Annotated in this window: 107 protein-coding genes, 1 tRNA gene and 4 pseudogenes (2 of these 112 cut by a window edge); 51 read left to right on the top strand and 61 right to left on the bottom strand. The window is 71.1% G+C overall.

Translation table 11 applies throughout. The features are described 5' to 3' along the window. On the top strand, positions 1-256 hold the final stretch of the coding sequence (locus OG904_RS33465) for a hypothetical protein (protein WP_405497544.1). 935 nt of this gene lie to the left of the window's left edge; 256 of the gene's 1191 nt are visible here — the last part of the coding sequence; its start codon lies beyond the left edge, outside the window; its stop codon occupies positions 254-256. An 81-nt stretch (positions 257-337) separates the two neighbouring features. Here OG904_RS33465 and OG904_RS33460 read toward each other — a convergent pair whose 3' ends face one another. Together OG904_RS33460 and OG904_RS33455 are read right to left on the bottom strand one after the other, a co-directional pair. Then, entirely contained in the window at positions 338-808 is a 471-nt protein-coding gene (locus tag OG904_RS33460) for a hypothetical protein (protein WP_405497542.1), read from the bottom strand. 299 nt (positions 809-1107) lie between these two features. Next, on the bottom strand, positions 1108-1494 hold the full coding sequence (locus OG904_RS33455) for a hypothetical protein (protein ID WP_405497540.1): 387 nt from the start codon (positions 1492-1494) through the stop codon (positions 1108-1110). A 348-nt stretch (positions 1495-1842) separates the two neighbouring features. On the opposite strand from OG904_RS33455, the gene OG904_RS33450 reads away from it, so the two are divergent. Continuing rightward, positions 1843-4038, top strand: a complete 2196-nt coding sequence (locus tag OG904_RS33450; protein ID WP_405497538.1) for a transglycosylase domain-containing protein — start codon at positions 1843-1845, stop codon at positions 4036-4038. Positions 4039-4167: 129 nt separating this feature from the next. Further along, positions 4168-5034 (top strand): C40 family peptidase, encoded by an 867-nt coding sequence (locus tag OG904_RS33445; RefSeq protein ID WP_405497536.1) that lies wholly within the window; start codon positions 4168-4170, stop codon positions 5032-5034. A gap of 10 nt (positions 5035-5044) precedes the next feature. Here the strand turns inward: OG904_RS33445 and OG904_RS33440 are convergent, their stop codons facing one another. After that, the gene (locus tag OG904_RS33440) at positions 5045-6787 is read right to left on the bottom strand and encodes an NAD-dependent malic enzyme (RefSeq protein WP_405497534.1); all 1743 of its coding nucleotides are present in this window, start codon (positions 6785-6787) and stop codon (positions 5045-5047) included. A 57-nt stretch (positions 6788-6844) separates the two neighbouring features. Further along, positions 6845-7288, bottom strand: coding sequence for an acyl-CoA thioesterase (locus tag OG904_RS33435; protein ID WP_405497532.1), 444 nt, complete (start codon positions 7286-7288; stop codon positions 6845-6847). A 235-nt stretch (positions 7289-7523) separates the two neighbouring features. Here OG904_RS33435 and OG904_RS33430 point away from each other — a divergent pair, with 235 nt between their 5' ends. Next, positions 7524-8462 carry an NADP-dependent oxidoreductase gene (locus tag OG904_RS33430; RefSeq protein WP_405497530.1) on the top strand — a complete coding sequence of 313 codons (939 nt, stop codon included), beginning with the start codon at positions 7524-7526 and terminating at the stop codon, positions 8460-8462. A 316-nt stretch (positions 8463-8778) separates the two neighbouring features. Here the strand turns inward: OG904_RS33430 and OG904_RS33425 are convergent, their stop codons facing one another. The 8 genes from OG904_RS33425 to OG904_RS33390 form a co-directional block, all read right to left on the bottom strand. Continuing rightward, on the bottom strand, positions 8779-10419 hold the full coding sequence (locus OG904_RS33425) for a hypothetical protein (protein WP_405497528.1): 1641 nt from the start codon (positions 10417-10419) through the stop codon (positions 8779-8781). Positions 10420-10958: 539 nt separating this feature from the next. Continuing rightward, positions 10959-11702, bottom strand: coding sequence for a CAP domain-containing protein (locus OG904_RS33420; RefSeq protein ID WP_405497526.1), 744 nt, complete (start codon positions 11700-11702; stop codon positions 10959-10961). Between the two features lie 261 nt (positions 11703-11963). Beyond that, positions 11964-12404 (bottom strand): ATP-binding protein, encoded by a 441-nt coding sequence (locus tag OG904_RS33415; RefSeq protein WP_405497524.1) that lies wholly within the window; start codon positions 12402-12404, stop codon positions 11964-11966. Positions 12405-12616: 212 nt separating this feature from the next. Then, a complete protein-coding gene (locus tag OG904_RS33410; RefSeq protein ID WP_405497522.1) occupies positions 12617-13522 on the bottom strand; it encodes a hypothetical protein in 906 nt (301 codons plus the stop codon). A gap of 5 nt (positions 13523-13527) precedes the next feature. Further along, a complete protein-coding gene (locus tag OG904_RS33405) occupies positions 13528-14751 on the bottom strand; it encodes an MFS transporter (protein WP_405497520.1) in 1224 nt (407 codons plus the stop codon). 104 nt (positions 14752-14855) lie between these two features. After that, on the bottom strand, positions 14856-16379 hold the full coding sequence (locus OG904_RS33400; protein WP_405497518.1) for a peptide MFS transporter: 1524 nt from the start codon (positions 16377-16379) through the stop codon (positions 14856-14858). 232 nt (positions 16380-16611) lie between these two features. Beyond that, the gene (locus tag OG904_RS33395; protein WP_405497516.1) at positions 16612-17034 is read right to left on the bottom strand and encodes a hypothetical protein; all 423 of its coding nucleotides are present in this window, start codon (positions 17032-17034) and stop codon (positions 16612-16614) included. 31 nt (positions 17035-17065) lie between these two features. After that, positions 17066-17692, bottom strand: a complete 627-nt coding sequence (locus tag OG904_RS33390; RefSeq protein WP_405498407.1) for a class E sortase — start codon at positions 17690-17692, stop codon at positions 17066-17068. A gap of 828 nt (positions 17693-18520) precedes the next feature. On the opposite strand from OG904_RS33390, the gene OG904_RS33385 reads away from it, so the two are divergent. Next, on the top strand, positions 18521-18991 hold the full coding sequence (locus OG904_RS33385; RefSeq protein WP_405497514.1) for a universal stress protein: 471 nt from the start codon (positions 18521-18523) through the stop codon (positions 18989-18991). Positions 18992-19049: 58 nt separating this feature from the next. On the opposite strand, the gene OG904_RS33380 is transcribed toward OG904_RS33385, so the two are convergent. From OG904_RS33380 to OG904_RS33370, 3 genes are all read right to left on the bottom strand, one after another. Beyond that, positions 19050-21173: a hypothetical protein gene (locus tag OG904_RS33380; protein ID WP_405498405.1), complete on the bottom strand. Its 2124-nt coding sequence runs from the start codon at positions 21171-21173 to the stop codon at positions 19050-19052. Between the two features lie 168 nt (positions 21174-21341). After that, positions 21342-21878: an AAA family ATPase gene (locus tag OG904_RS33375; RefSeq protein ID WP_405497512.1), complete on the bottom strand. Its 537-nt coding sequence runs from the start codon at positions 21876-21878 to the stop codon at positions 21342-21344. Between the two features lie 20 nt (positions 21879-21898). Further along, positions 21899-22975, bottom strand: coding sequence for an FUSC family protein (locus OG904_RS33370; RefSeq protein WP_405497510.1), 1077 nt, complete (start codon positions 22973-22975; stop codon positions 21899-21901). Positions 22976-23261: 286 nt separating this feature from the next. Here OG904_RS33370 and OG904_RS33365 point away from each other — a divergent pair, with 286 nt between their 5' ends. The 3 genes from OG904_RS33365 to OG904_RS33355 all read left to right on the top strand — a co-directional run bounded on the left by OG904_RS33365 (position 23262) and on the right by OG904_RS33355 (position 24549). Then, positions 23262-23531: a hypothetical protein gene (locus OG904_RS33365; RefSeq protein WP_405497508.1), complete on the top strand. Its 270-nt coding sequence runs from the start codon at positions 23262-23264 to the stop codon at positions 23529-23531. 231 nt (positions 23532-23762) lie between these two features. Further along, positions 23763-23975 carry a DUF5999 family protein gene (locus OG904_RS33360; protein ID WP_405497506.1) on the top strand — a complete coding sequence of 71 codons (213 nt, stop codon included), beginning with the start codon at positions 23763-23765 and terminating at the stop codon, positions 23973-23975. Then, positions 23962-24549, top strand: coding sequence for a hypothetical protein (locus OG904_RS33355; RefSeq protein ID WP_405497504.1), 588 nt, complete (start codon positions 23962-23964; stop codon positions 24547-24549). The genes OG904_RS33360 and OG904_RS33355 overlap by 14 nt, the downstream gene beginning before the upstream one ends. Before the next feature lie 83 nt (positions 24550-24632). Here OG904_RS33355 and OG904_RS33350 read toward each other — a convergent pair whose 3' ends face one another. Both OG904_RS33350 and OG904_RS33345 read right to left on the bottom strand, forming a co-directional pair. Then, positions 24633-24860, bottom strand: a complete 228-nt coding sequence (locus OG904_RS33350) for a hypothetical protein (RefSeq protein ID WP_405497502.1) — start codon at positions 24858-24860, stop codon at positions 24633-24635. A 114-nt stretch (positions 24861-24974) separates the two neighbouring features. After that, positions 24975-26423, bottom strand: a complete 1449-nt coding sequence (locus OG904_RS33345) for a trypsin-like peptidase domain-containing protein (protein WP_405497500.1) — start codon at positions 26421-26423, stop codon at positions 24975-24977. A 445-nt stretch (positions 26424-26868) separates the two neighbouring features. On the opposite strand from OG904_RS33345, the gene OG904_RS33340 reads away from it, so the two are divergent. Further along, positions 26869-26941, top strand: a tRNA-Arg gene (locus OG904_RS33340). 155 nt (positions 26942-27096) lie between these two features. Continuing rightward, positions 27097-28341: an Ig-like domain-containing protein gene (locus tag OG904_RS33335; protein WP_405497498.1), complete on the top strand. Its 1245-nt coding sequence runs from the start codon at positions 27097-27099 to the stop codon at positions 28339-28341. A 123-nt stretch (positions 28342-28464) separates the two neighbouring features. On the opposite strand, the gene OG904_RS33330 is transcribed toward OG904_RS33335, so the two are convergent. The 6 genes from OG904_RS33330 to OG904_RS33305 all read right to left on the bottom strand — a co-directional run bounded on the left by OG904_RS33330 (position 28465) and on the right by OG904_RS33305 (position 37819). After that, on the bottom strand, positions 28465-31635 hold the full coding sequence (locus tag OG904_RS33330) for a hypothetical protein (RefSeq protein ID WP_405497496.1): 3171 nt from the start codon (positions 31633-31635) through the stop codon (positions 28465-28467). Positions 31636-31842: 207 nt separating this feature from the next. Beyond that, positions 31843-33030: a glutamate--cysteine ligase gene (locus OG904_RS33325; RefSeq protein ID WP_405497494.1), complete on the bottom strand. Its 1188-nt coding sequence runs from the start codon at positions 33028-33030 to the stop codon at positions 31843-31845. 199 nt (positions 33031-33229) lie between these two features. Further along, complete coding sequence (gene lepB, locus OG904_RS33320; protein WP_405497492.1) at positions 33230-33913, bottom strand: signal peptidase I; 684 nt, start codon at positions 33911-33913, stop codon at positions 33230-33232. A gap of 222 nt (positions 33914-34135) precedes the next feature. After that, complete coding sequence (locus tag OG904_RS33315; protein WP_405497490.1) at positions 34136-35491, bottom strand: sensor histidine kinase; 1356 nt, start codon at positions 35489-35491, stop codon at positions 34136-34138. Positions 35492-35621: 130 nt separating this feature from the next. Then, on the bottom strand, positions 35622-36272 hold the full coding sequence (locus OG904_RS33310) for a response regulator (RefSeq protein WP_405497488.1): 651 nt from the start codon (positions 36270-36272) through the stop codon (positions 35622-35624). A gap of 167 nt (positions 36273-36439) precedes the next feature. Then, on the bottom strand, positions 36440-37819 hold the full coding sequence (locus tag OG904_RS33305; protein ID WP_405497486.1) for a D-alanyl-D-alanine carboxypeptidase family protein: 1380 nt from the start codon (positions 37817-37819) through the stop codon (positions 36440-36442). A gap of 473 nt (positions 37820-38292) precedes the next feature. On the opposite strand from OG904_RS33305, the gene OG904_RS33300 reads away from it, so the two are divergent. Next, positions 38293-39201, top strand: a complete 909-nt coding sequence (locus tag OG904_RS33300) for a hypothetical protein (RefSeq protein ID WP_405497484.1) — start codon at positions 38293-38295, stop codon at positions 39199-39201. A 132-nt stretch (positions 39202-39333) separates the two neighbouring features. Here OG904_RS33300 and OG904_RS33295 read toward each other — a convergent pair whose 3' ends face one another. Beyond that, positions 39334-39729 (bottom strand): hypothetical protein, encoded by a 396-nt coding sequence (locus tag OG904_RS33295; protein ID WP_405497482.1) that lies wholly within the window; start codon positions 39727-39729, stop codon positions 39334-39336. 307 nt (positions 39730-40036) lie between these two features. Between OG904_RS33295 and OG904_RS33290 the strand changes: the two genes are divergently transcribed. From OG904_RS33290 to OG904_RS33275, 4 genes are all read left to right on the top strand, one after another. Continuing rightward, on the top strand, positions 40037-40627 hold the full coding sequence (locus OG904_RS33290; RefSeq protein WP_405497480.1) for a GNAT family N-acetyltransferase: 591 nt from the start codon (positions 40037-40039) through the stop codon (positions 40625-40627). A 167-nt stretch (positions 40628-40794) separates the two neighbouring features. Further along, positions 40795-41193: a deaminase gene (locus OG904_RS33285; protein ID WP_405497478.1), complete on the top strand. Its 399-nt coding sequence runs from the start codon at positions 40795-40797 to the stop codon at positions 41191-41193. Between the two features lie 66 nt (positions 41194-41259). Next, complete coding sequence (locus tag OG904_RS33280; RefSeq protein WP_405497476.1) at positions 41260-41466, top strand: hypothetical protein; 207 nt, start codon at positions 41260-41262, stop codon at positions 41464-41466. Continuing rightward, complete coding sequence (locus OG904_RS33275) at positions 41463-42923, top strand: LCP family protein (protein ID WP_405497474.1); 1461 nt, start codon at positions 41463-41465, stop codon at positions 42921-42923. The genes OG904_RS33280 and OG904_RS33275 overlap by 4 nt, the downstream gene beginning before the upstream one ends. A 102-nt stretch (positions 42924-43025) precedes the next feature. On the opposite strand, the gene OG904_RS33270 is transcribed toward OG904_RS33275, so the two are convergent. After that, a complete protein-coding gene (locus tag OG904_RS33270; RefSeq protein WP_405497472.1) occupies positions 43026-43253 on the bottom strand; it encodes a cold-shock protein in 228 nt (75 codons plus the stop codon). Positions 43254-43530: 277 nt separating this feature from the next. Here OG904_RS33270 and OG904_RS33265 point away from each other — a divergent pair, with 277 nt between their 5' ends. Further along, positions 43531-44349: an alpha/beta fold hydrolase gene (locus OG904_RS33265; RefSeq protein ID WP_405497470.1), complete on the top strand. Its 819-nt coding sequence runs from the start codon at positions 43531-43533 to the stop codon at positions 44347-44349. Positions 44350-44425: 76 nt separating this feature from the next. On the opposite strand, the gene OG904_RS33260 is transcribed toward OG904_RS33265, so the two are convergent. The 8 genes and pseudogenes from OG904_RS33260 to OG904_RS33225 form a co-directional block, all read right to left on the bottom strand. Further along, on the bottom strand, positions 44426-45343 hold the full coding sequence (locus OG904_RS33260) for an EAL domain-containing protein (RefSeq protein WP_405497468.1): 918 nt from the start codon (positions 45341-45343) through the stop codon (positions 44426-44428). Between the two features lie 173 nt (positions 45344-45516). After that, positions 45517-47145, bottom strand: coding sequence for a Na+/H+ antiporter (locus tag OG904_RS33255; RefSeq protein WP_405497466.1), 1629 nt, complete (start codon positions 47143-47145; stop codon positions 45517-45519). Positions 47146-47861: 716 nt separating this feature from the next. Continuing rightward, positions 47862-49145, bottom strand: a complete 1284-nt coding sequence (locus OG904_RS33250) for a YhgE/Pip domain-containing protein (RefSeq protein ID WP_405497464.1) — start codon at positions 49143-49145, stop codon at positions 47862-47864. 605 nt (positions 49146-49750) lie between these two features. Next, entirely contained in the window at positions 49751-50203 is a 453-nt protein-coding gene (locus tag OG904_RS33245; protein WP_405498403.1) for a Rieske (2Fe-2S) protein, read from the bottom strand. A gap of 51 nt (positions 50204-50254) precedes the next feature. Beyond that, positions 50255-50800 (bottom strand): annotated as a pseudogene (locus OG904_RS33240) (DoxX family protein); the annotation flags it as partial. 103 nt (positions 50801-50903) lie between these two features. Next, positions 50904-52025, bottom strand: coding sequence for a hypothetical protein (locus OG904_RS33235; protein WP_405497462.1), 1122 nt, complete (start codon positions 52023-52025; stop codon positions 50904-50906). A 206-nt stretch (positions 52026-52231) separates the two neighbouring features. Further along, a complete protein-coding gene (locus tag OG904_RS33230; protein WP_405497460.1) occupies positions 52232-53083 on the bottom strand; it encodes a hypothetical protein in 852 nt (283 codons plus the stop codon). A gap of 359 nt (positions 53084-53442) precedes the next feature. Further along, the gene (locus OG904_RS33225; RefSeq protein WP_405497458.1) at positions 53443-55530 is read right to left on the bottom strand and encodes an FUSC family protein; all 2088 of its coding nucleotides are present in this window, start codon (positions 55528-55530) and stop codon (positions 53443-53445) included. 424 nt (positions 55531-55954) lie between these two features. On the opposite strand from OG904_RS33225, the gene OG904_RS33220 reads away from it, so the two are divergent. From OG904_RS33220 to OG904_RS33195, 6 genes are all read left to right on the top strand, one after another. After that, positions 55955-56347: a YciI family protein gene (locus OG904_RS33220; protein WP_405497456.1), complete on the top strand. Its 393-nt coding sequence runs from the start codon at positions 55955-55957 to the stop codon at positions 56345-56347. A gap of 258 nt (positions 56348-56605) precedes the next feature. Then, on the top strand, positions 56606-57907 hold the full coding sequence (locus OG904_RS33215; RefSeq protein WP_405497454.1) for a pyroglutamyl peptidase: 1302 nt from the start codon (positions 56606-56608) through the stop codon (positions 57905-57907). Positions 57908-58185: 278 nt separating this feature from the next. Beyond that, positions 58186-59664: a hypothetical protein gene (locus tag OG904_RS33210; protein ID WP_405497452.1), complete on the top strand. Its 1479-nt coding sequence runs from the start codon at positions 58186-58188 to the stop codon at positions 59662-59664. A gap of 75 nt (positions 59665-59739) precedes the next feature. Then, positions 59740-60195, top strand: coding sequence for an RpiB/LacA/LacB family sugar-phosphate isomerase (locus OG904_RS33205; RefSeq protein ID WP_405497450.1), 456 nt, complete (start codon positions 59740-59742; stop codon positions 60193-60195). 136 nt (positions 60196-60331) lie between these two features. Beyond that, positions 60332-60859: a 2'-5' RNA ligase family protein gene (locus OG904_RS33200; RefSeq protein ID WP_405497448.1), complete on the top strand. Its 528-nt coding sequence runs from the start codon at positions 60332-60334 to the stop codon at positions 60857-60859. 214 nt (positions 60860-61073) lie between these two features. Then, the gene (locus OG904_RS33195) at positions 61074-62132 is read left to right on the top strand and encodes a phosphatidylinositol-specific phospholipase C (protein WP_405497446.1); all 1059 of its coding nucleotides are present in this window, start codon (positions 61074-61076) and stop codon (positions 62130-62132) included. A gap of 170 nt (positions 62133-62302) precedes the next feature. Here the strand turns inward: OG904_RS33195 and OG904_RS33190 are convergent, their stop codons facing one another. After that, positions 62303-63880: a purple acid phosphatase family protein gene (locus OG904_RS33190; RefSeq protein ID WP_405497444.1), complete on the bottom strand. Its 1578-nt coding sequence runs from the start codon at positions 63878-63880 to the stop codon at positions 62303-62305. A 477-nt stretch (positions 63881-64357) separates the two neighbouring features. On the opposite strand from OG904_RS33190, the gene OG904_RS33185 reads away from it, so the two are divergent. The 3 genes from OG904_RS33185 (at position 64358) to OG904_RS33175 (ending at position 68533) form a co-directional block, all read left to right on the top strand. After that, entirely contained in the window at positions 64358-65743 is a 1386-nt protein-coding gene (locus OG904_RS33185) for a S8 family serine peptidase (protein ID WP_405497442.1), read from the top strand. Positions 65744-65957: 214 nt separating this feature from the next. Further along, positions 65958-67016 (top strand): terpene synthase family protein, encoded by a 1059-nt coding sequence (locus tag OG904_RS33180; RefSeq protein WP_405497440.1) that lies wholly within the window; start codon positions 65958-65960, stop codon positions 67014-67016. Positions 67017-67105: 89 nt separating this feature from the next. Then, positions 67106-68533 (top strand): hypothetical protein, encoded by a 1428-nt coding sequence (locus OG904_RS33175; protein ID WP_405497438.1) that lies wholly within the window; start codon positions 67106-67108, stop codon positions 68531-68533. A gap of 152 nt (positions 68534-68685) precedes the next feature. Here OG904_RS33175 and OG904_RS33170 read toward each other — a convergent pair whose 3' ends face one another. Next, the gene (locus OG904_RS33170; protein ID WP_405497436.1) at positions 68686-68892 is read right to left on the bottom strand and encodes a cold shock domain-containing protein; all 207 of its coding nucleotides are present in this window, start codon (positions 68890-68892) and stop codon (positions 68686-68688) included. 709 nt (positions 68893-69601) lie between these two features. Between OG904_RS33170 and OG904_RS33165 the strand changes: the two are divergent. Continuing rightward, positions 69602-70554 (top strand): annotated as a pseudogene (locus OG904_RS33165) (hypothetical protein); the annotation flags it as partial. A gap of 55 nt (positions 70555-70609) precedes the next feature. Here OG904_RS33165 and OG904_RS33160 read toward each other — a convergent pair. Both OG904_RS33160 and OG904_RS33155 read right to left on the bottom strand, forming a co-directional pair. Then, positions 70610-70990 carry a GntR family transcriptional regulator gene (locus OG904_RS33160; protein ID WP_405497434.1) on the bottom strand — a complete coding sequence of 127 codons (381 nt, stop codon included), beginning with the start codon at positions 70988-70990 and terminating at the stop codon, positions 70610-70612. Beyond that, on the bottom strand, positions 70987-71709 hold the full coding sequence (locus OG904_RS33155; protein ID WP_405497432.1) for a hypothetical protein: 723 nt from the start codon (positions 71707-71709) through the stop codon (positions 70987-70989). The genes OG904_RS33160 and OG904_RS33155 overlap by 4 nt, the downstream gene beginning before the upstream one ends. A 109-nt stretch (positions 71710-71818) precedes the next feature. Here OG904_RS33155 and OG904_RS33150 point away from each other — a divergent pair, with 109 nt between their 5' ends. Beyond that, complete coding sequence (locus OG904_RS33150; RefSeq protein ID WP_405497430.1) at positions 71819-71959, top strand: hypothetical protein; 141 nt, start codon at positions 71819-71821, stop codon at positions 71957-71959. A gap of 21 nt (positions 71960-71980) precedes the next feature. Then, complete coding sequence (locus tag OG904_RS33145) at positions 71981-72403, top strand: hypothetical protein (RefSeq protein ID WP_405497428.1); 423 nt, start codon at positions 71981-71983, stop codon at positions 72401-72403. A 411-nt stretch (positions 72404-72814) separates the two neighbouring features. Here OG904_RS33145 and OG904_RS33140 read toward each other — a convergent pair whose 3' ends face one another. Beyond that, positions 72815-73609 (bottom strand): hypothetical protein, encoded by a 795-nt coding sequence (locus tag OG904_RS33140; protein WP_405497426.1) that lies wholly within the window; start codon positions 73607-73609, stop codon positions 72815-72817. A 284-nt stretch (positions 73610-73893) separates the two neighbouring features. Continuing rightward, positions 73894-74631: an alpha/beta hydrolase gene (locus tag OG904_RS33135; RefSeq protein ID WP_405497424.1), complete on the bottom strand. Its 738-nt coding sequence runs from the start codon at positions 74629-74631 to the stop codon at positions 73894-73896. Positions 74632-75022: 391 nt separating this feature from the next. On the opposite strand from OG904_RS33135, the gene OG904_RS33130 reads away from it, so the two are divergent. Next, positions 75023-75274 carry a methyltransferase domain-containing protein gene (locus tag OG904_RS33130; protein WP_405497422.1) on the top strand — a complete coding sequence of 84 codons (252 nt, stop codon included), beginning with the start codon at positions 75023-75025 and terminating at the stop codon, positions 75272-75274. Between the two features lie 152 nt (positions 75275-75426). Here the strand turns inward: OG904_RS33130 and OG904_RS33125 are convergent, their stop codons facing one another. Continuing rightward, a complete protein-coding gene (locus OG904_RS33125; protein ID WP_405497420.1) occupies positions 75427-76365 on the bottom strand; it encodes an NADP-dependent oxidoreductase in 939 nt (312 codons plus the stop codon). Between the two features lie 178 nt (positions 76366-76543). Between OG904_RS33125 and OG904_RS33120 the strand changes: the two genes are divergently transcribed. Further along, positions 76544-77038 carry a GNAT family N-acetyltransferase gene (locus tag OG904_RS33120; protein WP_405497418.1) on the top strand — a complete coding sequence of 165 codons (495 nt, stop codon included), beginning with the start codon at positions 76544-76546 and terminating at the stop codon, positions 77036-77038. Positions 77039-77206: 168 nt separating this feature from the next. On the opposite strand, the gene OG904_RS33115 is transcribed toward OG904_RS33120, so the two are convergent. Continuing rightward, the gene (locus tag OG904_RS33115) at positions 77207-77857 is read right to left on the bottom strand and encodes a hypothetical protein (RefSeq protein WP_405497416.1); all 651 of its coding nucleotides are present in this window, start codon (positions 77855-77857) and stop codon (positions 77207-77209) included. A gap of 254 nt (positions 77858-78111) precedes the next feature. On the opposite strand from OG904_RS33115, the gene OG904_RS33110 reads away from it, so the two are divergent. Next, positions 78112-78684 carry a dihydrofolate reductase family protein gene (locus OG904_RS33110; RefSeq protein WP_405497414.1) on the top strand — a complete coding sequence of 191 codons (573 nt, stop codon included), beginning with the start codon at positions 78112-78114 and terminating at the stop codon, positions 78682-78684. Positions 78685-78763: 79 nt separating this feature from the next. Here OG904_RS33110 and OG904_RS33105 read toward each other — a convergent pair whose 3' ends face one another. Then, positions 78764-78898 carry a hypothetical protein gene (locus OG904_RS33105; protein WP_405497412.1) on the bottom strand — a complete coding sequence of 45 codons (135 nt, stop codon included), beginning with the start codon at positions 78896-78898 and terminating at the stop codon, positions 78764-78766. A gap of 149 nt (positions 78899-79047) precedes the next feature. On the opposite strand from OG904_RS33105, the gene OG904_RS33100 reads away from it, so the two are divergent. Further along, entirely contained in the window at positions 79048-80409 is a 1362-nt protein-coding gene (locus tag OG904_RS33100; protein WP_405497410.1) for a lipase family protein, read from the top strand. On the opposite strand, the pseudogene OG904_RS33095 reads toward OG904_RS33100, so the two are convergent. From OG904_RS33095 to OG904_RS33085, 3 genes and pseudogenes are all read right to left on the bottom strand, one after another. Then, positions 80373-80558, bottom strand: a pseudogene (locus tag OG904_RS33095) (hypothetical protein); the annotation flags it as partial. The gene OG904_RS33100 and the pseudogene OG904_RS33095 overlap by 37 nt on opposite strands. A 27-nt stretch (positions 80559-80585) precedes the next feature. Continuing rightward, positions 80586-82469 (bottom strand): PAS domain S-box protein, encoded by a 1884-nt coding sequence (locus OG904_RS33090; RefSeq protein WP_405497408.1) that lies wholly within the window; start codon positions 82467-82469, stop codon positions 80586-80588. Between the two features lie 209 nt (positions 82470-82678). Then, positions 82679-83407 carry a GNAT family N-acetyltransferase gene (locus tag OG904_RS33085; protein ID WP_405497406.1) on the bottom strand — a complete coding sequence of 243 codons (729 nt, stop codon included), beginning with the start codon at positions 83405-83407 and terminating at the stop codon, positions 82679-82681. Between the two features lie 151 nt (positions 83408-83558). On the opposite strand from OG904_RS33085, the gene OG904_RS33080 reads away from it, so the two are divergent. Then, positions 83559-84131: a GNAT family N-acetyltransferase gene (locus tag OG904_RS33080; protein WP_405497404.1), complete on the top strand. Its 573-nt coding sequence runs from the start codon at positions 83559-83561 to the stop codon at positions 84129-84131. Positions 84132-84195: 64 nt separating this feature from the next. Here the strand turns inward: OG904_RS33080 and OG904_RS33075 are convergent, their stop codons facing one another. Both OG904_RS33075 and OG904_RS33070 read right to left on the bottom strand, forming a co-directional pair. Beyond that, entirely contained in the window at positions 84196-84714 is a 519-nt protein-coding gene (locus tag OG904_RS33075) for a peptidylprolyl isomerase (protein ID WP_405498401.1), read from the bottom strand. A gap of 325 nt (positions 84715-85039) precedes the next feature. After that, positions 85040-85843, bottom strand: a complete 804-nt coding sequence (locus tag OG904_RS33070) for a hypothetical protein (RefSeq protein WP_405497402.1) — start codon at positions 85841-85843, stop codon at positions 85040-85042. Between the two features lie 325 nt (positions 85844-86168). Between OG904_RS33070 and OG904_RS33065 the strand changes: the two genes are divergently transcribed. Beyond that, a complete protein-coding gene (locus tag OG904_RS33065) occupies positions 86169-86567 on the top strand; it encodes an STAS domain-containing protein (RefSeq protein WP_405497400.1) in 399 nt (132 codons plus the stop codon). 74 nt (positions 86568-86641) lie between these two features. Here OG904_RS33065 and OG904_RS33060 read toward each other — a convergent pair whose 3' ends face one another. The 3 genes and pseudogenes from OG904_RS33060 to OG904_RS33050 form a co-directional block, all read right to left on the bottom strand. After that, on the bottom strand, positions 86642-87880 hold the full coding sequence (locus OG904_RS33060) for a phospholipase D-like domain-containing protein (RefSeq protein WP_405497398.1): 1239 nt from the start codon (positions 87878-87880) through the stop codon (positions 86642-86644). Positions 87881-88044: 164 nt separating this feature from the next. Beyond that, positions 88045-88713 carry an alpha/beta fold hydrolase gene (locus OG904_RS33055; RefSeq protein ID WP_405497396.1) on the bottom strand — a complete coding sequence of 223 codons (669 nt, stop codon included), beginning with the start codon at positions 88711-88713 and terminating at the stop codon, positions 88045-88047. Beyond that, positions 88710-89698 (bottom strand): annotated as a pseudogene (locus OG904_RS33050) (NADP-dependent oxidoreductase). The gene OG904_RS33055 and the pseudogene OG904_RS33050 overlap by 4 nt, the downstream one beginning before the upstream one ends. Before the next feature lie 122 nt (positions 89699-89820). Between OG904_RS33050 and OG904_RS33045 the strand changes: the two are divergent. The 3 genes from OG904_RS33045 (at position 89821) to OG904_RS33035 (ending at position 91856) form a co-directional block, all read left to right on the top strand. Then, positions 89821-90816 (top strand): GlxA family transcriptional regulator, encoded by a 996-nt coding sequence (locus tag OG904_RS33045; protein ID WP_405497394.1) that lies wholly within the window; start codon positions 89821-89823, stop codon positions 90814-90816. A gap of 181 nt (positions 90817-90997) precedes the next feature. Continuing rightward, positions 90998-91378 carry a VOC family protein gene (locus tag OG904_RS33040; protein ID WP_405497392.1) on the top strand — a complete coding sequence of 127 codons (381 nt, stop codon included), beginning with the start codon at positions 90998-91000 and terminating at the stop codon, positions 91376-91378. A gap of 148 nt (positions 91379-91526) precedes the next feature. After that, complete coding sequence (locus tag OG904_RS33035) at positions 91527-91856, top strand: hypothetical protein (protein WP_405497390.1); 330 nt, start codon at positions 91527-91529, stop codon at positions 91854-91856. Between the two features lie 7 nt (positions 91857-91863). Here OG904_RS33035 and OG904_RS33030 read toward each other — a convergent pair whose 3' ends face one another. Together OG904_RS33030 and OG904_RS33025 are read right to left on the bottom strand one after the other, a co-directional pair. After that, on the bottom strand, positions 91864-93012 hold the full coding sequence (locus tag OG904_RS33030) for a DegT/DnrJ/EryC1/StrS family aminotransferase (RefSeq protein WP_405497388.1): 1149 nt from the start codon (positions 93010-93012) through the stop codon (positions 91864-91866). A gap of 165 nt (positions 93013-93177) precedes the next feature. Continuing rightward, positions 93178-93915, bottom strand: a complete 738-nt coding sequence (locus OG904_RS33025; protein ID WP_405497386.1) for a hypothetical protein — start codon at positions 93913-93915, stop codon at positions 93178-93180. A 164-nt stretch (positions 93916-94079) separates the two neighbouring features. On the opposite strand from OG904_RS33025, the gene OG904_RS33020 reads away from it, so the two are divergent. Beyond that, the gene (locus OG904_RS33020; protein ID WP_405497384.1) at positions 94080-94724 is read left to right on the top strand and encodes a dihydrofolate reductase family protein; all 645 of its coding nucleotides are present in this window, start codon (positions 94080-94082) and stop codon (positions 94722-94724) included. 11 nt (positions 94725-94735) lie between these two features. Here OG904_RS33020 and OG904_RS33015 read toward each other — a convergent pair whose 3' ends face one another. Further along, on the bottom strand, positions 94736-96049 hold the full coding sequence (locus tag OG904_RS33015) for a sulfite oxidase (protein WP_405497382.1): 1314 nt from the start codon (positions 96047-96049) through the stop codon (positions 94736-94738). A gap of 202 nt (positions 96050-96251) precedes the next feature. After that, the gene (locus OG904_RS33010; protein WP_405497380.1) at positions 96252-96914 is read right to left on the bottom strand and encodes a deoxynucleoside kinase; all 663 of its coding nucleotides are present in this window, start codon (positions 96912-96914) and stop codon (positions 96252-96254) included. Between the two features lie 326 nt (positions 96915-97240). On the opposite strand from OG904_RS33010, the gene OG904_RS33005 reads away from it, so the two are divergent. Continuing rightward, entirely contained in the window at positions 97241-97441 is a 201-nt protein-coding gene (locus OG904_RS33005; RefSeq protein ID WP_405497378.1) for a hypothetical protein, read from the top strand. 65 nt (positions 97442-97506) lie between these two features. On the opposite strand, the gene OG904_RS33000 is transcribed toward OG904_RS33005, so the two are convergent. Beyond that, positions 97507-97635, bottom strand: coding sequence for a hypothetical protein (locus OG904_RS33000; RefSeq protein ID WP_405497376.1), 129 nt, complete (start codon positions 97633-97635; stop codon positions 97507-97509). Positions 97636-97787: 152 nt separating this feature from the next. Here OG904_RS33000 and OG904_RS32995 point away from each other — a divergent pair, with 152 nt between their 5' ends. From OG904_RS32995 to OG904_RS32985, 3 genes are all read left to right on the top strand, one after another. Continuing rightward, the gene (locus OG904_RS32995) at positions 97788-99203 is read left to right on the top strand and encodes an amidase (protein ID WP_405497374.1); all 1416 of its coding nucleotides are present in this window, start codon (positions 97788-97790) and stop codon (positions 99201-99203) included. Positions 99204-99312: 109 nt separating this feature from the next. Beyond that, on the top strand, positions 99313-100593 hold the full coding sequence (locus OG904_RS32990) for a lipase family protein (protein ID WP_405497372.1): 1281 nt from the start codon (positions 99313-99315) through the stop codon (positions 100591-100593). A 72-nt stretch (positions 100594-100665) separates the two neighbouring features. Beyond that, on the top strand, positions 100666-100941 hold the full coding sequence (locus tag OG904_RS32985) for a hypothetical protein (RefSeq protein ID WP_405497370.1): 276 nt from the start codon (positions 100666-100668) through the stop codon (positions 100939-100941). 71 nt (positions 100942-101012) lie between these two features. On the opposite strand, the gene OG904_RS32980 is transcribed toward OG904_RS32985, so the two are convergent. The 3 genes from OG904_RS32980 to OG904_RS32970 form a co-directional block, all read right to left on the bottom strand. Further along, positions 101013-101882, bottom strand: coding sequence for an NmrA family NAD(P)-binding protein (locus OG904_RS32980; RefSeq protein ID WP_405497368.1), 870 nt, complete (start codon positions 101880-101882; stop codon positions 101013-101015). A 113-nt stretch (positions 101883-101995) separates the two neighbouring features. Then, entirely contained in the window at positions 101996-102469 is a 474-nt protein-coding gene (locus OG904_RS32975; protein ID WP_405497366.1) for a hypothetical protein, read from the bottom strand. Positions 102470-102639: 170 nt separating this feature from the next. Next, positions 102640-103158 carry a MarR family winged helix-turn-helix transcriptional regulator gene (locus tag OG904_RS32970; RefSeq protein WP_405497364.1) on the bottom strand — a complete coding sequence of 173 codons (519 nt, stop codon included), beginning with the start codon at positions 103156-103158 and terminating at the stop codon, positions 102640-102642. Positions 103159-103618: 460 nt separating this feature from the next. On the opposite strand from OG904_RS32970, the gene gyrB reads away from it, so the two are divergent. The 4 genes from gyrB to OG904_RS32950 all read left to right on the top strand — a co-directional run bounded on the left by gyrB (position 103619) and on the right by OG904_RS32950 (position 107760). Next, positions 103619-105670: a DNA topoisomerase (ATP-hydrolyzing) subunit B gene (gene gyrB, locus OG904_RS32965; protein WP_405497362.1), complete on the top strand. Its 2052-nt coding sequence runs from the start codon at positions 103619-103621 to the stop codon at positions 105668-105670. Positions 105671-105884: 214 nt separating this feature from the next. Further along, on the top strand, positions 105885-106142 hold the full coding sequence (locus OG904_RS32960; protein WP_405497360.1) for a hypothetical protein: 258 nt from the start codon (positions 105885-105887) through the stop codon (positions 106140-106142). Positions 106143-106492: 350 nt separating this feature from the next. Next, the gene (locus tag OG904_RS32955; protein ID WP_405497358.1) at positions 106493-106873 is read left to right on the top strand and encodes a hypothetical protein; all 381 of its coding nucleotides are present in this window, start codon (positions 106493-106495) and stop codon (positions 106871-106873) included. Between the two features lie 275 nt (positions 106874-107148). Continuing rightward, on the top strand, positions 107149-107760 hold the full coding sequence (locus OG904_RS32950) for a GPP34 family phosphoprotein (RefSeq protein ID WP_405497356.1): 612 nt from the start codon (positions 107149-107151) through the stop codon (positions 107758-107760). 221 nt (positions 107761-107981) lie between these two features. Here the strand turns inward: OG904_RS32950 and OG904_RS32945 are convergent, their stop codons facing one another. Both OG904_RS32945 and OG904_RS32940 read right to left on the bottom strand, forming a co-directional pair. Further along, positions 107982-108827 (bottom strand): helix-turn-helix domain-containing protein, encoded by an 846-nt coding sequence (locus OG904_RS32945; RefSeq protein WP_405497354.1) that lies wholly within the window; start codon positions 108825-108827, stop codon positions 107982-107984. Next, complete coding sequence (locus OG904_RS32940; RefSeq protein ID WP_405497352.1) at positions 108824-109582, bottom strand: helix-turn-helix domain-containing protein; 759 nt, start codon at positions 109580-109582, stop codon at positions 108824-108826. The genes OG904_RS32945 and OG904_RS32940 overlap by 4 nt, the downstream gene beginning before the upstream one ends. A 261-nt stretch (positions 109583-109843) precedes the next feature. On the opposite strand from OG904_RS32940, the gene OG904_RS32935 reads away from it, so the two are divergent. The 3 genes from OG904_RS32935 to OG904_RS32925 all read left to right on the top strand — a co-directional run bounded on the left by OG904_RS32935 (position 109844) and on the right by OG904_RS32925 (position 110927). Then, positions 109844-110227 (top strand): peptidoglycan-binding protein, encoded by a 384-nt coding sequence (locus OG904_RS32935; protein WP_405497350.1) that lies wholly within the window; start codon positions 109844-109846, stop codon positions 110225-110227. Positions 110228-110385: 158 nt separating this feature from the next. Next, complete coding sequence (locus tag OG904_RS32930) at positions 110386-110691, top strand: hypothetical protein (protein ID WP_405497348.1); 306 nt, start codon at positions 110386-110388, stop codon at positions 110689-110691. After that, positions 110688-110927 carry a hypothetical protein gene (locus tag OG904_RS32925; RefSeq protein WP_405497346.1) on the top strand — a complete coding sequence of 80 codons (240 nt, stop codon included), beginning with the start codon at positions 110688-110690 and terminating at the stop codon, positions 110925-110927. The genes OG904_RS32930 and OG904_RS32925 overlap by 4 nt, the downstream gene beginning before the upstream one ends. 91 nt (positions 110928-111018) lie before the next feature. On the opposite strand, the gene OG904_RS32920 is transcribed toward OG904_RS32925, so the two are convergent. Beyond that, positions 111019-111432 (bottom strand): rodlin, encoded by a 414-nt coding sequence (locus OG904_RS32920; protein WP_405497344.1) that lies wholly within the window; start codon positions 111430-111432, stop codon positions 111019-111021. Positions 111433-111633: 201 nt separating this feature from the next. On the opposite strand from OG904_RS32920, the gene OG904_RS32915 reads away from it, so the two are divergent. Next, positions 111634-112320 carry a DUF4230 domain-containing protein gene (locus tag OG904_RS32915; RefSeq protein WP_405497342.1) on the top strand — a complete coding sequence of 229 codons (687 nt, stop codon included), beginning with the start codon at positions 111634-111636 and terminating at the stop codon, positions 112318-112320. Between the two features lie 63 nt (positions 112321-112383). Then, a protein-coding gene (locus tag OG904_RS32910) for a 2-phosphosulfolactate phosphatase (RefSeq protein WP_405497340.1) crosses the window boundary here: on the top strand, positions 112384-112496 show its start. The gene runs 589 nt beyond the window's last position; only the first 113 of its 702 coding nucleotides appear in the window; it begins with the start codon at positions 112384-112386; the stop codon falls past the right edge of the window.

The raw sequence follows: 112496 nt of genomic DNA, 5'->3' as shown, positions 1-112496 counted from the left end.
CAAGGCCAAGACCCTCGGCGACGTGTTCCACGTCCAGATGACCGGCCGGCGCGTCCCCGTCGGCCACGCCGTCACCGTGCTGAGGACCAACCGGGGCCTGATGTACGTGGATGTCGGCGTGGGCGGCGGTAGGCGGAAGGCGGCCGGCCTCCTGGAGAAGGCCAAGTGGCAGGACAGGGGCTTCGACGTCTTCACCGTGACCTACGCGGGCAACGCGGCCGATCGGATGGACCTCGATTCCGACCCCGAGACGTGATCCGGAGGAACGGCGGGTCAGTGAGGAGCGGGTAGCCGGGCACCTCACCGGCCGCGAACTCTTCCGGCGGGTTCGTCCTGGTCAGGCGGTGCGGTGGAAGGCGGCTGCCGGGTCCTGGGCCAGGGCCCGGGTGAGTTCGGCGGGGGTGAGGTCGCCGGGGCGGCCGGTGGCGCGCTTGCGGCGGACTGCGGCGCCGACGCAGTGTTCGACCCGGCGGAGTTCGCAATGGGCGCGCAGCATCGTCAGTGCGTCCTGGGTGGTCCCGAAGCCCGCGTGGCGGATCGTGCACAGCCGGCACTGCCAGAAGTAGCCGCCGCCCTCCCCCTCCTGCCCGAAGCAGATCGGGGCCTGCTCGGGTTCGCCGTCGCAGGGTGCGCACCGTCCGTCGCAGGCGCGCGCAGCGGCGTCCGCACCGCTCTCCGCGGCCCCGCCGCTCTCCTCGGGCCCGCCACTCTCAGCGGCCCCGCCGCTCTCCTCGGCCGGGCCGGGGTGCCGCTCGGGGCCGTGCTGCTGCTGGTACATGGTGGCCGCTCCCTTGCTCGCCGTGGTCACGGGGCGGCCTTGTCCGCCCGGTCCCGCCCGGCCAGGCAACTCAACCGTGTGCGTGCGCACCGGCCCTCCCCCGACCGCCCGCTCCGCCGGGGGAGCATCCGGACCACCGATCAGCGGTCGGGCACCCCGGGCAGAGCCCGGTGCCGGGCGTCCGAGGACCGGGACCCGGCCCGTTCCGGACCCTGTCCATGCCCTGTCCGGGCCTTGTCGGACCCTTGGCGTGCCCGCCCGGCGGCCCGGAAGACTGCCCGTCCGCTTGCCGTCCCGGCTTCCGGGCACCGGCGCAACCAGGCCGTGGTTCAGGTCCACGGGCCGCTCGGGGGCACGTGGGTGCCGGAACGCCAGTCCACGGACGCGTGGTGGTCGGTGCCGGGAACCGGTACGTCGGCGTACCAGTCGGCGCCGGGCCAATGGCGGCCGAAGGCGGCCCATTCGGCGACCATCTCGTCGTACACGGGGGTCGAGACCGTCGCGGGCGCGGGGACGGGGGCGGGCACGTACACGGGCGGTACGTACACGGGCGGTACGGACACCAGGGCCGGAGCGGGGGCCTGGCCGTATGGCAGGCCGTGTCCGGGGGCGGGGGCGTGCGGGGCGGGCTCCAGCCGGGCCGCCGGGCGGAGGGCGGTGGTGAGGCTCTCGGGGCCGAAGTCGGCCGGGTGCCCTGGGGCGGAGGTGGGGAACATGATCGGTGTCCTCTCGGAGGCGTTGGGGGGGAGGAGTCACCGATGCTCCGGCGCCCCGCCACGGGTGTCCACCGGCGCTCCGGTTGCCTGCGGGGGAGCTGCGCACAACCTGCCGTTAGGGCGGGCGCCCGTAGCTTCTGCGGCATGCGTGCACACCGTGACCCCCACTACGACCGGACGCCCTTCGGCGCCGGAGGCCAGGCCGCACCCGATCCCGCGGTGGGCCGGGCCGGCCCCCGTCGGGCTGCCCGACGGGCGTCCGGCGCCGCGCCGTCCGATCGTGGCAAGGGCCGGGGCACGGGCCGGGGCAGGACACCGGCGCCGCGCCGCACCGGATGGCGCCGCTTCGTGCCCAGGCCCCGGACGATCCTGTGGAGCGTGCTCGGCGGCCTGCTGCTGCTCCTGGGTGTCTTCGCGGCCGGCTACTTCATGGTGGAGATCCCGGACCCGAACAAGAAGGCCACCGCCCAGAGCAACGTCTGGCTCTACGAGGACGGCAGTGAGATCGGGCGGTCCGGCGTGGCCCGGCGCACCAGCGTGCCGCTCGCGGACGTCTCCCGCGCCGCGCAGGAGGCGACGCTCGCCGCGGAGGACCGCACCTTCTACACGGATGCCGCCGTCTCGTTCAAGGGACTCACCCGGGCGGTGCTGAACAACGTCACCGGCGGCTCCCGCCAGGGCGGCTCCGGTCTCACGCAGCAGTACGTGAAGAACCAGTACCTGACCCAGGAGACCTCCCTGACGCGGAAGTTCAAGGAGCTGTTCATCGCCATCAAGGTCAACCAGAAGATGTCCAAGGACGAGATCCTGGCCGGCTACCTCAACACCAGCTATTACGGGCGCGGCGCGTACGGCATCCAGTCCGCGGCGAAGTCGTACTACGGGGTCGACGCGAAGGACCTCACCGCCGGACAAGGGGCGTACCTCGCCACGCTGCTCAACGCCCCCAGCCTGTACGACGTCAAGCAGAATCCGGACTACCGGGAGAAGTCGGTGGCCCGGTGGAACTACGTCATGGACGGCATGAAGGCCATGGGTGCGATCAGTGCGTCGGAGCGCGCGGCCGCCACCTTCCCCGAGCCCCGCGCGCCCAAGCACTCCGAGGGCATGGCGGGCCAGAACGGGTACCTGATGCAGGCGGCCCGCACCTACCTGCTCTCCTCCGGCGCGGTGACCGAGGCCGAACTCGACACCGGCGGCTGGCAGATCAAGACCACCTTCGACAAGAAGAAGCAGGCGGACCTGGTCACCGCGGTCGACAAGGAGCTCCGGTCCAGGCTGAAGCCGAAGTCCCGGTCCGCGGACCGGGACGTGCGCGCCGGTGCGGCGTCCGTGGAGAACGACTCCGGCAAGGTCGTGGCCCTCTACGGCGGTCCCGACTACCTCAAGCAGTTCGTCAGCGACGCGACGCGGCGTGACGTGCAGGCAGGTTCCACCTTCAAGCCGTTCGCGCTGGCGGCCGCCGTGGAGGACGGCGCCACCACCGCCCGGGGAGCCCGGATCAGTCCGCGCACCCTCTACAACGGCGACGACTCGTACACCGCGACCAACGGGTACGCGCCGGGCAACCAAGGTGGCCGCAGCTACGGCCAGGTCTCGGTGCGCGAGGCGATGGGCCGTTCGGTCAACACCGTCTTCGTCCAGCTCGCCGAGGACGCCGGACTGTCCGCCGTCCGCGAGGCGGCCGTCTCCGCAGGACTGCCCGACGCCACTCCCGGCCTGAAGGCGGTCGCTTCCCTGCCGCTGGGAGTCGCCACTCCGAGCGCCCTGGACCTGGCGGGCGCGTACGCCACCTTCGCCAACGACGGGGTGCACCACGACCCCCGCCTGGTCCTGGAGCTCAGCCACGGCGGCCAGGCGCGCGACCTGCCGGAGCCGGAATCCGACCGGGCCTTCAGCTCCGAGTCCGCGGCCGAGGTCACCGACGTGCTGCGCAGCACGGTGGACGCCCCGTACGGCACCGGCAAGGCGGCCAAGGCCGCCGGTCGCCCCTCGGCCGGCAAAACCGGTACGACGAACGACAGCAAGTCGTTCTGGTACGTCGGCTACACGCCCGAGCTGACCACCTCCGTGGGCATTTTCCGCGAAGACCCCTCCAGCCACGCGAAGTTGAGCCTCAAGGGCCTCGGCGGCGAGGCCGGGGGTGGCGGCGGGTTCCCCGCGAAGGTGTGGGCGGCCTACACCAAGTCGGCTCTCGCCGGGCAGCCGGTGACGTCGTTCAGCGCTCCTGTCACGAGCGACGGAAACTCTGGCGACGGCGACGGCGACGGCGACAGCGATGGCGGCCGACCGTCCCCGGCGGTCGTTGACCGGCAGCGCTCGGATGCGGACAAGAACGTGAACACTCCCCCGCCCGCACCCGTGACGTCGTCCGCCCCGCCGGTACCCAGCTCGCCGCCCGCCCCGCCGCCCCCGAGCACCCCGCCTCCGAGCAGCCCCCCGGCCCCGACCGACCCGACGGTGCCCCCGGAAGCGTCCTTGCCGCCGGAGGATCCGGAGCACGGGGACGACACGCCGCCCCGCCGGCCGTGGCAACGCGGCTGATGCACGGTCCGGACGTTTCCACCCGGCTCGGGAGCCCACCGCCCCGGAGCCTCACCGCACACTCAGCACGCCCGCCAACGAGAACAACCCGCTCTCCCAGCCCACCCCGTAACGAATGGTTTACCCAACATGATCGAAACGACTGACAACACGAACTGGCGTCCCCACTCGCCGCCCCGCAAGCGCCCGCTGTCCGGGCGGCACCGCAAGCCCACCGGCAGGCTCGGCCTGATCGCACTGCGCACCGGCGTGACCACCGGAGTGCTCGGTACGGTCGCAGCGGTGTCCCCGGTGACGGCCTTCTCGGACGAGAACTCCACGAACGACGGCGCCGTCACCATGGAGATGGACCTCAACGCCCTCTTCAGATCCCACAGTTCCGTGACTGCGGAGGCTCTCCGGGAGAGCGCCGAAGTACACGCCCGGCAGGCCGCCGAGGCCAAGGCCGAAGCCAAGGCCGCCAAGGAAAAGGCAGCCAGGGAGAAGGCCGCGAAGAAGAAGGCAGCGGAGGAGAAGGCCGCCAGGGAGAAGGCGGCCAAAGCCAAGGCCGCGAAGGAGAAGGCAGCCAGGGAGAAGGCTGCCAGGGCCAAGGCCGCCAAGGCCGCCAAGCCCACGGCACTCCCCGAGGCGCCGCCACCCGGCAAAGCGGCTGCGACCGCCGTCGCGTTCGCCCGTGCGCAGATGGGGGAGCTCTACATCATGGGTGGAACGGGATCAGGCGGCTGGGACTGCTCGGGTCTGGTCCAGGCCGCCTACGAGAAGGCGGGCATCAAGCTGCCGCGCGTGTCACAGCATCAGTCGACCGCGGGCACCCGGGTGTCCCTCAAAGCCCTGCGGCCCGGAGACATCCTCTACTGGGGCGGCCGGGGCAGCGCCTACCACGTGGCCATCTACATCGGCGGCGGAAAGTACATCGGCGCACAGAACCCGTCGGTGGGCGTGGTCGAGCGCACCATGAAGTACGACCCTCCGTCCGGGGCGGTCCGGGTCGCGTGACGCAGTACGGCTACACCGCGCGCACCGGGTGGTAGCGCGGCCACCACATCGCGGACTCGATGTCGTCCCCGGTGACCGTACGGTCCCGGGCGACGCCGTCGTCGGCGGCGGCCCGGGCGACCGCGAGGGCGACCACCGCGGACGTCTCCCGCAGGTCGTCGACCAGGGGCAGCAACGGGGCGCCGGCAGCGGAGGTGTCGGTCCGGGCGGCGACCGCGCGGGCAGCGGCCGCGATCATGCCGTCGGTGATCCGGTCGGCCCCGGCGACCAGGGCGCCCAGCCCCAGGCCGGGGAAGACGAGCGCGTTGTTGGCCTGCCCGATGGCGTACGTGGTGCCACCGTGGGTGACGGGGCCGAAGGGGCTCCCGGTGGCCACCAGTGCCCTGCCCTCCGTCCAGGCGATCAGGTCCTGCGGGGTGGCCTCGCTCAGCGGGGTCGGGTTCGACATGGGAAGGATCACCGGGCGTTCGACGTGGGCGGCCATCTCCTTGACGATCGGCTCGGTGAAAGCGCCGGTCTGGGCCGAGGTGCCGATCAGGATCGTCGGGCGCACGCGGTGGACGACCTCGGCCAGCGGGATGCCTGACGGGGTACCGGCGCCCTCCCAGTGGGCCACCTCGCCGGCGGGACGGGCGTACGGGAGCTGGAAGTCCCGTAGGTCCGTCATGTCCGCGGTGAGGAGTCCGGGGCGGTCCAGGCACCAGAAGCGGGTGCGGGCGGCGTCCTGTGACAGGCCCCCGTCGACCATGGCGGCACACAGCTGGTCGGCGATGCCGATGCCGGCGGTACCGGAGCCGAAGACGACGACGCGCTGGTCGGCGAGCGGGGTCCCGGAGGCCCTCGCTCCGGCGAGGACGGCGGCGAGGTTGACCGCGCCGGTGCCCTGCATGTCGTCGTTGAAGGTGAAGAGGTGCTCGCGGTACCGGGCCAGAATGCGGCGGGCGCTGGGGGCTGCGAAGTCCTCCCAGTGCAGCAGCGCCGAGGGGAAGAGCGAGCGGGCGGCCTCGACGTAGCGGTCGATGAACGCGTCGTACGCCTCGCCGGTCACGCGCGGGTGCCGGCTGCCGAGGTAGAACGGGTCGTCGAGGAGCTCGGTGCGGTCGGTGCCCACGTCCAGCATGACCGGCAGGGTCCGGGCCGGGTCGAGGCCGGCGGCGGCCGTGTAGACGGTGAGTTTGCCGACGGCGATGTCGATGCCGCCCACTCCCCAGTCCCCGATGCCCAGGATCGCCTGCGCGTCGGTGGCCACGATCAGGTCGATCTCGTCGGGTCCGTGTCCGAAGGCGCGCAGGGAGCGCTCGATGTCGTCGGGGGCGTCCGCGCTCAGGTAGACGCCGGTGGGCCGCCGGTACTCGTGGCTGTAGTGCTCGATCGCGAGGCCGACGGTGGGGGTGTAGACGATGGGGAGCATCTCGGCGAGGTGGTCGAGCAGCAGCCGGTGGAAGAGGGTTTCGTTGCGGTCCTGGAGGGCGGTCAGGAAGGCGTTCTTCGCCACGTCGTCGGGCAGCTCGCGGAACTGGCCGTAGGCGCGTTCCGCCTGGGCGTCGAGGGTGAGCACGGCGGGTGGCAGCAGTCCGGTGAGTCCCAGCGCGCTGCGTTCGGCGAGGCTGAACGCGGTGCCCTTGGACAGCCGGGGGTCGGTGAGCACCTCGCGGCCGCGCGCCGTGGTTTCCCAGACCTGGTCATCGGGGTTCCAGCGCGTGGTCGGTGGGGTGCCGCCGTGGGATCCGGGCCTGCCGGCTGCAACGGCCATGGGCGATCCTTCCCGCTCCTCCGGCCCACGGCCGGACTGCTGCGTCTTGGCGTTCCCTCAGGGTTTGATGGCCTCCAGGGCCTGGTGGGCCTGCTTGAGATCGGTGGCGTAACGGGCGAGGCGCTGCTCGTGTGCGGTCCGCGGCTCGAACGGCGGGACGGGAACGGGGGCCCCGTCGCCGTCCACGGCGACGAAGACGATGAGGCAGTCGGTGGTGCGCTCCAAGGTGTCCGCACGGGGGTCACCGGCCGCCACCGTCACGTGGATGTGCATGCTGGAGCGTCCGGTCGACGCGATGCGCGCCTGGATCTCGACCAGGTTGCCCACCACGACGGGTTTGCGGAACTGGATGTTGCCCACGCTGACGGTGACGCAGTAGTGGCGCGACCACGCGGCCGCACACGCGTATGCGGCCGCGTCGATCCACTTCATCAGCGCGCCGCCGTGCACCTTCCCACCGAAGTTCACCGAGCCCGGCTCGGCCAGGAACCTCAAGGTCATGACGCTTCGGTCGCCGGGCGGGCTTCCCGGCTCACCCCCGGGGTCCCCGGCAGCGCCTGGCGAATCATGGGTCATATCGCCACATTACGGCGCTTCGGAGTACTGCACACCTGCTGCCGCAGGGCAATCCCCCCTCCGGCTCCTCTCCATGAGGGTGCTTTCGCATGAACACGCCCCGGCGTTCCGCGCCTAACGTGGCGGCCGCCCACCCCTCGAGGAGAGAAGAAGAACCGTCGTGCGTGCTGTCGTATCGAATTCCCACGGAAAGATCGAAGAAGTCGTCGGCTTGTCCACCGTGGACGAACCTCCGCTGCGGCCCTCTGACCTGCGGGTGGAGATGCGCGCGGCCAGCGTGAACCCGATCGACTGGCTGATCGTCGCCGGAGCCCTGCGGGTCCTGCCCGAGGAAGCCTTCCCCCTGCCGCTGGGCAGTGACGGCGCGGGCGTCGTCACTGCCGTCGGCGCGGAGGTCACCGGCTTCGCGGTCGGTGACCAGGTCTTCTTCCGCGTGGCCCCGGACCGTACCGGCACCTTCGCCACCGTCGCCGTGGTCGATGCCGCACTGGCCGCGAGGATGCCAACCTCCACGAGCTTCGTCGAGGCCGCCGGCATCCCGCTGGTCGCGCTCACGGCATGGCAGGGCCTGGTCGAGCAGGCCCGGGTGGAGGCGGGACAGCGGCTGCTGGTCCACGGCGGGGCCGGGGCGGTCGGCGCCGCGGCGGTGCAGATAGCCCGGCACCTGGGGCTGCACGTCACGGCGACGTCGGGAGCGGAGGATGCGGACTGGGTCCGCGACCTGGGCGCGGAGCGGGTCATCGACTACCGCACGCAGAACTTCGAGGACGCCGGGGCCGCTTACGACGTCGTGTTCGACACGGTCGGCGGGGAGACGCAGGACCGCTCGTTCTCCGTCCTCAGGCGCGGGGGCACCCTGGTGTCGGTCCTCGGCGTCCCGGATGCCGAGCGGAAGGCGGAGCTGTACGGCGTGACGGTCCGGCCCTTCTTCATGCGGCCGGACGGCACCCAGCTGGCCCGGATAGCGGCGCTCGTCGACACGGGCGGCCTCCGCTCCCGCACCGACCGCGTCTTCCCCCTGGAGGACGCCCGGCACGCCCTCACCCGCAGCGCATCGGGCCACGCCAAGGGCAAGGTCATCATCGCCATGGTCGAGTGACGGTTCGGTGAACCGGTGAAGCTCCCGCCACGGATGTGTCACCGCGGCGGGAGCTTCACCACATCGCCAGCACTTACCCACCGGCGATCCGATCGCCACGCTGGAACTGCGGCACGCCGGCGAGCGAGGGCCGGGGACCGGGGTTAAGGAGCAGGGAACTTCAACACGAAGTGAGTGGCAGCTCGCTCGTAGAGCTTCCGATCTTCCGGGGAGGCAGTCGAAAGTACTGCGTCCCATGCGGTCTTCATCGCGTCCCGATCTCCGGGCCGCGCGCCGCGATCGCCAACGATATCCTGACTTAACAGCAACCGACTTCCTATGACTCCAACAGGAACCTCTTCTTAGCCACATTCAATTCATCAGCGATACCCTTCACCGTCGTCCGGTAAGCATCGGGGATACCATGAAGCGGATCACCGTTCACCAGGTACTGGTCGACGTTCTGCAGGTCGTGATCGGTGAATCCCCGAGGCCGGGAAGTACCGTCCTCCTTGAACCGGGCAGCCTTGCGCTGTTCCGGGGTCTTGTAGGATTCCAGCTGGTTTGATCGGAAGCCTGAACCGGGCTGTTCGAGGAGATGCCTTCCGAGCCGGTTCGACGAGTCCGTGACGCCGAGCCGCTCGTATCCCGCAGCATCGCCACCGCCAGTGGTCTTTCCATCCGGGCGAGCATGCCAGACGGCCATCCGGTCGCCACCCCAACTGTCCGGCTCCTCCATGTATCTGACGTCGAATCCCAGCATGGCGATTGCTTCCAGGTTTCCGCTGCGGAAGCCGAGGTGTCGCGCTACGTCGTAATTCCGGTGCAGGTAGTCGTAGAGAAGGAATTGACCGGTTCGGCCATTTCCGCCCCAGCTTTTAGCCGTCTCATCCTTCCAGAACTCGGTCATCACGATGACCTTGGCGCCAAAATTGTCGTTCAATTCGTCGCCCGCCTCGGTGGAAACCCACTTCTTCCTCATCCCCCTGCCGACCATCTTTCCTTCGCCCTTCCCCCAAAGCTTGCCGGATTCCTTGCCGCCATAGTTGTTGAACGTGTCAGCGATGTGTTGATACTTCTCCTGGCCGCCAGCCTTGCCCTTGGGCTGGCTGTCCCCCACGATGAGCACCGCGTCCATGTCCTTGAGGCCCGCGATGATCTGCGCCATCCCGGTGTAGCTGGTGTCGTGCTCTGTGTGAGCATTCCCACTCTTGCCGCTGAACCGGGACCAAAGGATCACGATCTTGCCGCTATCCGGAACCCCCTTGCTCGCCAGCCACTCCTTGACCTGCGGATCCTTGAGGTGGGCTGCACCGGCGTCGCCGCTCAGGCCGAGAGCCTCGCGATGCTTCGCCTTCTTTGCCGGACTGAAAGTCTTGGAGACCTGCTTGGTGCCCTCATTGACTTCCCGAATGCCGCTGTTGCCTCTCAATTTCGCATTCTTGCCCTCCCCAGTCACCTTCCTGATTTCCCCCTCCGCCTGCTTGTTAGTTAGACCCATTCGGATGCGATTCGCAGGGACTCCGAGGCTTTTATAGTAGGCCGCGCTGGATGCCCCGCTTTCACTCGTGGCCTCTTTTTGGGTCAGAAAGACACTGGAGTGCGGGTCAGTGGCGAGTACGTAGCCGATCCCAAACTGGTCGCCGGACGCATAGCCCGGCTGCACGATTCCGTAATACTTCTTGTTGCACACCACAAACTGTGGCAGCAGGAAATTTTCGAGCTGATCCGCGAATGCCCGGAGATTCACGCCATCCACCGCTTCAATAATGTCGTTCCGGAATAGTCCGTCCTGCATTATTGCGGTCACATATGAGTTTAGCCTCAGGTCGTTCACATCCAGCATGACATTGACGTCATCCCCAGCCTGCTTGGGATACAGAACCCCCAAGAGACTGTCCAGCAAATTTTTCACCCTAGCATCATCGATGTTTGCCAGCGCATACGTCTTGACCTTGTTGGCGTACTCGAGTTCCATCTTTTTCCATCCTTCGGCGGTTCACAACCCTCTGAATAATTCTCGGCCAGGGCGGCCAGGACCCCCAGGTGCTCCTGGACAGGCAAAGGGGCACCTGCGCCCGCCGATCTGGGCATGTTCGGCGGTTATAAGGGGACTCGAACTCGTGGCTCGTTGATCCCAGTTGAACTGGAGCGGCGACTTTGGAGGCGGCTGATTCATTCGAACAGGGAATGCGGTAGAGCAAGGTCGCCAGGTGCTCGGGGTGACGCCGCAGGCAGTCAGCCTGCGGCGGCGAGCCTCCCCTCCGCGCAGTTCACAGCCGCAGGCGGGTGGGGCTGCTTCGACGACGAGGCTGGAGCCCTGCTGAACGGGCCGGTCCGCCACACCGTCGCCACCGACAGGCTCACCCGTAGCCGTCGGCAGCTCACCGTCTGGACCCGGGCCGGAGGCCAACGCTTGTCCTCGAAGCCGTGCGCAGGCGGCCCTTGCCGAGTTCCGGCGGGGCCGCTCGGCTACGGTCTGCGACCAGATGACTTCGAGGTCGGTAGACCGTCGGCTCAGGCCGGGGTGCCGAAGTTCTGGGTCCACCAGGGGCCGCCGTTGGTGTTGACGCCTACGCCGATCTCGGTGAAGCCGCAGTTGAGGATGTTCGCGCGGTGGCCGGGGCTGTTCATCCAGGCGTCGACCACGGCGTCGGCGTCGGTCTGGCCCATGGCGATGTTCTCGCCGGAGGCCGACCAGGCGTACCCGGCCGCCTCGATGCGGTCCTGGGGCTGGGAGCCGTCCGTGCCGGTGTGGGCGAAGTTGCCGGTGGCAGCCATCGTGTCGCTGTACCCCTGCGCCGCCTCGGTGAGGTCCGCGTCCACCTCCAGGGCCCTGCATCCCTGTGCCGCGCGCTCGACGTTCACCAGCCGGACGACCTCCTGGGCCTGGCTGCTGCCCGCGGCCTTCGCGGCGGTCTCGGGCTTGGGGGCCGGCTGCTTCTTGCTCGAGGTCTTGGTCGGCTTGGGCGCCGGCTGTTTGGCGGTGCGGGACGGACTGGCCTTGGCGGTCGCGGGTGCCTTCGGCTTGGTGGACTTGGACGCCTTGGCCGACGGCGTCGTGGTGGACCGCTTCGGGGTGGCCGATGTGGACCGGGCCGACGATTCCGGTACGGGAGCGGAGGAGGAAGGGGGATCGACTGCGGTGCCCGTCGCGCCGATGTCGAGGGCGACGGAGCGCGCCCGGTCGGCCGGGGACCCGATCAGTTCGACTCCTGCCGCGCAGGCCCCCGCGAGGGCCATGACTCCCACGCCTGCCATGGCTGCCTTGACGCGCAAGGGCCGGGCCGCGCGGTGACCGCCGCCTCTGCGGGCGGCACGGGGACTCATCTCGGGGACCTCCGGGGTGGGGCAGGTGGGGTGCGGGCCGGCCGTCGCTCCGGCAGGCGGGAAGCGGAATGAGTTAATCCGCCTGCCTCGGATCGTAGGCGGGCCCACGACGCCGCAACACCGTCCGAGCGGTCCGCTCAGGAGACCCTAGGGATCCGTTCAGGTTGCCGAAACCGCTCCTTGCCCGGCGCCTCACGCCAGGGCGAAGCCGGCGTACACCGTCTTGCCCGAGAACGGTTGCGTGCCGGGCCCGCTTCCGCGGCGGGGCGTCGCACCCCAGCGGTCCGCGAGTGCGGCCACCAGCTGGCAGCCGTACCCGCCGGCTTCGCCCTTGGCCTCCGCGGCGGGCTCCTGGGGCATCGTGTCGGACGCGTCCTCCACCTCCACCATCAGCTCGCCCTCCTGCCACCCCACGCGTACCGTGTCGGCCCCACCGGCGTGCCGGCAGGCGTTGGTGACCAGCTCGGACACCACCAGCAGGACATCGTCGGCCCGGTCAGTTGCGGCCTCACAGCCCGACCGGCGGCACTCGTCGAGCACGTCGGAGGCCATCTTGCGGGCCTGGCGGACCGCTTCGTCCCGGAAGCCCGGGCGGATGGCCGTCGGTGCAGTGGTGGGGGTGGGCATGCTCATGGGATGTTCCCCGTTCAGAACGGAATGCCGGGTTCAGGGCGAAATATTGCGATTTACTCCATACCTCCATGACAGCCGACGGCGGCCGTGCGGACATCGGCCATCGGGGCCTCCGAGGCGTGAGCCCCACTCCGCCCTTCGGCCTACCTACCCGTCCACCGATCGGCCACCGATCGGCCCCCACCGGCGCCCGGAGAGACCTGGCCGGCACCTCAGCAGGACGTGAGGTGGCCCGGCACCACCAGCCCGGCAGCGGTGATGGCGTCCTCGACGGTGTCCAGGTAGTGCGAACCCCAACCACGGAGGATCTCCAGGGCGCGCATCCGGCCGACTTCGCTCAGGCCGGTCCATACGGCCGGATCGAAATGGCGCTCCAGGCCGGTGAGGACCTGCTGCTCGGCCTCCAGCTGCGCGATGAACGCCCGGGCCCACGGCCAGTGGTCCGCCGCGCCGGAGGCGAGGGTGTCGCGGTGCTCCCGCGTCATCACCGACTCGAACTCGTAGAGCCGGATGAACTCCCCTTCGGCGCCCGACGTGCGCACCTGACAGCTGTGCACCTGGTGCCAGAGGACCACGCCCTCGAATGCCAGGTAGCGGGCCCGGTGGGCCTGGCCCAGGCCTTCCCAGCGGGTCCGGGTGGTCGCGTAGTCGCCTTCGAGGAACGCGTCCGTCTGTCGCGCGAGGGACTCCACGACATCGTTGGGGAACGCCGCCGGGCCCTCGCACACCAGGAGGTGGATCCGGTCGTAGTCGTCGAAGGCGGGGCCGAGAACTCCGGTGCACACGTGCCGGGAGGCGGAGCAGAGGGTGGGGCTCGCGCAGAGCCACATCGACTCGGGGAGCGTGGCGAGTTCGCCACCGGCACCGGCGACTTCCCGCTCCGCAGCGGCCAGTTCGGCATCGGACACCGGGACGAGCCGCATGTTGTCCACGGCGTCCCCGGAGTGGACGTACGGCGCGGGGCCGCTCGACCCACCGGAGGCGAGCAGCCGGACGTCGGCCGCCGACATGCCGCCACCGGGCGGTCCGTACGTGACGAGGCTACGGGCCCGCGGCACGCGTATCCGCGTCACCGAGAACACCGGGGCGCTGCGGGCCAGCAGGTACAGGTCGGTCATGATCGTCAGCCTTTCGGGTCGGGGATGAGACAGGGGACCTGCTCCGCGCCGGTTCCCCCGGCGCCGGAGGCGTGGCCCGGGACCCGAAGGTCCGGCAGGGCCCAGGCGCCGACGGCGATGGCGATGGAGACCGGGATGAGGATGAGGAAGCCCGTGCGCAGGGAGGAGTGCTCGGCTACGAGGCCGATGGCCACGGGGCCGAGCAGCAGCCCGCTGTAGCCGAGGGTGCCGGTGCGAGCGATGGCCGCCGCCGGCCGGTCGCCGCCGACCAGCCCGGCCAGCGAGAAGGTCAGTGGCACGACGACGCACACCGCGACGCCGATCAGCACCAGCCCGGCCACCGCCCACGCGGGCGACTGTGCGGTGACGAAGAGGGTGAATCCGGCCGCGGACGCCAGACCGGCACCGGTGAGCAGCAGCCGGGCCCCGCAGCGCTGGGTGAAGCGGTCGCACACCAGCCGCCCGGCGAGCATGGCCAGCTCGAACGCCGGGTAGCCGAGAGCGGCGACCGCCTCCGACGCGCCCAGTCCGTCGTACAGGTGCAGGCCGCTCCAGTCCGCTACGGCCCCTTCGGCGAGGAAGGCGCAGAACATCAGGGCCCCCAGCAGCAGGATCACCCGCGGCAGCTTCGGGGGCCGGGCGGATCCGGCGGCGGGTGCGGGCGGCGTGTCCGGCAGGAAGCGGAACATGGCGTAGCCGGCGGGCACGAGCGCGACGACGGCCGCCGCGGCCACCGAGGTGGTGAAGTCCAGTCCGGCGGCGGCCAGGCCCGCCCCGGCCAGACCGCCGATCACGGCGCCCAGGCTCCAGCCCGCGTGCATCCGGCCCATCACGGGTCGGCCGCTGATCCGCTCCAGGTGGGAGGCCTGGGCGTTGGCGGCGACGTCCACCAGGCCGAACAGGCTGCCGAAGACGAGGCCGCCGAAGAGCAGGAAGGGGTAGGACGGCGCGAACGCGAGGAGCATGAGGCCGGCCACCGAGGAGGGGACGGCGAGGCACAGGACCTTGTGGCTACCGTGGCGGGTGACCAGCCGTGAGGCCATCAGCATGGCGACGAGTGCGCCGAGGCCCCAGGCGAGCACCTCCAGGCCCACCTGGAGCTCGGTCAGGGAGAACTTGTCCCGCAGGGCGGGGATCCGCACCACCCACACCGCGCTGATGGCTCCCACCAGCGCGAACGTGGTCATCGTCGCGTTCATGGCACGGGCAAGGCGGGCGTCAGAGGTCATGGGGCGGAGCCTTCCTCGGTACGAGGGCGGGTACGGGTTGGCGTACTGATCGGGTATGTGACCGGGGCGGGCCGACGTGGTGCGCGGGCGGGCGGCGCCGGCGGTCACGCCGCCGAGCCCATCAGGCCGCTGATGCGGTGGCGGCACAGGTAGACGCCCAGGCCGACCAGAATGGCGACGGCGCTCTCGGCGAGGACGGCGGGTGCGTCGGCCAGGTTGACGTGCGCCATGGACAGGATTCCGGTGACGGAGTCGCCTGCTGTGACGGCCAGGAACCACACGCCGAGCATCTGGCTGCAGTACTTCGAAGGGGCCAGCCGGGTGGTGGCGGACAGTCCGACGGGCGACAGGCTCAGCTCGCCGAGGGTCTGCACCAGGAAGATCACCACGAGCCACCAGGGGCTGACCCGCGCCCCGTCCGAAGCCAGGGCCATGGGGATCAGGAACACCAGGAAGGAGGCGCCGATCAGCAGCAGACCCGCGCTGAACTTCCCCGCGTTGGTCGCCTGCTTGCGGCGCCGCGCCAGGTACAGCCACAGCCATACGAACAGGGGGGCCAGCACGATGATGAAGACGGGGTTCAGGCACTGGTACCAGGAGCCGGGGACGTTGAAGCCGCCGATGCTGGCGGAGGCGCTCGTCTTGGCGAACGCCAGCAGCGTGGAACCGGCCTGGTCGTAGATCATCCAGAAGACGGCCGCTGCGACGAACAGCCAGATGTAGCCGCGCAGCTTCGCCTGCTCCTCCCCCGTCAGGCTCCGGTCCCGCTTCATCCGGGCCAGCACGACGACGGGTACCGCCAGCCCGATCAGGGTGAGGGGCAGCAGGGCCCAGGTGAGCGTGTAGTGGCCGGTCGCGGCGACCACGGCGTAGAAGGCGACGACGACGGCCAGCACGGCGAGGCCCCGCCCGGTCAGGGTGCGGCGCTCGGCCGCGCTCAGCGGGTGCGGCACGCGGTTGCTGGTCGGCGACAGGTGGCGGGTGCCCAGCAGGTACTGGACGAGGCCGAGCGCCATGCCGACGCCGGACAGGACGAACGCCAGCGGCCAGCTGACCGTCTCGCCGATCGTGCCGATCACCAGCGGGGCGAGGAGCCCGCCGATGTTGATGCCGACGTAGAAGAGCGTGAAGCCGCCGTCGCGCCGGGGGTCGTCGGGACCGTAGAGGTGGCCGACCATGGCGGAGATGTTGGCCTTCAGCAGGCCCGAGCCGATCGCCACGAGCGCAAGGCCGCCGAGGAAGGCGGTGGTACCGGGAGCGGCCAGGACGAAGTGCCCGGCCACGATCACCACGGCACCGATCGCCACCGTCTTGCGCGCCCCCCAGACCCGGTCCGCGAACCATCCGCCGGGCATCGTCATGAGGTAGACCACGGCCAGGTAGACCGAGTAGATGGCGGTCGCCGTGGCCAGGGTCATGCCGAGGCCGCCGCCCGGAAGGTGGGCCCGCAGGCCGGCGGGTCCGCCGGAGATCAGGTAGAAGACGAGCAGAGCGCGCATGCCGTAGTAGCTGAAGCGCTCCCACATCTCCGTCATGAAGAGCGTGGCAAGCCCCCGGGGGTGTCCGAGAAAGCCCTTTCCTGCTGGGGACGGCGCAGGGGGCGACGGGCTGGTGAGAGCGGCGGACACGGTGACTCCTGGGGGGCGGAGTGACGCCTCACCCCTTCTCCTCCTGCCTGAAGGGGCAGGTCACAGGGTAGGCGGGGGGCCGGAAAGGCCCGTCCTCGAAGTCTGGCCGGGCAGGCCCGGCCGGACGATCCCCCGGTCATGGGACCGGTCGGGGGAGAAGCCCGCCGTCCGGGTGGAGGGGCGGGCCGGGTCCGGGCCCGTGCACACCGTCGTGGAGCCCGGACCCGGCGCGTCAGTACCGGTCCCGGTCCCGGTCGGGCTCGTCGTCCGCGCCGGGGGCGCCCCAGACCGGCTCGCCTCCGTCGTCGGCCGGCCAGGAATGGAGGGTGTAGTGGTCTCGGAGCTCTTCGAGGAGCAGCTCGTCGTACTCCCCGCCCAGGTACTCGCACAGGACGGTGCGGCCCTCCCAGGACTGGTCGAAGGAGAGGACCAGGAGCCGGTCGGCCGCCGTGCCCTGTTGCACGGAACGCTTCCAGACCTGACCGGGCGCCGCGGTGACGTACACGTACCCCTCGGCGTACGCCTGGCACGCCAGCCGCAGGGCTCGGTCGGGCGGGATGCGGTCGTGCTCCACCAGCCGGTCGCGGTACCGCTTGACCAGTTCCGCTGCCCGGGCCTGGCCCACGGCCAGGTCGATCCTTGTCTTCTTCACCATCGGTCGCCCCTCGGGCCGGTCGCAGGGAATGTCACCGCAGCTCCTTCGGAAGGGTGCGGGAGGCGTTGACGGGCGCGGTGCGCACCAGGTGCCCCCACACGGCCATGCGGTAGTCCGACGTGTACTTGGGGGTGCACGTGGTCAGTGTGATGTAGCGGCCCGGGCCGGTGTAACCGGCGCCCTCGGGAACGGGCCGGATGATGCCGGTGTTGTCGTTGGACGTCTTCGGAAGGGTCTTGTCCAGCTCGTAGACGTACCAGGTGTCCCGGGTCTCGACGACCGCCACGTCGCCCGGCTGCAGCCGGTCCATGTGGTGGAACTTGGCCCCGTGCCCGTCGCGGTGGGCGGCCAGCGCGAAGTTGCCCTTCTTCTGCCACGGCATCGCCGCGTTCTCGTACGCGCCGGCCACCGCCCGGTCCAGGATCTTCGGGGCCGTGCCGGACTCGATCAGGATGGGCGACTTGCTCATGCCGGGGACGTGCAGGAAGCCGATGGCATCCCCCGGCGGGGGCCTGCGCGGCTTGCTGCCGTCCGTGGGCCGCTGCCATTCGTTGCGCAGGTCGGACGACGCGCCCTCGGAGGTGCGGTTGGCGAAGTAGTCCGTGCCCCACACCGAGTACGCCGCGTACAGGCCCAGCAACAGGCCCATCACGCACAGGAGCGCGCCTAGCCGTGAGGCGAGCGAACCGCGCCGCCGTCCGCCGCGCCGCTGCCCGGGGCCGGAGCTCGGGCCGGACTGGCGGGGCGGCCCGGTCGGGGGCCCGGTCGGAGGGCCGGTCGGAGGGCCGGTCGGAGGGCCGGTCGGAGGCCACGTCGGCGGGCCGGTCGGGGGCCACGTCGGCGGGCCGGGATGTCGGAGCGGGGCCGCTCGGCGGTCGGCCTCTCGGCGCGGCCTGGGGGGCGGCGGGTGGGGCATGTCGGGTCCAGTGGTGTGGGGGGCGTGGCCGTGCGCTGCACTGCCGGGCGGTACTGGGCACGGTGCGCCATCGGCGGGCCGGGCGCAGCCGCCGCCGGGGAAGTCGTCCGGGCAGTGCGGTGGCGCGCGCTGCCGCCCGCGCCGGGTGCGCACGGGAGGGGGACGGCCTCAGGTACGAACGGCGGTCCTCCCACTTGCTGTCCGAACGCAGGGGTGCCGGCGCGCCGGGAACGGTCAGAGTGGAGTCACGCCGGTCGGAGAAGCCGGCGGTGCGCGGGCGGGACCGTGCCACCCTCATCCCCGGGGTGTGTACCGCCCGGCGCCTCGGGTCCCCCGTGGGCCCGGCCCGCACTCCCCCGTGGGCCGGGTCCATCCCGGGCCCGCCACGGGTCCGGGTCGGGCCCGCCCACCCACCCCCGTGGGCCGGGCCCGACCCGGACCCTTCCTCGCGGCCGTCGTCGGCTCGCTCCCCTCCCCCCGGGAGTGGGGCCGATCGGGGGAAGGAGCGACCCGGCTCCGCTTCGTACGGTGCTGCTGGTAAGTCTCAACGGACCAGCGGAAGGGTCTACCGTGACACAGGACCTCCTCCCCCGACGGATCGTCGTGGGTCTCAGCGGATCCCTGGAAAGCTTCACCGCCCTGCACCGGGCCGTGGCCGAGGCGCGCCGCTGCGGCGCCGAGGTCCTGGCCGTGCTGGCCGTGGCACCACCTCTGCACGCGGCCGACCAGATCCCGCTCGAAGTGGAGTCGGCGGAACGGCAGTTGACCGACCTGCTGGAGTCCGCGTTCGGCTCCGGCGGGCCCGAGGGCGTACCGTTCGCCGCCACCGCGGTGCTGGGCTCTCCGGGACTGGCCCTGACACAGATCGCCGACCGGCAGGGCGATCTCCTGATCGTCGGCGCACCGCGGCGGCGCCTGCGGTTCCCGGGCTCGTCGACGGCACGCCATTGCGCCGCCCGCGCCACGTGTCCGGTGCTCGTCGTACCGCTGCCCTTCGTGCCCGCCGTGCCGGCCGATCCGCAGATCAGCGCCGCGCGCTGAGGCCCGGCGCTCCCGCAGCGGGGCCTGTGGCACGGGGACCACAGGCCCGGCCGCCCGGCTACGACCGGGTGGTCGCCATGGCGTAGCCCAGCAGGCCCTCCCTCGTGTACGGCCCTTCACAGCCCGGGCTGTTGGAGATGAAGTGGTCGAAGGCGGAGGGGGCGTAGCACCGGTAGAGCGGCACCGAGCCGGGTACCGGCCGGGTGTACACGTATCCGATCGGGCCGAGGGGTTCCAGGCCCTCACACCCGGGGTCGGGGGTCAGCAGCGAGTGCCGGGCGGCCTTGCACTCGTAGAGCCGGACCGTGTCGGGCGCCGGGTCCCGCAGCACCTTCCAGACCGCCTCGTGGGTGAAGCCGGCGGGGAGGGAGCGCGGGGAGGCCAGGTGCCCGTGGTACGGCTGGTAGCCGCGGACCAGTGGTACGTACGGGCTCTTGTACGCGGAGGTCTGCCCCCACGTGCGCAGATAGCCCTCGGCGCCCTGCATCAGCTCGTCCACCACGTCCTGACCGCCGGAGACCCGGATGTCCTCGATCCAGTCCGGCACGAGTCCGTAGTGGGTACCGCCGCCATCGGTGTTGACGTCCCAGACGCGGCTGCCGGTGACCTGCCGGTCGAGGAGCGAGCCGCCGTCGGGACTGCGGAAGGGATAGGTGACCGGATTGCCGTTCGCGGCGCGGGGGCCGGGGAGCCAGGCGAACCCGTTCATGTCCGTGCCGATGCCGAACCCGGCGCCGTACTTGGTGCGCAGTGCGGCGTGCTTGCGCGTCTCGGCGATGAACGCCGGGGCCTCGTACATGTGCCCGGTGATGAAGCCGCCCAGGCGGTAGACGCGCTCGGTCCAGCCGTCGTCCATCCAGCCGTGGGTCGACAGCGCGCCGGGGTACCGCTCGGCTTCGAGGACGCGTAGCGCGCGGTCCGCCGCCTTGACGCTCATGTGGTCGATCTCGAGCATCATGTTGCGCTTCATCATGCCCAGGACCGCATACTCGCCCAGGGTGGTCAGGCCGCGGCGGTTGCACTGTGCCGCCTGCAAGGAGGCGTCGTACCGCGGCAGTTCGACGCCTTCCGGCAGCGCGGCCCGGATCCGGGTCTCCGCCTCCGCGCGGGAGGTCCCGTCGTCCGCCGCCGCCGCACCGGTTTCCTCCTCGCGGCCCTCGGCGGCCGCTTCGGCGGCGAGTCCGAAGCCGATCGGGTTGTCGTGCTCGGGGCCGGGGCACGGCTCCGTGCTCCAGAAGGTGCCCGTCGACAGGAACTGGCCGGCGTTGATGGCCATGCCCTGGGTGCCCGAGTCGAAGCGGACGCCGCACAGGGCGTTGTCGAACTTGTGGCACAGGAACATGCTGCGCACACCGAGCCGGTGCAGCTCGTCGAGGCCGCTGTCGATGTCCGCCATGGTGCAGCGCGGGGCGTCCAGGACCTGTTTGCAGCCGAACGGTTCGGAGGTCTCGACCCCGAGGACGACCGCGAGTTTGCCCTGCTCGATCACCTTGCGTGCCTGGGCGGGCTCGGTGACGACCCGGAACCAGCCCTTGCCGGCGCCGCCGTACATGGCGTCGACGTAGTCCTGGAGTTCGTACGTCTTCTGGATCTGGAGCCTGATCGCGGTCATCTCGTCGCAGCCGCGGTCCTTGAAGAAGTACAGCGAGCAGATGACGCCATTGGTGACCATGTCGTTCACCAGGATCCGCTGGCCGCCCCGCCAGGCACGCTCCACCCAGGCGTAGTAGGTCTGCTGGTGGGTGGCGGAGTCGTGGGCCGGCCAGTCGCGGAACGTCGGCCAGCCGGTCGGGTCGTGCCGGCCGTCACCCCCCTTGGTGATCATGTCGAAGAGGGCGAGGACACCGTTCGGGTAGTGCTCGGGGCAGTCCTTGAGGGCGTCTGCCGCACCTGCGGGTGAGAAGACCTTCCCGCAGACCAGTCGCCCCCCGAAACCCTCGTTGGACATCAGGTGGACGTGCCCGTCGACGTATCCGCGGACGCGTCCTTGTGCGTCGGTCCCGGTGAAGGGCTCCCCCGTGACGTTGATCTGCGAGTCAGGTGCCGGGCGTGCCGCGGGCTCCCACCAGACGGCTCCGGCCGATGCTCCGGCGACCCCGGGGCCGAGCAGCAGGGCCAGGACCGCGAGGAACACGCCCGATAATAAGAGGCGGCTCCGCCCGAGGGCTCTTCGACGTCTCATCTCCACGCCTTTCATTGCGCGTACATGACAATGCGGAATGTGGAGAGAGGGGGTCCAGATGTCAACGGGCTTATGTTACGGAGTGGTTGGGGACAGAGTGTTCGCGCCAGGGCACCGCGCCGTGCAGGTCCAGGCCTATCCCCGGCCGATCGGAGCGAAGGTCCAGGCCTACCGCAGTCCGGCCATCGCGCGCGCGACCACCGCCGCCCGCCCGTCAGGCGGACCGGTCAGCTCCAGAACCGGCAGGTCGGGCCATGCGTCCAGCGGATCGCCGTGGACGATGTCCAGCAGACGACCGTCCATGGCCGTGCGCAGACCGGGAAGCTCCGCGGCGGGCAGCTGCCGCTCGGTCTCGGCTGTCAGTGGCAGGACGACCAGGAGGTCCAGACTCGACATGGCCGATTCCAGCACCTCCGGCGCCACCTCCGCTTCGATCGTGCGGCCGTGGGCCGCGAGATAGGCGAGGAAGTCGACCGGAGTGCGGTCGAAGACGACGTCGGCCGCGGGCGAGCGCAGCAGGCGCAGCGACACCCTGAGCTGCGCCCGGAAGTCTTCGGACGTCGGAGGCTGGTGGAACTCGTGCCCCTCGTCCTCCAGCAGCAGGTACGGCTCGTCGACCGCCGCGTGGCCGGGAAGCAGGGAGCACAGCTCCTCCACCAAGGTCGTCTTGCCCGTGCCGTGGGTGCCGGACACTCCGATGCGCATGGCGCCCTCCTTGGTTCCGGCTATCCGGGCGGGCAGGGCCCGCCCGGGTCCACGGGCGGAGTCGGCTGCGGGGGCGGCGGTACGCACGCGTCCAGGATCTTGTGGAACGGCCTGCGCAGGGCCACGGCCACGGCCTGCGGGTCCGTCTCACGGTACCGGTCGAGCAATCGGCGCGCAGCCGCGGCATCGGCCGCCGGATCCCGCCCCCGCACCATGGCCTCGACGGTGCGGGCGGTCGCCTCGGCGATGGCGGGCAGTTCCTCCTTGGCCCGCAGCAGGACCGGGCTCGGCCCGTCGCGCGCGCTCAGCGTGTCGGCCTCCACCCCGAGGAGGTCGACGTAGGGCGCGGTCTGGGCCACCGTCCCCAGCCGGCCGGCGAGGTCGGCCACCCGCTCCCGGTCACGCCTGTGCAGCGGGTTGAACCGCATCGCGACCTTCGCCTGGGCCGACCGTTCGCGGTAGCCGCCGAGTCGCTCCGCCTCGTCCGCGACGAACACGCGATTCGCGCGGGCCGCGTTGGGATCGCCCAGAACGCCCACACTGCTCGTGAGCGCCGCCGACAGGTGTGCGCTGCAATCCCGCGCGATCGCCTCGAGCTCGCGGAGCGGGTGCGGGGGCCACAGCAGGGGTGCCAGCACGATCGTGACCAGGCCTCCCATCGTGGTCTCCCACACCCGCGCGATGCCGTAGGCGTCCGGAGCCGGATTGGAGAGCACCAGCAGGGAGGACAGGCCGACCTGCGGATTGAGCGCCCTTCCGGGCCCGATGTAGATGCCGACGAGCAGCGCCAGTCCCATCACGAGCACGACAGCGGCCAGCGTCGGAGAGAGCAGGGTGACCAGGGACAGGCCCAGGGCCACCCCTGCCGTCACGCCGGCGACGCGCATGAGCACCGCTGTCATCGAGGAGAACGGATCGCTGCGCAGCGCCATCAGCGGGGCGAGGGCGGCGTAGATGGGCGGATTGCGGGCTCCCGCCCAGAGCGCCAGCTGCCAGGCGATCGCCGCGATGACCAGGATGCGCGCGGCGGTGGGACCCTGGTCCCGGAGCCGGTCGACGGCCCGTGACCGCATCGAGGAAGGTGCTGCGGTGCCCATCCCGCCACCGTACGGCGCACCCGCGCCCGCCGCCGCTCGGCGGGCAGGTCGGCGGCAGGTTCACCGACCGCATCCGCCGCCGCACCGCCTGGTCGACCTGCACTGCGGTACTTCGGCGCGGCCGTCGCCGTACCTGCCTGCCCGGCAGCGCGCGGCCCGCGCTCACCGGCCGACCGGCGCACCGGTAGGGGGAGCGGTCCTCCCCCTACCGGTGGGAGCGCCCTCCCCTCAAAGGACGGCTGATCGGCTCAGCCGGGCACCGCGGCACCGCTCGTACAGTCCTGGTATGGACAACAGGTCTCTTCACGACACGGCGGACCGGGCTCAGTTCTCCCTGCTCCTGTTCGACCTTGCCTGCGCCGAGGGAGACTGCACGGGAATGCGGCGCGCCCTGCTGAGCCTGGCCCTCTGCATGCGCGAGATGGGCGACCCCCACACTGCGGCCGAGCTGCAGGCCCTGGCCGAACGGCACCGTGCCCACGGCGCCTGGTCCACGGCGGAGCGCCGGTTCCCGCGGCAGCTGCGCGGAAAGCCGCATCGGCCGCGTCCGAGCTGAGAGCCGAGCCGAGCCGAGCCGAGCCGAGCCGAGAACAGGATCGCCGCAGCCGTGCCGCAGCCGCTGCACCCGGCCGGGCCCTGCCCGATGGCTTGCCCTGCATTCCGCTGTGCCGGATCCGGGCGGGCATCAGACTGCCCTCCCAGGACGACGGCGGAGCGTCGTGCGTGCGGCCACCGTGGCGGCAGGCGCAGCAGGCCGCCGTTGCCCGCAACTGCGAAAGGAAGCGCGATGTGCGCGCATGAACCGACCTGTCCTCAGGCCAGCTCCCACGACAAGGAAGCCGCCGCCGTCGTGGTCAGCCATCCGGAACAGGGCTGGAACCGGCTCTGCAACGGAGTGACGCTCTTCGACGACACCGGCGAGCTGCTCCCCGACGGCCGCCAGGTCCCGCCCTGCCGCGGGGTCGGCCAGAGCGCGGGGCACCGTCATGTCGGCCGCTGAGCAGGGCGCGTTCTGCACGGCCCTCTTCCGGTTCGAGGAGCTCTCACGCGAGTTCACCGCGGACAGCCTGCGGCTGGAGCGGATCGTCCTGCGCACCGGGGTCGCGCACGGCGAGAGCGGAGATACGTTCCAGGCCCCCGAGGCCACGCTGAACCGCGGGGAGATCTGGCGGACGAAGTTCCTGCTCCTCGACATCTGCTACGGCGAGCCCACTGGCACCGTCACCCGCATCACCGGTGACCTCACCCACGCCCAGGGGCGGCTGCACCGGGCGTGGGAGCTGGCGCTCCAGGCCCGGGCGAGCGGCTTCCGGGGCCCGCTGCCGCTCGACAGCGTCGACGACGTCCACCGGACGGTGGCCGCCTACGGCCTGGAATCCTTCCGGCCCAACATGGCCAAGTGCCGCGCGCTGTGGGGCGGCCTGCCCGCCTCGGAGCGGGCACTGCTCTCCTCGGACGTCACCACCGTGATGGCCGCGGTCACCGAACGGCTGAACGCGCTCGAATCCGCGTTCTCCGCCGTCGAGCACAGTGCGTGGGTGCTGCAGACCGCGGAGCACTCCGCCCTGATCTGACCGGCCCGCCCCCTTCACGGCCGCCCGCCGGGCAGTCGTCACCATAGGGGGCGCTGAGCTGCGCCGGGTGGGTCCGGATGGGTTCAGTCCCGCAGGCGCCGCAGCGCGGTCCGCCCGTGGGCGAGCAGTCCGTGCGGAGGCTCCTCCGAGCCCTGTACCGGCTCGTGGGACGGCCGCCAGGCAGTGTGCAGCGCCTGCCAGAAGTCGGTCCAGGCTGCGGTTTCCGTCGGGCCGTGCCCCTCGATGCCACCCAGGGACTCGCACGAGACGACATAGCCGTCGGGCGTGAGGCGGACGGTCGGAGCAGGCATGGCGCACTCTCCCGGGGTCGGGGTACGCCCAGTGTCCGCCGATGTGGTCCGACGCGCACGTCCGCCCGCCGGGAACCGGCGGGCGGAGCGGGCGGCCACGGCCGGCGCGGCGGGTCAGGAGCTGCCGGAGCGTGCGCCCAGGACGACCATCACGGTGTGCGTGCGTCCGTCGCGTAGGTACTCCACCTCTACCCGGTCGTGGGGGCGGTGCGACCAGACCGCGCTGATCAGCGCGGGACCGTTGTCGATGTCGAGGCCGTCGAGACGATCGATCACATCGCCGGGCTTCAGTCCGGCCCGGCCGGCCGGGCCGTCCGGGATGACGGACGGGCCGCCGTCCGTCCGGGGGTCCGGCCCGATCTGGACGCCCCGGCCCGTGTAGGCGCCGTTCACCTTGAATCCGAGCTGGGCATACTGCGCCCGGCCGTGGTCGACGAGGCTGTCGGCGACCCACTTCGCCTGGTTGATGGGAATGGCGAAGCCCACTCCCACACTGCCGGCGGGACCGGCGCCGGGGGAGGTCGCGCTGTCGATGGCGGAGTTGACCCCGATGACCCGGCCCGCGTCGTCGAGGAGGGGACCGCCCGAGTTGCCCGGGTTGATCGGGGCGTCGGTCTGCAGGGCGCTGAGGTATGCCGACGCCGTGCCGTTCCGTGTGGTCACCGGCCGGTGGAGCGCGCTGATGATGCCCGAAGTGACGGTTCCCGCCAGGTCGAACGGGGCTCCGGCGGCGACCACGGGCTGCCCGATGACCGCCTGGTCCGAGTTGCCGAGCGGCAACGGCGCCGGGGTCCGGTGCTTCCCGTCGAGCTTCACCACCGCGATGTCGTAGCCCTTGGCCACGCCCACGACCGAGGCCCGGAACGTGCTGCCGTCGGAGAAGGCCACGGTGAGCTTGCCCGCGTGGCCCCCGGGTTCGACGACGTGGGCGTTGGTGAGGATGTGTCCGGAGGAGTCGAAGAAGAAGCCGGTGCCCACGATCCGCACGCCCGGGCAGCTGGCCTCGATCGTCACGGTGCTGCGCAGCGCCTCGCCGGCGACCTGGGGCACCGGTCCCGCCGCGAGCGGCCCGGACGTGCCCCCGGACCCCGCCGACCACGGGGACAGCGGCACGTCCGCGCCCGAGCTCCAGGAGCCGAGCACACCGCCGATGACACCGGCGAGCAGCGCGGCGCCCGCACAGGCGGCCACCAGATGCCTCGCGCGGAAGACCCGCGCGGCTCCGCTGTCCTTCGCGGCGGCCGCGGTGGGGAGGTCCGGCGCGGGCTGTCCGGACGCGGGCTCCCCCGGCACGGGCTCCCCCGGCACGGGCTCTCCGGACGCGGGCTCCCCGGGCGCGGGCGTCGGCTGGATCGCCGTCTCGTCGACGGATTCCGGCGCAGTGGAGTCGGGGCCGCTGCCCGGGGCCGGTGCGGCTTCCGCGACGGGTCCCTGCTCCGCAGCCCCCGTGGCAGTGGCCCCCGCCGTGGCCGGGGACTGCGCCGTGCCGGGAACCCGCTGCGGGGCGGGGTCCTCCTGCGCCGGGGCCTGCACTGCGGGCTGCTTGTCTTCGGAGGCGCTCACCGGGACCTGCCTTCCTCGGCCCGCGGGGGTGGCCGCGGCGGAGTAGTGGTGAACCCAGCGTGGGCGCCGCGACCGACCGTCCCGTTCCCCCGACTGGAGGAGCCGGCGGTGGAACGTCCCCTCCCCCGGCCCGTGCCGCCGCACGACGGGCCGCGCCCGCGGGCCGCCGGGCCGCCGCGGAGACCAGGCCCGGAAGCCGGTCGGCCCGCTCCCCTACCCGATGAGACCGATGACCACTCGGTCGCCTCGGCCTCGGCGGGTCGCGCTGTCCGGTGCGGTGCAACGCGAGGCGGAGGGCCGCCGCTCGTACTGGACGTACTCGGCTGCCCCGGCAGTGCGGCCAGGCGCCGGTGCCAGACGTCGCGGGCCCGGCAAGATCCGAAAGAGACGGCCTAGCCTGGCGGGGTACCGGGAGCGCCTCCTGTCGTGGAGTGCCTCCTGCCCCGCCCCCGTAGCTCAGTGGACAGAGCGGGCGCCTTCTAAGCGTCGGGCCGCAGGTTCGAGTCCTGCCGGGGGCACTGCCCAGCCGGCTCCCTCCTCCGATCGGAGGGGCGGGACGGGTCCGGTCGCGGGGCCGACGGTATGACCTGCCGGGCGGGGCGGGGTGGACAGGATGGAGGGCAATGACGCCGCCTTCCCGCGCCTTCCCCCAGAGAAATGCCGGAGTACGCCGATGAAGAAGCCCTCGCTGACCACGACGGTGTTCCTGGTGGCGGGGGTGTGCGCCGCTGCCGCCGTCGTCCCGCTCGTCCTGTCCGACTCGACCGGCAACGGCGGCAGCCCGCCCGCCACCGCCAGCCCCTCCCCGCCGACTGCGCCGCGCCTGTCGTTCAGCCTTGCCGACGGGAGCACCGGCATACGTCCCCTGCAGAGCCCTGAGGTCTCGGCAAGCGGCGGCCGGCTGGCCTCCGTCACGTTGCGACCGGCGACGGGGGGCGCCGACCAGGGGACCTTCGCCGCCGATCGGACGCACTGGGCGTTCGACGGCACCCTGGCCCTGGGCACCACCTACACCGTGCACGCGGTGGCTCAGGACGCCTCCGGCACGGAGGCCGCCGAGGATGCGAGCTTCACCACGCTGCCGGCCGCGAGCGCCCTCCGCGTCGACGCCGTGCCGTCGGCCACGGTCAAGGCCGTGCCCACGGTGGGGGTCGGCATGCCCGTCTCCCTCACCTTCAACAAGCCCGTCCTCGACGAACAGGCGGTTCAGCGGGCCGTCACCGTGACGTCCAGCAGCGGACAGCCGGTGGCCGGTCACTGGTTCGGGCCCACCCGCCTGGACTTCCGCCCCCAGACGTACTGGAAGCCCGGATCGAAGGTCAGCGTCCGGATCGCCCTCGACGGCGTCAACGCTGCGCCGGGCATCGTCGGAGTCCAGGAGAAGTCGTTCGACTTCACCGTCGGCCGCTCCCAGATCTCGACCGTCGACGCCGCGACGTCCACGATGACCGTCGTGCGGTCCGGGCGTACGGCCAAGGTCCTGCCGGTGTCCACCGGAACCAAGGACCACGAGACGTACAACGGCACCATGGTGATCTCCGCGAAGGCCCGTGAGATGCGCATGAACGGAGCCACCGTCGGCCTTCTCGACGAGGACGGGAAGCCCTCCTACGACATCCCGGACGTCCCGCACGCGATGCGCCTGAGCAGGTCGGGAACCTTCATCCACGGCAACTACTGGGCCCCCGAGTCCACGTTCGGCACGGCCAACACCACCCACGGCTGCATCGGGCTCCGCGACGTGAAGGGCGGCGGGGACCCCAAGACCGCCGGAGCGTGGTTCTACGACCACTCCCTGGTCGGCGATGTGGTGATCGTGAAGAACTCGCCCGGTGGCGGCACCATCAAGCCGGACAACGGGCTCAGCGACTGGAACCTGTCCTGGTCCCAGTGGAAGGACGGCTCGGCCCTGGGCTGACGCCGACGCTGACGCGCCCCCGCTGTTCCCGCTCCACCAGGAGCCGGAACAGCGGGGGCCGCACCGCGGATACGGCGGCGTCTCGGCGACCGCGGCAACCGCGGCGACCGGTCGGGCCGGGCGTCAGGCCCGGCGGCGGGCCGCGATCAGCAGGGCCGCTCCGATGCCGAGGGTGCCGATGGTGCCCAGCGCCCACCACAGGGCGCTGCTGCCGGTCGCGGCGAGGGCCTGGTCCAGGATGGATTCGCCCTCACCGTCGTCCTCGCTTGCGCCGCCGGCCGTGCCGGCAGTGTCCGAGTCCCCGGCGCCGTCGGACGAGTCGGATCCGCCGTCGGATCCGCCGGGGGCACTCTTGCCGTCGGAGGTGGCCGTGACGGCGGCGCTGCCGCAGATCTCGACGCACTCGTTGGGATCGTCGGCCTTGGAGTCCAGGGCCAGGACGTCGAGCCGGTAGTCCTGGGGCTTGTCCGTGGTGAAGCCGACCGTCAGGGTCTTGCTCCCGTCCTTGGGCAGGCTGCCGGCCTTCCAGGTGCCGGTCTGCGGGTCGAAGGCGTCGCCCCCGTCGTGGGTCACGCCATCGGCCCCGGACGGGAGCGCGAGCTCCACGGCGGTGTCAACGGCCGTGGAGGGGCCGGCGTTCTTGACCGTCACCGAGATGGTCCCCTTCTCACCGGCCTTGACCGTCTCCTCGCCGGCTGCCACGGCCACGTCGAGGTCGGCTTGCTGGACGACCTTGAGCACATGCGACCTCGGTACACCGATGACCGTGTCCTGGCCCTGCAGAGGCGTACCCGACTGCTTGACCGTCGCCCGTGCCGTCAGGGTGTCGCGGTCCGCGGGCACCTTGCCGGTCAGCTTGATGACCGCCGTGCCCTGGTCCGATCCGAGGTCCCCGGGCTTCCACAGCCCGCTCTTCTCGTCGAACGAACCGTTCTTCTCGCCCACGGACTCCAGGGTGACCCCCTCGGGCAGCGAGGTCTCGATCTCGAGGCCCCTGACCGTCGACGGGCCGTCGTTCACCGCCTCCACCGTCCAGGTGACCTCCTGGCCGGGGAGTGCCTGCGGCTTGCCGGCCGTGACCTTCACGCTGACCGCGCCCTGCTGCCGGACGGGCAGCACGTGCTGGGCGACGTGCTCGGGCGCGCCCTGGTAGTCGTCACACTTCGTGTCGATCGAATCCTTCGGCACGGTCTCGCCACCGGTGACGCACACCCGGTGCACGCCGGCTTCGCGGTCTGCCGGCACGATCCCTTCCACCGTCAGCACGGCGGCCTTGTCGGTGCCCACGTCAAGTTTGGGAATGGTCCACACGCCGTCTTCATAGGTAGTGCCCGCGGGCCCTCCACGTGCCCTGATCTGCGTCATCCCCTCGGGAAGGACGTGGGAGATCTCGACGTACCGGCCCGCGGAAGGACCGCGGTTGTCCACCCTGATCGTGTACGTGGCCTTCTCGCCGGGAAGGTAGGGGCTTTCGTCACCGCGTTCGGCCGACACTGCGAGGTGCACGTCGGACTTCAGCTGGACGTCGACCCTCCGGCTCGCGTCGTTGTTCTTCAGGTTCGCATCGTGGAGTCCGCCGAACGATTCGATGTAGGCGCCGAGTTCCAGTGTTTCGTCGTCGGCCGGCACGGAGACGGGGAGGATGAGGGTGGCACTCGCCCCCGCGTCCAGACCGTCCTCGATGGTCCAGAGTCCGTCCTTGTACTGTCCCTCCACCTTCTCGGTGTCGAGAACGGCTCCCTGGGGGAGGGGCACGGCGACCGTGACGCTGTCCGGCCTGGCCGGACCCGCGTTGGTCACCTTCACCGAAAGAAGCACGTCCTCCTTCGGGGCGGCCTTGCCCTCGCCGACCGGCGTGCGGTCGTCGTCCGCTCTCAGGACATCCGTCTCCACCTTCAGGTCGAGGACGTTGGTGATGCCGCTGCTGAAGCTGTTCCGGTCGTTCCCCTCTGTGACGTCGATGGTGGACGTGGTCACCTCGGCAGTCGACCTGAGGGGGCCGCTGGTGCTCCCGACCGTTCCGGCGAAGGTGACCGCAAGGTCCGTGTGCTCCTTCAGCTCCCCCACGGTGCAGGTGATCCAGTCGGCGTTGTCGGGCTCGCCGCATGCGAGATCGTTCGTGGTGAACGATTCCAGGCCCTCCGGCCTCAAGATCTTCAGCTGGACGTCCTTGGCCGGGCTGGTCCCGCTGTTCTCGATCTTCAAGGACAGCTTGGCCTCCTCGCCCTTGACGTACTTCTCGGGCTCCTTCTTCGAGAAGTCGCCTACCAGGCTCAGGTCGGCGGAGGCGATCTTGATCGTCTCCGCCGCGAGGTCGGTCGACTCCTCCTTCAGCCACTGGTTCGAGTGCAGGGTCGGCTGGTGGATGAACTCCATGGACGACGGCGCGTCCAACTTGTCAGCCATCTTGATGTCGTAGCTGACGGAGTACGCCCCCTCGGGCTCGATCAGGCCGCCCCCGGGCGAGGAGGCTCCCTTTCCGAGCGGGATGTGCAGGGTACCGGCGTCGAACCAAGCGTGGTTCTTCGGCAGTTCCAGCGGTTCCTCCGGCTTGTCACCGGACGTGTGCCTGACCACCACGGACGCCGGGTCGGCGGTGAATCCGTCCGGCACGGGGGCGGTGAGGATCGCGTTCTGCAGCGTGCCGCCACCGGCGTTCGTGACGGTGGTGGTCACGGTGTGCGGCTTCCCGACATCGAGGAGGCCCTCGGCCTTGACCGTGCTGTCCACGTCGGCCACGTAGTCGATCGCGAGCTCGTCGACGAGCGTGTTGCCGCTCAGATTCGACTGGATCTGCACCAGGGTGCGCTCCTGGCCCTCGGGAACCTTGTACTCGCCCTCCGAGACCTGCCACTTGTCCTTCTGCGAGACGACGGTGAACTCCTGCCTGGCGCCTTCTTCGTCCAGGTCCGACATCGAGAGGGTGAACCCACTGCCGGTGGCGTCGCGCAGCCCGGTGTGGGCGATCTTCCATCGGAGCGTCTCACCGGGCTTGGTTTCGATCGGCCGGGACATCGTCCCTCCGTAGAGTTGGACGAACTGGTGCCCCTCCCGGAGCCCGACGACGTCTGGATTCCAGGCGGGTGAGGACAGCACGGAGTGCCTCTTGTTCTTGTCAGTCCTCACCGCCCAATCTCCGGGCTTCATGGTCGAGGAGTCGGCCCTCGGCTCCTCGAACCCGTCGTTCAGCAGGAAGTGGGACTTGTCGAAGCCCGTCGGCTCGTCCTCGGGGGTCGCGTTCGCGTACTGCAGGACGAAGGTCGACATCAGCACGGCTGCAGCGCCTGCCCCCATGTAGACGTTCCGCCGAGACGCTCGATGCCTTTTCGCGGCCATGTGTCAAAACCCTTTCGCCACGTGAGCGGTTACGCGGAACAGAGAGCTCCGCGCTGGTCACTCTGGTGGGAAGGGTCCGCGGTTTCAGGGGTCGCACGGGCAGTCGCACGGGCAGTCTCGCGGGCGGGCACTCCAGCGCCCGGAACCATGGTCCGCAGGATGTGCTCAGCAGGCCTCGGTCTCGTCCGCGAGCTGCCGCAGCACGTCGGCACAGGACCAGCGGCGCTCGAACACCTCCCGCTGCCGGGCGGCGGACGATCCCCCGTGGATCAGGTCCGTGAGGGTCCGGGTGACGTGGTCGTAGTCCCCGGCCGCGTCCAGTTCGGGCCCGAGCAGGTCCACGAGCTGCCACGCCAGCGTGGCGGCGGGCACGTCCGCGCCCGTGAACGGGTCGAGGCCCGATCCTTCGAGGCCCTCCCGGGCCGCGCGCCAGCGTGCCAGCCGCAGCGTCCGGCCGGAGACGATGGGACCGGGAAGCATGTCGGGGTCCTCGGCGAGCACCCGGGCCACCAGGGCTCTGGACACGGCCGCCTGGAGCAGCGCTTCGTCCAGGCGCGAGGACATGTCGGGCGCCCGCAGTTCGAGGGTGGGCCAGTTCGCACTCGGCCGCAGGTCCCAGTAGACCATTGCCTCGTCCAGCGCGGCGCCGGAGTCCAGCAGGCTCCGCACCGCGCTGTCGTACGTGGCCGTCGAGGCGAAGTGCGGCGGCACCCCGGCGGACGGCCAGGAGGACCAGGCGACGCTGCGCCAGCTCGCATGGCCGGTGTCACGGCCGTTCCACACCGGGGAGCCCGCCGACAGCGCGATGAAGGTCGGGATCCAGGGGCGCATCCGGTTGGACGCGCGGACGGCCGCGTCCTTGTCGACCGAGCCGACGTGCACGTGGCGGCCGCATCCGACGAGGTTGTCGTTGAGCGAGCCGAAGAGGTCGTGGCGGACACGCCGGCGTTCCCGGTCGAGGTTCAGGTGCAGCGGGGAGGGCGGGGTGCGGACGGGAGACGCGGCGGCGATCAGGCGGTACCCGCGTGCACGGGCGGCGTCGGACAGGACCCGGCGGGCCGCGCCGAGGCTGTCGCGGAGCCCGGCCAGCGTGTGGTGCACCGGCGTGGCCGTCTCGACCTGGTAGCGGGTGCCTTCCCCGTGGAAGGCGTGGCCGGAGCCCGCCACGTCGGCCAGGATCTCGGCGGCGGCGGGGACCAGCTGCCAGCTGCGGGCGTCCACCAGCAGGTACTCCTCCTCCACCCCGAGGGACAGGGTGGGCGGCAGGCGGTCGGCGGCGGGCAGCGGGGCGGGGCGCGGACGGGTGGTCACCGTGCCGGTACCCGGCAGGGACGACAGAATTCTGGCGTTCAACGAACTCTCGCCAATCGAAAGGGCCGGTGCGGCACGGGTTTTCGGCGTCGTCGAGGCCGGTGGGCCGACCGCACGCCGCGGGAGTGGCGTTCCGCCAGGAGGAAGTCGACCTGAGAGCCGGCCGGAACACGTCTCCCATGCTCCGGCCGTACGGGCGACCGGTCGTCCACCGATCGGGGGGCCCGGGCAGGGGAGCCGCCTACAGCGTGCGCCAGTGCGCCGTGGGCCAGGCCACCGCGAAGGCCTTGCCGACCACTGCGTCATGGGGGATCGACCCCCCGTGGCCGTTGCCGAGGTGCACCCGAGAGTCGGCCGAGTTGCCCCGGTTGTCGCCCAGGACGAACAGCCGGCCGGCGGGCACGGTGACGCGGAACGGTTCGCTGCGGTGAGCGGCCCGGCCCGGCGGTCCGGGCGGCTCCACGAGTACGCCGTCGACACGGACCTGCCCGGAGGCATCCCCCTCGACGGTGTCTCCGCCCACCGCGACCACACGTTTGATCAGCGTCCTGCCGTCGTCCGCGGGCACCAGCCCCAGCGCGGTGAGCACCTCCTTGCCGGGCGGTGCAGGCGATCCGCGGTCCGTGGGCACCGGGGGCGACCAGCCGCCGGGGTCGGTGAAGACCACCACGTCGCCCCGCGCGGGGCGGCCCCCGAACCACGGGGTGAAGCGGTCCACCAGCACCCGGTCGCCGACGCGCAGCGTCGGCTCCATCGAGACCGAGGGGATCACGAATGCCTGCACGGCGAAGGTCTTGAGCAGCAGGGTCAGCGCGATGGCGGTGCACAGGACGCCTGCGATCCGGCGCGGGGTGCGCCCGGCACGGCGCCTGCGGACGCGGCGGGCCAGCCGGCGGCGCTCGGCCCGACCGGACCTGGGCGGCACACTCGGCGGGTCGGCGCCCGGTCCGTTCTCGGTCCGACGCCGACGGCCGGACGGAGCGGGCAGGCGCACGGGCGGGCCGAACTGCCGGGGAGACCGGGCGTGTCCGGGGGCCGGCGTGAACGTTTCAGGCTGCCCGGCCCGGGGTTGACGGGATGCTGCGGCTGCCTTGGCGGCGGCACTGCGCCGGGGTGGTGACGTCAGGGGTGGCTGCGGCACTGCGTGTCACTCCGGGCCGGTGCCCGGCGGCTGCTCGACGCGGCTCGTCCCCTCGGTCGGCAGCGCGGCCGCGGGGGTGGCGCCCGCCGCCCCCGGAGCGGGAAGGGTGATGGTCACGCAGGTGCCCTGGGGGCCGGAGGTGATCGCCATGGTGCCGTGGGCCGCTTCGATCCGCACGCGTTGTGAGGCGAGGCCGATGTGGCCGCTGAGCAGTTTGCTGTGCGGTTCGCCGGGGGTGATGCCGCGGCCGTCGTCGACGACCTCCAGCCGCCACACTCCCCCGTCGTCCACCAGGGAGACACCGAACCGGGTTGCCGCGGCATGCAGGACGATGTTGTTGAGGAGTTCCCGGGCCGCGGTGAAGACGAGGCTCTCGCGGGGATCGGGGTTCTCCGTGTCGTGCTGGACTTCGACCGTGCAGTCTCCGCGTAGACCGGCCCGCTCCGCCGTGCTGTTGACCAGCAGGTTCAGGATGTGCCCGATGCCTTTCACCTCCAGCATCAGGGGGTGCAGCTCGGCGGTGAGGTCGCGTAGCTGCCGGGAGATGTCGAGGAGTCTGATGCGGGCGATGGCGACGTCGTCGGGGCCGGCGAGCCGCTGGGCCGTGCCGAGTTCCAGGCGTACGGCCAGCACGGATTGCAGCGGGCCGTCGTGCAACAGCTCGGCGAGCGTGGCCCGTTCCCGCTCCTCGGCGCACATGACCTCGGCGAGGAGCTGTGTCCGCTCGCAGGTGAGCTGGTGGATCCGGTCGGAGCGCTCCTGGTACTGGCGGGCCACCGCCAGGCAGGCGACACACGTCAGGACGAGGAAGGCGAGGACCGCCACGGCGTTCTCGTCGACGGTGCGCACCCGCAGGCGGGAGTCCACCGCCAGCAGGAGTACGTACGCGGTGAGGCATACGCCGGCGATGGCCGCCGTGTGCCGCACCGGCAGCTGGAATGCCGCGAACATGGGGACGAGGAACAGGGCGAGCGCGAGCGCCGGTGATCCGTCGGAGACCAGCTGGAGGAGCGCGACGACGGCGACGTCCGCCCACAGCAGGCCTGCGGCGAGCCGGGGGTAGGGCCGCAGCACCGGCAGATGGCGGCGCCCGAGCGTCATGGCCGCGAGGACCAGCAGCCCGTAGCCGGCCAGGACGGCTGCTTGGGCGAAGGGGAACAGGCACCGGCCCGGGTGCTCCAGCGCCGAGGCCACCGCGAGGACGACGATGAACCCGAGCCGCAGCCAGGCGGCGATCCGGGCGATGTCGGCACGGTGGGACGTCTGGACGTCGTCGAGGCCTGCTCCGGAGTAGGTGCGCGGGAGGCCGCCGGCCGGCGGTGTCCCGTGCGGGGCGGCTGCATCGCCCGTCGCGTGCTTCACAGGGGAGTCCCGGATGTGGGGGACCTCGACCGGCATCCGGCGGGCCCGCTTCGGTTGTCGAACGCGGGCCGGTGCGGCCCGGAGGGCCCGGCATCCGGACCGGGTGGCGGGCTGGGCGCGCTGATTCGCGTTAATCGAGGATCCCGCGGCGCATGGCCTCGGCCACGACAGCGGCCCGCCCGGACACCCCCAGCTTGTCGCAGATGTGCTGGATGTGGGTCTTGACGGTGGAGGGCGCCAGGAAGACCCTGCGTGCGATGTCCGGGGTGGACATGCCGGACGCCAGCATCTTGAGGATCTCCGTCTCCCGCGGGGTCAGGTGCGGATCTCGTATCTCGGTGCGGGTGCGGATTTCGGAGATCAGGCCCGCCGTGAGCCGCGGGGGCAGCACGGGGTCGCCCCGGTGGCAGGCCTTGACCGCCTGGACGATCTCGGACGGCTCGGCCTCCTTCGTCAGGTAGCCCCAGGCCCCGTCCCGCAGCGCCTGGTACACCGTGGCGTTCTCCGTGAACGCGGAGAGGATCAGCATCCTGGTGGCCGACCCGGATTCGGACGCGCTGCGCGCGACCTGGGCACCGTCGAGCCCGGGCATGCGGTGGTCGAGCACGGCGACGTCGGGTTCGACCTCCATGATGGCGGACAGCGCCTCCTTGCCGTCCTGGCAGGCGCGGACGACGTCGAGACCGTCGTCGGCCTCCAGCTCCCGGCTCACTCCGTGGCGATAGACGGGGTGGTCGTCCGCGATCAGGACGCGGATGCGCGGCCGGGGCGTGGTGGTCATGTGGGTCCTCCATTGGGTAACGAGGTCTCATCCTCTCCACCTGCGCCGGGGACCGGACGAGGCGGACGGGCAGCATTTGGGCTGACCGAAGTGAGCCCGTTCAGGGGATTGACGGCTGGCCCTCCACCACACTCACGCCTTGTGACGGGTGTGCGTGCGGGCCGCCGCTAGAGGAGGAGGCCCCGGGCCGGCCACGGAAGGAGGCGCAAGACCAGCCACTCGGGCGCGGAGAGCCGGGGCACCGGCGCATCGGTGACGAGGCCGACGCTTCCCCCGAGAGGGTCCTCCGGGTACGTGGCGTCCGCTGCACCGGAGGTGCCGTCGCGGACCGGACCCGCCGCGCCCGGGCCCGCGTGGGCTCCGTCCCCGTCACCGGCACCCGGCTCCCCCACCGGCCGCACAGCGGTGACGACGGCCCTGGCGGCAGCGGTTCCGGCCGGGGCGCCGTCGGCCGGTGCGGCCCCCGGCTCGACGGTGAGGGTCACACGGGCCCCCGGGGGTCCGGTGACGGACAGATCGTGTGCCGCGCTCAAGGGCACCGCGCGACCCACCCCGTCGCGAAGCGAAGCGATGACCTCGCCCCTGCGGACGACCGGGGCGGCGACGAGGGCGCGGTCGGTTTCGGCGAGCAGCTGCCGGACGGGGGTGGTCAGGGTGGCTCTGCGCGGCTGGGCCAGGACGGCGCCGACGACGAGTCTGCTGCGGCCGGCGATGTCCCGGTGGGCGGCGAAGACGAGGTTTCGGCCGGCGGCACGGGTGGTGCCGGTCTTGCCCGCGAAGACGCCCTCCTCGCCCAGCATGGGATTGGTGTTGGCGTGGCGGTGACCGTGGACGTCGGTGTACGAGGAGCTCGCCAGGGCGGCGAAGTCCGGCAGGCGCAGAGCCGCCCGCAGGAGCTTGACCTGATCCGCCGCCGTGCTGACGGTGGTCGCCGCCAGCCCGCTCGGACCGGTGTAGTGGGTCTCGTCCATGCCGAGCCGCTGCGCGGTGCGGTTCATCTCGCCGACGAAGGCGGTCGGGACCGGGCCGTACCAGCGGGCCAGCTCGTCGGCGACGTTGTTCGCCGAAGCGGCCAGCAGCGCGCGGAGCGCGTCGCGTTCGGTCATGCGCTGCCCCGGCCGGAGCGGGACGACGGACTCCGCCCCGGCGGATCGTGCCCGGTAGCGGGCCGCTTCGGCGGCGGACACGGTGAACGACGGGCCGTCCTGCCCCGGCCGCAGCGGGTGCCGTGAAAGGAACACGTACGCCGTCATCACCTTGGCCGTACTGGCGGCGGGTACGGGGGTCTGGCCCGGCGAGGCGTACTCGCCGGCCCCGGCGACGGCGAACGCGGCCTGGCCGGTGGCGGGCCACTGCGGCGCTGCCGGGGTGCCCGGCAGGTGCCGCACGAGCTCGGAAGCGGCCGCCGGGCGGCCGAACAGCACCAGCGAGAGTGCGACGGCCGCGGTACACAGCACCGCGGTCAGCGCCGGCGCCACGGCCGCGAGCCGGCGCCGAGCCACTCCTCGTCGACCGGGGGGAGACGGCGGGGCTGCGGCGGAGGACATGAGGGGACTCCTTCGGTTCGGGGCTGCCCGCACGAGGGCGACGAGGGGAAAGCATCCGCACCCGCATCCGCATGACCTCAGGCAGACGGCGGGGACCGGCCGCAGACCGGCGGACACGTGCCGACTCGGGCTGCCGGCGCCCGGGCAGCGGACCGACGGGCACGGCTGCTGCCGTCCGGTTCTGCCACCCTGCGCCGTCCCGGAGGCCCTCCGGATCCCCTGATCGAGGGAACCGGCGGCTGACCCGCCCCACCGGCCCGCCCCGGACAGGGGGCGCGGTGGAGAAGCGCCGACGGCCGTGGCACCGCAGGAGCGGCAGGACGACCCGGCGCGGGGACCTAAGCGTCCACCGGCACGACCGCCCGATCGGTGGACGAGAGGCTGCCGTGCAATTCCTACGGTGAGATCACCGGCGCACATGACGCAGGACCGTCTCCGACCGCCGACACGTCACGACTGGAAGGGTGAGCTCGTTGTCCAAGTACAGGCCCCGGGCCGAGATGACACCGGAACAGAGCGCCCGCGCACGGCGGGACGCCAAGCGGCGCAAGTTCCTCGTCCAGCGCGGTACGCCCTCCCGCAGCCGGAACATCTCCGAGGTCCAGCGACACGTCCGCCGTCTGTACTACGACGGCGGGATGACCTCCCGCGCCATGGCCGCCCAGAGCGGCGTCAGCCGGGACACGATCATGCAGGTGATCAAGGGGTACCGGGTGGTGCAGGGGCGGCGTACGACCGTCTCCTGCCTGCTGCAGTCCACGATCGACAAGCTCTCGACGATCCGGCTGGAGCTGGCCCCGCCCGAGGACCTCCTGGGTGCGCACATCCCGCCCACCGGCACCCGCCGCCGCCTGCAGGCGCTCAGCGCCATGGGCTACGACTCCGTCTGGATGGCCGAGCGGCTGGGGACCTGTGCGGGCAACATCGGAGCCCTGATACGCGGCCACCGGGGCCGGTGCTACGTGTACGCGGCGACCGCCCGGCGCGTGCGCACCCTGTACGCCACGTACCAGCACGTCGACCCCGCCGAGACGGGCCGCAGCGCCTGGCACATCAGCACCGCCAAGAGCCGGGCCCGCAAGCAGGGCTACGCCCCGCCGTGGTGCTGGGACGAGGAGACGATCGACGACCCGCACGCCGAACCCGAGTGGACGGGCGCGTGCGGAACCTCCCGGGGCCATGCCATCCACCGGCGCGAGCAGATCGCGACCTGCGGCCCCTGCCGCGAGGCCAAGCACAACGAAGCCGACGAGCCGAAGGCGCCGGTCATGGCCCTGTCGGTGACCCGGGAGCGGCCCGCCCGCCGGGGCACGACGCGCCCGGGCAAGGCGGCGGCGGTGCGGCCGGCGGAGGTCCGCGCCCGGCAGCGCACGGCTGCCTGACCGGACACCCGGCGGATCACCGGCGCGGACCGTCGTGCTCCCCTGCGCTGCCGGCCGCGGACCGTTACGCGGCCGAGGTCCCGCCGGGAGCGTTCGGCGGCGTGCCGGGGTCTCTCACGCACCGGGGGACTCTCACGGACCGGGGTCGGCGGCGCACTTCTGCGGCCAGCGCGCGAGCGTGTACCCGCTGCCGAGTTCCTCGAGCGGGAGCCGGGTGACGATGCCGCAGGGTTCGCGGCAGAGGGCGAAGTGGCCCAGCTCGCTGTTCTCCAACTCGATGAGGTGCAGTTCCTCCGGCGCCGTGTACTGCACGGCGTCGTCCTCGGCATCGTCCTTCGCCTCGGCGCGCGCCCAGACCTGCCCGGGTGCGGCCAGCAGGTGCACGCACCCGGTGGCGTAGGCGTAGCAGGCGACCTCCAGCGCGGCCTGCGGGTCCAGGAGGTCCATCGCCTCCAGCCGCCCCTGGTACTCCTTGACCAGCTCCGCGGCACGCACTCCGCCCACGACCAGATCTATTCTTGAACTCATGTGAACCAACTCCGCTGCGCAGTAGTGATTTTCCGGTCACGTCACCGGTGCGGCGCGGAGGGCGCGGCAGCCGGCTGGGTGAGTTGCACATGTTCCGGTCCCCGCGCCGGGAGACCCTTCTCCTTTGAGGCAGGCATCCGGGCAGTCCTTCCTCGAAGGGCCGTACCTTGCGCATCGGGCCCTCCTGCGGCCCCACGGCTGCCTGAACGGGATTGCCCGCCCCGTCCGCACCGTGATCGGGTCGAGCCAGCCGCCCGGGCGCCGCCCCGGCCGGCCTCCCCGCCCCTCCCTGCCAAAGGCCCGCACCATGCAAGTCCGCACCGCACGCACCGCTTTGAAGGTCCTGGACATCGATGTCGCCGCCTTGGCCGAGGACACCCTCCGGGTCCAGGCACAGGCCCTCGGCATGCCGCCCCGCGCGCTCGACCACCGGATCCCGGAGCGCCGCGCCCGCGGGGCGTGCGAGCTGACCGCCCTCGGCGCCTTCGAAGGCGGCCGGCTCGTGGGCTTCGCCTACGGGATCGCGGCCCGCGAGCCCTACGGGTGGCGGGGGCCGGTCACCGCGACCCTGCAGGCGGCCGGCCGGCACGCCTGGGCCGAGGACGCGTTCTACCTCTGCGAGATGCACGTGCTGCCCGCCTTCCAGCGCCGAGGGCTGGGCACGCTCCTGCTCACCTCCCTGTGCGAGCGCGCGACGGAGCGCCGGGTGATCCTGACGACGCCCCACCGGCCGACGCCCGCCCGCCGGCTGTACCACCGCCACGGCTACCGCGACCTGGCGAGCACGGGCTCCGCCGGTTCCGATGCGGAGCCGTACGCGATCATGGGGGCGGAGCTGCCCCTCCGCCCGGCCGCCGTCCCCGCCACCTTCTCCGCCTTCTCCACCTTCGCGGCCTGAACGCAGGGCCCGGACCGGTGGAGGCTCCCTCCCCCGCCGCCCGGCCCGGTCAGGGGATCCCGCCGTACTGCTGCCGGCGGGACGCTGGCTCCTGCGACACCACGCGCCCCGGAACTCCGCTCCCCGGAGTCTCCGGGCCCAGGCACGGCCCGTCCGCAGGAGAACGCATGCTCGCCGTCGACGTTCCCGAGTCCCGCCTGTCCCGTCCCGGCTGGATGCAGGCCGCGCTGCGCCAGGCCTCCCGTTCGGGCTGCCGCTATCCGATGGGCGCCGTACTCGTCCACGGCAACCGCATCCTGGCCGCCGCCCCCAACAAGCGGCGCAACGCCCCCTCCGTGGACTTCCGCAACAGCACCTTCCACGCCGAGGTGGCCACGCTCCGGCGGGCCCGGCGCACCGAAGGAGCCACCATGTACGTCGCCCGGGTGGACGCCCGGCTGCGCCCGGCCATGGCCCGGCCCTGCCGCCGCTGCCAGCAGGCCCTGTGGGAGGCGGGCGTCCAACGCGTGTTCTACACGGACCGGAGCGGCGCCGTGCAGGGCATGGCCATCGTCCACGGCCCTTGAGCGCTCCGCGCGGATCAGGCCCCCGTAGCCCGGCATTAGGCGGACCGCAAGGTTCCCGGTCTCACGATGGACACCACCCCCGGCACGCCCACGCGCTGCCGTCCCACCGAAAGGCCCGACATGCCGTCCACCCTCGTCGACATCGCAGCCGCCGCCTCCCCGCCGCACGGCTCGGACGTCCGCGCCGTGCGGCGGACCTTCTACCGGGTGCGGCAGGGGCTGTGGCAGCTGGTGGCAGCGGGGTCCCCGGACCACAAGCGGACCCGCCGGTGAGCAGGGCCCGCCGCCGGGTGACCGCCCGGCCGGCCGAGGTCGATCCGCCGGGAGGACGGCCGTTGTCCCGGCAGGAGGCCCGGGCCCGCAGCCGTTCCCGGAACCGGCGCCGCACCCTGATCAGGGCCGGGGTCGTCACGGCGCTGGTGGTGGCCGTGGGCGGCGGCTCCCTCGCGTACGCCTTCTACTCGCAGCTGAACGGCAACATCAAGACGGCGGACCTCACCACGTCCCTCGGGGACGACCGGCCGGCGCAGTCCCCGCGCGGCGCCCTGAACATCGCGCTGATCGGTTCGGACAGCCGGAAGGGGACCGGCGATGCCTACGGCAAGGGGTACACCGGCCAGCAGTCCGACACGCTGATGGTTCTGCACCTGTCCGCGGATCACAAGCAGGCCACCGTCGTATCGTTGCCCCGCGATTCCTGGGTCGACGTCCCCAGCTGCGACATCGGCAACGGCAAGACCTCCCGGCCGACCAAGGGAAAGATCAACAGCGCCTTCGCGGTCGGCAGCTCCAACGGCGGCGTGGCGGGCGGCGCGGCCTGCGCCATCAAAACGGTCGAGCACAACACGGGACTGCACATCGACCATTTCATGGAGATCGACTTCTCCGGCTTCAAGGACATGGTGAACGCGCTCGGCGGTGTCCGGATGTGCCTGCCCGAAGCGATCAAGGACAAGAAGGCGAAGCTCTCGCTGCCCGCCGGCTGCCAGAAGCTCAACGGCGAGAAGGCGCTGGGGTTCGCCCGGGCCCGCTACGCGCTCGGCGACGGCAGCGACATCGGCCGCATCGGCCGCCAGCAGGAACTCCTCAACGCGATATTCGCGACCGTACAGGCAAAGAAGCTCGACCCGCGCGCGATGTACCGGATGGCCGGCGCCGCGACCAAGTCCCTGACGGTCGACAACAAGCTCGGGGGCCTCTCCGGGCTGCTCGCCCTCGGCAAGGACTTCCAGGCGATGCCCAAGGACAAGCTGACGTTCGTCACGGTCCCGAACTACCCGCGCGAGCTCGACGTCCCCTCCGACAAGGCCAACGTCGTCTGGAAGCCCGCGGCCGAGGAACTCTTCGCCGCCCTCCGCGACGACAAGCCCGTCGACAAGAAGGGCCGGCCGCTCGACGCGTCCGGCACGCAGTCGACCACGGACGCCGGCAAGACCCTCAAGCGGCAGGACATCAAGGTCAAGGTCCTCAACAGCACCACGGTGCCCGGCAAGGCCGCGGCCGCCTCCCGGAAGGCGGCCGCGGCCGGCTTCCGTACCGCGGGCACCGGCGACGAACACCCCGTGCTGGACACGACGGTGATCCGGTACGGACCCCAGGGGAAGCCGGCGGCGCTCGAACTGGCCGCCGCGTTCGGACTCGACGCCAACCGGCTCCGGCAGCGGGGCGACGCTCCGGCGACCTCGGTCACGCTCGTCCTCGGCACCGACCTCAAGGCGGCGGGCTTCTGAGCACGCCGGCACCGGGTACCGCGGTGCCGGCCACGTGCAAGGGCCTGGACTTCACCAAGTGAAGGCCAGGCCCTTGCGCATGTGCACGTGCCCGCAGGCGGTTCAGTCCCGTTTGCGGACGTTGCGGGCCCACGGCCCGCGGGCGCTGTCGCACAGCTCGTACACGACCGCGTCGCCCTCGGCCGGCTGACCCGCACCGGGCTCGGTGGCCATGTCGCAGCGGTGGACGAACAGATCGGGCTGACCGTCCCCGTCCGGGGTGATGAGCCCGAACTCGCCCCGTGGGGAGCGCCACAGCACCGTCCCCGACGTGGTTCTCGTATTCGGCATGTCCTGTTCCCTTCTCCATGCGCTTGATGCGCCAGCAGCGTCGCTGGTGGCAACCAATCACCTGCCGGGCGCGCGGTGAAGGAGGGGCGGGACAGCGATTCGGGCAGCCGGCTGCCCGGCGACCCGCACGTGCAGCACATGACGCGGTGGCCCGGCAACCCCCGGCGGTACGCACATCCGGGGGAGACGAACTCCGGCGCCCGGCCGCGCCCAAGGACCGATGGCAGCGCCGCACCGACCGCCCAAAATCGGGAGGAATCCGGAAAGGAACCGAAAGTTGAAAATCAACAGGACTGCGGCCACGATCGCGGCCACCACGGTCATCGCGCTGGCAACAGCCACACTGGGCACCGGCGCCTCCGCCACGAGCAGCCCCCAAGTAAAGCCGACCATCGTTCTGGTGCACGGTGCCTTCGCCGACTCGTCGGGGTGGAACGACGTCGTCCAGCGCCTCCAGGCGCGCGGCTACAAGGTCGTGGCCGCTGCCAATCCGCTGCGCGGCCTCTCCTCCGACTCGGCCTACGTGGCCGAGCTCCTCAAGGGCATCACGGGGCCGGTGGTACTCGCGGGCCACTCCTACGGCGGCGAAGTGATCACCAATGCTGCCGCCGTTTCCCCGCAGGTCAAGGCTCTCGTGTACATCGCGGCCATCGCCCCCGACAAGGGCGAGAGCGCCAACGACGTACTCGGCAGGTTCCCCGGCAGCCAACTGCCCGAGTCCCTCAACCCGGTGCCCTACACCCGCGCCGACGGCACTGCCGGGGCGGACCTGTACATCAAACCGGACAAGTTCCGCCAGGCCTTCGCCGGCGACGTGCCCGCGTGGAAGGCGTCCGTCATGGCGGCGACGCAGCGCCCGATCGAGGCGTCCAGCCTGGGCGACCGGAGCACGTACGCCGCCTGGCAGTCCATCCCCTCCTGGTACCTCGTGGCGCAGCAGGACAAGGCCATCCCGCCGGCAGCCCAGCGATTCATGGCCGAGCGCGCCGGTGCGCACACCGTTGAGGTGGACGCGGCGCACGCCGCCGCCGTCTCGCAGCCGAAGGCCGTGAGCGGCATCATCCTGGATGCTGCCGAGAGCGTGCGGACGAACTAGACCACTGGTCATTGCCACTGGTCCTTCGGGGCCACCGTCCTACACGGTGAGGGGTCCGGGCCGACGCCCGGGCCCCTCACCCGCGTTGGGCCGATCCCTCGGCTTGCCGCAGCCACCCGGTCGCGTCGGCCGCGGGCAGCGCCGGCGACACGAGCCAGCCCTGGACCACCGGGACGCCCATCGCCTCCAGCAGATGCACGTCCTGCCGGCTCTCCACCCCCTCGGCCACCACGTCCAGCCCCAGGGAATGTGCCAGGTCCACCGAACACCGGACCACGGCCGCGTCCCGCGGGTCTTCGGCCATCCGCGAGACGAAGGACCGGTCGATCTTCATCTCGTCGAGAGGCAGTTCCCGCAGCCGGACGATCGAGGAGTGCCCGGTTCCGAAGTCGTCCAGGGAGGTACGGACACCGAGTCCGCGCAGCTCGGCAAGGGCCACGGCCAGCGCGGCCACGTCGCGCGTCTCCGAGCTCTCCGTCACCTCGACCGTCAGCGACTCGCCCGGCAGGCCGTGCCCGCGCAGGAGGTCGCGCACCACCACGGGGAAACCGGGGGCCAGAGCGCACGCCGGGGAGATGTTGACCGAGACCGGGACCGCGAGTCCCTCCTCCCGCCATGCGGCTGCCTGGGCGATCGCCGTGTCGAGCACGTACCGCGTCAGAGGGGGCATCAACCCGTCGCGCTCCGCGCGCTCGATCAGCGGGCCCGGCAACTCCCGCCCGCCGTCCAGCCGCCGGCGGCGCAGCAGCGCCTCCATGCCGGCAGCTCTGCCGCACAAGGTCACCTGCGGCTGGTAATGGAGCTCCAGCGAACCGCCGCCCAGTGCCCGCTCCAGGTCCCGCACGTCGTCGGGCCCGGACTCGTCCGGGGGCCCGCCACACGGCCGGCCGGACCGGCCGCCGAACACCCGGGCGAGCAACAGCGCCAGGCACACGCCGCCGAAGACGGCCACCGTGAAGTACCGCTCCTGCTTCGCCACCGGTTCCCCTGCCATGGTGATGCCCTGCCTTCTTTCTCCGTAGTCCCGGTCAGCACACGGTCCCCTGCCGGCAGGCGGGCCGCCAGCCCTCGCGGTCAGTCCGCCGTGCACACCGGGCCTCCCGGCAGGTCGCCGCGTACGGACGGGTCTGGGTACCTCGACGTCGCGGCCGTGACAGTCCCCGGGGGTCAGGATTGCCCTCGCTCGGCCGCTCCTGTGCTGTACAAGATCGCTTCCTCCAGATCCAGCCGGCGTACGAGCAGCCGCATCGTCTCCGTGTCGAGCCGGCGCCGGTCCCTCAGGTCCACCAGGACGCGCCGTTCCTCGGCGAGGAGTTCGGCCGCGAGCCGCCGGTAGGTGACGTGCGCGCGCTCCTCTTCGGGCAGGGCGCCGTAGTGCTCCCGGGCCGCGTCCTCCACGGCGCTCAGCCGCCGCCCGGGCATCCGGCGCAGCCGCTCCTCCAGCGGCGGGGGCAGCACGTTGCGCCTGTCGCGGAGGAGTTCTTCGATCCGGGCTTCGGCCGCACGTGACGCCGCCTGCTGGGCCTGCGCCGCGGCCCGCGCCTCCTCGGCCCGATCACGGCTTGGCAGCTTCACCAGCCGTACCAGCGGTGTCAGGGTGAAACCCTGGACGAGGAGCGTGGAGATCACGGTGGTGAAGGTGAGGAAGAGGATGAGGCTCCGGGCGGGGAAGGCCTCCTCCCCCGCGGGCCCCGGCGTCGTCGCCGGGATGGAGAAGGCGACCGCCAGGGAGACCACCCCCCGCATGCCCGACCATCCCACGATGAGGGTCGATCTCCAGCTCGTGTCGGGCTCGCGGCGGCGGATCCGGGCGCTGAGCAGCCTCGGCAGGAAGGTCCAGGGGAAGACCCACAGCAGCCGGACCGCCACGACCAGCAGGAAGACCGACACCGCGTACCGGACCAGCTGCCCCGCACCGTACGCCTCCAGTCCGTCGAGGACCCGTGGCAACTGCAGCCCGATCAGGGCGAAGACCACGGATTCGAGGGCGAAGACGAGCATGCGCCATACCGCCGTCTCCTGCAGGCGGGCCGCGAAGTCGACCTCCCAGGACCGGTGTCCGAGGTACAGGGCCACCACGACGACGGCGAGCACTCCGGAGGTGTGCAGCCGCTCCGCGAGGGCGAACACCGCGAAGGGCATCAGCAGCGAGAGGATGTTGTGCAGGACGGGTTCCCTCAGCCGGCGGCGCATCCAGTGGATCGGCACCATCAGCACCAGTCCGGTGGCGACCCCGCCCACCGCGGTCGTCAGGAACTCGGCCAGGCCGCCCGCCCAGCCGGTGCCCTCCCCCACCGATACGGCGAGCATCACCTTGAAGAGGGTGATCGCCGTGGCATCGTTGGCCAGCGACTCGCCCTCCAGGATGGCGGTGATCCGAGGGGGCAGCCGGAGCTTGCGCGCGATCGCGGTGGCCGCCACCGCATCGGGCGGTGCGAGGACCGCGCCGAGGACCAGTGCGGAGGTCAGCGGCATGCCGGGCACCAGCAGGTGGACTCCGTAGCCGACCGCGAGCGCGGCGAAGAGCACGTAGCCGATCGCCAGCCAGAGCACCGGCCGGATCGCGGCCACCAGGTCCGGGTACGAGCTGTCCGACGCCGCACCGTACAGCAGCGGTGGCAGCATCAAGGGGATGACGACTGCCGGGTCCAGCGCGTACGCGGGCACTCCCGGCACGGTGGCCAGCACCAGGCCGATGACCACCAGGAGCAGCGGTGCGGGCACCGGCCCGCGCCGCGCCGCGGCTCCGACGGCCACGCTTCCCGCTATGAGAGCGAGCACCTCCAGAATCTCCATGCCTGCTTTCCACGGGGCGAGTTGGGGGCAGGCACAGGTGCGGCCGGCGGCGGGCGCTGCCTGCAGACAGCCCGAACGCTACGTACAGCCCTGGGTACTTGCCGCCAAGGAGATACGCGGCGCTGCGCTATCGACCAAGGCGATCCGGCCCGGGATGCGGTTCCCCCCGGTCCGCGCGGCACGGGCAGCCGGTCCTGCCCGGGCACGGCTGGTCGCACGCCCTCCCGGACGCGAGGTCCTGACGGCCCGACCGGGTGTGGACCCCCCAGCCGGCCACCACCACCAGACACGTACCGGCGACGAACGCGACCGCGTCGAGGTCGTGCAGGCGGGCCGTGATCCCCAGGAGGCCGATGACGGCTGCCAGAGCCAGCACGGCGAGGGCCGCCGCGTCCGCAACCGACCAGGATGACGATGCGTCATTCGTGCCGTGGGGCGGACCCTGGTCAATGGCCGTCCGGGCCCGTGCGGTCCACTGCGTTCCCGTCATCGTGTCCTGCCTTCCTTCGGGGCCGTCGGACGGCACCCACTGCTGCGGCCGTCCCGGGACCTGCCTGTGCTCGGGATCGGTGCGCCGGACACCGGAGCGCCGTACGCGTGCCACCGGGGCGCGTCGGGAACGCCCCCGGCCCGCACCACGGGCCGGCGCCCCCGCCACGGCCGTCGGATTCCGCCCACCGGTTCCCCCTTTCGGCGCGGCACTCCGCCCCGCGGTCTCACCGGGCGAGCCGGTGCAGGCCACGGCGGTCGTAGTAGGTGGTCACCGCCAGGCCCAGCAGCAGTGCCGCGACCAGACCGGCTCCCGTCATCGCCCACGCCCGGGTCAGACCCGCATCGGCCTGCGCCCCGAAGTAGAAGATGGCCCTGACCCCGTCCGTGACCTGCCGCATCGGCTCGAACTCCGCCAGCAGCCGGTAGGCCGCCGGCACCGCCTGGACCGGGATCGTCCCGCCCGAGGACGGCAGGGCCAGAGCGATGAAGAGCAGCATCGCGACCGGCTGCCCCAGCGCCCCCAGTACGGACGTCAGGGCCTGCACCCCCACCCCGACCGCGGCGGTCGCGCAGACGGAGTAGACCCACAGCAGCGGCAGGTGCCCGGCGTCCATGTCCAGGAATCCCACGGTGACCGCCAACAGCAGCAAGGCGGTCACCGGCGCGAGCGCCACCGTAAACCCGGTATTGACCAGGAAGGCCTGGCGGCGGCTGATCGCCACCAGGGGGCGGTGCGTGCGCAGCGGTCCGAAATCGCTGGCGGCGTAGCCGAGTCCGACGTCGGTGCCGCTGCTGACGATCCCCGCGCTCAGGAATCCGATGAGCACGAGGAGCAGCGCGTAGTAGAAGGCCGACAGGCCCATGCCGGTGCGCGTGCCGATGGGGTGTCCCACGGAGACGGACACCTCCACCGGATCGGCGAGCAGCAGCCGTGTCGCGGGGCCGGGATCGGGAACACCGTCGGCGGTGTTCCCGGCGAGCAGCACGGCACCGAGTCGCTGGGAGGCTCCGTGGGCCGCCTGCTGCATGGTTGAGCTCGCCAGCGAGGAGCCGAGGCTCCCGGCCCCCGGGTTGGTGAGCACATCGATCCGGGGCCGGGCCGGTGCAGGGGCCGCCTGGTGACCGCCGGTGGTGAGGGACTGCACCCTCGCGGTGAAGTCGGGCGGGATCACGAGGACTCCGTAGAGCTCGTCGGAGGCCAGTTGCCGGCGCGCCTCGGCGAGGCCGAGCGGCTTCCAGTCGAGGTGCCGGTCCGGATCCGCGGCGCGCAGGGATGCCGCGATCCGCGGTCCGAGCGCTTCCGCACCGGTGGCCCCCCGGTCCTCGCTCACGAGCCCGATCGGCAGGTTCTTCATGTCGCCGCGCGGGTCGAGGATCCCGCCCATGTAGATCAGCGGGAGCAGCAGGGCCAGCACGCTCACCAGCCCCGCCGGTACGGCCCAGACGGACGGGCTCAGCAGTGTTCTGCGAAGCGGGTGTTCCGCTGCTTGCCGGTGTGTGGACGACATGGAACCTTCTCGGGCCTCGGAGCGCACGGGCTGACGGCCGGCGCCGCGGCCCCGTCCGGGCGCGGAGGCCAGACCACGCCGTCTGGTTGACCCAGGCATGATCATCCACTCCGCCGGCCGCCCGCATCCCCCCAGCGAAGCGGCCACAGGCCTAGGTCTGTGCAGTGCTGGTACCGGTCAGGCGGTGCGCGTACGGGGTCGGCAGCGACGGCGAGCGCCCGCCGGGGAACCAAGCCGTGCACAGGTCCCGGTACGACACGGGGATCGATACACCGTGCGCACGGCCGGCGACCCGGGCTTCCACGTGGCCCGGGGAATGAGCCGGTCCCAGGTGGCCTGCCGTTCATGAGTCCAGGGCCGCTGGGCGTGCGCGGCGTTGTACAGACGGACCATCGCCGGATCGGCCGACGTGCCGCTGGCGGACGCCCGGTACAGCCGTACCCGGACACTCTCCCACCGCACGTTCGACGTTGCGTACGGGGACGACCAGGCGGGCTTCGGCCACGGCCCTGACGAAACCGAACCTCTCGCTGAGATCCCTCAGCCTCCTGATCGCACAGGTGCCGCGGGCAGCCCGCGGCTGAGCGGCTCGCCCTGCTTTCGGCTCAGTCGGTGGAACCCTCGGTCGGCGTCAGGTGCAACTGGTCGCCGGTGCGGGTGATGCCGAACCGGGCCAGGGCCTCGGTCGCCGGTCCCTGCAGGACGGCGCCGGTGGTGGCGTCGAAGCAGGAGTTGTGGCAGGGGCAGAGGAAGCGGCCGTCCTTGGGCGGGTTCACGGTGCAGTGCGAGTGGGTGCACACCCCGGACAGGGCGGTGTACTGCCCGCCTTTCGGTTGCTGGACATAGACGGGGTCGCCGCTTCCCGGTGCGGAGACCCTCAGCGCACCGCCGAGCGGAACCGAGGCGGCGGCGAACCCGGGGCCCGTCGGTGCGGCAGAGCCCGCGGGCGCGGCGGCGGTCGCCGACGCGGCCCTGGTGCGCGGGCGGCTGCGGGCCACCGCCGATCCGGTCAGCAGGGCCGCTCCGGCGACGGCCAGGGTGGCGATGCCGCCGTCCATCAGGATCTGACGGCGGACGCGGTTTGGGGCGCCGCCGGTGGCGGCCGCCCCCCTGCGGGCGTGCCGGGACATCAGTGCGTCCAGGGAGAGGTGGGGCGTCCCGGCGATGACCAGCGGCAGCCAGGCCATCAGATAGATCAGGTCATTGCCCAGGTAGTACGGGTGGACGCCCCAGCTGACGCTCAGCCACAGGGTCAGGTTCAAGGCCGCCCCGCCGAGCGCGGCCAACCTGCCCCACAGGCCCAGCAGTGCCCCGAAGCCCACCGCGAGCTCGCCGAAGGCCATGGCCAGTGCGCTGGGCACGGGCGCGGCGGCGGCCCGGTCGAGCAGTGCACCGATCGGGCTGTGCGCCGCCACCGCGTGGGCCTGTGCGGCCATGGACGCGGGGTCGGCGAGGCTGCCCAGGTAGTGCGGGTCGGCAAGCTTGTCCAGGCCGGCGTAGATGAAGGTGACGCCGAGGAAGAGCCGTAGAGGCAGCAGCGCGTGGCGGCTGACGGCGCGGTCGGCGCCGGGGGTGAGGTTGGGGGTGAGGGCCAGGGTGAGTCTGGATCTGGGTCTGGGGGCTACGGCAGCGGTGGCGTGGGGCGGTTGGTCCATGGCGGGGGTCCGATCGGTACGGCGGACGGGTCCGGAAGGAACGGGAAAGGGAACAGGAAGGGGAGGGAGGAGCGCAAGGGGGGAGCAAGGCGCCGGCGTCGTGTCAGTCGGCGGAGCCGCTGCCTGGGGCGGCCAGGCGGCAGTTCGCGGCGGCCTCGCCGCTCAGCTTCGGGCAGAGGCTGGTCCTGGCCGCCGTCTTGTCCGCGTAGTTGACGTCCCAGTAGCTGACCATCCCTGCGGCGCAGGCCTGCCGCTGCCAGACCGACGGGGCCCGCTGGCACTGCTCGGCCACCCACACCGGGCGGTCGATGTTGTACTTCATCGTCCTTGAGCCCATGCCCCGCGAGCAGTCCGAACGGCTGCCGCTGGTGGGTGCTTTGAGGCACCAGGCGAGTCCCTGGACGAAGGCCTCGGGGTTGGCGGCGTAGTCGTGGGTCTGCAGGTAGTAGATGGGCGCGTAGAAGTAGCAGGCGCTCTGGTGGGCCGCCGGCTGCCCGGCGCACGGGTACTGGGCTTCGGCGGCGAGCTTGTCGGCCGGGAGCTTGGCCAGGGCGGTCGGGTCGCCCTCGTCCGGCTCGAACAGCTGCATGAAGATGCCCTCGGAGCATGAGGTCACCTGTTTGGCCTGGGGAAAGCGGTCGCACATCTTCTCGGCGGCCGGGACGTCCAGGTGGGACACGAACATCGCGCCGTGGCCTATGCCGTGGATGCAGGCCCCGGTCTGCGCCGGGGAGCACAGGGTGGTGACGGCGGTGGACGGGTTCGGCGCCTCCTGCAGTTTCTCCTCCACCACCCCGTGCAGGTAGCCGGAGCCGCAGACGTCGTTGGGGAAGGACACCGCCTTGGTGAAGTCTCCGTGGTACTTCGCCAGCGCGGCGTGTCCGACCTCGTGGGTGACGGGGTGGCAGAAGCCCGCCACATAGGGGGACTTGAGAGTGATCTGTTCCAGGTCGGCCAGTGCGACGCCGGGATCCTTCACGGCGGTCTCGGCGACCAGGTAGTTGCGCAGGGTGCTCAGCGTCCATACCGCCGGGACGGTGGGGGCGGCGGAGGACGGCGCGGTGGAGGGCGCGGCGCCCGGCCCGGTCGGCGCTCGACCCGCCACCAGGGCCGCCGCTGCCGACGGAGCCGGGACGGCGTCGCCCGACCAGGGCGTGGTGGCCACGGCCCAGATTCCCGCCACGCACAGGTAGAAGGCCACGAGCAGAGCGAGCGGTCGGTACATCGGCAGGTCCCCCCGGTCATACCGTGTTCAGCTGCGGCACGGGACACCCAGCCCCCGTCCTCGATCCGAGCAGTGCCCGGACCGACCATCCTGCGATGACACCGGCCGGACCGTCTTGGATAAATCGGAAGCTGACGGGAATCCCCGGGACCCGACCGAACCTGCCCTCACCCCGCGCGGGCCCGGCTAGATCCGAAAGAGACGGTCTAGCCGATGGACCCTCGGGCGATGCGCACGCCATCGCGGGAGGGGCCGACCCAGAGGTTTCCCGCGCCGGGGCAATCGCCGTACTCCTTGACCCAAGTCGACGTCCCCTGCACGCCTCCGGATCGAGGGTTCCCGAAGGTGACGTCGTACCTTGGCTGCTCGCTGCAACTCGGTACGTTGTAGTACTCGACGAATCCAGCGTGAGAGGTTCGAAGCTGGCCCGAGCCTCCCGGCAATGTGTACGTGCCGATGTGAATCACGGTCCCATCGGAGGTGTCCAGGATGTCGCCCTTCCACGAGTTTTCGCCGATGCGCTTCACGGTAACGTCGTAGGAGTGTCCATAGGTGGTATTGAATTCGACACCGCAGCTGACTCCGGCGCCACCGTCGGCGCCGTTCGAGCAATTCGGGTCCGTGCTGACCGAGCCTTGGATGAAACTTGAAAAGACTCCGCGCAGCCGATGGTGGCCGTCGGCATCAGGATACGGCTGCAGTCCGGTGTAGCCGCCGTCGTTCTGATTCATGAAGCCGTACTGCATCGCGAAATACGCACCACTGCGATGCGCCGTGCCCCTGTTTACGGTGATCGGAAATGTCAGTTCGTTTACACCGGATGCCGCGCCACCGGGAATGGACCAGTTCAGCGACTCGTTGCCACCGAACCTTTGTGCCTGCGCCGGAGCTTCGGAGAGTGGGGTGGCGCTCGCGCCGTCGAGCCCACCGGCATACAGGTAACCTGCCGCGATCGCCGCCGCGAAAACCGCGCTCACACCCGAGAAGACCAATCGGGGCTTCCTGTGCCGCCGCCGACGTGCCTTCAATTGCCGCTGTGACATCTGCACCTCAATCATGCGTCAGGTATCCGGAACACCCAAAAGCCTGCCAGACACCAACCGCGCACAATTCAGACAAAGAGGGAGATGCCCGCAGGATCCGATCCGTCATCTCGTGACGCAATCCGATGAACGGTCAACTCGCCTGGTGGGCAGCCGAGTTGCAGATTGCGACACCCGTCGACTGGATCAGATTCAGAGGCAACGTTATCCGATCGTGACATTTCTGCATTGGTGACAAATTACTACCCTCGAGTATTTTGAAGTGAGTTCATGATTTGGGAGGCCGAGAATCACCGCCACCGCGCGTGCCGCATGGAGTCGAAACTGTTTGATTGCTGTACACGCCGGTTCGCACGGCGACGTCGCTCGCCTCTTCAGCGGGTTCCCTGCATGTCTGGCGCGGTGGTGTCGAGGGCAGTGGCGTCAAGGGCAGTGGTGATGTCGTCGAGGGCGTTGCTGAGGAGAGTTCCCGCGTGGTGCAGGGCCTTCTCCTGGGGGTTGGGGGTGTTCCAGTCGGCGAGTGCTTGTCGGACTGGTTCCCAGGTGGGGGCGCGGTTGTTGCGGACCGATTCGGCGGCTTCCCGGGCGGACTGCCGCAAGGCGGTGGCGAGGGGGGACGAGGCGGGGACGGGAGCGGTTCCGGATTGAGGGAGGTTGCCTTCCAGGAGCATGGTGATGCGGGCGGCCTCCTTGATGGCCTGTCCAGCCGCGGCGGCTGTGGCGGGCGGGAGGCCGCGGTGGCGTACGGGTTCGTCGGCGGCACGGACGAGGGCCTGCTCCCAGGCCAGTCGGGCGGTGCGGGCTGCCACGACGGCGTCGCGGGTGCGCAGAGCGGTGCGTTCGGCCGGCTCGGCGTACTGGTGGATGACCGCGGCGGCGTAGTGGAGGTTGGCCTCGATCCATTCGGCCAGGCGTTCGCGCAGGAGGGAGGTTTCCCACGCGGGGTAGAGGGCGTAGGCGGCCATGGCGAGGAGCCCGCCGAGCAGGGTGAGGGCGAAGCGTGCGGGCATGGCGTCGGACCAGCTTTCGCCGGCCAGGCCGAGCCCGAGGATGCAGTAGGTGGAACCGGCGGCCTGGACGGCGGCGTAGCCGGTCTCCATGAAGAGGAACACCAGTCCGCCGCACCCGATGATGAGGAGTCCGGTGACGAGCTCGTTCGGGTGGGCGAGTGCGAGGGTGAGGCTGGCGAGGGTGACGCCGATGAGGTTGCCGGTGAAACGGGAGGCGACGCGGCCGTAGGTCTGGGCGAAGTCCGGTCGCATGATCAGGACGGCGACCATGGCGACCCAGTAGCCGTGTCCGAGCGGCAGGTTGTGGCCGATCAGGTAGCCGGCCACGACCACGACGGTCGAGCGGAGGGAGTGGCGGAGCACCGGTGAGTCGTGGCGCAGTTCTCCGCGGAGCGTGCGTACGGCTTGTCTGAGCTGCTCGGGGATCGGGGGGCGCACGGGGTCGGTGCTCTCACGGCCTGGGCGGGGGCTGTTCGCGGCTTCGATCAAGTCGTGGAGCAGGGTGCGCAGGTGGGTGGCGGCGCGCGGGGCCGGGTCTGCGGGCACTGTGGCGGCCTGCGGGTGCGCGAGGGCGGCCGCCGTGTCCGGCGGAAGGGCGACCCGCGCGCCCTGACGGACGGCGTGGGCCACCGCGTCCAGGACGGTTGCGGCAGTGTCGAGGAGTTCGCGCGCCTGCCGGCGGCTGAGGTCGGTGTCCGGTCCGGTGGCGGCGGGGTCGGCGAGGGAGGCGAGAATCGGGCGGATCTCCTCGGCGGGGCCCCGTACGCCTCGCAGGCCGGCGGGCTGGTGCGCGGCCTGCCAGGGGCTGAGCGTGTCCGCCTCGCGGGCTTGGAGGAACGAGTCCGGCGTGAAGTGGACGGTGTTGTTGTCTTTGAGCCCGCGTGCGTAGTCGGCCTCGGCGGTGAGGGCGGAGGCGAGTACGGTGCGGTGCCACTGCCACCGCTCGTTCGGCGGGAACATGACGAGGACGACCTGGATCAGGGATCCCGCGGTGAGGAAGGCGGCCTGGCCGAGCGCGTGGTCGAAGCTGTTGGGCAGGGTGACGGTGATCAGCAGGATCACGATGTTGTTCAGGGCTATGGGGCCGCTGTTCGCGCCCAGTGACCAGCACAGTCCGCCGAGGAACGTCCACACGGCGGCCGCGGTGAGGAACAGGGGCAGGGAGCCGCTGGTGAGGTATCCCACGAACGTGGTGGCGCCCATGGTCAGCGCGCAGACGAGCGGAACCACGGGGTCGGGTCGCCAGCTGCGCTGGAAGGTCGTGATCCCGGTCATGAACCCGCCGAACATGGCGAGTACACCCGCGGCGAGGCCGAACAGCCAGTAGCCGGCGAACCCCGCCAGCGCGAGCCCGGCCGTCGCCCGCAGGACGAGCCGCGGGGCACAGAGGTGGTGGGGCTGAAGGCGTACGCCGGAGCGGGCGGCTGCCCACATTCCTCTGAGCCAGTGCATGAAGAGTCCGTCTCTCTGGCACACGTGTGTGTGCCGGGTAAGCCCCCCTGTTCGGCCGGGCGATTTCTAGGAGTTGTCGCAACACGTGGTCGGTTGATCAGACCGCGATGAGTCTATGCAGGCGCTCAGCTGGGACTTCCCGGGAGGAGCAGCGGCAACGGAGCTGGATGCGACGCGTCCGGCGCGGGCGGTTCTGCCCGGCCTCTGGCCGCGGCCGCCGTTCCGCGCTCACTCGGGTGCGTGGCCAGGGCTGTTCGGGTGACGGGGGCCGTGTCCGGGGGCGGGCCGGTGGCGGCCCGGGAGGCGCACTTCAGCCGACTGCGGCAATTTGGTGCCGTGGACGCCGATGAGTTCTGCGGCGTCCGGCCGTCTGAGTCTCTGTAAGCCCGAGAAGCCCATCAGCCGCCCTGGAAGGGTGAGGAAAATGAAGTACATGATCCAGATGAACGTGCCTGCCGATCAGTGGGACGCCATCATGTCGGCGTACTCCAAGGAGGACATGGAGGCCATGTTCGCCCACATGAACGCCCTCAACGAAGACCTCACCGCCGCCGGGGAGTGGGTGGAGGGGCAGGGCCTCGGCGGCCCCTCCCTGGTCAAGACGGTGCGGGCCGGGAGGGACGGGCGGCCTCAGGTGACCGATGGACGGGCTCAGACAGGCCCCATCCTGGCCGGGTACTGGGTGGTCGACGTCAAGAGCGAGGACCGGGCCCTGGAGATCGCCGCTCGGGCGTCGGCGTGCCCCGGGCCGGGCGGGAAGCCCGGCAACGACCCGGTCGAAGTGCACCTGATCCCCGGGGACCCGACCCAGGCCTGAACCGGACCCGAGCCGAGCGGAGCGGAACGGAACCGAGCGGACCCGAGCCGAGCCGAACGGGCACCGGCGGCCTGTGGGCCGGTGCCCCGCCACGGCCCCTGTGGCTCATCTCCGGATCACGGCCGCCCTCGGCTTCCGGCGGGAGTTCGAGGAGCCTTTACGTCCTCGTTCCTGAGCCGCAGCCGTCCTGCGCCCTCGACGCTCTTGCCCCAAAATCGCCTGCCCTACCGTCTCCCCCTCTGTGTAATGTCACATCGCATGATGATCTTACGTCGCGCGGCCCTCATCGCCGCCCTGCTCGGCGTCGCCACGGTCCTGCCTCCCATGGGCGCGCACGCCGTCGCCCCACCTCCCTGCGGAGTCGAGGTCGCCTCGCCCGCCGCCGACCCTTCGGCCAGCCCCTCCTCCCCCCGGGACCCCGAGCAGGTGCGCCTCGCCGATCCGCGGACCGCGGCCTTCGCGGAGCGGGCGGCGTTGGGCGAGTTCGTACGCCGCTTCCCGGCCGCGCTCTGCTCCGCGCGCGACGCCGCCGAGGCGGGCAGGCTCCTCGACGCGTGGGGCGAGGCCCTGTGGCAGGCCGCCGTGAACCGGGCGCAAGGACGCCGCCCCGGCGGGGACCTGGCGGCCGGAGACGACCGCCCGCTCTACTGGACCCGGCTGCGGATGACCGTCCAACTGGCGGACTGGAAGCCGGGGTTCCCGGTCGACCGGTCCGCTCTACGCACCCGCTTCGAGGACGCCTCGCGGGGTCTGACCACCAACGACTTCCGCGGCACCCCGGGCGTGCGGCGCCTGTTCGTCAGCGGATTCGACCCCTTCGGCCTGGACACCGAACTGCGCCGGGCCAACCCCTCCGGCTCCGCGGTACTCCAGCTCAACGGCCGCCGCCTCACGCTCGCCGACGGCACTCCCGTGGAGATCCGGGCCGTGGTCCTGCCCGTGCGCTACGCCGACTTCGACGCCGGGATCGTGGAGCGCGCGTACGGTTCCCGTCTCGCGGCGGGTCCGCGCGCCGCCGACATGATCACCAGCATCAGCCAGGGCTACCCCGGGATCTTCACGCTGGAGGCGTGGGCGGGGCGCGCCCGGTCGGCCGACCCGTACCCGGACAACGCCGACGCGCTCTCGGGGGGCACGTACGCACACCCCGTCACGGCGCCGGGCCTCGGCCCGGGAGCGGAGTTCCTGCGGACCACCCTCCCCACCGACGCCATGACCGCCGTCCAGAGCCCGTACCCGGTGCGGCTGAACACCGAAGTCAGTGAGATACCCGCGGGTCAGGACAGCCCCGTGGACCGCGCGGACGGTCCGACCCCCGGCTCCCGCGCCGTTGCGGGCGGAGGTGGCGGCTACCTCTCCAACGAGGTCGCCTACCGCTCCAACCGGCTCCGCACGGAACTGAGCCCCCGGCTGCCCGGCGGCCACCTGCACACGCCCGTGCTCACGGGGCTGCCCGCCGACCCGAACCAGCTGACCGGCACCGAGTTCGAGCAGAACGAGAGCGCGATCGCTGCGGAGGTGCTCGAAGTGCTGCGGCATTCCGCCCCCGCGCAACCGTGACCCCGCGTCCGTGAGCCGCCGTGCGGTGGCTTGTCCATCGTGGCGGTCCCGCCGTACCCCTTGCCCGGCGTGTTCCCGTGCCGGGCAGGGGCGTTCATGCGGGGACCGCCCTCTGCCGGCTGCCCCTTCCCGGCCACCGTCCCCACCTACGGACCGTTGCGTCCCGGGCGCGTGCGGTACGACACGGCGACGCCGATGTACGGTGCCCCGGGCGGGTGCCCCGCATGATCGGCCGGACGACTGCCGGACCGGTGAGACACGACGCGAAAGGTGTGGGCATGACCGACGCTGCCCAGGTGGTGGTTGCGTTCCGCGAGCTGGAGCGGGAGCGGCCCGGGGAGATCGAGCTGCTCGCCGGGTTCACGGACGCCGAGCTGGACGCCTGGCCGGTGGAGGTGCCGGACGCGCTGAGGACCGTACTGCGGGAGATCGGCGGGGTGGAGACCGAGGACGTGCAGTTCTCCTTCGGTCCGCGCGGCCGCCAGGTGTTCGCGGACGGTGGCTGGACGCTGGGCGAGCTGGACTTCGGCGAGGGCTCGCTGATCGTCGGGGCGGGAGCGGGTGACTGGGGGCCGGTCGTCTCCGTGTACCCGTACCGCGACGGCGACCGGGAAGTCGTCGTCGAGGCGCCGGAGTTCGTCGGATGGCTGACCGGATTCGCGGCGCGGCTCGCGGACGGTACGCAACTGCCCGCGCCGGCGGTGTTCGTCAGGGCGGCGGCGAGCGTCGAGGCGGCCGAGGGCACGGACGCCGAGCTGGCGGGCCTCGTCGGCCGCGGCGACCCGCTCAGCGACGTGGTCGACCTGCGGGACCTGCCCGGATATCCGTGCGGGGCGGTCTGGGAGCCGTACTTCTCCACCGCACACAACACGGCGGACACCAGTGGCAGCGAGATCCAGTTCAGCCTGCTCGGCGGCGGCCGGGCGCTCCTGCTGCGCTCCGTCGTGAGCGGTGACTTCCTGGGCCGCCCGGTGCGCAGGCACGCCCTGCCCGAGGACGCGCCGCACCGCGCGGTGGCCGAACTGCGCGAACTGGCGGCCCAATTCCCCGGCTTCGTCGTGCTCGAACCGGGCTGCGCGGACGCCGCGCTCGACGCCTGGCCCGTCCCGGTCCCCGAGGAGGTGCGGATCGTGCTCCGCGAGATCGGCGGGGTCACCATCACGGGCCTGCCCCCGCTGAACCTGCTGCCGGGGGCGTCTGCGGACCTCGAGGTGGATCCCGAGCTGCACAGGATGCTGGGCGGGGACGGGACCTACCGGCCGCTGGCCCAGGTCCGGTACGGGCGCGGCCACGCGCTCGCCCAGGTCCGGATCGACCCGGCGAGCGGCCAGTGGGGGTACGTGGTCTCCGTGCCCTCCGATCCGGCGACCCTCCGGAAGTACCCCGAGCTCAAACTGGTCGCGGAGTCGCTGCCCGCGCTGCTGCTGGCCTACGCCGGGCGGGCCCGGCGGGCCGCCGAGGCCGCGCCGGGCTCCGCCCCGCGGGTTCCGGGTGAGGGGGCGTGGATGTTCCCGAACACGGGCGAACCGTGGCCGCGGCCGGTGCCGCTCGCCGAATGGGCGGCCTCCGCCGATCCCCTGCTCGCGGCGACGGCCGCCGGGCTGCCGGACGGCACGCACGCGGCCGACCTGCGGGAGGTCCCGGTCCCGAGCGACCTGTGCTTCCACCGGGCCGCGGCCTGGCCGTACACGGCCCGGCTGGACCGCCTGCACTTCCCGGAGGCGGGCCGGTTGGCCGCGGCCGTGCCGGTGACGTGACGTCCGCCGGGCCGTGTCCCTTGGATGGCGCGACTCGCGGCGACCGTCCGTTCCACGGCCGGTTAGTCTCGGGGCATGCGGATCTGCGTTTCCTCGGACATGGACGAGCCCCTGGCGCGCGCCCTCCTCGGGCAACTGCGCGACCGCGGACACCACGTGGTGGCGTACGGGGCGCTGAGCCCCGGCGACGATCCGCAGTGGGCCGCCTGCTCGCAGGCGGCGGCCCGCGAGGTCGCCGCCGGGAACGCCGACCAGGCCGTCGTGTGCTGCTGGACCGGTACGGGTGCGTCGATCGCCGCGAACAAGGTGCCCGGCGTACGCGCGGCCCTGTGCACCGACGCGTACACCGCGGACGGTGCGCGCCGCTGGAACGACGCCAACGTACTCGCGCTCAGCCTGCGGCTGACCTCCGAACCGCTCCTCAAGGAGATCCTCGACGCCTGGTTCGCCGCCGAGGTGAGCACGGATCCCGAGGACCGGGAGAACGTGGCGCGCATCGAACGGCTCGACAACACCGGAACCGCACCCTGAGGGAAGGCGGTCACTCCGGCGGGTGGGCGGTTCGCCTCCGGCACCGCGGTCCAGCCCGACCACGCCCGACTCGCCGCCCTCGCCCACCTCGGCATGCACTGGGCGCAGTGGCGGACTGGGCTGCGATGATGACGGCGTGCCAGAGCCAGGAACCACTGCCGTCGTCATTGTGCTGCCCGATGCCGCCCCGCTCCTCGAGGCGGCGTGGCGCATCGACCCGGCTCTGGTGCGTCGTGGGGTGCCGGCGCACGTCTCGCTCCTGTACCCGTTCGTGCCGGAATCGGCGCTGACCGATCAGGACGAGAAGGGCGTACGTTCCCTCGCGGCGGGTTTCCCGGCAACTGATCTGCTCTTGGAGGAGGTCGTGACGGAGCCCGGCTTCGTCGCCGTCACCGTCCCGGGACTCCAGCCGGTCCTCGATGCGTTCCGCGCCCGGTGGCCCGGGTCGCGCCCGTACGGGGGCCGCTTCGGGGCACGGCCCGCCGCCCACGTCACGGTCGCCATGGGTGCCGACAACCCGACAGTTGCCTCCGGTGTCCGCACTGCGATCGACAGCCTGCTGCCGCTGCGCGCCCGTGCGGCGTCGGTCCAGCTGGTGGTACTGACGGAGGAAGGCTGGCAGCCGCGGTTCACCGTGCCGCTCGGCGTCCCCGACGGGAAGTGAACACCGCGCTGCTCCAAAAGCACCACGAGGGAACCGGTGTTCGGATAGCGTCAAGCGAAGGTGCCTGCGGGCGCCGCGAGGCCCACCTCCATGGGTCGTCAGACATCGAGTTCCGCTTTGCATCCACACATGAGATCCGTCGCCTTTTGGGGCGTTTCGATACAGGGAGCATCACATGCTCGGAGCTCGGCACCTCGTCTCGCGGGCGGCACTCGTGGTGGCGGTCCTGGCCGGCCTGACTGTCGGTACGGCCGCGCCTGCGCTTGCTGACCACACCGCGGGGTATTCCCACGACGGCAGCACCGGGCTGACATCCACCGACTGGATGGCCCGGCTGCCCGGCTCGACGCTCCTGAGTGAAATATCCATCCCCGGCACCCACGACAGTGGCGCTTCCCTCTTCGGGGGCGACATCGCCTTCACGCAGTCGATGGACCTGGCGACGCAGCTGCAGTCGGGGATCCGCGCCTGGGACATCCGGCTGGGAGAGTCATCCGGACGGCTGGAGATCTACCACGGCATCGCACGACAGGGACAGGACTTCCAGAACGACGTACTCGGGGCTACCGACGCCTTCCTGCAGGCGCACCCCTCCGAGACGATTCTGATGCGGGTCGCGCAGGAGCAGACCACATCCGATTTCGCCGGCCGGGTGCACAGCCACCTGTCCGCGGACCCGCACGTCTACCGCGGCACCAGCGACAACCCTCCGTTGAGCGATGTCCGAGGCAAGATCGTCATCCTCCAGGACTTCTCCTCACCCATCCGGGAGGGCATTGCCTGGGCCAACAGCGCCTGGTCCGTCCAGGACGACTACACCATGTCCAACAACTGGGACTTGGCGCGCAAATGGCACAACGTCGCGGCGCAGTTGGACGCGGCGAGCGCCGGGCCGGGCACGAAGGTGTACGTGAACTTCCTGAGCGCTTCGGGCGGGTCCTTCCCGTACTTCGTTGCCAGCGGTCATTCCAGCCCCGGGACCGGCGCACCCAACCTGCTCACCGGCTGGACACGGGGCATCATCAATTCGTGTGGCTGGTCTTCCAGTTGCATCCCTGAGTACCCCGGCGTGAACTGCTTCTGGGGTACGTGCTCGGTGGCGTTCCAGGGTGTGAACGTACTGGCCATGCAGAAGATGGATGCGACCCCTGGCGTGCACCACCGCTACGGAATCGTCTACGCCGACTTCCCCGGCGCCGGTCTGATCCGCGACATCATCAACTCGAACGCCGACTCCGGCGGACGGGTCATGGGCAAGGCTGCCGACAGGTAAGGGAATCGGGTTACAGACCCGACCGCGGCGGCACCCGCCACACCGCCCCGCGCCCCACTCCGGCCGGGCCCTGTTGCCCGGCCGGCCTCGAGCCGTGATCGAACCTGAGCGTCCCGCTTGGCCGACGGGCCCGGATGAGACGCTCGGTTCGCATCGGACGAGAACGGGCTCTAGCGCCCGCGGCTCCGCTGGATCTCGAAGTGGTCGATCCGCTCGCCCGTCTCGGCCAGTGCGCTGACCTTCAGCTTCGGGGAACGGCCGGTCTCGACCTCCACCGCGAGGAACGAGTAGTTGGTGTACCGCACCCGTGACCACTCGACGGTCTCCGTGGCCTTCGTAGCGCCCTTGACCCACCGGTAGGTGTCGACGCTGTCGCGGTCCGCGACGTGGCCCTCGTACGAGTCCGGCACGGGGAAGCTGTAGAGCGAACGCCCCGCCGCACCGGCGGTGACGTACACGATGCCGTCCTTCGTCGGGTCCGTGCGCTCACCGATGGGGACCTTGCGGCCGACCTTGTTGTTCTTGATGGCGTCGGTGCGCTCGTACACGTGGTTGTGGCCGTTGATGACGAGGTCCACCTGGTGCTTCTCGAACAGCGGCACCCACACGTCGCGCACCCCGCCCTCCGAGGCGTGCGAGCTCGTGGTGGAGAAGGCGCAGTGGTGGAAGAACACCACGATGAAGTCGATGGCGCGGTCGTGCCGCAGTTCGCCGAGGCGGCGGTCCAGCCACGCGGTCTGCTTGCCGCCGCTGATGCCGAAGTTGGCGGGGATCTCGTAGGAGATGTCGTTCGCGTCGAGCGCGATGACACCGACGTTGCCGTGCACGAACGAGTACGCGCCGGGCAGGTTCACCGGGTCCGGGCCGTTGCCCGGCAGGGACCAGCGGGCGTTCTGGCCGCCGTAGCCCTGGGGCGAGTACCAGGCCTCCATGTCGTGGTTGCCGGTCGTCACCATCCACGGCACGGACTTGGCGACCGTCTCCGTCTGCGCGAGGAACAGGTCCCAGGCCCGCGCGTCGTAGGTGTCGCCGGTGGCGCCCGCGCCGGAGGAGTCGGCGTAGCAGATGTCACCCGCGTGGAGGTGGAAGGCCGGGTTCTGGGCGAGCAGCACCGCGTCGTTGCCGAGCGCGTGGTAGCTCACGCCCTGGTCGCCGAATGCGGTGAAGGTGAAGTCCTCGGCGTGCTGGGGCGCGGTGGTGAAGGTGCCGAGGGTGCCCAGGTTGCGGTGGTCCGCCGGGTCGAACCCGTCGTGACCGACGCCGTAGTAGTACGTCTGGCCGGGGCGCAGCCGGTCCAGGCCCACGTGCAGGTAGAACTGCTCGGCCGCGGCGATCTTCCCGCCGTTCAGCACGGGCGTGCTCAGGTGCCGCACCTCGGCGTCGATCTTGACGCTCAGCGCCCAGGGGCTGGTGCCGACGCGCAGGTAGGGCTGCTTCACCGCGAACGGGACCTGCCAGGAGACGCGCATCTGCGTCTTCGGGTCGGCGCCGTACTGCAGGTGTCGCGCGAACGGAGCGGTCAGCGAGCCGTCGACGCCGCGCCGCGCGGTGGAGGTCAGCACGGCCGGAGCCGCGTACGCCGGGGAGGCCGCGCCCATGCCGAGGCCGAGCCCCGCCACGGCCGTGGTCACCGCGCCCGCGCGCAGCGCCCCGCGCCGGGTGAGTTTCGAGCGCAGGTAATCGTGCTGCTCGGCCATGCTCATCCGCGAGGCGAGCTTCTGAGGGATACCGAAATCGGGAAGGTCCATAGTTCGCAAACTTCCTCTGCTAAGGAGACACGAAGTCCACCGGCAGGTGAACGGGGTTGATACGAAGCCCCATGAGACTCCCCAGAGTCCCTCAAGGGGGCGTCCGCGCGGCGCATCCCGGAGCGCCCGGGCGCGCCCCGCCAGAACGCGGTTCCACGGCCGCGCCGGCCGCCGCTTCGACGAACCGGGCAGGGGTGATGCTACGTGGCACGCCGAAGGAGCTGGGTGACAACTCCGACGGACGAACGGCATTCACCGTGGGCCCTGCCCGCCTCCAGCGCGAGGGGATCGGCCGGATCGCTCTGCTACCGGGTTACCTCCCGAAGAGGGCATCGTTCGGTCAGGAATCGTCAAGGAATCTTCGATCAAGCAAAGCATTCGACATCAACCGACAAACCAACTTGTTCTGAGCATGACCTGCCGATGTGATCGCGGCAGCCGCCCCGTGCGGCTCCACACTCCACACAAGGAGCAGTCATGCGCATGTCCCACACCCGGTCCCGCGCCGCGGTCGCGACGGCAGGAGCCACCGCTCTCGCCGCAGCCGCGCTGGTCGCCACTCCCTTGACCGGCTCCGCCACGGCCGCACCCGTCGGCGGCGGACAGGTAAGGCCGGTGCCCGCGATCACCGGGCACCACCTCGCCCACACCACCAGCGGTCCGCTGACCACGGAGGAGTGCCAGGCCAAGTGGCAGATCGCCTGCTACGGCCCGCTGCAGTACCGCAAGGCGTACAACCTGGACCCGCTCTACCGGGCCGGCATCACCGGCAAGGGCAGGACGATCGTGATCGTCGACTCCTTCGGCTCGCCGACGATCCAGCACGACTTGGACGTGTACAGCAAGCAGTACGGCATACACAGCAGCAAGGTCGAGGTCATCAAGTGGGGCAAAGTACCCGCCTGGGATCCGAAGAACGCCGACATGACCGGCTGGGCCGGGGAGTCCACCCTCGATGTCGAGATGGCGCACGCGATGGCGCCGGACGCGAAGATCGTGCTGGTGGAGACGGCGGTCGCGGAGACCGAGGGGGTCACCGGCTTCCCCGAGATGATGTCCGCCGAGAAGTCGCTGATCGACCGGGGCATCGGCGATGTCATCTCGCAGAGCTTCGGTGCCACCGAGAACACCTTCCCGGGCTTCGACAAGGGCGACTTCTCCAGCCTGAAGGACCTGCGGTACGCCTTCAAGGCGGCGGCCGCCCACGACGTGACCGTACTCGCCGCCTCCGGTGACGGCGGCGCCACCGACAACACGGCGGACGGCAGCGGCTACTACACGCAGCCCGTCAACTCCTGGCCCTCCTCCGACCCGCTGGTCACCTCGGTCGGCGGCACCCAACTGCACCTGGACGACCAGGGCAACCGGCTCAGCCCGGAGAGCGTCTACAACGACTACGGAGCCGGCGGCGGCGGCCAGTCCCACGTCTTCGGCCGCCCCGCCTTCCAGAACGGCGTACGGAGCGTGGTCGGCAACCGCCGCGCCACCCCGGACATCTCGATGGCGGCCGCCGTCAACGGCGGGGCCTGGATGTACTCCAGCTACGATCCGGCCGCCGTCGGCTGGGACGTGTCCGGCGGCACCAGCGAGGCCACCCCGCTGTTCTCCGGCATCGTCGCCCTGGCCGACCAGGCCGCCGGCCACCGGATCGGCAACCTCAACGAGGCCCTGTACTCGCTGTACAAGCACGACGGGTACAAGCCGTCGAGCGGTCTCGTGGACGTCAACGACGGCACGAACAACAGCTACGCGGGCGTCACCGGCTACACCGCGGTGAACGGCTACGACATGGCGACCGGCATCGGCACCATCGACGCCGCCCGCTTCGTACCCGCTCTGGTCCGCGCGAGCCGCCCCTACTGATGAAGCAGCGGCGCCGCCCGATTTCCGGTGCGCGGCGCCACCCCGGTGCCCGAGGACGGGCACCGGGGCCCGTCAGTCGAACGCGCGGCCCGGTCACCGAAGTCAGTGATGTAATCCGTTCGGGGGCTCTTCCTGGTGCCACAGGTGTGCCGGGCGCCCCGTAGGGAACTTTCTGATCCGGGACAGCGTCCAGGACGGGGCAGGAAAGAGCGCTATGGGAAGCCAGACGTTCACCATCCCCCCGGTGCGGACCGGCTTTCGCTGGCGCATCAACCCCCATCACTCCACCGAGATGGACGCCGACGCGAACGCGTGGGCGTTCGGTCTGTTCAGCGACGACCCTCGCGTGCCGGCGCCGGTGCACGCCGACAACTACACGACGTGGGCCGCGTTGTGCTTCCCCGACGTGGACGCCGACCTGCTGAGCCGTTGGTGCCGCTTCAACGCGCTGTACACGGTCATGGAGAACAAGCAGGAGGCGCTGTACGAGACGAGCGGCGCCGGCAGCGCCGAACGGCTGTGGGAACGCACCGTCACGCTGCTGTTCCGGCAGTCGCACGCTGACGACGTGTTCGCCGCCGGCGACTGGGGCGACGGACTCCCCGGGCACAACCTGACGGCGGCCATGGCGATCGCCGAGAAGCTCCCGGAATCGCTGGCCAGGTACTTCCTGCGGCGCATCGCGTACATGGCGCAGGCGCAGTACCAGGAAGACCTCGCGATCCGCTCACCCCGGATGGGGTGGGGAGAGTACCTGGAGTACCGGCACATCAACTTCGGTGTCCCGCTGTTCACCGCGACCATTCCCGCGCTGCTGGAGCGAAACCTTTCCGCAGAGGAGTGGGAGTCCGCCGAGCGGGGGCAGCTCGACCGGCTGACAGCGCATCACAGCTGCCTCGTCAATGACCTGTACTCGTTCCGGAAGGAGTGGAACGACAGGAACGGCAAGAAACCGCATGTTTCGGCCGTTTCTGTGCTGCAACACGCGTACGGCCTGGGCCTTCAGGACGCCCTGGACAGGCTCGTCGAGGAGATCGAGGAGACGGAACGGCAGTACGTGGCGCTGCGTTCGCGTTGGGCCCTCACGCCACAGGCAGACGAGTACTGCGACCGCCTGGAGGACATCAGCGCGGGGAACTTGCGCTACCACCAGACTTCGCCCCGGTTCCACGGGGGCCGGTTCGAGGGTGTGTTCACCGGCGGGGAACTACAGGTGACCGGACGGCGATCGGGACGACCGGTCCCGCGTGAACGCCGCGTTTCGACTGACTGAATTGCCGCTACCAGCGCGGCGGGGGTGACTGGCATGATCGAACTTCACGCTACCCCCGGTAGCACCCCCCACCAGAAGGTCTCACGTACGTGCGCATGCTCGCCCGACGCCTCTTGCTCCCCGGCCTCACCGCCCTGGCACTCACCGCAACTGGCTGCTCCTCAGCCCCCCACACCGATACGGCCGCCCCCACGAACCCCGCCACCCTCGTCCACCCGGCCGACGGCACCGAGCAGCTCGACGTGACCGAGGCGCCCCAGGGCCGCCCCGCGCCGACGTCCCTGACCCGCGCCGGCTCCGGCAAGGGCAGCGGCGCCCCGCGCAAGTCCGCGCTGAAGGTCGCCTCCTACGACAAGGCGACCGGACGGGCCGTCATATCCACGGCCCCGCAGGGGGCCACTCCGGCAACCACTGCCACTCCTGCCGCACCTTCAGGCGGCAGCTCTTCCGCACCGGGCGAGCCCGTCGCGGTGGGCGACGTGATCGCCAGCGCACCGGCGCCGGGCGCCCCCGACGGACTCCTCGCGAAGATCACCGAGATCGGGAAGAAGACCGGCCAGGGCACCGAGGTCAAGACGGCCCCCACGACGCTGTCCGCGGCCCTCAATGACGACAGGGCCGACGGCAAGGTGCCGGTGGACCCGGCATCGGTCACGGTCGAACCCCTGCTGAAGGGCGTCACGTTCTCCTGGGCCAAGAGCCAGGGCGTGCGGTTCGGCCCCGAGGGCGCGAAGCTGCCCCTCGGCAGCCTGCGGGTCGACGTGAACGTCCCGATCGACACCGCCCCGGACGCACCCGTCTCGGCCGGCGCCTCGGTCTCCGGGTTCGTCCAGCTCTCGCCGACGGTGGAGTTCGCGTACGACGGCTCGGGCGGCTCGGGCCCGCGTTCGGCCTTCCTCGGCATGAACGGCGCCTGGTCCTCGCAGTGGAGCCTCAAGGGCCACGCGGCCGCGAGCACCGGTGCCCCCAAGCGGATCCCGTTCGCGAAGCTGCACAGCGCTCCGGTCATCCAGGTGGGTCCGGTCCCGGTCGTCGTCACCCTCGACCTGACCGTCTACGTACAGATCGAGGCCGACGGCCGCGTCACCCTCGAAGTCCGGCAGGACGTGGAGGGCGACTTCCGGGTCGGCGGCAGTTACGCGACCGGCAAGGGCTGGAGCCCGGTCGGCACCTCCCAGGTCAAGAGCTCGCCCGTGACGGCCGAGGTCACCGCCTCGGGCCGCGTCAAGAGCGCCCTCGGCGCCGAGGCCTCGGTCGGGCTGTACGGGGTCGTCGGCGTCTCCGCCGACTTCGCCCCCTACCTGCGCGGTGAGGCCGACGCGAAGGCATCCACGGCGAACGGCAAATCCCTGAGCGGCGCCTGGTCGCTGTACGGCGGCTTCGACCTGAGCGGAAATCTGCAGCTGCAGCTCCAGCTGTTCGGCACGCCGCTCTTCGAACGCCGCATCCCGCTGGGTACCCTCAACCGCGAGTGGCCCCTCGCGGGCGGCAAGGCGAGCACGAACCCAAGCCGCTGAACTCACCTTCGCGGCACGGCCCCGTTGGCACACAGGGGCCAACGGGGCCTCCCCCAGGACCGGATCCACCTCACGCAGCTCCATGAGGACGACGGCGCTGGTGATGGCGACGAGGTGACGCGGGCACACCTTGAGGCAACGTTTCTCCTAGCTCAGGGTCGGACTTGTCTGGCTTCGAACCCAGTGGGTCCGAGCTCGATGACGAACGTGACCTGCTGTTCTGCGGAGAGGCTCTTGCAGTCCCCCTCGATGTCCGCGCGGTTCACGCGGAGGGGGATGGTACTGCCGAGGGGGATGATGGATCCGCGCCCCGTGGCGCGGTCGTACCATTCGACGAACCCGATCAGGCGCTCGTTCACCGCGCACCCCACTCTCCGCTACGGCCGGACTCGGTGCCTCTGATGGCGGGTATGCAGATCCCGTTGCGCCACTCCGCACGATCGGCCGGCACGCATGCCGGCACGGCGAACAGCAAGGGGGTATACCTCTACTCTTCCCGCCAGTACGGCCTGAAATCGACGGCCGCTCGTATTGCGGGGTAGTGCGGAAGGCCGGGATGCGCGGCCTGTGCGCCCCAAGTGCGCCGGAGCCGCTCCCTGCGGCGGGGATGGTGCCCGGGGAGCGGCCGGGTCGGCGGCCGTCAACTGCCCGACCTCGGCCGCCGGTTCCACGCTCGCTCCGGCGCCCGCCGCCCCTCGCCCCATCACACGCGGGCGCCCTGACCCGCCCGAAAGGGTGAATCACCCCCTGGAACTGGGCGTGGACCGGCCCCGCACACCGCACTGTGCAGCGAGGTGGATACCGCACAGGGGGATGCACCCTGCCCGTGTGGACGGACTCCAGCTCCCCGCGCTCGCTGGCGGGCCGGCTGACGGCCGCCTGGCGGACCAGTGCCGAGACGCTGCGCCTGGGCGCCGTGACCGGGACACCGCTGCGCGTGGCGCTCGCGGCGCTGCTCGGTCTGGTGGCCCTGCTGTGCGTGTCGACGCTGGTCGGGGTGATCACCACGGGACTGGCCGACCGGATGGCCGAGCTGAGCCGGGGCCGGTCGACCGTCCTGGATCCTCGAGGCTGCTCCTGCTCGGGTGGAACCGGCGGGCTCCCCTGGTGGTCCGACAGCTCCGCCGGACGGCTCGGCCGGGTTCCGTGCTCGACGTGGTCACGGACCTCGGGGTCACGGAACTCACCGTGCCCGGGCCCAGGGTGTCGGGGCCGCTCCCGGCGACGGTTCCGGCGACGGTTCCGGGGCCGGAGCACGAGCCGGGGCAGGGTCCCCAGTGGGAGCCGGAACTCAAGCAGGGAGACGAGGAGACGTGGGAGCCAGGGCGTGAGCCGATGTCGGGGCCGAGTCACACCCCGCTGACGGATGCGACTGCCCCGCCGCCACTCGCCGTGTGCTTCCGATCGGCGCCCCTGTCGCACCCCGAGACCCTGCTGGGCCTGGACCTCTCCCGGTACGACGGGCTGGTCGTCCTCGGCCCCGAACCGGGCCCGGGACCCGACCGCCCCGATGGCTGGACGCTCGTCACCCTGCTGGGCTGCGCCTTCTGGAGGAGAGCACCGCCGGCAAGCTGCGCGTGGTCACCGAACTCACTGACGACCGCAACCGGCCGCTGGCGCCGGTCGATCCCGGCTCCGACGTCATCGTCAGCGGCAACCCGACCGGACTGCTCATGGCACAGATCGCCCAGAACCGGCACCTCGCGCCCGTGTTCGACGAGCTGCTCTCCGCCGACGGCAGCACGGTGCGATTGTGCCCGGCGGTGGCCTACGTACGCCCGGGCAGTGAGGCGAGCTTCGCGACCGTCGTCGCCGCGGCCCGCACACGCGGGGAGTGCGCCATCGGGTACCGGCTGAACGAACGGCGCACCCTGTCGCCGGACCACGGTCTGCGGCTCAACCCGCACAAGGCCGCACGCCACCGTTGGAATTCCGAGGACGAGGTGATCGTGGTGTCCGCCGCACCCACCGGGCGCAGTGACCGCGCTCCCCACCATTCCCGACCGGTCGCGGCCGGCTAGCCCGCCGCAGTGGTGGCCTTCCCGCGCGCGGGCCACGGGTGAACGGCGGCTCGAGCTAAGGGACGGCCGCGAGCGCGAGGCGGATCGCCGCGAGGAGCTGCTCGTCGCTGGCGCCCATTCGGCGTGTCGTGGTGACGTAGTCCCGGGCGGCCCGGGCGAGTTCCTCGTCGATGACGGGACCGGGATGGACGGGCCGGGTGACCCTCGTGCCTGCTCCGCGGCGACTCCTGACCATTCCGGCGGATTCCAACTCGCGGTACGCCCTGGCGACCGTCGCGATGGCGAGTCCGAGGTCCGCGGCCAGCTGTCGCACCGGGGGAAGCCGATCGCCTTCGGCGAGGTGGCCGCCCAGGACCAGGTCGGCCACCTGGGCGCGGATCTGTTCGTACGCGGGGACGGCGCTCGTGGTGTCCACTTGCACGGTCAGCTCGTTCACGCGGCGGCCTGTCGGTAGTACGGCTGATGGGTCAGCTTGGTCAGCAGGTAGACGAAGGCCGAACCCCCCATGGCCATCGCGAGGTACGCAGCCACGTCCATCGGGGTCAGCCACCAGCTGGTGCAGGCGTAGGCGAGACCGCCGAAGAGCACGTGAACGACCAGCGCGGAGGTGAAGAGCGAGGAAGCCAGCAGGCAGCCCCAAGCGTAGAACACGGCGTGGGCCGAGCCCTCGCGCAGGGCCGCGTCCCGGGCCGCGCCCTCCGAGCCTGCCGCGATGGGGGGACGGCCGACGATCTTCCGCAGGACCGGCAGGCACAGCGCGGCGCTGCCGACGAGCGTGAGGGTAGTGGCGGTGACCGCGGGCATGCCCACCGAAGCAGCCGGAATGATCTCGGTCACGTCACCGCAGACGAAGTGGATGCCGCGTCGGCCGACCGGATGAGAGACGGCGAGTACGGCCATGGCCGTGAGCAGGGCGGCGAGCGCGGCGAGGAGAACGGCCAGCAGGGTGCGGTTCCCTCGGGGGAGGTAGTCACGGATCTGCCGGGTTGCCAGCGTTGCCGATCTGAGGTCACTCGCTGGTCGCGGTACGGATATTTCACCGGCCAGGACACCGGCGAGCACGACCGCTCCGAAGGCCGGTCCGGCCAGCCAGTCACCTCGAAGTCCGAGGATCGGCAGGTGGTAGGCGAGCAGAGCGGCGACAACGAGACCCAAGGATGAGGCCGGCGCTGAGTGATCTGCGCGACCGCAGTCGAGTTGCTGCAAGCAGTGGGCAGAAATCTTGGCGTCCCGGAACATCCGGGGGCAGGGGACGATGCAGGCCATGGATGATGCGTTCACACTCCTTCGGCAGGCCCTCGATCTGCTGCCCGAAGACGCCGTGGCAGAGAACGGCCAGACGGTCGGGGACGTCCGCGAGGACGTCAGGTGCCAGGACTGGGAGTCGGTGCTCGGCGTTCTCTAGGAGATCGGGGATGTCCACCCCGTGTCCGTGGACTTCTGGGAGCTCCTCGCCGAAGCCGCACGGCAGATGATGCTCGAGCGCAGCCGCCGTTGGTGTCAGTGGCGGGCCTGGGAGGTCCAGCACGGCACTCTCCGGGCAACGTTGAGTTTGGTCGATCCGAAGGAGGGCGGACGTCGAACTGCCTTCTCCGGGGACGGTCGGCTCAGGCCGATGTGGGACATCGGCAGTCGCACCGCCGACGGTGAACCAGCGCTCAGCGTCGCGAAGCTATGGGTGGAGTTCGAGCCGCAGCTCGGCCCCGGGGAGACGGCCGACGTTCGCCTGGCCCCCTTGCAGCCCGAGCAGTGGCAGCACTTGAAGCCCGGTGACGTGGTCTTCATGCACGAAGCCCGACCTGTCGCCGGCATCGCGGAGATCATCGAGGTCCTGCCGCCTCGTGTTTGAGGCCACTGGGCCAGGCAGGTGCGAGAGATGCCCGCTGGAACGGCCGTCAGACACTGTCAGGCTCACGGTGAGCCGGCCGGCGCTGGTGCGGAAGTCGGGCATGCCATGCGCGCCTTCGTCCGCGTGGCGCGCTTTCGGCCGGCGCGTTCCACGGGCGTCTCCTCAATGGAGCCGTCCGGCCGCCTGCGCCGCTCACGGGCTTCGAGACCCTCGCCCCCGCCGACGGCAGTGAGCCGACGACCTCGCGGCCGCCACCGTCCGGTACGCCCGTCAGCGGCCCGGCGGCGCCGTTCGCGGCCCGGACAACCGGGCAGCCGCAGGCCGCCGAGTCGGCGGGTGGCCCCGCATCCGGGCGCACCCCGCTCCGACGTCCTCCGGCCACCGGGGTTCGAGGGTCCCGGCAGCGGCGCGTCAGGTACGCTTCTCTGAGGCGGTGCGGAAGTTCCGGGCGATCTCGGCGGCCTCGGGGAGACCCTGTTCGTCTGCCAGTATCACGCTGCCGTAGGTACCGGAGTCGGTCCATGCGCACACGATCGGGTGTGCGGCGGCGGGCAGGAAGCCGCAGCTCAACTTGCCGCCCCAGGGCCCCGCGTCGAAGGCAGTGACCTCGGTCGCCCGCGCCCCGGCGAAGAAGTTGCGCAGCTCTTGCGGCATGGTGTTCGAGCGCTTCTCGTCGGCCAGCCGCGTGTCCCACTCGACGGTGTTGATCTGCAGTATGGCGCCCACCGGGCCCTCGCCCGGACCGTCGTAGAACCAGTGCTTGCCCGAGGGCATCTTCCCCGAGGCCACTTCATCGTATTTCGCAGCCTCCGCTCCGGCGAGCAGCCGGTAGGCACCGACGGTCGGGGCGGCGTCGACGACGCGTTTGGCCTCCGGGGTCCCGGCCGCATCGGCGGGGGCCTTTGCTGCCGGTGACTGGGAGACGGGGGCGGCTTCAGCGGCAGGCGGCTCCCCCTCGAAGCTGAGTGCTCGCACCAGACCTGCGGCGGCAACGACCAGCAGTGCTCCGCGGACGAGGTTGTTTCGGCGTATGGACCGCGCGCTGGCCTGCTCCGCTTCAACCGCGCCGGCCGGCACCGGGCCGCGGCGCCAGGCCCGGGTGGCGAACCAGATGGAGACCATGGCCACGGCGGTGACGAGCAGCACGCCCAGCGACTGGCCGGTGGCGTAGGCCTCGGAGTTGATGTCGACGGACAACGTGATCATGCCGGAATCGTAGACACACCCGCATGCGTGTTCGTATTGGAGGGTGGTCACGATCACGCATCAGCAGGCCAGGCCCGAACGCAGCCGCGGCCGGTCCCCTGCCGAGCCGGGGCATGTCGTGCCACTGCAGGAATCGAGCAGTTCATGGCTTCGGGTGGCGCGGGCCCCCGCCGAGTTGGCAGGGGCCCGCGGACAGGACAGCAGGGACGGCCGGGGCCTGCGCTCAGCCAGCGGCATCCCGGCCGGCACGGATTACCGTCTGCTGGTGGCCCGACGGCCCGGGCTCACTTCAGGTGCCGGGCGAAGAACCGGGCCCCGGTCTCGAGTTCGAAATGCGGGACGCCGGTGTGCCCGCCGAGATTGGCGTGCAGGGTCTTCTCCTTGGAGCCGAAGGCGTCGAACAGGTCCAGGGCCGCCTGCCGGTCGTTGCCTTCGTCGTCCCACTGCAGCAGGACATGCAGCGGAATGGTGACCTGACGGGCCTCCTCGAACATGGCGGCGGGCACGAGGCTCCCGGCGAAGAAGCCTGCGGCTGCGATGCGCGGCTCGACCGCTGCAAGGCGGACGCCGATGGAGATCACTCCCCCCTCGTACCCGACCGGGCCGCCGATCTGGGGCAGGGCGAGGAGGGCGTCCAGGGCGGCTCGCCATTCCGGGACGGCCTTCTCGACGAGCGGGAGGACGAGGGCGTCGATGATCTCGCCGCTGACCGGCCCGCCGGCCTCCATCGCCCGGCGCAGGTCGGCGCGGGCCTGCTCGGCGGCGGCCCAGCGGGGCCGTTCACCGCTCCCGGGGAGCTCGATGGTGGCCGCGGCGAAACCGTACTCCGCCGCATAGTACCGGGCCCGTCCTGCCAGCCGGGGGTACATCTTGCGCAGTCCGAGCGGGGGGTGGCCGATCAGGATCAGCGGAGTCGGTGCGGATGCGGACTCGGGCGTCCACAGGATGCCGGGGATCTCGCCGAGGGTGAATTCGCGTTCGAGGACACCGTCGTCGAGACGCTGTTCAGAAGTGAAGTGCATGGTCGTGCCTTTCGGGAGTGCTCAGAGAGGCGCTCCCGGACGACCTATCGCCCGACCGTGACCCCGGAGGGGAGCACCCATGTCGATACTGCGTTCACGGCTACCACCTCCTCGTTCTCTAGCACGGCCTCCGGAAACGTAGCAGTGGTCTCCGTGGTCCGCCAAACGGGTTTTTACACCTTCGCGGCCGCCGGTCCCGGTGGTGAGCGGGGAGTCCGGGGGGTGGGGGCTCCGCGCGGGCCCGGTCTACCAGTGGGCTTGGATGTGGACGGGGCGGTGGAGGATCAGGTTGACCGGGCGGGGGCCTGTCGAAGGCCTCCGGCCTGTCGACGGCATGGGCAGCCTCGACCTGACCCGCGCCGCACCCCCGGTTCCGCGGATCCTCGAGGACATGTCCCGAGCAGCACACAGCAGTTACGCCCTGAGCGCTCTGGACCTGTTCCGGGCCTCCCCGGCCGTCCGCCAGGCAGACGGTTCGTTCGACGCGGTGCTGTTGCTCGGTCTGCTCTACCACCTGCCGGACAGCTCCGGGCGTGCCCTTGCTCGGCGTGAGGCCCACCGTGCCGTCGAGCCCGGCGGCCCGGTCGCTGCGGCCGCCACCACGAGCGCCGGACCCGGAGGAAGGACCTGGGCGCGCAGGTGATCGAAACCGCCCTCGCTACCGCGCGGTTCACGGATGCCCATCAGCGCACCTCAGAACTCGTGATATCCAGGCTGCACTTGCCCACCGCCGCCTGCCGACCATCCGCACCCGTCGAGATCCGAAAGAGACGGCCCAGGTCAGCCCAGTTCGGCCTAGGGCACGAGGACGATCTTGCCCTGGACCCGGCCGGTTTCGCTGAGCTCGTGGGCCTTCGCGGCTTCGGTGAGCGGGAGTGTCTCGGCGATCGTGGGGCGCAGGCCGTGGGTGTCGACGAGTTCGGCGAAGGCGGTCAGTACGGCGGGGGTGGGTTCCAGGAAGAACTCCACGAATCGGATGCCGAGTTCGGCGGCGCGGGCCGTCACGTCGGTGCGGTCCACTCCGACGCCGACGACGTCGACCAGGATGCCGCCGGGGTTGAGGGTGGGCAGGGAACGCGGGCCGTAGTCGTTGCTGATGGTGTCCAGCACCACGTCGATGCCGCGCAGGGCCGAGAAGTCCTCCACCGTGTAGTCGATCAGCTCGTCGGCGCCGAGTCCGCGCAGGTAGTCGTGCTTGGCTGCGCGGGCCGTGCCGATGACGTACGCGCCCCGGGCCTTGGCGATCTGCACCGCGAGGTGGCCGACGCCGCCGGCCGCGCCGTGGATCAGTACGCGTCGGCCGGGCTGTACGTCGGAGAGCGTGATCAGGGCCTGGTAGGCGGTGAAGCCGGAAATCGGCAGCGCCGCGGAGCCTACGTGGTCGAGGGTGCGCGGCTTGGGCGCGATCCGGTCCTCGCTCACCACCACGTGGTCGGCGTGGCTGCCCTGCGGCGGAACGGTCCAGCCGTAGACCTCCTCGCCCTCCGCGAAGCGGGTCACGCCCTCGCCGACACCCTCCACCACGCCGCTGAACTCGTGGCCGAGTACGAACGGCGGCGGGCCGAAGAAGTCCACCTTGCCGATGCGGACCTTCCAGTCGGCAGGGTTCATGCCGGTGGCCCGTACGCGCACCAGGACCTCACCCGGGCCCGGCGAGGGAAGGGGTACCTCGGCGAGTTCCAGCACGTCGGGACCGCCGATGGTCTGCTGTGTGATCACCCGTGTCGTCGTCATGCAGAGCATTCTGCGCTTGATGATCATGAGATCAAAGCGGTTTCGGCGCCCTGCGGCCTCGACCCGTGGGCCGGGACTCCCAACGCCGGGACTCCCAACGCCGGGGCACGCTCGCCGGGAGTCGCCTTCCTGGTGGCTTCCGTGGAGATCGGGTCCGGACGGACGTAGCCTTCCCCGGGTGACGAAGACCGTGACGTATGTCGAGATGACCGACCCGAGCCAGCTCGTTCCCGGTGTCCCGGTCCCGGGTTTGCGACTCGTCGCCGCTGGTGGGGACCTGCACCTGGTTCCCGACCTGATGGCCAGGATCGGCGCGCCGTACCGGTGGCGCAGCGCCCGCCGTAGCCCACAGGAGTGGCAGGCGTGGTTCGCCGAGCATCCGGGCCGGACCTGTTGGCTACTGACCTTGGCAGACGAGCCGGCCGGAGCGGTCTGTTACGACCTCCATCCGGACGCCGACGTCGAGATCAGGACGTTCGGGCTCCTGCCGGAGTTCACCGGCAAGGGCATCGGCGGTCATGCGCTGACGCTCGCGATCCGGCAAGGCTGGAGTCTGGTACCGGGCGTACGCCGGGTATGGCTGCACACATCGTCGGCGGACAACTCGAACGCGCTGCCCAACTACCACCGCCGCGGGTTTCGGACCTTCAAGACCGAGGAAGGCGACTACTGAGGCGGGAGCCCCAGGCGGGGCGATTCCCGCCCGGGTGCCAGGACGCGTCAGCGATCGGCGTCGGTACGAGGGGGCCGGCGCCCGGCTTCTGGCCGTGATGTCGACCTGCCGTACGAGGAGCCGGCGGCTGGAACCCCTGTTGCCCGGCCTGCCGTCCGGCCGAAATGATCACCCGGTGACCGGGCTTACCCGTGCCGCGGGCCTTGCGTCCGGAATTGCCCTGACCGCAGGGACCGAGGGGTACGTCTTCAACGAGGACCCCAAGTCCTTGTCTGCGACTGGCCCGACAACGTCGACGTCGATGTCGACGGTCTGAACGGGACGCTCACCACCAAGCCGGCCAGGCCGAACGAGCTCCCCCTCAAGGTCAGCGGCCTGACCGCCACCCTCAACCCGGGCGTCGCGGTCGAGAAGGTCGTCTTCAACTCGTACAGCGGCGTCGTGCCGTGTACGGCGGTGACCGGCGAGACCACCCGCGACACGAGCACCGCCACCTGCGACAGCCCCGGCAACCTCGGCCGGCTCGGTGCCACCCTCGACGGACTCCTGCGCGGTTACAAAGCCACCGTCATCGACGACGACCGCGGCGTCGAGGTGGGCGCGCATGTCCTCATCTGCCTCATGCCAGGCCTCGTGGTGCACGTCATCCCAGAAGTCCCGGCTCCTGCGCAGGCCCCGTTCGCGGTGCGTCGGACCCGCGTGGCCGGTGTCGTCATCGGCATCCGTCTCGGGAAAGGGCTGCGCGACCAGTTCGTCGATGATCGACAGGTATCGCACAAGGGTGTCGCGGGAGAACTTCTCCGGTTCGGCGGCGGTCATGGAGGCAGGCTACGAGCTGGCGGGTCCGCCTTGGCGCGACGGCTCCCGAGTCCGGCGACTGCGGCAACATCTACCGCTCGGCGCCGGCGGCCGTCGCGCTGGCCCATCGGCCCAGTGCCGGTACGACGGGTTCGAGGTCGCGGGCACCGGGAGGTGAGTTTTGAAGGGTCCATGGATACCTTGATCACATCGACGACCGGCAGCAGGTCGCCGGGCCCGTGAGAAACCAGACCCGAGATACCGAGGAACCAGAGATGCGTACCTTGATCAGCACCGCCTTCATCTCGCTCGACGGCGTCGTGGACTCCCCCGGCGGTGAGCCCGGCTACCGGAACTCCGGGTGGACCTTCAAGGACATCGAGTTCCTCCCCGAGGCCTTCGACATCAAGGGGCGCGAACAGCAGGAAGCCGCCGCGATGCTGCTGGGCCGGGTGAGCTATGAGGCGTTCAGCCAGGTGTGGCCCGACATGGAGGACTTCGCCGACTACAAGGTGATGCCGAAGTACGTCGTCTCCACCACCCTCGCCGAGGACGACCTGGTGTCGAACTGGGGCGAGACCAGCATCCTGCGCTCACTCGACGAGATCGCCGCGCTGAAGCGGACCGAGGGCGGTCCGATCATCGTCCACGGCAGCGCGACCCTGAACCATGCCCTGTCCGACGCCGGCCTGATCGACCGCTACCACCTGCTCGTCTTCCCGCTGCTGCTCGGGGCGGGCAGGCGTCTGTTCAGCACCACGGACAAGGACACCCAGAAGCTGACGCTCGTCGAGCACGAGGTCTACCCCAATGGCCTGCAGAAGCAGATCCTCGACGTCGTCCGCTGACGGGGGCCGGGACGAGGCGCGTCTCGTCGCCCCGCTCGCTTCGTTCCCGAATCGAGTGGGGCGCGGCGGCGCATTCCTTTCAGGTGGCGGGCCGGGAAGCCGCCGTGGCCGGATCCGCCGTCTGCGGAGTGAGCCGCTCGACGCCGATGCCGGGCGGTTCGCCGCCGCCCCGGACGACGTACACCGTCAGCTCACCGAACGCACGACGTGACACGCCGCACCGGCTCGCCCATGGCGACCGGCCCCCTGGTGCCGCAACTCTGTTCATGTCTCATACCTGCTGGTAATTTACGGCGCTGTTACCGGCAGTAACACGCGCCTGGCCGTGCCGTGCGCTCCACGAAGTGAATCCGAGGGGGAACCATGCACCGCATCGCCGTTGGGAAACTGGCAACCGCAGTTGCCACCGCTCTGGTCGTCACCGCTGTTCCAGCGGCCACGGCTGTCGCCGCCCCTTCCGGCTCGTCGACGGTCACGGGGGGCGATTCGTTCTACACCTACGACGGCAGCAAGCCCCTGTCCTCGTACGCGCCGGGCGCCGTGCTCAAGACGCGGACGCTGCAGTACCACGTCGTCGGCATCCCGACGCCGGTCAGGGCGATCCAACTACTGTTCCGCACCGTCGATGCGCAGGGGCGCCCGTCCGCCGGGGTGACCTCGATCGTACGCAGCCCTACCGGCGACAGCAGCAAGGCCGTGTCGTACCAGTCGTTCTACGATTCCCTCAATCCTGCGGACTCCCCCTCCCGGGCGATCGCGGGTGACGTCTCCCTCGGCGGCCTGATCGCGAACGGCGAGTCCCTCCTCCTGGTGCCGCTCCTGCTGTCCGGCTACAACGTGATCATCCCGGACAGCGAGGGGCAGAGAGCCGACTTCGCGGCCGGCCCGGAATACGGAACGAACACGTTGGACTCGATCCGGGCCGCGAGCCGGTCCCCGGAGACCGGTCTGGACTCCGGCACCCGGATCGGCCTGGCCGGATACTCGGGCGGAGCCATCGCCACCCACTGGGCGGCCGTGCTCGCGCCGAGCTACGCGCCGGACGTCGACAGGAGACTGGTCGGCTACGCCGAGGGCGGGCTGCTCGTCGACCCGGCGCACAACCTCAAGTACGTCAGCGGCAGCTCCCTCTGGGCCGGGGTCGCGCCCATGGCCGTCCTCGGGGCCGCGCGCTCCTACGACATCGACTTCACGCCCTACCTGAACGGCTACGGCCGGCAGGTGTTCGAGGAGCTCGAGCGCGGGTCGATCGTCAACGCCCTGGGCCAGTACCCGGGACTGACCTGGAAGAAGCTGGTGAAGCCGGAGTACGCGAACCCGAATTCGGTGCCCTCCTTCATCGAGGCGGTCAACAAGCTCAACCTCGGCTCGGCCGCCACCCCCAACGCCCCCGGGTTCATCGTGCAGGGCAACGGAGGTGTCTTCGAGGGCACCTTCGGCAATCTGCCGGGCATCGGGACCGGGGACGGGGTCATGGTCGCGGGAGATGTCCGCGCGCTGGCCCGGCAGTACTGCGACAAGGGCGACGCATCGATCAAGTACCGGCAGTACGACCTGCTCAGCCATGTCGGCGCCGCGGTGCCGTGGGCACCCGCCGCCCTGGGCTGGCTCAACGACAGGTTCGCGGGCAGGACTCCCCCGTCCGACTGCGGCCGGATCCCCGCTGGCAACTCACTCGCGCCGGAGGTCTCGTACGCCTTCCGCAACCAGGTCATGAACATGTAGATGAGGGTGCACACGCCGTCGAGCAGGTCACCGGTTCCCCCGGGGCCCAGCGACGCGATGAACTGGTCCGTCAGCAGCCGCTGTTCCGGGCCCCTCTCGATCCTGTCGGCGGCATACAACCGCTGTCCGGACGATGGACCGATGCTCATGCGGAGGTCTGGCGAACCCTAGAGGACTCACCCGCCCCGCACCGAAGCGGGCAGGGGGAGGGAGAACCAGACGGCTTTCCCCTCGGACGTCGGCAGGGTGCCCCAGGCCTCGGCGAGCGAGTCCACCAGGAGGAGTCCCCGTCCGGATTCGGCGTCGTGCGAAGCGAACCGGGCCTGTGGGAGGACGGGGCTGCCGTCGCACACCTCCACGCTGAGCTCCCGCCCCGCCTGCCGCACTCTCAGCCGGACCGGACCACAGCTGTGGTTCACCGCGTTGGAGAGGAGTTCCGACGCGAGCAGGCACGCGGTGTCGCACAGCTGGTCGTCCCGACTCCCCCACACGGCGAGGGTGGAGCGCAGGAAGCGCCGGCCTTCGGAGACGCTGCTGGGCTGGGCGGGCAGCACCACGGTCTGCGAGGTCACCGGTGAATCGGGGATGTGCACCAGGAGCAGGGTGACGTCGTCCGCGTAGTCGTCGGCGTCCGGCAGCATCTCGTCGAGGAGGCAGTCGGCCATCGCTTCCAGGCCTTCGGCGTGGGCGTCCCTCTTGCCCAGCGCCACGGACAGGCAGTCGATCTGTTCCTCGATGTCGCTGCCCGGTGTCTCGACGAGCCCATCGGTGTAGAGGACGAGCACCGAGCCGGGGTCGACGGTGTGGCGGCTCTCGTGGTGCGGTACCTCTCCGACACCGAGCGGCACGCTGACGTCGGCGGCGAGGCGGCTCACCTGGCCGTCGGGCGCGGCGAGGAGTACGGGCAGGTGCCCGGCCGAGCACACGGTCAGTTCCGCGGCGTCCGCGTCGACGACCAGGTAACAGCAGGTGACGAACTGGTCCGGGAGCTCGCTGACCACGGCGTCGAGGGCGCGCATCAGCTGCCACGGCGGCATCCCCGTCTTCGCCAGCGCGTGCGAGGCCGAGCGGAGTTGCCCCATGACGGCGGCGGCTTCCAGCCCGCGCCCCATCACATCGCCGATCATGACGCCCACCCGGCCGCCGCCCAGGGGGATCAGGTCGAACCAGTCGCCGCCCACGCCCGCGCCCTGGCGGGCCGGGAAGTACCGGCTCGCCGTCGGCATGCCCGGGACCTGCGTCGGCGAGCCCATGAGGCTGCGCTGCAGGGTGAGGGCGACATGGCGCTGCTGTTCGTAGAGTTCGGCGAGCTTGTCCTCGGCGGCCTTGCGGTCACTCACGTCGCGGATGGCCGCCGACACGAGCGTTCCGTGCGGGGTTTCCAGGGGGCTGAGGCTGATCTCGACGGGGAACTCGCGCCCGTCCCGGCAGAGGCCGTGCAGTTCCAGCCCGGCGCCCATGGGCCTGACCTGGCGGTTGACGAAGTAGCCCTGCCGGAAGTCCGAGTGGTGCCCCCGGAACCGCTCCGGTACGAGGACCTCTACGGGCCGGCCCAGGAGGTCGGCCCTGGTGTGGCCGAAGAGCGCCTCGGTCTGGGCGTTGACGAGTTGGATCGTGCCGCTGCCGTCCACGATCACCATCGCGTCGGGGGCGGCCTCCAGGAGCGCCCGGAACAGCTCGTCCGCCGCCTTGCGTTCGCTCACGTCGCGCACGGCCGCCGAGATGAGCAGGCCGTCGGCGGTCTGCAGGGGGCTGAGGCTGATCTCCACCGGAAACTCGCGTCCGTCCCGGCGGAGCCCGTACAGCTCCAGTCCCGCACCCATGGGTCGGACCTGGCGGCTGGCGGCGTACCCGAGCCGGTGCCTCGGGTGGAGCCCCCGGAAACGCTCGGGCACCAGGACGTCGATGGAGCGGCCGAGCAGATCTTCTCTCGGGTGGCCGAACAGTGCTTCCGTCTGCGCGTTCACCAGCCGGATCACACCGGCGTCGTCCACGATCACCATCGCGTCCGGCGCCGCTTCCAGGAGGGCACGGAAGGGTTCCTCGGTCGTTGTCGTCATGTTGCGCCTCGCACTCGCCGAAGACCACCGAAGCGGACATCCGATCACGAACTCCCCCGCCACTTCGCAGGTTGACCGGAACCCACACCCAATTGACCGGGTGTGAGCACGGGCAGGAGCCCGGCGCGATCCCCTGCCAGGTTCCGTGGGAGGGGGCGACAGGGCCACCCGGCAACCGTCCGGCACTCACCGGGGCGGAAGGACCGGAGTCAGCGTCGTACGGCGGTCGCGGCCGCGCGCAGTTCGGCCAGCGAGCGGCGCTGGACCGCCTGGCCGTCGAAGTTCCCGGGTGCCAGCCAGGCCTCGAAGCCCCGCTTGATCGCGGGCCACTCCGTGTCGGTGACGGAGTACCAGGCAGTGTCGCGGTTGCGTCCCTTGTACACGACCGCTTGCCGGAAGATCCCCTCGAAGGTGAAGCCCAGGCGTGCCGCCGTCGTGCGTGAGGGCGCGTTGAGGCTGTCGCACTTCCACTCGTAGCGCCGGTAGCCGAGCTCTTCGAAGACGTACCTCATGGCGAGGAACTGTGCCTCGGTCGAGATCGGACGGCGCTTCATCGCCGGGGAGAACATGACGTTGCCGATCTCGACGACGCCGTGGTCCGGGTCCTGCCGCATCAACGAGAGGGTGCCGGTCGCCGTGCCGTCGGCGAGGTCGATCACCGCGTAGTGCCGCGGGTCGCCGGAAGCCGCTGCCTCTTCGGCGTAGCGGTGGTACTCCTCCGGGGACTCGAACGGGCCGGTGAACATGTACGTCCAGTCCCGCTGGTCGGACCCGCTGCGGTAGGCCGCGTGGAGCTCGGCGGCGTGCCGGTCCGCGTTCAGCGGTTCGAGCCGGCAGTGGTCGCCCTTGAGCGTGACCCCGGCGGGCAGCGGGCGCGGCGACCAGTCGGGCAGGGGCTCGCCGACGGGCTGGTCGTACTCGTTGAGGCGCAGGGACACTGATTCTCCCGGGTTCACATGTGTGCTGACGTGGCCGTGAAGCCCATGATCGCCGCCGCCCACCACATCTCCGTGGAGGCCACGGACGACTCCATGCACTGGGCGGCGAATTGCCCCGGTCTCACCCCTTTGTCGTGGCAGCATCACTGGCATGCGCTACAGAGGTGCCACCGCGAACGACGCCCCGGCCATGGCCGAGCTGTTCGCCGCCAATCAGTACGGCGCGCTCACGGAACAGGAGCGTGCCGACCAGGGCTTCGTGCAGGGCAGCCTCGACGTGGACGCGTTGCGCACCATGGCCGAGGAGGGGGGTCTGCTCGTCGCGGATGATGCGGGACGCCTGGCCGGTCTCCTCGGGTTGGCCGCGCCGGAGAGCGTGCCGGGTCCGCCGCCGCCGGTTCAGGCGCTGTTGAGCGCACAGGACTCGCTGTACTGGCAGGGGCATCCGCTCAGCACGACGCCCTGGCTGCTGTACGGGCCGGTGGTGGTGGCCGCCCCCTACCGGGGCAAGGGGGTGGCCCGGGGGCTGTTCACCGCGGCGGTCCACGCTGCCGCGGGGCGGGCCGACGTGATGGTCGCGTTCATCGAACTGGCCAACCCGGCCTCGTGGAGGGTCCATGTCGACGGCTTCGGCATGAGCCCGCTGGGAGAGTTCTCCATCGGCGGTCGCGCCTACGGAGTGGTGGGCGCCGCCGCCGGGCAGTCGGCAGCGCCCGGGATCTGAGCGGATCGCGGATCCGGCGGACGTCGCGGGGCAGGGAGACCGCGTGGAGGGCTGGGGCGGGGCGTCAGACGGCGTCCTGCTTCGCCACGCCGTAGGGCTCTCCCACCGTCTCGGCGCCGCTGTCGGTGATCACGATGTCCTGCAGGGGCCGGTCCCGGCCGTCCGTCGCGGCGTTCTCCACGGAGCGGATGACGTTCATGCCGCGGACGACCTTGCCGAAGACCACGTGCTGGTCGTCCAGCCACGTCGTCTGCTTGAAGGTGATGAAGAACTGCGAACCGTTGGTGTTCTTACCGGCGTTGGCCATGGAGAGCCATCCGGCCCCGTAGTGCTTCAGCTTGAAGTTCTCGTCGTCGAACCGGTCCCCGTAGATGCTGCGGCCGCCGGTGCCGTCACCCTTGGTGAAGTCCCCGCCCTGCATCATGAAGTCCCGGATGACACGGTGGAACTTCGATCCCTTGTAGCCCTCGCCCGCGGGCTTCTTCGCCAGCTCCGCGAAGTTCCTGGCCGTCTTCGGAACGGTCTTGCCGAACAGACCGATGACGATCCGCCCGGCCGGCTTGCCGCCGACGGATAGGTCCATCCAGACCTCGTCCGTGACCTTGGGGCCCGTGGGAACGTTCTCGGGCGGGTCGTTGACCTGGCCGGTGGCCGGCGCGGTCAGTAGGGCGCTGACCGCCAGGGCGGCGGTGCCCGCCAGGACCGCGGTACGTCGCAGCACGAGGTGATCCCTTCCGTCGGCGGGACCGCCCCGCGCGGACGGCGCGGCGGCGTGAACTCCCGCAGTTCGCCCATACGCTGACGAGCGGCGGGCCGAAGTACAACCGGGGCATCCGCCGAACGGCGTACCAGGTCGCCCCCGTCACCGCACTGGAGCAGCAGAGGACGACCTGGCCGGGCCGACGGGCTCAGGTCACCTGGACACCCTCACGTACGCACTCGATGAGGTAGTCGCCGGTGTCGGGGTCGACGGTGACACCGTGTGCTTCGCTGTGGAGGCCGGGGAAGGCGCGGTCGAATGCCTCCAGTGCTCCGAGGTAGCGCAGGACCGGGCCGCCGGTGGCGCCGAGTGCTCCTCCGGGCATCAGGACCGGGATGCCGGGGGGAGTCACGGTGACCATGGCGGCGGCCACCCTGCCGGCGGCCCGGGCGGGGGGGAGGCGTTCGGTGCCGTCGGCCGGGTCGGTGACGGTGTCGGGCTGCCAGACGCCGAAGAACCACGGGAGCCGGTCCCCGGCGTCGGCGATCCGGCGGCCGGTGCGGACCACTGTCTGCCGGAACCGGATGGCTTCGGTGATCACCTCGTTGACCAGCCATTCGCCCTGCGGGCCGTCCATCATCGCCGTGGCCGCATCCAGCGAGGCGATCACCGGGTACGGGGCCGAGGTGGTGCCGTGCATCATGAACGCCTCGTTGAACCGGTGGTGGTCGACCGGCGCCCGGGGTGCGGACTTCACGTGCACCATGGCGCTCTGCGAGAGGGCGGCCAGCAGCTTGTGCGTCGACTGGGTGGCGAAGACGGTGGGACGCCCGTCGCCCTCGAAGGTGTCCGGGCCCACGGCCATGCCGTACCGGCCCGCGTACAGCGGGTGGAAGCGCGCGTGGGCGAACCAGGCCTCGTCGAAGTGCAGACGGGGAGTGCTGGGCGCCAGGGCGCGCGCCGTTTGCACGGTGTCGTAGCACAGGCCGTCGTAGGTCGAGTTCGTGATCACCGCGTACTGGGCCTCGGGTGATACCGCCCCTGGCGTCAGCGGCAGAGCACGAAGGGCCTCCGACCGGAACGGCAGAACGTCACGCTCCCGGTGCACCCGGTCTCCGGATCTCGCCCCGATCCCGGCTACGAGTGAAACCGTAACCGGGCCACGATCGAATGTCTACTCCAGCCATGATAGATTTTCGCGTGTTTGACGCGGAGATAATCGGACGTGAACATGACGCCGTCCACATGCGGCGGGGCGGTCGGCGCCGAGCCCTCCGAACACGACCCCTGCCCCCGCACACCCCGTAGACCCCCGTAGACCCAAGGAGTGATCCACCATGGCCGAACGCCCTCCCCGGGAAGCCGGTGGCAAGGACATCACCGTGGAGGTCCTCGACCGCAACGTCGCCGTCAGGCCCATCGGCGAGATCGACATCGAGACGGCCGCCTCCCTGCAGCACGCCCTCATGCGAGCGCTCACCCACGCCTCACCGGCCAAAGCCGTGGTCATCGACTGCAGCCGTCTCACCTTCTGCGACTCCTCGGGCCTCAACGCGCTCCTCGCCGCACGGCGCGCGGCACAGGAGACCGGCACCGTCATCCGCCTGGCCGCCCCCAACCTCCAGCTCCAGCGCCTCCTGGAGATCACCGGCGCGCTGTCCCTCTTCCCCGTGGACCAGGACCTGCCGGCGGCCGGACTCCCCGCCGGGCACCACCCGGAGGACCTCCCCCAGTAGCCGGGCCGACGGTGTGCGGAGAGAGAGCGGGGTGCGGTATGCGGTGTACCCCTGGCCGTCTGCGACGGCAGGTGTCACAGGAAGCGGCGGATGGGCTGCACGGCCAGTTCGCGGGCCCGCTGGAGGGTGGGGCGCCTCTTCCAGCGCCCTTCCTGGATCAGCTCGCTCACAGCGACGTCCTCGTCGTAGTGTCCGTCGAGGACCGCGGTGAACCGCTCGTCGAGCACGGCGAGCATGACCTCCTCGTCGTGATCGAGGGAGCGGCGGTTGAAGTTGGTCGAGCCGATGAGTGCGGCGACGTGGTCGACCGTGATGACCTTGGCGTGCATCATCGTCGGCTGGTACTGGTAGATCTTCACTCCGCAGGCGATGAGCTCCGCGTAGTGGTGCTGGCCGGCCAGCTGACAGACCCGCTTGTCGGTGTGGGGACCCGGGAGCAGGATCTCCACCTCGACCCCGCGCCGGGCCGTGGCACAGAGCAGCTCGATGAAGTACGTGTCCGGTGAGAAGTAGGCGGTGGCGAGGCGGAAGCGTTCCTCGGCGGACTCCAGCATGACGCGCATCAGCGTCTGCATGTCCTGCCAGCCGAAGCTGGCCGAGCCGCGCACGACCTGGACGATCGCGTCGCCCTGCGGCCGGTGGTCGACGAACCGGTCCCGGTCGTCGAAGAGTTCGTCGTGGCACTCGGCCCAGTTCTGCGCGAACGCCGCGGCGATCCCGTCGACGGCGGGTCCGCGGACCTCGACGTGCGTGTCGCGCCATTCGTGTTCGTCGCGCGCGTTTCCGCACCACTCCTCGGCGATCCCGACCCCGCCGGTGAACGCCGTCTCCTCGTCGACGACGAGGACCTTGCGGTGGCAGCGGTGGTTCTGCTTGAGCGGCGAGAGGTACAGCGGCTTGCGGAACCAGGCCACCTGCACTCCGGCCCGCTCCATCTCGTCCAGCAGCTCCTTTTCGATCAGGCGGCTGCCGAAGCCGTCCAGGAGCAGCCGGACCCGCACACCGGCGCGGGCCCGCTCGGCGAGCGCCCGGGCGAACTCGCGGGCGATCTCACCCTTCCAGTAGACGAACGTCATCATGTCCACCGTGTGCTGAGCACGGCGGATCCCGCCCAGCATCGCGGCGAAGATCTCGTCCCCGTTGCGCAAGGGAGTGAGTGCGTTGCCCTCGGTCGCCGCGATCCCTATCAGTCGTTCCAGGCGCCGCCGCAGCCTTGCCACCCGTATCTCGGCCGTCGGCACCCCGGGTGACCGGGGACTGCTCGTGGCGGACCCGGCCGACTCCTGCGTAGCCGTCTTCTGCGTACTGGTCATCGGAACTCCTGGCCGGAACGCGAGGGGGAACATGGTGTGCGCCCTGTGCCCGGTCCGGCCCGGGCGGAGCAGAGGGCCGACTGTACCCGGCGACGACCCGCAGCCCTGTCCGGTAGGACGGCGCGGGGGCGCGAGGCACGGGGGCGCGGGGGCGGCGTCGCCGCTCAGCCGTGGCTCAGGAGCACTTCCAGCAGTTCCCGCGGTGCCTCCCGCATCACGTTGTGCCCGCTCTCGACGGCGTGCGTGCGCCACTGCGGCGAGTCGCTCAGCCGCTCGTACAGTTCCGTGAACGGCGACGGCGTCGGCCACTTCGCGGCGTAGACGTACGACTTCTCGGCGAAGCGCGCCAGATCGCCCTCCAGGCGTACCGCCTGGAGCAGCGAGGCGAGCGGGTGCGGGGTGGCGCGCGGGTCGAAGAAGGGCAGCGGGGCGCTGGTGTAGCCGTTCTCCCCGGTGCCGTCGAGGTACCACGTACGCTCGTTCTCCGACACCAGGGACCAGGTCGACTGACCGTCCTCCGGGACCATCGCGTCCACGTACACCAGCCCCTTCACCCGCTCGGGGACCCGGTCGGCGGCGCCGGTGATGACCATGCCCCCGTAGCTGTGGCCGACCAGTACGGCGTCGGTGATCGCCTCGTCCTCCAGCAGGTTCACCACGTCCGCGATGTGGGTGTCCAGGTTCACGGACGGGGTCAACAGGTGCCTGCGGCTGCCGAGTCCGGTCAGGCTCATCGGATAGGCGTGGTGCCCGAGGGTCCGCAGTTCGCGGGCGAGCGGCTCGAAGGTCCAGGCGCCGTGCCAGGCACCGGGGACCAGGACGTACGTGGTCATCCTCGGACTCCCTGAATCGTGTCGGCGCCGGAGACCCCGGCGGCGTCGGTGGTCAGTACGATCTTGCCGCTGGTGCGCCCGGATTGCGAGAGCTCGTGCGCCTTGCCCGCCTCGGCCAGCGGCAGCACCAGCGCGACGTGCGGGCGCAGTTCACCCCGCTCGGCGAGCGCGGCGATCTCCCGCAGGCCCGCAGGCCCGCCGGGTCGGCCTCCACGACCATGAACACCGCCCGGACGCCGAGCGCCGCCGCCCCGGCCAGCGGCGCCTCGTCCGGTGAGGCGAGGGAGACCACGATGCCGCCGGGCCGCAGGGTGCGCAGTGAACGCGGGCCGTACGCACCGCCGATGGTGTCCACGACGACGTCCACGCCGGACACGGCCTCGGCGAAGTCGGTGGTGCGGTAGTCGACCACCTCGTCGGCGCCGAGCGAGCGGACGAACGCGTGCTTGGCGGCGCTCGCGGTGCCGATGACGTACGCGCCGCGGGACTTGGCGATCTGGACGGCCAGGTGGCCGACACCCCCGGCCGCCGCGTGCACCAGCACCCGCTGGCCCGGCCGCACGTCGGCCGTGTCCACCAGGGCCTGCCAGGCGGTCAGGGCGGCCAGCGGGAGGGCGGCGGCCCGTACGTGGTCGAGGCCGGCGGGCTTGTGCGCGAGGTGCCGGGCGGGGGAAGTGGCGTACTCGGCGTAGGTGCCGGCCGGGGCCGGGTGCCGGGGCATGCCGAACACCTCGTCGCCCGGCCGGAAGAGGGTGACCCCGATGCCCACGGCCTCGACGGTGCCGGAGAGGTCCCAGCCGAGCGGGACGGGCGGCACGTCGGCGCCTGCCAGGCCGCCGGTGGCGCGGTGCCAGGCGTCGGTGGGGTTGACGGCCGCGGCGTGGATCCGTACGAGCACCTCGGCGGGGCCGGGCTCGGGACGCGCGGTCTCGGTGAGGCGGAGCACTCCGGGGCCGCCGAAACCGGTCTGGGTGATGGCCCGCATGGTCGGCCCGGTCTGCTTCTTCTGTGTCTCGTGTGCCTTCGTCGTCGTCATGTGATCAAGAATGCCGATCGGATCCGGGGCGGACGAGTGGCCGGAGTGACACGATGTGAAAAGATCTGGCCATGCCTCCTGAGCGGATCCACCGGGTCGTGGTCCTGGCCCTCGACGGGGTCTACCCCTTCGAGATGACCATTCCGGTGCGGATCTTCGGCACGGCCCGGGGCCCGGACGGCGCACCCCTCTACGAGGTCCTCACCTGTAGCATCGACGGCCGTCCGGTCCGCACCAGCGCCGACTTCGGCATCACGGTGGAACACGGCGGCGAGGTCGTCGCCACCGCCGACACCCTCGTGATCCCGCCCTTCATCTGTGGCCCCGGCGCCGACGGCGCGGACCCCGGTGCGGTGGACTGGCTGCCCGCCGAACTGGCCCGGACCCTGTCCCGGCTGTCCGCCCGCGCACGGATCGTCTCCATGTGCACCGCCTCCTACGTCCTGGCCACCGCGGGCCTCCTCGACGGCCGCCGGGCAACCACCCACTGGAACGAGGCGGAACACTTCCAGCGAACCTTCCCCCAGGTCAGGGTCGACGCGGACGTCCTGTTCGTGGACGGCGGCCAGGTGCTCACGGCGGCCGGGGTCGCCGCCGGGGTCGATCTCTGCCTGCACCTGCTGCGCCGCGACCACGGCAGCGCCGTGGCCAACCGGGTCGCCCGGCTGTGCGTCGTACCGCCGTGGCGGGAAGGGGGCCAGGCCCAGTTCATCGAACGGCCGGTGCCCGAGGTCTCGCAGGCGAGCACCGCCGCCACCCGCGAGTGGGCCCTGAGCCGGCTCGGCCGCCCGATCGCGCTGGCGGAGCTGGCACGGCACGCCGGGATGAGCGTACGGACCTTCTCGCGGCGGTTCCGCGACGAGGTCGGGATGACACCCGGGCAGTGGCTGACCCGGCAGCGCATCGAGCATGCCCGGCGCCTGCTGGAGGTCACCGACCTGCCGGTGGACCGGATCGCGCAGGAGGCGGGCCTGGGTACGGGCGCCTCACTGCGACGGCACCTGGCGCACGCGATCGGGGTGGCACCGATGGTGTACCGGCAGACGTTCCGCGCGCGGGCCGACTAGGTCGTCTCTTTCGGATCTTGTCGGCCCGGCAAGATCCGAAAGAGACGACCTAGCGGCCCCAAAATCCCTTCTCGCGTGCTCACTTCACCCGGTACGGTCTCGATCATGTGCCCGATGCGGGGAGCCCGACGGGTCCGCGCGGTCGCCCCGGCAGTTCCCACGTCGAAAGCAGGTTGCATCAATGGCATGTCGTATCAGCGAACTCGTGCTCGGTTGCCGCGAGCCCGAGGTGCTCGCGCGGTTCTGGTGCGAGGTCCTGGACTTCGTCGTGCTCGATCGCGGAGGGGACGACTACTTCGAGATCGGGCCTCGCGAAGGGTTCGGCGGCCCGCAACCGACGATCATCCTCAGCCGCAGGGACGAGCCGGAGCCGGGGAAGACCCGGCTGCACATCGACGTCAATGCCACCGACCGTGATCAGGGCGCCGAGCTCGAGCGCCTCCTGAAGCTCGGGGCGCGCCGGGCTGACATCGGCCAGACCGGCGACGAGGAGTGGCACGTTCTTGCCGACCCCGAGGGCAACGAGTTCTGCCTGCTCAAGGCCCGCCTCAACCCGCTCTGACGGACCTGGCGCACCCTGGAGGGGTCCGAAAACTGAAGATTTCGTGAAGAATGGGTCAATGATGACCATTTTGGTGGCCGGCGTGGCGGATGGTCCCGAGCTGGAAGCGCTCCGTGCGTGCATTCACAGTGGGCCGCACTTCCGCATCGTGGCCCACGCCCATGACCCCGAGGTGGTCCTGGCGCAGGCCCGTGTCCTCCTTCCGGACATCGCCGTGATCACTCTCCACCGTCCCGACGCTCAAGCGGAACGCGAACGGCTGGCCCTCGTTCGCGCCCTGCGCTCCTTCGACCCTCCCACCGGGATCATCCTGCGCCGCGACCCCCACGAACCCGCCCGGCCGATCAGCCCGGGGCTCGCGCCGGTCCAGGGAGCCGTCCACGAGGTCCGGCGTGCCGACCTCGACGCCCTCCACCACGCCCTGGTCGCCGTCGGACGACGCCGGGCCAGCTGCAACATCGACCCCGCGGCACACTGACCGCTGTTCAGAGCCGCCCGGTGTGGAAGTCCTGGACGGCCTGGACGACCCGGCCGGCTTCCTCGTCGGTGAGTTCGGGGGCCAGCGGCAGGCACACGGTGCGCGGCAGTACGTCCAGGGTGACGCCGATGCCGGTGGTGCGGTGGGTGATCTCGCTCAGGGCCGGCTGGTGGGGCACGGCGTGCGGGTAGACCTGTTCGGTGGTGATGCCGGTGCGGCTCAGGAAGGTCATCAGCGCGGCGGCGGTCGCAGGGTCGGGCATGGTCAGGGGGTACTTGTAGTAGGTGTGGGGACGGCCCGGTGCGTCCGCCGGCACGGCGACGGGCAGGGTGGCGAAGGCCTCGGTGTAGCGGTCGGCGAGGGTACGGCGGCGATCGGTCCAGGCGGGCAGCAGGTCGAGCTGGTGGCGGATGACGGCAGCGTCGATCTCACCCATCCGTCCCCGGTTGCCGCGCAGGTGGTGGGTGTTGCGCTCCCCGTCCCGGCCGAGGTCGGTGAGCTTGCGCAGCAGCGGCAGCAGGGAGCGGTCGCGCATCAGGAGGAGCCCTCCGTCGGCGAGGCCGCCGAGGTTCTTGCCCACCCACATCGAGAAGCAGCCGATGTCTCCGATCGAGCCCGCGGGCCGGCCGGCGTCGGTGGCGCCCGCGGCCTGCGCGCAGTCCTCGATCACGGCGAGAGCGTGCCGGTCCGCGAGGGCGCGGACGGCGGTCATGTCGGCCATCAGGCCGTGCATGTGGACGGGGATCACGGCCCGGGTGCGGGAGGTGATCGCGGCCGCGGCCGCTGCGGGGTCGATGGTACGGGTGTGGGGGTCGATGTCCACGAACACCGGGACCGCTCCGGCGGCGGCCACCGCGAACGCGGTCGACACGAAGGTCAGGGCCGGCATGATCACCTCGTCCCCCGTGCCGATGCCCAGGGCCCGTACGGCGCACTCCAGCGCCATGGTTCCCGAACTCGTGGCGAGGGCGTGCGCGGACCAACGCCGGCCCGCCACGGCTTCCAGTTCACGGACGCGGCGGCCACCGTGGAAGACACCGTCGTCGATGACCTCCTCCACCAGTCGCAGCACGTCCGCCTTCAGACCGTGCACACGGCGCGCGTGGAACTCGCCGGCAATCGTCCCGGCAGTCGTCCCGGCAGTAAGGGTGTTCATGGATGTTCTCCGTGGTCAGCTCGGCCGAAGGAGGAGGGGCGCCGATACGTTTTCAAGATCACTCCTCTGACCGGTGAACGAGGAAACGATCCGCCCGACATGACACCGTCACCCCGATGATCCGTTCGACGACTGACCCCGAACGAGGAAGCCCCACATCCACCGCTACTGGCTCGGCGCACCGCCGATCAGGTAGTCCACCCTGCGGCGCAGCCCGCTCCAGCGCCGGTCGTGGCGGTAGGCCCGCCTGATGGCCCGGGCCCGGATCCTCGGGCGGCCGCGGTAGAAGCGGCGGGCCCACGGGGACTCCGGCCGGGCCAGCCGGAACATCGCGATCATGGCGATCACCGGAACGACCACCCCCAGGACGGCCATCCGCGGCTTCCCCTTGAACAGGGCCAGGACCGCGAACAGCAGGTTCACCACCACCGTGCCCACCGCCACCAGCCTGCTCCGCGCCTCATCCGGAGAAAGCCCGTCCACCCCCAGCGGCAGGAATCCGCAGAGCAGCAGCGACGCCAGGGCCGAGGTCATGATCACCACCTCGATGCTGATCGTGCCGTCCTTGGTCCAGTAGACATCGCTCAGGTGCAGGATCAACGCGAACTCGTCGAGGACCAGCCCCGTCCCCATCCCGAAGAGCACGGCCGCCAGCGAAGTCCCCCACCCCGAACGGGCGCCCGTGATCCCCGTGAAACCGCCCACGGTCATCAGGATCACCCCCGGGACGGCGTGATGGACGTGCAGTCCGCCGGGCGTGACGTTACGGAACGGCCCCTTCCCGGCGCGGATCATCCGGGTGATGATCCGGGTGACGGCGAAGGTGACGACGAACGCGGACAGCGCCAGGAGCAGCGGCAGCTTCCCCGGTTCCACGATGTTGCGGTACCACCAGTGGCCCATGCCGTCACCTTCCCGGGCCCGGCCGTGCCGCGCACGGGGAACACCGCCGTTCGGAGGGCCGGCTGCCGAAGTCGGGGCGGTTCTGACGGGTCACGGAGGGGGCGATGAGTTTGACTGCCCCGGGGAGTCTCACCACTGTTGTCGCCCCACCACAGGAGGAACGCATGGCTCAGCTGCTGAGAGTCCAGAACTTCGGCGTCTCGAGTGACGGCATCGGTGCCGGTGAGGACCAGACCCTCGAGAGGCCGTTCGGTCATGTCCAGCCCGAGAGGCTGTTCGCGTGGGCCGGCGCCACGGCGAGCTGGCCCATGCGCACCGACCCCGGGGGGAGCCGGGGTCTGGACGACTACCTCACGCGGGACTACGCCCGCAACATCGGCGCGGAGATCATGGGCCGCAACAAATTCGGTCCCCAGCGCGGCCCCTGGCAGGACCACGAGTGGCAGGGCTGGTGGGGTGACGAGCCGCCCTTCCGCACTCCGGTGTTCGTCCTGACCCACCACGAGCGTCCTTCGCTCACGCTTTCCGACACCACGTTCCACTTCGTCGCCGGCGACCCCGCCACGGTCCTCGAGCAGGCCCGGGAAGCGGCGCAGGGCAAGGACGTCCGGCTCGGCGGCGGAGTCACCACCGTCCGGCAGTTCCTGGACGCCGACCTCGTCGACACCATGCACGTGGCGGTCGCACCGGTGAAGCTCGGGTCCGGGCTACGGCTCTGGGAGTCCCCCGACGAGCTGCTCGACCGGTTCCACCTGGAGGTCGTTCCCAGCCCGAGCGGGGTGACGCACCACCTGTTCTGGCGGAGGTGACCTGTCCTCCCTCAGACCACCGTCACCGGGTGGCGCACGACGGCGTCGAAGAGGTAACCCTGAGTGTTGAGGGCCGCCGTCGCGGGCTGCGTGCGCCCGGTGGCGTCCGTGGCCCGCGCCAGGAGCGCGGTGGCCCCCGCGGTGCGGGGTGTCCACGGCAGTGACCAGCGCACCCAGGCGCCCCGGCGCGGTACGTCGTGCAGCCGGGCCCGCTGCCACCGCGCACCTCCGTCGGTGCTGACCTCCACCCGGTGCACGGGGGCCGCGCCCGACCAGGAGCGGCCGGTCAGCAGCCGCGTACGGTGCGCCGGTACGGTCGCCCCCAGCTCCAGCTCGAAGGCGCTCTTGAGGGTCTGCCGGGTCAGCGGAGCGCTGCCCTGCGGCGGCTGGTCGGGGCCGAACAGCCGGTACAGGTCGGTGTTCCACGGCGTGTACAGCGGCTGCCCGCTCACCTCGATGTCCCCGACCCACTTGATCGAGGAGATCCCGATCCAGTCCGGTACGACCACGCGGACCGGACCGCCGTGGTCGGGCGGCAGCGGCTCGCCGTTCATCTCGTACGCGAGGATCACGTCGTCCAGCGCCTTGGAGACCGGCAGCGGGCGCCGCACGTGGCCCAGGTTGACCCCGTTGGTGACCACCTCGTCGTCCAGGCCCCGGGGCAGTACGTCCACCGCGTCCCGGGTCGCTCCGGCCCGGCGCAGCACGTCGGACAGCCGGGCCCCGCGCCAGTGGGCCGTGCCGATCGCGCCGAGGGTCCAGGCGGTCCCGGTCACCTGCTGGCCCTGCTGCGTGGTGTAGAAGCTCCGGCCGTTGCCCGCGCACTCGATGAACAGCGTCCGCTCGATCGCCGGCAGTGCGCGCAGCTGGTCGTAGGAGAACTCCACCGGGCCCCTGGACAGGGCGTCGCCCCACACCTTCAGCTGCCAGGACCGCGGGTCGAGGCGCGGTGTGGAGGTGTGGTTGCGGACGAAGAACCGGTCGAGGGGGGTCAGCTGCCCCGTACCGTGCAGGGCGGCGAAGTTCGTCTCGGCGTTGGTGCCCCGGATGGTGAACAGTTCGGGCGGCAGCGGCTTCAGGATCCCGGGCGGCGATGCGGCGGGCCGGGGGTCAGCCGGCGTGATCGTCGTGGTGCCCGCGGTGGCTTCGGCGGTTCCCGCGGAGCCCAGGCCCAGGGCGCCGGCCGCGGTCCCCGCGGCGAACAGCCGAAGCAGGTCACGGCGGTCCACCCCCGCCGAACGGGCGCGGCCGCGCGCCCACTCCCGCAACCGCGTGCGGTCGTACTGGCTCTCGTTCGACAGGTCGGGGGAATTGGCGGGGCTCATTCCGGGACACTCCTTGGTCGTGATTCCCGACGGACCGTAGAAGCCCGGCCCCGCCACCGGGAACCTCCCGGACGGGATGTCCACGAACCTGCAACACCACTGCAATGCACGGCCGGTGGGCGATGCGGGGCTTCGGTCAACGGCCCCCGTGGCGGAGCGCGCCCTGCGGAGCGCGCCCTGCGGAGCGCTCCCCCGCACGCCTTCAGACCCGGAGTCCGCCGGCCGCCAGGGCCTCCTTGACCTCCCGCGCCACGCGGGCCGCGTCCTCGGGGTTGTTCACCACATCCGTGTGGTTCATGTCGACGACGAGGACGTCGCTGGCCGAGTAGTGCTTGTGCACCCAGTCGTCGTAGCCGGACCACAGCACCCGGTAGTACTCGACCAGGCTCTCGTCCTGCTCGAAATCGCGGCCCCGCAGCCCGATGCGATGCAGCACGGTCTCGAAGTCCGCCTTGAGGTAGACCATGAGATCGGGTGCCTTGCGGTACGGAAGGCCGTCGATCTCGCGCATCATCTCGTTGAGCAGCCCCTCGTACACCCGCATCTCGAGGGAGCTGATCCGGCCCAGGTCGTGGTTGACCTTGGCGAAGTACCAGTCCTCGTAGATGGACCGGTCGAGGATGTTGTCGCCCTGCTTGTACGCCTCCTTGATCGCTGCGAACCGCGTCTGGAGGAAGTAGAGCTGGAGCAGGAAGGGGTAGCGCTTCGCCTGGATCTCCTCGGGGCTCGACGTGTAGAAGAGCGGAAGGATCGGGTTGTCGTCCACGCTTTCGTAGAAGACTTCGCTGCCGAGCTCCTTGGCCAGTATCTCGGCCACGCTCGTCTTGCCGATCCCGATCATGCCTCCGACGCAGATCACTGGCATTCCTCGCTTCTCCCTGGGGGTCTTCTGTTCGCGGACGGGTGGGCTGGGCACCCCACACCACTGGGACGCGTGTCGGCGGTCACTCGATTCCCCAAGATCTTCGTGATCGGCGTCATGTGGTCCCCGTCCGGACCGGGGCCCCGACACAGGACGCCCTCATCGACCGGTTGGACTGACCGTCCCGCGGTTGCCGCGAGCAGCGGTGAGCCGCCGCCCCGCGGCCGCCCTGAATCATAAATGACGCTTCGCCCCACACCGGCCGGAGCCCTGGCACCCGGCCGGGGCAACCGGAGTGACGGGTCGGGCGGCGCGGCGTTGATCCCCCCATGGAAGAACTGCTGGACGTACTGCTCGACGGAGTCACCGAACCTCGCCTGAAGCTGATCAGCAGGGACGAGGCCGGGGCGCTGATGGTCCTGCTCGGTGTCCTCGAGGGGCAGGGGCCGACCGAGGAGATCCGCCAGGCCGCGGGAGAGATGCGGTTGCGCCTCGTCTCGCGCCTCGCCTGGAACCCGGCCGTGTCCTGAGGCCGGGGGCCGCCGCGACCGACACCGGCAGCGGCAGCGGCAGCGGCAGCCCGCGGTGACGGACGTCAGGAGCGGGTGGCGCTCCCGTCCCGCTTCAGGTAGCCGTCCAGGGGGCAGCCGGCGTCCGGGTCCCGCGTGGGGCACATCCTGAGGTCGTCCGTAGCGCCGAAGTACCCGTAGAGGTAGACCCTCACCCGGCAGCCCGGATCCTCGGCGAAGGACAGCTGGAGATCATGACCGCGTGCCCTCTCGGCGACATCGAATCGGCCGAGGAATTCCTCGCGTGTTACTTGACGGTAGGGAATGATGGCGAACAACCATTCACACGGCGGGGGCTGAGGCAGCGATGACGACCAACGACGAACGGACCATCGTGCACGCTTTCCGGGACGACGCCCTGGGCGAGCACGACGCCGTCGGACTCGCCGCGGCGATCCGGCGGGGCGAGGTCTCCCCCGCCGAGGCCGCCCGGGACGCCGCGGAGCGGGTGCGGGCGGTCGACGCACGGCTGGGCGCGGTCCAGGTGCACGTAGACGGCCCGGCGCACGCCGCCGGAACGGGCGGGGCCTTCGACGGGGTGCCGACCTTCGTCAAGGACAACACCGACTACCAGGGGCTCCCCACGGGCCACGGCAGCGCCGCCTTCCGGCCGCGGGCAGCCCGGCGGCACGCACCCTTCACCAGGCAGTTCCTCAGCAGCGGCGTCACGGTGCTGGGCAAGACCCGGCTGCCGGAGTTCGGGTTCAGTCCGACCACCGAGTACGAGGGTGCGGAGCCGGTGCGCAACCCCTGGAACACGGGCTACTCGGCGGGCGGCTCGTCGGGCGGCAGCGCGGCACTGGTCGCCGCCGGCGCCGTGCCGATCGCGCACGCCAACGACGGTGGCGGCTCGATCCGGATACCCGCGGCCTGCTGTGGACTCGTGGGCCTCAAGCCGACCCGTGGCCGCGTCGTGGCGAGCGCGCTGGGCCGCCAAATGCCGATCGATCTCATCTCCGACGGAATCGTGAGCCGTTCCGTGCGGGACGCCGCCGCGTTCCTCGCCGCTGCCGAAACGTACCGGCGGAGTCCCGAACTCCCGCCCCTCGGCCTGGTCGAGGGCCCCTCGGGGCAGCGGTTGCGCATCGGGTTCATGCTGGACTCCCCGAACGGCGTTCACTCCGACACCGCCACCCGGGCGGCGGTCACGGAGACCGTGGCGACGCTGGAACGGCTCGGACACACCGTGGAACCGGTGGAGTTGGCCATGGACCCGAGCTTCACCGACGACTTCCTCACGTACTGGGGGATGCTGTCCTTCCTCCTCGGCGTCACGGGCCGGACCCTCGGCGCGGACTTCGACCGGCACCGCATGGACGGCCTCAGTCGGGGCCTGCGCGAGGAGTACGTACGGAACTGGCGGCGGACTCCCGGCGTGCTGCGACGGCTCAAGCGCACGAGGGAGGCGTACGCGGCGGCCTTCCGCGGGCTCGACCTCGTACTGACGCCCGTGCTCGCCCAGACCACGCCGCCGATCGGCCACCTCAGCCCGACCGTTCCCTACGCGAAGCTGATCGAGCGGATCCTCGCGTACGTGGCGTTCACGCCGGTCGACAACGTCGTCGGCACCCCGTCGCTCTCGCTGCCCTCCTCGAGCGCGACGACGGACGCGCTGCCCATCGGCGTCATGTTCTCCGCCCGCCCCGGCGGTGAACGCAAGCTGCTGGAGATCGGCTTCGAGCTGGAAGCGGACCGGCCCTTCCGCCGCATCCAGGACCAGTGACACCGGCGCCGTCGCCAAGGCGCCCTCCGGCAGGGGCTCGACTCGCACGGTGAACTCCCTTACGGCATCGGCGTAGACGGAGAAAGTCAACTCGACTAGCGTTTCGGGCATGGATCCGGACCGTGCCGCACGGCTCGACAGCCACCTCCCCGGCACCATCCGAACGGGCCCGGTCCGGGCTTCCTGCCGGGCCGTCGCCTGTGCGGTGGTCGCGGTGCTGGCGCTGTCAGGCTGCAGCCGGGCCGGCGACGACCGGGTCCCGGAGGGGCGGGCCGTGACCACGCCGGTACCCGAAGGCGACGCGTTCTACGATCCGCCGCGTCCGCTGCCCCCGGGCAAGCCCGGCACGGTGATCCGCCAACGCCCGTACGCGCCGCCGGAGGCGAGCCTGACCCTGCCGTCGCACACCTTTCTGGTGATGTACCTGAGCACGGGGACCGACGGCAAGCCGGTGCCGGCGAGTGGGCTGGTGACCGTTCCGGACGGCCCCGCACCCGCCGGGGGGCGGCCCGTTGCCGCCGTGGACCACGGCACCATGGGCATCGGCTCGGCGTGCGGCCCGTCCCGCATGCCGGCCTTCGCGGGGCTGGAGGACACAAGTCCGGTCGCGAAACTCCTCGCGCGCGGATTCGTCGTCGTACAGCCCGACTACATCGGCATGGGGGTGACCGGGGTCAGGCACCCGTACCTCAACGGCAAGTCCGCCGCGTACGCCACTCTCGACATCCTCCGTGCCGCGCACGGGATCGACCCGGGGGCGGGCACGACGGCGCTCGTCTACGGCGGATCACAGGGTGGGCACGCGGCGCTGTGGAGCGCGCACTACGCCGCCGAGTACGCTCCCGACATCGACCTCAAGGGCGTGGTCGCCAATGCGCCGGCGGTCGGATTCGAGTGGATGCCCGCCCTGGTCGCGCAGCAGAACGCCACGGCCACCCCCTACGCCGGGATGCTGCTGCTGCTCATCAACGGGGCTTCGGCAGCCGACCCGGCGGTCAGGCCCGCCGAACTCCTCACCCCCGCGGCGCTGGCCGCCGCGGACCGCATCTGGACGGAGCGCTGCGTCGCCGGCGACACCGAGATTCCGCCCGCCGCCGACATCCTGCGACCCGGCGCCGATCTGGGACCGCTCAACGCCGCCCTGAAGGCCAGTGCCGGCAACGAAGCCACCACCAAGGTCCCGGTGCTGTTGCCGCAGGGCGGAAACGATGTGCTGAGCAACCTGAACCAGACGCTGGCCCATGAACTGTGCGACAAGGGCGTGAACCTGGAGTTCAAGTACTACGCCGACCAGGGGCACACCATCAGCGACGGCCCCCTGGACGACGCGATCACCTGGATGGACGCCCGGCGCGCCGGTGCGCCCGTCACCGCGAGCTGCGTGTTCTGAGCGGGCCGCGATCGCCGACCCGGGGCAAAAACTGGCTGCGAGCGGCGGAGGGACACTGCGAGGATCCTGGTCATGCCAAGCCCCACCGTGGAAGAACTCCTCGCCAACGTCGGCGGACTGACCCCCGAACTCGCCCGGCGGATCGGCGATCAGATCGATGAATGCAGGCGCCTGCTGAACACCAGTGCCGACATGGACTCCGTCCAGCAGCACCTCAAGGACGGCGGCGTCAGCATCATCCACGCGATCCTGATCACCACCAGGCTGCTCGGCGACCACCCCAGCAGGCTGCTCGCAGCACGAATGATCGTGGAGTGCAGCCCCGCACGGACACGTACCACCCCCTGACCGGGCGCACCGCACGGGCTGCCCCTACGACTCCGAACCGCGACGCCCCCTGGCAGGCCCGGGGCGGTGTCCTACCGGCGGAAGTGGGCGTGGTGCTCGCGCAGGAAGGCGTCGAGGGTGCGGGGCGCGCGGCCGAGGATGCCGCTGACGGTGGTGGTGGGGGTCTCGGGTCGGGTGATGGCGAGTTGCTGGATCTCCGTGACGTGGTCGGCGAGCCAGGTGGGCATGTGGGCGGTGCGGATGAGGTTGTCGCGCAGTTCGTCCGGGGTGAGGTCGACGTAGCGGATCCGCTTGCCGGTCAGGGAGGTCAGCCGGGTGGCGAGTTCGGGGAAGGAAACGGCTTCGGGTCCGGTCAGGGTGTAGGTGCCGCCGGCGATGTCGGGCCTGGTGAGGGCGGCCGCGGCGACGTCGCCGATGTCCCGGCAGTCGATGTGGTTGTACGCGGCGTCGCCGGTCGTCCCGAGGATGACGCCCTGGGCGAGGGTGGGGGCCAGGCGCAGGAGGTTCTGCATGAATGCGTAGGGGCGCAGGATGGTGTGGGTGAGGCCGCTGGCCTTCAGGTGTTCCTCGACGGCGTGGTGTCCGCGGGAGATGGCGACCGGGGAGTCCGGTTCGGCGGCGGGTGCGGAGATCTTGACGATGTGTCCGATGCCGGCGTGGGCGGCGATGTCGATGACGCGGGATTCGAGTTCGACCTGTGCGGGGCTGTTGGCCATGGCCAGGAAGAGCCGGCTGGCCCCTTTGAAGGCGGTGCGCAGGGAGTGGGGGTCGGCGGCATCGGCGTACTGGACCTCGAGGGGCGGTTGGTGTGCGCCGGTCGTACCGGGGATCGGCCTGTGCGGAGTGCGGGTCAGTGCGCGGACGGGGGCGCCGTCGAGGGTGAGGAGGCTGCGGAGCAGGGCGTTCCCGGTTGCTCCGGTCGCTCCCATGACAACGATCATCGTGTGCTCATTCCTTGGCGAGGTACCGGCAGCGGGTGCTGCCGGGGTGGGTTGTGGCGGGGTGGGTTGTGGCGGGGTGGGTTGTGCCGCGGGTGCGTCATGCCGCGGGTGCCTCATACCGCGGGTGCTGAGGCGGTGCTGCGCCAGCGCAGGGTGACGATGGTGGTGGCGAGGGCCGCGGAGACGGGCAGGTCGATGCGCAGGCGCTCCAGCCACGGGGCGGCCGGTATGAGGGTGTGGGCGGGTAGCCATTGGGCGGCGAACCATCCCAGCAGGGCCGCCGCGCCGACGGCGGTGATGACCAGTGCGGCGGTCAGGGTGACGCGCGGAATGGTGGTGGTCCAGCGTCGGGGCCGCCCGCCGTGCACCAGCCAGGTACCGACGAGGAACGCCACCACGGCCGAGGTGCCGGCGATGGAGGTGCAGGCGGCGACGGCCAAGTCCCGCTGGCCGGTGGCGACTCCGGCGGCGCCGGCCATCAGCGCGGGGGCGGCGTAGGCCGTCAGCACCTCCCGCCACAGGGTGAACGGCCTGGATGGCCGGGGGACGGCCCGGTTTCGGTTGGTTCTGTCCTTCGTTGCGCGCATGCCTGCCTCTTTCTCGCTGATGGGAGGGAGCGAAGGGGTGTGGGCGGGGATGTCGGCAGGCCTGCTCCACAATATGGTTAGTTGCCTAACTATTACCCCGCAAAAAGGGCCCTGCCTCGAGGGCGGGGCCGGAACAACAGAGAACCGGGCCGGAACAGCGGAGAACCGGGTCAGTCAGCAGCCAGAGCCGCGCTGCCACGGACGACGCGGGCGAGCAAATCCAGGAACACCGCGCGCTCCTCGGCTGAAAGCCCGCCCACCATGGCCTCCAGCCGCCCGAAATGCTCGGGTGCCATGTCGCGCAGGCGTTGCGCACCGCGCGCGGTCAGGACGGCCACGGTCCCCCGCCCGTCCTCCACGGATGGACGGCGGGCGATCAGCCCTTCGCGTTCGAGGCCGTCCAGCAGGCCCGTGATCGTCGCCCTGGAGACGCCGAGGTCGGCGGCGAGGCGCGAGGGGGACTTCTCCCCTCCGTGATCCTCGAGGTCGGCGAGCAGGCGGTAGCGCCCCGTCGACAGACCGAACCTGGCGAAGTGCGCCTCGGTCGCCCGGCCTACCCTCGCACCTGCCGAGATCAGCCGCACCGCGACCAGCACCGCCTGCGGATCGGCCGTCAGGCCGTAGTGCTCGACCTGCCGCCTGGCCTGGTCCAGCGTGGGCACCTCGCCGTCGACACCGTCCTTCGTCATGGAAGTAATATGGCGGCTAATCACTTCGGCTGTCAAGGCATCCGATCGACCGCACCGGGTCCGGCGGCGGGCGCAGCCACCTGCGCGAGGCGCCCGCACGAGGCGCCCGCCAGCCGCTCGGACCCGGCGTTGACCAAGTCTCCAAATTGCCCCCGTAAGCCCTCCCACCCAAAGCCCCGCCGAGGCCACACACGGACATCTGAGGCACGAACACACCATCACTTCGGGGGGGATGGGGAGTCCCCCTCCTAAAGCCCCAGGCGGGCAACTGGGCCGCCTGCAGGGGCGATGGGGCCTTACGTGTGCGCTCGCGGTAAATAGAATGAACCCAGACGCCGGCTCCGGTGTCGGGCGCCGGCCATGCCCGACACCGGCCAGTCCGCGCTGCTCGGCGCCCATCCCCTCTCCACACGCCGCTCCCTGCGGGAGCGCGGCTTGTGCTGCCCTGAAGGAGCCCTTCGTGACCGATCCCGGCAACCCCACCCGACCGACACCTGCCGCCGTTCCCACCGTGTCCGACGGGGGCGTACCGGCGCCGGTGCCGTCCTACGACGCCAACTCCATCGGCGTCCTCGACGGGCTCGACGCGGTCCGCAAACGGCCGGGCATGTACATCGGGTCAACCGGCGAGCGCGGCCTGCACCACCTGGTGCAGGAAGTGGTCGACAACTCCGTGGACGAGGCACTGGCCGGCGTGGCCGACACCATCAGGGTCACCGTCCTCGCCGACGGCGGCGTGCGCGTCGCCGACAACGGCCGCGGCATCCCCATCGACCTAGTCGCCTCCCAGGGCAAGCCCGCCCTGGAGGTCGTCCTCACCGTGCTGCACGCGGGCGGCAAGTTCGGCAGTGGCGGCTACGCCGTCTCCGGCGGCCTGCACGGCGTCGGCCTCTCCGTCGTCAACGCCCTGTCCACGAGGGTGTCCGCCGAGGTGCGCAGGGACGGCCACCGGTGGAGCCAGGACTTCAAGGACGGCGCACCCGCCGCCCCGCTGGCCCGGCACGAAGCCACCTCTGCCACGGGCACCACCATCACCTTCTGGGCCGATGACGGCATCTTCGAGACCACCGACTACTCCTTCGAGACCCTCTCCCGCCGCTTCCAGGAAGTCGCCTTCCTCAACAAGGGTCTGACCATCTCGCTCGCCGACGAACGCGCCTCGGCACGAGCCACCGCCAGCGCCGATTCGGCCGACGGCGGCACGGGCCGGCAGGCCCGCGAGGTGACTTACCACTACGAGGGCGGCATCGTCGACTTCGTCACCTACCTCAACTCCCGCAAGGGCGAGACCGTCCACCCCACCGTCATCTCGATCGGAGCCTCCGACCCCGGACGGACCCTGTCCGCCGAGATCGCCATGCAGTGGAACACCGGCTACAACGAAGGCGTCTACTCCTTCGCCAACGCCATCCGCACCCACGACGGCGGCACGCACGAGGAAGGGTTCCGCACCGCCCTGACCGCCCTGGTCAACAAGTACGCCCGCGAAAAGAAGCTGCTCCGCGAGAAGGACGACAACCTTGCGGGCGAGGACATCCGCGAGGGTCTGACGGCGATCATCTCGGTGAAGCTGGGCGAGCCGCAGTTCGAGGGCCAGACCAAGACCAAGCTGGGCAACACGGAGGCCAAGACCTTCGTGCAGAAGGTCGTGCACGAGCACCTCAACGACTGGTTCGACCGGAATCCGAACGAGGCCGCGGACATCATCCGCAAGTCGATCCAGGCGGCCACGGCGCGCGTCGCGGCCCGCAAGGCCCGTGACCTGACGCGTCGCAAGGGCCTGCTGGAGAGCGCCTCGCTGCCGGGCAAGCTCTCGGACTGCCAGTCCAACGACCCGACCAAGTGCGAGATCTTCATCGTCGAGGGCGACTCGGCCGGCGGCTCCGCCAAGTCCGGCCGCAACCCGATGTACCAGGCCATCCTGCCCATCCGCGGCAAGATCCTGAACGTCGAGAAGGCGCGCATCGACAAGATCCTCCAGAACACCGAGGTCCAGGCACTGATCAGCGCCTTCGGTACCGGTGTCCACGAGGACTTCGACATCGAGAAGCTCCGCTATCACAAGATCATCCTGATGGCGGACGCCGACGTCGACGGCCAGCACATCAACACCCTGCTGCTGACCTTCCTGTTCCGCTTCATGCGGCCGCTGGTCGAAGCCGGTCACGTCTACCTCTCGCGCCCCCCGCTCTACAAGATCAAGTGGGGCCGCGACGACTTCGAGTACGCCTACTCCGACCGCGAGCGCGACGCACTCGTCGAGCTCGGCAAGCAGAACGGCAAGCGGATCAGGGAAGACTCCATCCAGCGCTTCAAGGGTCTGGGCGAGATGAACGCCGAGGAACTGCGCATCACCACCATGGACGTCGACCACCGCGTGCTCGGCCAGGTCACCCTGGACGACGCCGCACAGGCCGACGACCTGTTCTCGGTGCTGATGGGCGAGGACGTCGAAGCCCGACGCTCCTTCATCCAGCGCAACGCCAAGGACGTTCGGTTCCTCGACATCTGAGACATCCGAGACGTCCGGGTCGGCTCGGCCGACCGCCGGACCGAGCAGGGCGGATCACCTGACCCGGGGAGGTGAACCTGTACCTCGGATGGCGGCGGGGACGAGCGGCAGCAGTGGCAGTCCACCAGGACGCCCCCGAGACTCGTCGCCAGAGCAACCGGAGCCGGAACCAGGGCCGGAGCCGGAGCCGGATACGAGGGAAGGGCAGCAGCCAATGCCGCAAGCCGGGGAGGAAGGCGTCACCGCGCGCCCCATCGGTACGGTGGATCAGCGTCGGAGCGCGGCCGGACACCTGCGGGCGGTGATCAGGCGAACCAATCTGGTTCCGGCATTCTTGGTACTCACGGTGATGATGGTGGCCCTGTGGCTCATGGGCATGCCGTTTCTGCAGGCCCTGACGATCTCGACCGCAGTGAAGATCTCGGTGGCTCTCCTCGAACTCCGCCGGCTGCCCGGCCCGGCCGACAGCTGACCCGGCCCCCGGCCACCCCGCGTACGGCCCCGGCCCGGTCCTGACCACCCCGAACCGGCCCCATGGAGGTCCGGCGGCCGACTCGCCTCCGGTGGTTCCAGCAGGTCCGCGCCATGCGGGGAAAACGTCCGTCCGCGCGGCGACCCGGACGGCGGGTTCCGATCCCGGGGGCCCGATGACCATGGCGCATCACCCATCAGGGAAATACTGATCGGCGGACATTGACAGAACAGGTTCCATTTACCCGACTGTTCGCTTTGGCCAATTCAGGCCCGTCAGACGCCATTGACCCAATTGAAGAACCTGAAATAGCGTGCGGACAACAAATCCAAGCAAGGGGGAACCAGTCCATGCGCAGCAAGAAGACGATCACCCTCGCGCTCGCCGGCGCCGCGGCCTTGGCCGGCACCGTCGCGTTCGGCGGCACGGCTCAGGCCGCGACGCCCGCGCCGACCGGTACGAAAGTGACGGAGCACGTCGTCTGGGACGCTCCCGTACCCGGGCGAATCACCCCGATGCACGTCCCGAACCACGGCTTCAACACCTACTCCTTCAACGGCGTTTCGTGGCGCGCCACCGTCACCGTCGACTACGGACGCACCGGGGCGTGGACCCACTGCAGCGATGGCACGGACATTCACGGCCCGCTGCAGGGGCCGGGATTCTGGGACTTCGGCGGTAGCTGCAGCGGTCACGGGACGATTACCCAGTACGGGTGGTACGACGGCTGACCGGCCTCTCGGTGAACGTTCCACTGCCATGAAGCGAACAGTGCGGCCGGGTTGGTTCCCGGTTTGAGAAATACCCCGGACGCGAATGCGCTCCGGGGTATTTCCGCGACCTCATTCGGGAATATCACCGCTTCCCGGTGTACTCCCGCCGGCAGGAGGCGCAGTCAGGGCATCCGGACGGATGTGTGCGACGGGGCTGGGTCGCCGCCCCGTGGGCGGCCGACTCGATCGATAATGGCCGACGACCTTCCTGCACGGTTGAAGAGGAGCCCTTGATGACAACACCGCGGGACTTGTTGATCGTCGCCATGGACATGGAGTCCAGCGGCCCCGTCGAACAGGGTGACCTGTCGCTCGCGCTCGCCGGGGCCGAGTTGATCGACCTCCTTTCAGCCGAGGCCATCGGGCTGGACGGGGATCACATCGTGCCGGGCCACCAGTCCGCACCGGCTGATCACCTGTTGGACGAGGCCGCCGCGGCGCTCGTACGGGAGACGCCCTACGAGTCGGTCACCGACTGGCTGTGGCGCAGGGGCCGTGGACTGTCCGCGGGCTACCAGGCCGCGCTCGAGGCCGAAGGGCAGCTCACCCGGCAGCGCCGCCGCGGAGTGTCCTTCCGGGCAGGCCGGCTGGTGCTGGTCGATTCGCCCACCCGCAGCCGGGCCGCGGACCGCTGGACCTCGGATGAACCGGTCCTCGTCGCTCTCGCGGAGGCCGTGGGGGTCCGCGGGCAGAGGACGGGAGACTCGCCGGACGTGACCGACGACGCCGTCGCGACGGTGCTGGCCGCCGTCAACGACGCGTTGGTGGAACTGTCGGCCGTAAGGCAACGCCGGGCCATCGAGGACGCGGCCTTCGACAACATCTGGCGGGGCAGCGGCGGATGACGACGGAGCCGGTCGGATACCCGGCCGGTGTGCGCGGTTGGGGCTGTCCGGCGGGAGGCAGCCCGAACTGGACACCGACGTCGGGCTCATGCGCAGCTGGATGAGCGGCCACCACGCCTGGCAGACCCGGACCCAGCGCTACACCGACGCGGCCCGCGTCCGGTCCCACACCGGCCCCGGGTACTTCGACCGGGTGCTCGGCGCGCAGACGTATGCGTGGATCAGCCGAAGCAGACCCGGTCCCCGTCGGCCGGGTCGCCCGGCGTCACGCACGAGCGGGTGCCGGTGGTTCCCTGCGGTACGGGGGCCATCGGGGTTGCCACGTACTTGCCGACGTCCACGGCGCCCATCCGCAGTTCCTGCGGCTCCGGGACGCCCGGGACGAACAGTTCCACGCGGTCGCCGGGCTGGAGGCCCGACGCGCGCACCCACACGGCCTGGCACAACGACCCGTAGCGCAGCTCCAGTTGCCGGGACCCTGGCCCCGTGTCGGTGCGCAGGCTGGTGACCATGCCCGCGCCCCCGCACCCCATGCGCAGCGGGTCCTGCCCGGCGCAGGTCGCTGCCGCGCAGCCGGGGTTGCGGATCGGCATCTCCGTCGTCGCGGCGTCGTCGGCGTGCCGCTGTCCGGACGGCCAGGGCAGGAGCAGGCTCACGGCCGCCACGATGAGGAGGCCGCCCAGCCCGGAGGCCGTCAGGACCACCCGCCTGCGCCGTCCTCCTGGTACGGGGGCGTGCTCGGCGGCGGGTTCAGGATGTTGTTCGGGGCGTTGCTCGGGGCGTTGCTCCGGGCGTTGTTCGGGGACGGGCGCGGGGACGGCCCGGCCGCTCCAGACGGTGTCCGCGAGCTCCCAGAGCGCGAGCAGCCCGCCGGGGTGCTCGCGCGCGATGGCGCACAGTGCCTCGACCGCCCCCCGGGGCGGAGGCTGCTTGCCGTTGAGGTAGCGCTCCCAGGAGGATTTGCTGTACGGGGTGCGCCGGCCGAGGTCCGCGAGGCTCAGACCCGTCCGTCGGCGGAGCCGCCTGAGTTCGGCGGCCAGGTGCCCGCACTCCGCCGGCAGGGTCACCGGCGCAGCTCCGCCCAGGTCTTCGGGCCGACGATGCCGTCCGCGACCAGGCCGCGCGCCGCCTGGAACCGGGTCGCCGCCGACTTGGTGTCCTGGCCGTACAGTCCGTCGGTGGTCTTCGGGTCGAAGCCGTGCTCGCGCAGCAGGCACTGGACTTCGACGACGTCGAAGCCCGTGCTGTTGGTGTCGAGCAGGATCTCGCGGTTGGTGCTGTGCCCGGCCCGCAGCTCGCCGTGGTCCCGGCTGATCTCGCAGCCGTACGCCACTCCGCGCCGGTAGCCGGACGTACCGGCGTCCTCGGCAGCCGGCCGGGCATCGGCCCACGCCCCGCCGGTCAGCAGTCCCGCGCCGAAGGCCACGAACACCGCTGCCGCGATCCCGGCGAGGAAGGCGCGGAGCGGGACGGTGCGGAGCGGGACGGTGCGCGGGGCCTGCCCGGCCGCTGGCTCCGGGGGCGGCTCCGTGCCGGGCGCCGCCGCGGCCGGGGCCTGCTGCCGGGCCTGTGCGGCGACGTCGTGCAGCACCACCAGACGTGTCGGGTCCGCCCCGCAGACCTGGGCCAGTTCCTCGACGGCCGCGCGGGGCACGGGTTGCTTCCCGTTGAGGTACCGCTCCCACGAGGAGCGGCTGTAGCCGGTCTTCCCGGCGAGAGCGGCCAGGCTCAGGCCGCTGTGGTCCTTCAGTCGCCGTAACTCGGCGACGAGCCGGTGCTCCCTGCTGTCGAGCCCGGCGGACAGTTCCTGCCAACGCGCCACTGATTTCCCCCTCGGTCAGGGGCCAGCATCGGGCCGCCGCCCGCGGGTTAGCCAGTGCCGCGCGCGGCTTGGCGGGATCCCTGCTCGTCGTCGGCGTCCCACGAAAGCGTCCCGGCGCAGGACGTCCCAGCAGGTCAGGGGGTGGGACGTCCCATGCTGACCCCGGTCTCCGGGCTTGCTGGACGCCGCCGATGTTGGCGCAGGAGAGTCGCTGGGAACACCGGGCCGGATGCCCGGTCGTCGACAACGGAGGAATGCAGCATGAACCTTCGCAAGCAGATCATGGTGACCGTGGCCACGGCCGTCCTCGGCAGCGGACTGGCCTTCGGCGGCGCCGCCAACGCCGCCGGTCCGGCCTCCGCGGCCGCCGCGGACCAGAGCGTTGCCACCACCTGCAACTACTACAGCGGCACCGCGCTCACCAAGACGGGCCAGACCGGTTCGGACGCGGTGAAGCGCATCAAGCAGGTGCAGTGCCTGATCAACCAGAACACGAGCTACCCGACGTGGCTGACGGAGGACGGACAGTTCGGTCAGGCCACCTACGACGCGGTGCGCACCGTACAGGGCAAGGCCAGGATCTCGGTCGACGGGGAGGTAGGGGCCAACACCTGGAGCAAGCTGCGCGCCGGCGTGCGGTGGTAGGGCGCGAAGGGCCTGGTCCGACCGCCCGCGGTTCCCGGCTCCTGCTGACGGCCTCCCTGCCGGTGACCCGGGAGGACACCGGATGGAGGTGACCGGGGCGACGCGGTCACCGTGACCGCGACTCGCGCACTTATTCGAACACCTGATTGAATAAGTGAATGAGGCTCTTCCCTTTCCCCGACGATCTGATCGCACTCCAGCACGAGTGGACGGCCGCCTACCGGCTCCTCGCCGGGCGGCCCCGCCTGGGTACGGCCGCGCTGCGGCGCAGGCTCATAGAGCTGTCGTGCCGGATCAATGTGCACCCGTACTGGGAAGGGTCCGGGTGGTCCACGGCGGGCCGGGTGGAGCTCCGGCGGGCGGCCGAGGCGGCGGCGGGGCTCGGCGGAGCCGGCCGCGGTGGGGCGGACCGGGCCGTCGGCGGTGGGTTCGCGGAGACCGGTTCGCAGGTGGGGTCGCGGTGAACGGGATCCAGTCGTCTGAGTCCCCGCCGGTGATCGTCCATGCGCCGGATGCCGGGGGCGGGCGCCGCGTCCGGTGCGGGGGCCAGGTCCTGGGCCGCGCACTGGGCCCCGGGGACCTGCTGGAGTTCCTGCGGCGGGCGGGCCTGGACCCGGACACCGTCCGCCTGGACGATCCGCTGCTGATCGAATGGCGCGGCGGCGGACCGGATGTCTGGCCCGGCGATCCGGGCGGGTGAACCGGCACCGCTTGCCGAACACCGCTCCGGCCGCGGGCGCTCGTGCGGGCGTCCGCGACCGGGCCCGGGCCCCGAAGGGCCCGGGGTGGGGTCAGCTTCCGGCGGACACGTTGCCGGCCAGGACCGGGATGTTGTCCAGGACGTGCGAGATCGGCTCGTCACCCTTGGCCTGGGTGGAGTTCTCGGCGCACTGCTGGTTCTGCGGGTTGGCCAGGACGTTGACGTCCTGGACGCCCACGTTGGCGATGATGGCCACCAGGGACTGGGCGTTGACCTTGGCCGGCAGGCCGATGCAGGCCTTGTTCAGCGTGCCCTGGACCAGGCTGAGCTGCGGGCTCTGGGCGCCGGTCGTCTTCTGGTTGCCGTAGATCTGCTGGGCACCGTTGCCGTTGACGGAGTTGATCCCGTTGTCGTTGCCGATGGCCATGGCCGGGGCGGCCACGGCGGCGCCCGCGCCGATCGCGGCGGCGGTGGCGGCAGCGGTGACCATCATCTTCTTCAGCATGCTCAGGCAATCCTTCACTGGGAAACGGGGGCGATGCCCCTGGGAGGAACTCGCCCTGGGAACGATCACGAAGCGCAGACGTGGCGGCACTTCACCCGTTTGCGCGGCAGCGACCCGGCGACCGGCGACCTGGCGACCGCCGCACGGTGAGCCGCCGGCCGGATGTGGAATGGCGCCGCGCGGGGCGGGCATCCGCAGGACATGGACAACTCAGCGCACGACGCGGAGCGGAAGTCCGCGCCGCGAAGCGAGCCGCGGCGACTGCCGTGGTGGGGACGGGTCCTCGGCGGGCTGTCGGTGCTGGCGGTCGCCCTGGTGCTGGCGGGCCGTTTCAGCCTGCTGCCCGGCTTCGGCGACCTGTTCCGCGAGGACAGCGTGGACCGCTCGGGGCCGGTGCTGCTCAAGTCCATCCAGGACATGCACCGTTACGAGGGCGCCGCGGGCAACTTCCAGGTCGTGGTCGACCTGGAGAAGGACGCGGCCTTCCTGCCGGACTCCATCCGCGGAACCCGGACCCTCTACGTCGGGGCGGGCTCCGTCAGCGGCTACGTGGACCTGGGCGGGCTCGGCGAGCAGGCCGTCACCGTGAACGAGGAGCGCACCAAGGTCTCGCTCCGCCTGCCCCACGCCGTTCTCGGGACGGCGGCGCTCGACCTGGACCGCTCGTACGCCGTGTCCAAGCAGCGGGGACTGCTGGACCGGCTGGGCGACCTGTTCACCGACAACCCGGTCGGCGAACAGGCCGTACAGCGCCTGGCCGTTCAGCACATCTCGGATGCGGCGCGCGACAGCGGCCTCGTCGAACGCACCGAGAAGAACACCAGCACCATGCTGGAGGGCCTGCTCCACTCCCTGGGCTTCCAGGAGGTCAGCGTCAGCTACGCCTGACGTCGCCGGAGGGGCTGCGACCCGGTCGGAGGTGTCGCAGGCGCATGCGCGATCATGACCCGCATGGACGCTCGTTTCCTCGGCATCGCCGAACTGGCCGAAGTCCCCTCCGTGGCAGTGGTCGTGGACGTCATGCGTGCCTTCACCGTGGCCGCCTGGGCGTTCGCCCGGGGGGC

Origin of the sequence: Streptomyces sp. NBC_00096 (assembly GCF_045041305.1) — a bacterium.
In the GTDB taxonomy this organism is placed as follows: domain Bacteria; phylum Actinomycetota; class Actinomycetes; order Streptomycetales; family Streptomycetaceae; genus Streptomyces.
This window is presented reverse-complemented; position numbering and strand designations above follow the sequence as displayed.

What these genes read in the sequence shown, in the direction of transcription:
- OG904_RS33455 (WP_405497540.1), bottom strand. Translation starts at nt 1,494, where the DNA reads ATGTTCCCCACCTCCGCCCCAGGGCACCCGGCCGACTTCGGCCCCGAG.
- OG904_RS33445 (WP_405497536.1), top strand. Translation starts at nt 4,168, where the DNA reads ATGATCGAAACGACTGACAACACGAACTGGCGTCCCCACTCGCCGCCC.
- OG904_RS33440 (WP_405497534.1), bottom strand. Translation starts at nt 6,787, where the DNA reads ATGGCCGTTGCAGCCGGCAGGCCCGGATCCCACGGCGGCACCCCACCG.
- OG904_RS33435 (WP_405497532.1), bottom strand. Translation starts at nt 7,288, where the DNA reads ATGACCTTGAGGTTCCTGGCCGAGCCGGGCTCGGTGAACTTCGGTGGG.
- OG904_RS33425 (WP_405497528.1), bottom strand. Translation starts at nt 10,419, where the DNA reads ATGGAACTCGAGTACGCCAACAAGGTCAAGACGTATGCGCTGGCAAAC.
- OG904_RS33420 (WP_405497526.1), bottom strand. Translation starts at nt 11,702, where the DNA reads ATGGCAGGCGTGGGAGTCATGGCCCTCGCGGGGGCCTGCGCGGCAGGA.
- OG904_RS33415 (WP_405497524.1), bottom strand. Translation starts at nt 12,404, where the DNA reads ATGAGCATGCCCACCCCCACCACTGCACCGACGGCCATCCGCCCGGGC.
- OG904_RS33410 (WP_405497522.1), bottom strand. Translation starts at nt 13,522, where the DNA reads ATGACCGACCTGTACCTGCTGGCCCGCAGCGCCCCGGTGTTCTCGGTG.
- OG904_RS33405 (WP_405497520.1), bottom strand. Translation starts at nt 14,751, where the DNA reads ATGACCTCTGACGCCCGCCTTGCCCGTGCCATGAACGCGACGATGACC.
- OG904_RS33395 (WP_405497516.1), bottom strand. Translation starts at nt 17,034, where the DNA reads ATGGTGAAGAAGACAAGGATCGACCTGGCCGTGGGCCAGGCCCGGGCA.
- OG904_RS33380 (WP_405498405.1), bottom strand. Translation starts at nt 21,173, where the DNA reads ATGAGACGTCGAAGAGCCCTCGGGCGGAGCCGCCTCTTATTATCGGGC.
- OG904_RS33375 (WP_405497512.1), bottom strand. Translation starts at nt 21,878, where the DNA reads ATGCGCATCGGAGTGTCCGGCACCCACGGCACGGGCAAGACGACCTTG.
- OG904_RS33370 (WP_405497510.1), bottom strand. Translation starts at nt 22,975, where the DNA reads ATGGGCACCGCAGCACCTTCCTCGATGCGGTCACGGGCCGTCGACCGG.
- OG904_RS33365 (WP_405497508.1), top strand. Translation starts at nt 23,262, where the DNA reads ATGGACAACAGGTCTCTTCACGACACGGCGGACCGGGCTCAGTTCTCC.
- OG904_RS33360 (WP_405497506.1), top strand. Translation starts at nt 23,763, where the DNA reads ATGTGCGCGCATGAACCGACCTGTCCTCAGGCCAGCTCCCACGACAAG.
- OG904_RS33355 (WP_405497504.1), top strand. Translation starts at nt 23,962, where the DNA reads ATGTCGGCCGCTGAGCAGGGCGCGTTCTGCACGGCCCTCTTCCGGTTC.
- OG904_RS33350 (WP_405497502.1), bottom strand. Translation starts at nt 24,860, where the DNA reads ATGCCTGCTCCGACCGTCCGCCTCACGCCCGACGGCTATGTCGTCTCG.
- OG904_RS33335 (WP_405497498.1), top strand. Translation starts at nt 27,097, where the DNA reads ATGAAGAAGCCCTCGCTGACCACGACGGTGTTCCTGGTGGCGGGGGTG.
- OG904_RS33330 (WP_405497496.1), bottom strand. Translation starts at nt 31,635, where the DNA reads ATGGGGGCAGGCGCTGCAGCCGTGCTGATGTCGACCTTCGTCCTGCAG.
- OG904_RS33310 (WP_405497488.1), bottom strand. Translation starts at nt 36,272, where the DNA reads ATGACCACCACGCCCCGGCCGCGCATCCGCGTCCTGATCGCGGACGAC.
- OG904_RS33305 (WP_405497486.1), bottom strand. Translation starts at nt 37,819, where the DNA reads ATGTCCTCCGCCGCAGCCCCGCCGTCTCCCCCCGGTCGACGAGGAGTG.
- OG904_RS33295 (WP_405497482.1), bottom strand. Translation starts at nt 39,729, where the DNA reads ATGAGTTCAAGAATAGATCTGGTCGTGGGCGGAGTGCGTGCCGCGGAG.
- OG904_RS33290 (WP_405497480.1), top strand. Translation starts at nt 40,037, where the DNA reads ATGCAAGTCCGCACCGCACGCACCGCTTTGAAGGTCCTGGACATCGAT.
- OG904_RS33285 (WP_405497478.1), top strand. Translation starts at nt 40,795, where the DNA reads ATGCTCGCCGTCGACGTTCCCGAGTCCCGCCTGTCCCGTCCCGGCTGG.
- OG904_RS33280 (WP_405497476.1), top strand. Translation starts at nt 41,260, where the DNA reads ATGGACACCACCCCCGGCACGCCCACGCGCTGCCGTCCCACCGAAAGG.
- OG904_RS33270 (WP_405497472.1), bottom strand. Translation starts at nt 43,253, where the DNA reads ATGCCGAATACGAGAACCACGTCGGGGACGGTGCTGTGGCGCTCCCCA.
- OG904_RS33260 (WP_405497468.1), bottom strand. Translation starts at nt 45,343, where the DNA reads ATGGCAGGGGAACCGGTGGCGAAGCAGGAGCGGTACTTCACGGTGGCC.
- OG904_RS33255 (WP_405497466.1), bottom strand. Translation starts at nt 47,145, where the DNA reads ATGGAGATTCTGGAGGTGCTCGCTCTCATAGCGGGAAGCGTGGCCGTC.
- OG904_RS33250 (WP_405497464.1), bottom strand. Translation starts at nt 49,145, where the DNA reads ATGTCGTCCACACACCGGCAAGCAGCGGAACACCCGCTTCGCAGAACA.
- OG904_RS33245 (WP_405498403.1), bottom strand. Translation starts at nt 50,203, where the DNA reads ATGGACGGCGGCATCGCCACCCTGGCCGTCGCCGGAGCGGCCCTGCTG.
- OG904_RS33235 (WP_405497462.1), bottom strand. Translation starts at nt 52,025, where the DNA reads ATGTACCGACCGCTCGCTCTGCTCGTGGCCTTCTACCTGTGCGTGGCG.
- OG904_RS33230 (WP_405497460.1), bottom strand. Translation starts at nt 53,083, where the DNA reads ATGATTGAGGTGCAGATGTCACAGCGGCAATTGAAGGCACGTCGGCGG.
- OG904_RS33225 (WP_405497458.1), bottom strand. Translation starts at nt 55,530, where the DNA reads ATGCACTGGCTCAGAGGAATGTGGGCAGCCGCCCGCTCCGGCGTACGC.
- OG904_RS33220 (WP_405497456.1), top strand. Translation starts at nt 55,955, where the DNA reads ATGAAGTACATGATCCAGATGAACGTGCCTGCCGATCAGTGGGACGCC.
- OG904_RS33215 (WP_405497454.1), top strand. Translation starts at nt 56,606, where the DNA reads ATGATGATCTTACGTCGCGCGGCCCTCATCGCCGCCCTGCTCGGCGTC.
- OG904_RS33210 (WP_405497452.1), top strand. Translation starts at nt 58,186, where the DNA reads ATGACCGACGCTGCCCAGGTGGTGGTTGCGTTCCGCGAGCTGGAGCGG.
- OG904_RS33205 (WP_405497450.1), top strand. Translation starts at nt 59,740, where the DNA reads ATGCGGATCTGCGTTTCCTCGGACATGGACGAGCCCCTGGCGCGCGCC.
- OG904_RS33190 (WP_405497444.1), bottom strand. Translation starts at nt 63,880, where the DNA reads ATGGACCTTCCCGATTTCGGTATCCCTCAGAAGCTCGCCTCGCGGATG.
- OG904_RS33185 (WP_405497442.1), top strand. Translation starts at nt 64,358, where the DNA reads ATGCGCATGTCCCACACCCGGTCCCGCGCCGCGGTCGCGACGGCAGGA.
- OG904_RS33180 (WP_405497440.1), top strand. Translation starts at nt 65,958, where the DNA reads ATGGGAAGCCAGACGTTCACCATCCCCCCGGTGCGGACCGGCTTTCGC.
- OG904_RS33150 (WP_405497430.1), top strand. Translation starts at nt 71,819, where the DNA reads ATGGATGATGCGTTCACACTCCTTCGGCAGGCCCTCGATCTGCTGCCC.
- OG904_RS33140 (WP_405497426.1), bottom strand. Translation starts at nt 73,609, where the DNA reads ATGATCACGTTGTCCGTCGACATCAACTCCGAGGCCTACGCCACCGGC.
- OG904_RS33135 (WP_405497424.1), bottom strand. Translation starts at nt 74,631, where the DNA reads ATGCACTTCACTTCTGAACAGCGTCTCGACGACGGTGTCCTCGAACGC.
- OG904_RS33130 (WP_405497422.1), top strand. Translation starts at nt 75,023, where the DNA reads ATGTCCCGAGCAGCACACAGCAGTTACGCCCTGAGCGCTCTGGACCTG.
- OG904_RS33125 (WP_405497420.1), bottom strand. Translation starts at nt 76,365, where the DNA reads ATGACGACGACACGGGTGATCACACAGCAGACCATCGGCGGTCCCGAC.
- OG904_RS33115 (WP_405497416.1), bottom strand. Translation starts at nt 77,857, where the DNA reads ATGACCGCCGCCGAACCGGAGAAGTTCTCCCGCGACACCCTTGTGCGA.
- OG904_RS33110 (WP_405497414.1), top strand. Translation starts at nt 78,112, where the DNA reads ATGCGTACCTTGATCAGCACCGCCTTCATCTCGCTCGACGGCGTCGTG.
- OG904_RS33100 (WP_405497410.1), top strand. Translation starts at nt 79,048, where the DNA reads ATGCACCGCATCGCCGTTGGGAAACTGGCAACCGCAGTTGCCACCGCT.
- OG904_RS33090 (WP_405497408.1), bottom strand. Translation starts at nt 82,469, where the DNA reads ATGACGACAACGACCGAGGAACCCTTCCGTGCCCTCCTGGAAGCGGCG.
- OG904_RS33080 (WP_405497404.1), top strand. Translation starts at nt 83,559, where the DNA reads ATGCGCTACAGAGGTGCCACCGCGAACGACGCCCCGGCCATGGCCGAG.
- OG904_RS33075 (WP_405498401.1), bottom strand. Translation starts at nt 84,714, where the DNA reads ATGGACCTATCCGTCGGCGGCAAGCCGGCCGGGCGGATCGTCATCGGT.
- OG904_RS33065 (WP_405497400.1), top strand. Translation starts at nt 86,169, where the DNA reads ATGGCCGAACGCCCTCCCCGGGAAGCCGGTGGCAAGGACATCACCGTG.
- OG904_RS33060 (WP_405497398.1), bottom strand. Translation starts at nt 87,880, where the DNA reads ATGACCAGTACGCAGAAGACGGCTACGCAGGAGTCGGCCGGGTCCGCC.
- OG904_RS33055 (WP_405497396.1), bottom strand. Translation starts at nt 88,713, where the DNA reads ATGACCACGTACGTCCTGGTCCCCGGTGCCTGGCACGGCGCCTGGACC.
- OG904_RS33045 (WP_405497394.1), top strand. Translation starts at nt 89,821, where the DNA reads ATGCCTCCTGAGCGGATCCACCGGGTCGTGGTCCTGGCCCTCGACGGG.
- OG904_RS33040 (WP_405497392.1), top strand. Translation starts at nt 90,998, where the DNA reads ATGGCATGTCGTATCAGCGAACTCGTGCTCGGTTGCCGCGAGCCCGAG.
- OG904_RS33030 (WP_405497388.1), bottom strand. Translation starts at nt 93,012, where the DNA reads ATGAACACCCTTACTGCCGGGACGACTGCCGGGACGATTGCCGGCGAG.
- OG904_RS33025 (WP_405497386.1), bottom strand. Translation starts at nt 93,915, where the DNA reads ATGGGCCACTGGTGGTACCGCAACATCGTGGAACCGGGGAAGCTGCCG.
- OG904_RS33020 (WP_405497384.1), top strand. Translation starts at nt 94,080, where the DNA reads ATGGCTCAGCTGCTGAGAGTCCAGAACTTCGGCGTCTCGAGTGACGGC.
- OG904_RS33015 (WP_405497382.1), bottom strand. Translation starts at nt 96,049, where the DNA reads ATGAGCCCCGCCAATTCCCCCGACCTGTCGAACGAGAGCCAGTACGAC.
- OG904_RS33010 (WP_405497380.1), bottom strand. Translation starts at nt 96,914, where the DNA reads ATGCCAGTGATCTGCGTCGGAGGCATGATCGGGATCGGCAAGACGAGC.
- OG904_RS33005 (WP_405497378.1), top strand. Translation starts at nt 97,241, where the DNA reads ATGGAAGAACTGCTGGACGTACTGCTCGACGGAGTCACCGAACCTCGC.
- OG904_RS32995 (WP_405497374.1), top strand. Translation starts at nt 97,788, where the DNA reads ATGACGACCAACGACGAACGGACCATCGTGCACGCTTTCCGGGACGAC.
- OG904_RS32990 (WP_405497372.1), top strand. Translation starts at nt 99,313, where the DNA reads ATGGATCCGGACCGTGCCGCACGGCTCGACAGCCACCTCCCCGGCACC.
- OG904_RS32985 (WP_405497370.1), top strand. Translation starts at nt 100,666, where the DNA reads ATGCCAAGCCCCACCGTGGAAGAACTCCTCGCCAACGTCGGCGGACTG.
- OG904_RS32980 (WP_405497368.1), bottom strand. Translation starts at nt 101,882, where the DNA reads ATGATCGTTGTCATGGGAGCGACCGGAGCAACCGGGAACGCCCTGCTC.
- OG904_RS32975 (WP_405497366.1), bottom strand. Translation starts at nt 102,469, where the DNA reads ATGCGCGCAACGAAGGACAGAACCAACCGAAACCGGGCCGTCCCCCGG.
- OG904_RS32970 (WP_405497364.1), bottom strand. Translation starts at nt 103,158, where the DNA reads ATGACGAAGGACGGTGTCGACGGCGAGGTGCCCACGCTGGACCAGGCC.
- OG904_RS32960 (WP_405497360.1), top strand. Translation starts at nt 105,885, where the DNA reads ATGCCGCAAGCCGGGGAGGAAGGCGTCACCGCGCGCCCCATCGGTACG.
- OG904_RS32955 (WP_405497358.1), top strand. Translation starts at nt 106,493, where the DNA reads ATGCGCAGCAAGAAGACGATCACCCTCGCGCTCGCCGGCGCCGCGGCC.
- OG904_RS32950 (WP_405497356.1), top strand. Translation starts at nt 107,149, where the DNA reads ATGACAACACCGCGGGACTTGTTGATCGTCGCCATGGACATGGAGTCC.
- OG904_RS32935 (WP_405497350.1), top strand. Translation starts at nt 109,844, where the DNA reads ATGAACCTTCGCAAGCAGATCATGGTGACCGTGGCCACGGCCGTCCTC.
- OG904_RS32930 (WP_405497348.1), top strand. Translation starts at nt 110,386, where the DNA reads ATGAGGCTCTTCCCTTTCCCCGACGATCTGATCGCACTCCAGCACGAG.
- OG904_RS32920 (WP_405497344.1), bottom strand. Translation starts at nt 111,432, where the DNA reads ATGCTGAAGAAGATGATGGTCACCGCTGCCGCCACCGCCGCCGCGATC.
- OG904_RS32915 (WP_405497342.1), top strand. Translation starts at nt 111,634, where the DNA reads ATGGACAACTCAGCGCACGACGCGGAGCGGAAGTCCGCGCCGCGAAGC.